The sequence below is a fragment of the Klebsiella aerogenes genome (assembly GCA_029027985.1).
Lineage (GTDB): Bacteria > Pseudomonadota > Gammaproteobacteria > Enterobacterales > Enterobacteriaceae > Klebsiella > Klebsiella aerogenes_A.
In genome coordinates this window covers 4,782,775-4,898,117 of sequence record CP119076.1, presented here as the reverse complement: position 1 = coordinate 4,898,117, position 115,343 = coordinate 4,782,775, and the positions used below count along the sequence as shown (strand labels likewise).

General features: G+C 54.5%; 97 protein-coding genes, 5 tRNA genes, 3 rRNA genes and 1 pseudogene (2 of these 106 only partly in view). 69 read left to right on the top strand and 37 right to left on the bottom strand.

What is annotated here, in order from left to right:
* On the bottom strand, nucleotides 1-565 hold the 5' portion of the coding sequence (hdfR, locus tag PYR66_23205; GenBank protein ID WEF28120.1) for an HTH-type transcriptional regulator HdfR. 257 nt of this gene lie to the left of the window's left edge; the window shows 565 of its 822 coding nt (coding positions 1-565); the start codon lies at nucleotides 563-565; its stop codon lies beyond the left edge, outside the window.
* 118 nt (nucleotides 566-683) lie between these two features.
* On the opposite strand from hdfR, the gene PYR66_23200 reads away from it, so the two are divergent.
* The gene (locus PYR66_23200; protein ID WEF28119.1) at nucleotides 684-1,022 is read left to right on the top strand and encodes a DUF413 domain-containing protein; all 339 of its coding nucleotides are present in this window, start codon (nucleotides 684-686) and stop codon (nucleotides 1,020-1,022) included.
* Between the two features lie 24 nt (nucleotides 1,023-1,046).
* Here PYR66_23200 and PYR66_23195 read toward each other — a convergent pair whose 3' ends face one another.
* Nucleotides 1,047-2,567 (bottom strand): YifB family Mg chelatase-like AAA ATPase, encoded by a 1,521-nt coding sequence (locus tag PYR66_23195; GenBank protein ID WEF28118.1) that lies wholly within the window; start codon nucleotides 2,565-2,567, stop codon nucleotides 1,047-1,049.
* 353 nt (nucleotides 2,568-2,920) lie between these two features.
* Between PYR66_23195 and ilvL the strand changes: the two genes are divergently transcribed.
* The 6 genes from ilvL (at nucleotide 2,921) to ilvA (ending at nucleotide 9,467) form a co-directional block, all read left to right on the top strand.
* Nucleotides 2,921-3,019: an ilv operon leader peptide gene (gene ilvL, locus PYR66_23190; GenBank protein WEF28117.1), complete on the top strand. Its 99-nt coding sequence runs from the start codon at nucleotides 2,921-2,923 to the stop codon at nucleotides 3,017-3,019.
* Nucleotides 3,020-3,159: 140 nt separating this feature from the next.
* Nucleotides 3,160-4,806 (top strand): acetolactate synthase 2 catalytic subunit, encoded by a 1,647-nt coding sequence (gene ilvG / locus PYR66_23185; protein ID WEF28116.1) that lies wholly within the window; start codon nucleotides 3,160-3,162, stop codon nucleotides 4,804-4,806.
* A complete protein-coding gene (gene ilvM, locus PYR66_23180; GenBank protein WEF28115.1) occupies nucleotides 4,803-5,060 on the top strand; it encodes an acetolactate synthase 2 small subunit in 258 nt (85 codons plus the stop codon). Before ilvG ends, ilvM begins: the two co-directional genes overlap by 4 nt.
* Before the next feature lie 19 nt (nucleotides 5,061-5,079).
* Nucleotides 5,080-6,009 carry a branched-chain amino acid transaminase gene (locus PYR66_23175; protein WEF28114.1) on the top strand — a complete coding sequence of 310 codons (930 nt, stop codon included), beginning with the start codon at nucleotides 5,080-5,082 and terminating at the stop codon, nucleotides 6,007-6,009.
* 60 nt (nucleotides 6,010-6,069) lie between these two features.
* Nucleotides 6,070-7,920: a dihydroxy-acid dehydratase gene (gene ilvD / locus PYR66_23170; GenBank protein ID WEF28113.1), complete on the top strand. Its 1,851-nt coding sequence runs from the start codon at nucleotides 6,070-6,072 to the stop codon at nucleotides 7,918-7,920.
* A 2-nt stretch (nucleotides 7,921-7,922) separates the two neighbouring features.
* Nucleotides 7,923-9,467 (top strand): threonine ammonia-lyase, biosynthetic, encoded by a 1,545-nt coding sequence (gene ilvA, locus PYR66_23165; GenBank protein ID WEF30534.1) that lies wholly within the window; start codon nucleotides 7,923-7,925, stop codon nucleotides 9,465-9,467.
* Between the two features lie 708 nt (nucleotides 9,468-10,175).
* On the opposite strand, the gene ilvY is transcribed toward ilvA, so the two are convergent.
* From ilvY to PYR66_23135, 6 genes and pseudogenes are all read right to left on the bottom strand, one after another.
* Nucleotides 10,176-11,063 carry an HTH-type transcriptional activator IlvY gene (gene ilvY, locus PYR66_23160; protein WEF28112.1) on the bottom strand — a complete coding sequence of 296 codons (888 nt, stop codon included), beginning with the start codon at nucleotides 11,061-11,063 and terminating at the stop codon, nucleotides 10,176-10,178.
* Nucleotides 11,064-11,167: 104 nt separating this feature from the next.
* Complete coding sequence (locus PYR66_23155; protein ID WEF28111.1) at nucleotides 11,168-12,193, bottom strand: fimbrial protein; 1,026 nt, start codon at nucleotides 12,191-12,193, stop codon at nucleotides 11,168-11,170.
* 42 nt (nucleotides 12,194-12,235) lie between these two features.
* Entirely contained in the window at nucleotides 12,236-14,716 is a 2,481-nt protein-coding gene (locus PYR66_23150) for a fimbrial biogenesis outer membrane usher protein (protein ID WEF28110.1), read from the bottom strand.
* Nucleotides 14,717-14,850: 134 nt separating this feature from the next.
* Entirely contained in the window at nucleotides 14,851-15,525 is a 675-nt protein-coding gene (locus tag PYR66_23145) for a molecular chaperone (GenBank protein ID WEF28109.1), read from the bottom strand.
* Between the two features lie 86 nt (nucleotides 15,526-15,611).
* Nucleotides 15,612-16,142 carry a fimbrial protein gene (locus PYR66_23140; protein ID WEF28108.1) on the bottom strand — a complete coding sequence of 177 codons (531 nt, stop codon included), beginning with the start codon at nucleotides 16,140-16,142 and terminating at the stop codon, nucleotides 15,612-15,614.
* A gap of 768 nt (nucleotides 16,143-16,910) precedes the next feature.
* Nucleotides 16,911-17,030 (bottom strand): annotated as a pseudogene (locus PYR66_23135) (HTH-type transcriptional activator IlvY).
* Nucleotides 17,031-17,114: 84 nt separating this feature from the next.
* On the opposite strand from PYR66_23135, the gene ilvC reads away from it, so the two are divergent.
* From ilvC to PYR66_23120, 3 genes are all read left to right on the top strand, one after another.
* Complete coding sequence (gene ilvC, locus PYR66_23130; GenBank protein ID WEF28107.1) at nucleotides 17,115-18,590, top strand: ketol-acid reductoisomerase; 1,476 nt, start codon at nucleotides 17,115-17,117, stop codon at nucleotides 18,588-18,590.
* 151 nt (nucleotides 18,591-18,741) lie between these two features.
* Nucleotides 18,742-19,185: an Rrf2 family transcriptional regulator gene (locus PYR66_23125; GenBank protein WEF28106.1), complete on the top strand. Its 444-nt coding sequence runs from the start codon at nucleotides 18,742-18,744 to the stop codon at nucleotides 19,183-19,185.
* A complete protein-coding gene (locus tag PYR66_23120) occupies nucleotides 19,178-19,543 on the top strand; it encodes a DUF1360 domain-containing protein (GenBank protein WEF28105.1) in 366 nt (121 codons plus the stop codon). Before PYR66_23125 ends, PYR66_23120 begins: the two co-directional genes overlap by 8 nt.
* A 78-nt stretch (nucleotides 19,544-19,621) precedes the next feature.
* Here PYR66_23120 and ppiC (PYR66_23115) read toward each other — a convergent pair whose 3' ends face one another.
* Together ppiC (PYR66_23115) and ppiC (PYR66_23110) are read right to left on the bottom strand one after the other, a co-directional pair.
* Entirely contained in the window at nucleotides 19,622-19,903 is a 282-nt protein-coding gene (gene ppiC / locus PYR66_23115) for a peptidylprolyl isomerase PpiC (GenBank protein WEF28104.1), read from the bottom strand.
* A 51-nt stretch (nucleotides 19,904-19,954) separates the two neighbouring features.
* Entirely contained in the window at nucleotides 19,955-20,236 is a 282-nt protein-coding gene (gene ppiC / locus PYR66_23110) for a peptidylprolyl isomerase PpiC (protein ID WEF28103.1), read from the bottom strand.
* A 112-nt stretch (nucleotides 20,237-20,348) separates the two neighbouring features.
* On the opposite strand from ppiC (PYR66_23110), the gene rep reads away from it, so the two are divergent.
* Nucleotides 20,349-22,370, top strand: a complete 2,022-nt coding sequence (gene rep / locus PYR66_23105) for a DNA helicase Rep (GenBank protein WEF28102.1) — start codon at nucleotides 20,349-20,351, stop codon at nucleotides 22,368-22,370.
* Between the two features lie 32 nt (nucleotides 22,371-22,402).
* Here the strand turns inward: rep and gppA are convergent, their stop codons facing one another.
* Both gppA and rhlB read right to left on the bottom strand, forming a co-directional pair.
* The gene (gene gppA / locus PYR66_23100) at nucleotides 22,403-23,911 is read right to left on the bottom strand and encodes a guanosine-5'-triphosphate,3'-diphosphate diphosphatase (GenBank protein ID WEF28101.1); all 1,509 of its coding nucleotides are present in this window, start codon (nucleotides 23,909-23,911) and stop codon (nucleotides 22,403-22,405) included.
* Nucleotides 23,912-24,027: 116 nt separating this feature from the next.
* Nucleotides 24,028-25,293, bottom strand: a complete 1,266-nt coding sequence (gene rhlB / locus PYR66_23095; protein WEF28100.1) for an ATP-dependent RNA helicase RhlB — start codon at nucleotides 25,291-25,293, stop codon at nucleotides 24,028-24,030.
* 343 nt (nucleotides 25,294-25,636) lie between these two features.
* Between rhlB and trxA the strand changes: the two genes are divergently transcribed.
* The 16 genes from trxA (at nucleotide 25,637) to PYR66_23015 (ending at nucleotide 39,763) form a co-directional block, all read left to right on the top strand.
* Nucleotides 25,637-25,966: a thioredoxin TrxA gene (gene trxA / locus PYR66_23090; protein ID WEF28099.1), complete on the top strand. Its 330-nt coding sequence runs from the start codon at nucleotides 25,637-25,639 to the stop codon at nucleotides 25,964-25,966.
* Between the two features lie 332 nt (nucleotides 25,967-26,298).
* Entirely contained in the window at nucleotides 26,299-27,558 is a 1,260-nt protein-coding gene (gene rho, locus PYR66_23085; GenBank protein WEF28098.1) for a transcription termination factor Rho, read from the top strand.
* Between the two features lie 241 nt (nucleotides 27,559-27,799).
* Nucleotides 27,800-28,903, top strand: a complete 1,104-nt coding sequence (gene wecA / locus PYR66_23080) for a UDP-N-acetylglucosamine--undecaprenyl-phosphate N-acetylglucosaminephosphotransferase (protein WEF28097.1) — start codon at nucleotides 27,800-27,802, stop codon at nucleotides 28,901-28,903.
* A 13-nt stretch (nucleotides 28,904-28,916) separates the two neighbouring features.
* Nucleotides 28,917-29,963, top strand: a complete 1,047-nt coding sequence (gene wzzE, locus PYR66_23075; GenBank protein WEF28096.1) for an ECA polysaccharide chain length modulation protein — start codon at nucleotides 28,917-28,919, stop codon at nucleotides 29,961-29,963.
* Between the two features lie 139 nt (nucleotides 29,964-30,102).
* Nucleotides 30,103-31,365 (top strand): UDP-N-acetyl-D-mannosamine dehydrogenase, encoded by a 1,263-nt coding sequence (gene wecC, locus PYR66_23070; GenBank protein ID WEF28095.1) that lies wholly within the window; start codon nucleotides 30,103-30,105, stop codon nucleotides 31,363-31,365.
* 39 nt (nucleotides 31,366-31,404) lie between these two features.
* Nucleotides 31,405-32,079, top strand: a complete 675-nt coding sequence (gene rffC / locus PYR66_23065) for a dTDP-4-amino-4,6-dideoxy-D-galactose acyltransferase (protein ID WEF30533.1) — start codon at nucleotides 31,405-31,407, stop codon at nucleotides 32,077-32,079.
* A 4-nt stretch (nucleotides 32,080-32,083) separates the two neighbouring features.
* On the top strand, nucleotides 32,084-33,214 hold the full coding sequence (gene rffA / locus PYR66_23060) for a dTDP-4-amino-4,6-dideoxygalactose transaminase (protein ID WEF28094.1): 1,131 nt from the start codon (nucleotides 32,084-32,086) through the stop codon (nucleotides 33,212-33,214).
* A 1-nt stretch (nucleotide 33,215) separates the two neighbouring features.
* Complete coding sequence (wzxE, locus tag PYR66_23055; protein ID WEF28093.1) at nucleotides 33,216-34,466, top strand: lipid III flippase WzxE; 1,251 nt, start codon at nucleotides 33,216-33,218, stop codon at nucleotides 34,464-34,466.
* A complete protein-coding gene (locus PYR66_23050; protein WEF28092.1) occupies nucleotides 34,463-35,539 on the top strand; it encodes a TDP-N-acetylfucosamine:lipid II N-acetylfucosaminyltransferase in 1,077 nt (358 codons plus the stop codon). Before wzxE ends, PYR66_23050 begins: the two co-directional genes overlap by 4 nt.
* Nucleotides 35,536-36,882 (top strand): ECA oligosaccharide polymerase, encoded by a 1,347-nt coding sequence (wzyE, locus tag PYR66_23045; protein ID WEF28091.1) that lies wholly within the window; start codon nucleotides 35,536-35,538, stop codon nucleotides 36,880-36,882. Before PYR66_23050 ends, wzyE begins: the two co-directional genes overlap by 4 nt.
* Nucleotides 36,883-36,893: 11 nt before the next feature.
* Entirely contained in the window at nucleotides 36,894-37,634 is a 741-nt protein-coding gene (gene wecG, locus PYR66_23040) for a lipopolysaccharide N-acetylmannosaminouronosyltransferase (GenBank protein ID WEF28090.1), read from the top strand.
* 205 nt (nucleotides 37,635-37,839) lie between these two features.
* Nucleotides 37,840-39,225 carry an amino acid permease gene (locus tag PYR66_23035; GenBank protein WEF28089.1) on the top strand — a complete coding sequence of 462 codons (1,386 nt, stop codon included), beginning with the start codon at nucleotides 37,840-37,842 and terminating at the stop codon, nucleotides 39,223-39,225.
* A gap of 102 nt (nucleotides 39,226-39,327) precedes the next feature.
* Nucleotides 39,328-39,404 (top strand) — tRNA-Arg (locus PYR66_23030).
* Nucleotides 39,405-39,459: 55 nt separating this feature from the next.
* Nucleotides 39,460-39,535: transfer RNA gene (locus PYR66_23025), tRNA-His, on the top strand.
* A gap of 22 nt (nucleotides 39,536-39,557) precedes the next feature.
* Nucleotides 39,558-39,644: transfer RNA gene (locus tag PYR66_23020), tRNA-Leu, on the top strand.
* A gap of 42 nt (nucleotides 39,645-39,686) precedes the next feature.
* Nucleotides 39,687-39,763, top strand: a tRNA-Pro gene (locus PYR66_23015).
* Between the two features lie 473 nt (nucleotides 39,764-40,236).
* Here the strand turns inward: PYR66_23015 and hemY are convergent.
* The 4 genes from hemY to hemC are packed head-to-tail and all read right to left on the bottom strand — an operon-like array spanning nucleotide 40,237 to nucleotide 44,311.
* A complete protein-coding gene (gene hemY / locus PYR66_23010) occupies nucleotides 40,237-41,433 on the bottom strand; it encodes a protoheme IX biogenesis protein HemY (protein WEF28088.1) in 1,197 nt (398 codons plus the stop codon).
* 2 nt (nucleotides 41,434-41,435) lie between these two features.
* Nucleotides 41,436-42,611, bottom strand: a complete 1,176-nt coding sequence (gene hemX / locus PYR66_23005) for a uroporphyrinogen-III C-methyltransferase (protein WEF28087.1) — start codon at nucleotides 42,609-42,611, stop codon at nucleotides 41,436-41,438.
* A 21-nt stretch (nucleotides 42,612-42,632) separates the two neighbouring features.
* Nucleotides 42,633-43,373: a uroporphyrinogen-III synthase gene (gene hemD, locus PYR66_23000; GenBank protein ID WEF28086.1), complete on the bottom strand. Its 741-nt coding sequence runs from the start codon at nucleotides 43,371-43,373 to the stop codon at nucleotides 42,633-42,635.
* Nucleotides 43,370-44,311, bottom strand: coding sequence for a hydroxymethylbilane synthase (gene hemC / locus PYR66_22995; protein ID WEF28085.1), 942 nt, complete (start codon nucleotides 44,309-44,311; stop codon nucleotides 43,370-43,372). The genes hemD and hemC overlap by 4 nt, the downstream gene beginning before the upstream one ends.
* A gap of 350 nt (nucleotides 44,312-44,661) precedes the next feature.
* Between hemC and cyaA the strand changes: the two genes are divergently transcribed.
* Complete coding sequence (gene cyaA / locus PYR66_22990) at nucleotides 44,662-47,214, top strand: class I adenylate cyclase (GenBank protein WEF28084.1); 2,553 nt, start codon at nucleotides 44,662-44,664, stop codon at nucleotides 47,212-47,214.
* 52 nt (nucleotides 47,215-47,266) lie between these two features.
* Here the strand turns inward: cyaA and cyaY are convergent, their stop codons facing one another.
* A complete protein-coding gene (gene cyaY / locus PYR66_22985) occupies nucleotides 47,267-47,587 on the bottom strand; it encodes an iron donor protein CyaY (GenBank protein ID WEF28083.1) in 321 nt (106 codons plus the stop codon).
* Nucleotides 47,588-47,733: 146 nt separating this feature from the next.
* Between cyaY and PYR66_22980 the strand changes: the two genes are divergently transcribed.
* The 7 genes from PYR66_22980 (at nucleotide 47,734) to corA (ending at nucleotide 54,648) form a co-directional block, all read left to right on the top strand.
* Complete coding sequence (locus PYR66_22980) at nucleotides 47,734-47,937, top strand: lipoprotein (protein ID WEF30532.1); 204 nt, start codon at nucleotides 47,734-47,736, stop codon at nucleotides 47,935-47,937.
* Nucleotides 47,938-47,972: 35 nt separating this feature from the next.
* On the top strand, nucleotides 47,973-48,797 hold the full coding sequence (dapF, locus tag PYR66_22975) for a diaminopimelate epimerase (protein WEF28082.1): 825 nt from the start codon (nucleotides 47,973-47,975) through the stop codon (nucleotides 48,795-48,797).
* Nucleotides 48,794-49,501: a DUF484 domain-containing protein gene (locus PYR66_22970; protein WEF28081.1), complete on the top strand. Its 708-nt coding sequence runs from the start codon at nucleotides 48,794-48,796 to the stop codon at nucleotides 49,499-49,501. Before dapF ends, PYR66_22970 begins: the two co-directional genes overlap by 4 nt.
* A complete protein-coding gene (xerC, locus tag PYR66_22965) occupies nucleotides 49,498-50,400 on the top strand; it encodes a tyrosine recombinase XerC (GenBank protein ID WEF28080.1) in 903 nt (300 codons plus the stop codon). Before PYR66_22970 ends, xerC begins: the two co-directional genes overlap by 4 nt.
* Nucleotides 50,400-51,116, top strand: coding sequence for a 5-amino-6-(5-phospho-D-ribitylamino)uracil phosphatase YigB (gene yigB / locus PYR66_22960; protein WEF28079.1), 717 nt, complete (start codon nucleotides 50,400-50,402; stop codon nucleotides 51,114-51,116). The genes xerC and yigB overlap by 1 nt, the downstream gene beginning before the upstream one ends.
* A gap of 63 nt (nucleotides 51,117-51,179) precedes the next feature.
* The gene (gene uvrD / locus PYR66_22955) at nucleotides 51,180-53,342 is read left to right on the top strand and encodes a DNA helicase II (protein ID WEF28078.1); all 2,163 of its coding nucleotides are present in this window, start codon (nucleotides 51,180-51,182) and stop codon (nucleotides 53,340-53,342) included.
* 355 nt (nucleotides 53,343-53,697) lie between these two features.
* Nucleotides 53,698-54,648, top strand: coding sequence for a magnesium/cobalt transporter CorA (gene corA, locus PYR66_22950; GenBank protein ID WEF28077.1), 951 nt, complete (start codon nucleotides 53,698-53,700; stop codon nucleotides 54,646-54,648).
* An 87-nt stretch (nucleotides 54,649-54,735) separates the two neighbouring features.
* On the opposite strand, the gene rarD is transcribed toward corA, so the two are convergent.
* Nucleotides 54,736-55,629: an EamA family transporter RarD gene (gene rarD, locus PYR66_22945; protein ID WEF28076.1), complete on the bottom strand. Its 894-nt coding sequence runs from the start codon at nucleotides 55,627-55,629 to the stop codon at nucleotides 54,736-54,738.
* 48 nt (nucleotides 55,630-55,677) lie between these two features.
* Nucleotides 55,678-56,142, bottom strand: a complete 465-nt coding sequence (gene yigI, locus PYR66_22940) for an acyl-CoA thioesterase YigI (GenBank protein ID WEF28075.1) — start codon at nucleotides 56,140-56,142, stop codon at nucleotides 55,678-55,680.
* Between the two features lie 153 nt (nucleotides 56,143-56,295).
* Between yigI and pldA the strand changes: the two genes are divergently transcribed.
* The 3 genes from pldA (at nucleotide 56,296) to rhtC (ending at nucleotide 59,744) form a co-directional block, all read left to right on the top strand.
* Nucleotides 56,296-57,168, top strand: a complete 873-nt coding sequence (gene pldA, locus PYR66_22935; GenBank protein WEF28074.1) for a phospholipase A — start codon at nucleotides 56,296-56,298, stop codon at nucleotides 57,166-57,168.
* A 67-nt stretch (nucleotides 57,169-57,235) separates the two neighbouring features.
* Nucleotides 57,236-59,062, top strand: a complete 1,827-nt coding sequence (gene recQ / locus PYR66_22930; GenBank protein ID WEF28073.1) for an ATP-dependent DNA helicase RecQ — start codon at nucleotides 57,236-57,238, stop codon at nucleotides 59,060-59,062.
* Between the two features lie 61 nt (nucleotides 59,063-59,123).
* A complete protein-coding gene (rhtC, locus tag PYR66_22925) occupies nucleotides 59,124-59,744 on the top strand; it encodes a threonine export protein RhtC (GenBank protein WEF28072.1) in 621 nt (206 codons plus the stop codon).
* Between the two features lie 45 nt (nucleotides 59,745-59,789).
* Here the strand turns inward: rhtC and PYR66_22920 are convergent, their stop codons facing one another.
* Nucleotides 59,790-60,710, bottom strand: a complete 921-nt coding sequence (locus tag PYR66_22920; GenBank protein WEF28071.1) for an Rpn family recombination-promoting nuclease/putative transposase — start codon at nucleotides 60,708-60,710, stop codon at nucleotides 59,790-59,792.
* A gap of 162 nt (nucleotides 60,711-60,872) precedes the next feature.
* Nucleotides 60,873-61,493 carry a homoserine/homoserine lactone efflux protein gene (gene rhtB, locus PYR66_22915; GenBank protein WEF28070.1) on the bottom strand — a complete coding sequence of 207 codons (621 nt, stop codon included), beginning with the start codon at nucleotides 61,491-61,493 and terminating at the stop codon, nucleotides 60,873-60,875.
* A 109-nt stretch (nucleotides 61,494-61,602) separates the two neighbouring features.
* On the opposite strand from rhtB, the gene pldB reads away from it, so the two are divergent.
* The 3 genes from pldB to PYR66_22900 all read left to right on the top strand — a co-directional run bounded on the left by pldB (nucleotide 61,603) and on the right by PYR66_22900 (nucleotide 64,428).
* Entirely contained in the window at nucleotides 61,603-62,595 is a 993-nt protein-coding gene (pldB, locus tag PYR66_22910; GenBank protein ID WEF28069.1) for a lysophospholipase L2, read from the top strand.
* 44 nt (nucleotides 62,596-62,639) lie between these two features.
* Nucleotides 62,640-63,440, top strand: coding sequence for a sugar/pyridoxal phosphate phosphatase YigL (gene yigL, locus PYR66_22905; protein ID WEF28068.1), 801 nt, complete (start codon nucleotides 62,640-62,642; stop codon nucleotides 63,438-63,440).
* 88 nt (nucleotides 63,441-63,528) lie between these two features.
* Nucleotides 63,529-64,428, top strand: coding sequence for a carboxylate/amino acid/amine transporter (locus PYR66_22900; protein WEF28067.1), 900 nt, complete (start codon nucleotides 63,529-63,531; stop codon nucleotides 64,426-64,428).
* Here PYR66_22900 and metR read toward each other — a convergent pair.
* The gene (gene metR / locus PYR66_22895; GenBank protein WEF28066.1) at nucleotides 64,316-65,269 is read right to left on the bottom strand and encodes an HTH-type transcriptional regulator MetR; all 954 of its coding nucleotides are present in this window, start codon (nucleotides 65,267-65,269) and stop codon (nucleotides 64,316-64,318) included. The genes PYR66_22900 and metR overlap by 113 nt on opposite strands.
* A 125-nt stretch (nucleotides 65,270-65,394) precedes the next feature.
* Between metR and metE the strand changes: the two genes are divergently transcribed.
* Complete coding sequence (gene metE / locus PYR66_22890) at nucleotides 65,395-67,659, top strand: 5-methyltetrahydropteroyltriglutamate--homocysteine S-methyltransferase (GenBank protein WEF28065.1); 2,265 nt, start codon at nucleotides 65,395-65,397, stop codon at nucleotides 67,657-67,659.
* Nucleotides 67,660-67,724: 65 nt separating this feature from the next.
* On the opposite strand, the gene PYR66_22885 is transcribed toward metE, so the two are convergent.
* Nucleotides 67,725-68,537, bottom strand: coding sequence for a dienelactone hydrolase family protein (locus PYR66_22885; protein ID WEF28064.1), 813 nt, complete (start codon nucleotides 68,535-68,537; stop codon nucleotides 67,725-67,727).
* A 266-nt stretch (nucleotides 68,538-68,803) separates the two neighbouring features.
* Between PYR66_22885 and udp the strand changes: the two genes are divergently transcribed.
* The 9 genes from udp to tatD all read left to right on the top strand — a co-directional run bounded on the left by udp (nucleotide 68,804) and on the right by tatD (nucleotide 76,758).
* On the top strand, nucleotides 68,804-69,565 hold the full coding sequence (gene udp, locus PYR66_22880; protein WEF28063.1) for a uridine phosphorylase: 762 nt from the start codon (nucleotides 68,804-68,806) through the stop codon (nucleotides 69,563-69,565).
* Nucleotides 69,566-69,701: 136 nt separating this feature from the next.
* Nucleotides 69,702-71,150: a DNA recombination protein RmuC gene (gene rmuC / locus PYR66_22875; GenBank protein WEF28062.1), complete on the top strand. Its 1,449-nt coding sequence runs from the start codon at nucleotides 69,702-69,704 to the stop codon at nucleotides 71,148-71,150.
* A gap of 70 nt (nucleotides 71,151-71,220) precedes the next feature.
* Entirely contained in the window at nucleotides 71,221-71,976 is a 756-nt protein-coding gene (gene ubiE, locus PYR66_22870; GenBank protein ID WEF28061.1) for a bifunctional demethylmenaquinone methyltransferase/2-methoxy-6-polyprenyl-1,4-benzoquinol methylase UbiE, read from the top strand.
* 13 nt (nucleotides 71,977-71,989) lie between these two features.
* Nucleotides 71,990-72,595 carry an SCP2 domain-containing protein gene (locus PYR66_22865; protein WEF28060.1) on the top strand — a complete coding sequence of 202 codons (606 nt, stop codon included), beginning with the start codon at nucleotides 71,990-71,992 and terminating at the stop codon, nucleotides 72,593-72,595.
* Nucleotides 72,592-74,232 carry a ubiquinone biosynthesis regulatory protein kinase UbiB gene (gene ubiB, locus PYR66_22860; protein WEF28059.1) on the top strand — a complete coding sequence of 547 codons (1,641 nt, stop codon included), beginning with the start codon at nucleotides 72,592-72,594 and terminating at the stop codon, nucleotides 74,230-74,232. Before PYR66_22865 ends, ubiB begins: the two co-directional genes overlap by 4 nt.
* Before the next feature lie 131 nt (nucleotides 74,233-74,363).
* Complete coding sequence (tatA, locus tag PYR66_22855; GenBank protein ID WEF28058.1) at nucleotides 74,364-74,615, top strand: Sec-independent protein translocase subunit TatA; 252 nt, start codon at nucleotides 74,364-74,366, stop codon at nucleotides 74,613-74,615.
* A gap of 3 nt (nucleotides 74,616-74,618) precedes the next feature.
* Nucleotides 74,619-75,155 (top strand): Sec-independent protein translocase protein TatB, encoded by a 537-nt coding sequence (tatB, locus tag PYR66_22850; protein WEF28057.1) that lies wholly within the window; start codon nucleotides 74,619-74,621, stop codon nucleotides 75,153-75,155.
* A 2-nt stretch (nucleotides 75,156-75,157) separates the two neighbouring features.
* On the top strand, nucleotides 75,158-75,934 hold the full coding sequence (gene tatC / locus PYR66_22845; GenBank protein ID WEF28056.1) for a Sec-independent protein translocase subunit TatC: 777 nt from the start codon (nucleotides 75,158-75,160) through the stop codon (nucleotides 75,932-75,934).
* A gap of 29 nt (nucleotides 75,935-75,963) precedes the next feature.
* Entirely contained in the window at nucleotides 75,964-76,758 is a 795-nt protein-coding gene (tatD, locus tag PYR66_22840) for a 3'-5' ssDNA/RNA exonuclease TatD (protein WEF28055.1), read from the top strand.
* Nucleotides 76,759-76,766: 8 nt separating this feature from the next.
* Here tatD and rfaH read toward each other — a convergent pair whose 3' ends face one another.
* Nucleotides 76,767-77,255, bottom strand: coding sequence for a transcription/translation regulatory transformer protein RfaH (gene rfaH / locus PYR66_22835; GenBank protein ID WEF28054.1), 489 nt, complete (start codon nucleotides 77,253-77,255; stop codon nucleotides 76,767-76,769).
* 177 nt (nucleotides 77,256-77,432) lie between these two features.
* On the opposite strand from rfaH, the gene ubiD reads away from it, so the two are divergent.
* Together ubiD and fre are read left to right on the top strand one after the other, a co-directional pair.
* A complete protein-coding gene (ubiD, locus tag PYR66_22830) occupies nucleotides 77,433-78,902 on the top strand; it encodes a 4-hydroxy-3-polyprenylbenzoate decarboxylase (GenBank protein WEF28053.1) in 1,470 nt (489 codons plus the stop codon).
* A gap of 55 nt (nucleotides 78,903-78,957) precedes the next feature.
* Nucleotides 78,958-79,659 carry an NAD(P)H-flavin reductase gene (fre, locus tag PYR66_22825; protein ID WEF28052.1) on the top strand — a complete coding sequence of 234 codons (702 nt, stop codon included), beginning with the start codon at nucleotides 78,958-78,960 and terminating at the stop codon, nucleotides 79,657-79,659.
* A 106-nt stretch (nucleotides 79,660-79,765) separates the two neighbouring features.
* On the opposite strand, the gene fadA is transcribed toward fre, so the two are convergent.
* On the bottom strand, nucleotides 79,766-80,929 hold the full coding sequence (gene fadA / locus PYR66_22820; GenBank protein ID WEF28051.1) for an acetyl-CoA C-acyltransferase FadA: 1,164 nt from the start codon (nucleotides 80,927-80,929) through the stop codon (nucleotides 79,766-79,768).
* A 9-nt stretch (nucleotides 80,930-80,938) separates the two neighbouring features.
* The gene (gene fadB / locus PYR66_22815) at nucleotides 80,939-83,128 is read right to left on the bottom strand and encodes a fatty acid oxidation complex subunit alpha FadB (GenBank protein WEF28050.1); all 2,190 of its coding nucleotides are present in this window, start codon (nucleotides 83,126-83,128) and stop codon (nucleotides 80,939-80,941) included.
* Nucleotides 83,129-83,319: 191 nt separating this feature from the next.
* Here fadB and pepQ point away from each other — a divergent pair, with 191 nt between their 5' ends.
* From pepQ to rrf, 8 genes are all read left to right on the top strand, one after another.
* Entirely contained in the window at nucleotides 83,320-84,651 is a 1,332-nt protein-coding gene (gene pepQ, locus PYR66_22810; protein WEF28049.1) for a Xaa-Pro dipeptidase, read from the top strand.
* On the top strand, nucleotides 84,651-85,265 hold the full coding sequence (locus PYR66_22805) for an IMPACT family protein (GenBank protein WEF28048.1): 615 nt from the start codon (nucleotides 84,651-84,653) through the stop codon (nucleotides 85,263-85,265). Before pepQ ends, PYR66_22805 begins: the two co-directional genes overlap by 1 nt.
* A 40-nt stretch (nucleotides 85,266-85,305) precedes the next feature.
* Nucleotides 85,306-86,757 (top strand): Trk system potassium transporter TrkH, encoded by a 1,452-nt coding sequence (trkH, locus tag PYR66_22800; protein ID WEF28047.1) that lies wholly within the window; start codon nucleotides 85,306-85,308, stop codon nucleotides 86,755-86,757.
* Nucleotides 86,758-86,768: 11 nt separating this feature from the next.
* Nucleotides 86,769-87,302: a menaquinone-dependent protoporphyrinogen IX dehydrogenase gene (hemG, locus tag PYR66_22795; protein WEF28046.1), complete on the top strand. Its 534-nt coding sequence runs from the start codon at nucleotides 86,769-86,771 to the stop codon at nucleotides 87,300-87,302.
* A gap of 388 nt (nucleotides 87,303-87,690) precedes the next feature.
* Nucleotides 87,691-89,230: ribosomal RNA gene (locus PYR66_22790) — 16S ribosomal RNA — on the top strand.
* An 85-nt stretch (nucleotides 89,231-89,315) separates the two neighbouring features.
* Nucleotides 89,316-89,391: transfer RNA gene (locus PYR66_22785), tRNA-Glu, on the top strand.
* Nucleotides 89,392-89,574: 183 nt separating this feature from the next.
* A 23S ribosomal RNA gene (locus tag PYR66_22780) occupies nucleotides 89,575-92,479 on the top strand.
* Between the two features lie 92 nt (nucleotides 92,480-92,571).
* Nucleotides 92,572-92,687 (top strand): 5S ribosomal RNA (gene rrf / locus PYR66_22775).
* The 16S, 23S and 5S rRNA genes sit together here with 1 tRNA gene alongside, the layout of an rRNA operon.
* A gap of 174 nt (nucleotides 92,688-92,861) precedes the next feature.
* Here the strand turns inward: rrf and mobB are convergent.
* Both mobB and mobA read right to left on the bottom strand, forming a co-directional pair.
* Nucleotides 92,862-93,368, bottom strand: coding sequence for a molybdopterin-guanine dinucleotide biosynthesis protein MobB (mobB, locus tag PYR66_22770; GenBank protein ID WEF28045.1), 507 nt, complete (start codon nucleotides 93,366-93,368; stop codon nucleotides 92,862-92,864).
* Nucleotides 93,365-93,946, bottom strand: coding sequence for a molybdenum cofactor guanylyltransferase MobA (gene mobA / locus PYR66_22765; protein ID WEF28044.1), 582 nt, complete (start codon nucleotides 93,944-93,946; stop codon nucleotides 93,365-93,367). Before mobA ends, mobB begins: the two co-directional genes overlap by 4 nt.
* A 71-nt stretch (nucleotides 93,947-94,017) precedes the next feature.
* Between mobA and PYR66_22760 the strand changes: the two genes are divergently transcribed.
* The 3 genes from PYR66_22760 to dsbA all read left to right on the top strand — a co-directional run bounded on the left by PYR66_22760 (nucleotide 94,018) and on the right by dsbA (nucleotide 96,000).
* Nucleotides 94,018-94,287 carry a YihD family protein gene (locus PYR66_22760; GenBank protein ID WEF28043.1) on the top strand — a complete coding sequence of 90 codons (270 nt, stop codon included), beginning with the start codon at nucleotides 94,018-94,020 and terminating at the stop codon, nucleotides 94,285-94,287.
* Nucleotides 94,288-94,362: 75 nt separating this feature from the next.
* The gene (locus PYR66_22755) at nucleotides 94,363-95,349 is read left to right on the top strand and encodes a serine/threonine protein kinase (GenBank protein ID WEF28042.1); all 987 of its coding nucleotides are present in this window, start codon (nucleotides 94,363-94,365) and stop codon (nucleotides 95,347-95,349) included.
* Between the two features lie 27 nt (nucleotides 95,350-95,376).
* Nucleotides 95,377-96,000, top strand: a complete 624-nt coding sequence (gene dsbA / locus PYR66_22750; GenBank protein WEF28041.1) for a thiol:disulfide interchange protein DsbA — start codon at nucleotides 95,377-95,379, stop codon at nucleotides 95,998-96,000.
* A 45-nt stretch (nucleotides 96,001-96,045) separates the two neighbouring features.
* Here dsbA and PYR66_22745 read toward each other — a convergent pair whose 3' ends face one another.
* Nucleotides 96,046-96,948: an acyltransferase gene (locus PYR66_22745; GenBank protein WEF28040.1), complete on the bottom strand. Its 903-nt coding sequence runs from the start codon at nucleotides 96,946-96,948 to the stop codon at nucleotides 96,046-96,048.
* Between the two features lie 396 nt (nucleotides 96,949-97,344).
* On the opposite strand from PYR66_22745, the gene polA reads away from it, so the two are divergent.
* The gene (polA, locus tag PYR66_22740; GenBank protein ID WEF28039.1) at nucleotides 97,345-100,125 is read left to right on the top strand and encodes a DNA polymerase I; all 2,781 of its coding nucleotides are present in this window, start codon (nucleotides 97,345-97,347) and stop codon (nucleotides 100,123-100,125) included.
* 346 nt (nucleotides 100,126-100,471) lie between these two features.
* Here polA and yihA read toward each other — a convergent pair whose 3' ends face one another.
* Nucleotides 100,472-101,104, bottom strand: a complete 633-nt coding sequence (yihA, locus tag PYR66_22735) for a ribosome biogenesis GTP-binding protein YihA/YsxC (protein ID WEF28038.1) — start codon at nucleotides 101,102-101,104, stop codon at nucleotides 100,472-100,474.
* Nucleotides 101,105-101,686: 582 nt separating this feature from the next.
* Between yihA and yihI the strand changes: the two genes are divergently transcribed.
* Both yihI and hemN read left to right on the top strand, forming a co-directional pair.
* Entirely contained in the window at nucleotides 101,687-102,193 is a 507-nt protein-coding gene (gene yihI / locus PYR66_22730) for a Der GTPase-activating protein YihI (GenBank protein WEF28037.1), read from the top strand.
* Nucleotides 102,194-102,381: 188 nt separating this feature from the next.
* Nucleotides 102,382-103,755: an oxygen-independent coproporphyrinogen III oxidase gene (gene hemN / locus PYR66_22725; protein ID WEF28036.1), complete on the top strand. Its 1,374-nt coding sequence runs from the start codon at nucleotides 102,382-102,384 to the stop codon at nucleotides 103,753-103,755.
* Here the strand turns inward: hemN and PYR66_22720 are convergent.
* The 7 genes from PYR66_22720 to glnA all read right to left on the bottom strand — a co-directional run bounded on the left by PYR66_22720 (nucleotide 103,741) and on the right by glnA (nucleotide 112,645).
* Complete coding sequence (locus PYR66_22720; GenBank protein ID WEF28035.1) at nucleotides 103,741-104,337, bottom strand: TetR/AcrR family transcriptional regulator; 597 nt, start codon at nucleotides 104,335-104,337, stop codon at nucleotides 103,741-103,743. The two genes, hemN and PYR66_22720, sit on opposite strands and share 15 nt — an antisense overlap.
* 61 nt (nucleotides 104,338-104,398) lie before the next feature.
* Nucleotides 104,399-105,337: a glycyl-radical enzyme activating protein gene (locus PYR66_22715; protein WEF28034.1), complete on the bottom strand. Its 939-nt coding sequence runs from the start codon at nucleotides 105,335-105,337 to the stop codon at nucleotides 104,399-104,401.
* Nucleotides 105,338-105,395: 58 nt separating this feature from the next.
* Nucleotides 105,396-105,653, bottom strand: a complete 258-nt coding sequence (locus tag PYR66_22710; GenBank protein ID WEF28033.1) for a hypothetical protein — start codon at nucleotides 105,651-105,653, stop codon at nucleotides 105,396-105,398.
* A complete protein-coding gene (locus tag PYR66_22705; GenBank protein ID WEF28032.1) occupies nucleotides 105,654-108,299 on the bottom strand; it encodes a pyruvate formate lyase family protein in 2,646 nt (881 codons plus the stop codon).
* Between the two features lie 280 nt (nucleotides 108,300-108,579).
* Nucleotides 108,580-109,989, bottom strand: coding sequence for a nitrogen regulation protein NR(I) (gene glnG, locus PYR66_22700; protein WEF28031.1), 1,410 nt, complete (start codon nucleotides 109,987-109,989; stop codon nucleotides 108,580-108,582).
* An 8-nt stretch (nucleotides 109,990-109,997) separates the two neighbouring features.
* Nucleotides 109,998-111,047 (bottom strand): nitrogen regulation protein NR(II), encoded by a 1,050-nt coding sequence (glnL, locus tag PYR66_22695; protein WEF28030.1) that lies wholly within the window; start codon nucleotides 111,045-111,047, stop codon nucleotides 109,998-110,000.
* Nucleotides 111,048-111,235: 188 nt separating this feature from the next.
* A complete protein-coding gene (gene glnA / locus PYR66_22690) occupies nucleotides 111,236-112,645 on the bottom strand; it encodes a glutamate--ammonia ligase (GenBank protein ID WEF28029.1) in 1,410 nt (469 codons plus the stop codon).
* A gap of 376 nt (nucleotides 112,646-113,021) precedes the next feature.
* Between glnA and typA the strand changes: the two genes are divergently transcribed.
* Both typA and yihX read left to right on the top strand, forming a co-directional pair.
* Entirely contained in the window at nucleotides 113,022-114,845 is a 1,824-nt protein-coding gene (gene typA, locus PYR66_22685; protein WEF28028.1) for a ribosome-dependent GTPase TypA, read from the top strand.
* A gap of 133 nt (nucleotides 114,846-114,978) precedes the next feature.
* On the top strand, nucleotides 114,979-115,343 hold the 5' portion of the coding sequence (yihX, locus tag PYR66_22680; protein ID WEF28027.1) for a glucose-1-phosphatase. It continues 235 nt past the right edge of the window; the window shows 365 of its 600 coding nt (coding positions 1-365); it begins with the start codon at nucleotides 114,979-114,981; its stop codon lies off the right edge, out of view.

The window sequence follows — 115,343 nt, the reverse complement described above, 5'->3', positions numbered from 1 at the left end:
GAAAGTCTGGTCCCCATTCCAGGCGCAGGTAATTCAAATCATTCTTATTTTTAGCTGGCGCGGCACAATAGAGCGCCAGGGTGAAGTTTCCTAACAACTGGCTGCTTAATTCATCCATCTTCGGCGATTCAGTGGTGATCAGGAGATCGAGCTGACGCTCATGCAATTGTTTAACCAACGACTGACGCTGGGCGATCCGCGCTTCAAATTGCAGGTTATAGGGTTCTTTATAGAGCTTCCCTAACCAGCCGTTCAGAAGACACTCCCATAGCGATGCACTGGCACCGATTGAGAATTCATTATGCCGGGAAGAGTGGGCGACCTCCTTACGCGCGGCCTGCCAGGTATTCATCAACGTTTCTGCATAGGGCAACAGCTTTTCACCGGCGGACGTTAAACGAATATTGTTACGATGGCGGGTGAATAGATTCACGCCCAGCTGGTTTTCCAACTGGCGAATACGGAAGCTAACCGCTGATTGTGTTAAATAAAGCGCCTCCGCTGCTCGCCCAAAGTGGCGAGTTCTGCTCACTTCAAGGAAAGTTTTGAGCAATTCCGTGTCCACACTCTTCTCCGCAAAATTATTTGTCGTGATGATTTAAATGTTTTGTTTGACGCTCTGTCAAGCGTAACTAATACTCCGCGCCATAAATAGCTCGGCCAAAGAATCAGGAGCGTGTAGGATGGCGGAAAGCTTTACGACGACTAATCGTTTTTTCGACAATAAAAATTATCCGCGCGGGTTCTCCCGTCACGGTGATTTCACCATCAAAGAGGCGCAACTGCTTGAACGTCATGGTTACGCCTTTAATGAGCTGGAACTGGGTAAACGCGAGCCTGTTACTGAAGATGAAAAACAGTTCGTAGCGGTATGCCACGGCGAACGTGAGCCAGTAACGGAAGCAGAACGCGTCTGGATTAAGTATATGGCGCGTATCAAGCGTCCAAAGCGTTTCCACACTCTGTCTGGTGGCAAGCCGCAGGTTGAAGGCGCCGAAGACTATACTGAAAGTGACGATTAAGAAAAAAGGGCGAAAGCCCTTTTTTTATGCCATCAGCGTTTGCAGGTGGTTTAGCATGCGATCGATAGCCCGGTAGCTCAGTGCTTCCTGCAAATGGTGGCGTTCTATATCCCGATCTTCATTGATATCGGCGATAGTGCGAGCAACCTTCAGCAGCCGCTGCCACGCGCGTATTGATAACCCCAGCGCCGATAGCGCCTGTTCCAACCATATCGCGTCATCTTCTTTTAGCCGACACCAGGCTTTTATCTCGCCGCTATCCAGTTGCGCATTGAGTTTCCCCTGTCGGGTGAGCTGCTGTTCACGCACCGCTAACACTCGCAGGCGAATAGCCGCGCTTCGTTCTTCGCCGTCGCTACCTCGACTTAATACGCCTGGCGGGGGGAGAGGGATCTCCAGCGACAGGTCGAAGCGATCGAGGAACGGCCCGGACAACCGACTCAGATAACGCAATGTTTGTTCTGGCGTGGCCCGGTTATGTTGCCCTTGATAATGCCCTGTTGGACTGGGATTCATGGCAGCAATGAGTTGAAACCTGGCGGGATAGTCTATTTTCGCCCGCGTGCGTGAAAGATGAATTTTTCCTGACTCGATGGGCTCACGTAAGGCATCCAGAACCCGGCGTTCGAATTCGGGCAGCTCATCGAGAAACAGAATGCCGTTATGGGCAAGAGAGATCTCGCCTGGCGCCGGGATCGAACCGCCGCCGACCATCGCTGCCAGCGACGCGCTATGATGAGGAGCACGGAATGGCCGTCGACGCCACTGGCGCGTGACGTAATGGGTATTGACGAGGCTCAGGATAGCCGCGCTCTCCAGCGCTTCCTGATTGCTTAGCGGCGGTAATAGCCCTGATAAACGGCTGGCGAGCATCGTTTTCCCGGTACCTGGCGGCCCCATTAGCAGCAAATTGTGGCCGCCGGCTGCGACGATCTCCAGCGCGCGTTTTCCCTGCTGTTGGCCAATAACATCGCCGAGATCGTCGTAGTCATCGTGACCCACTTCGATTTCACTGGCTGGCGGCTGCAGCGCATGCTTTCCTTCAAGAAACGCGCAGACTTCCTGCAGGTGTCCGGCAATAAGACATTCATCGCCGCCGATCAACCCGACCTCTGCGGCGTTATCCCCGGCAACAATAATTTGCCGCCCGGCTTTTATCGCTTCCATTGCGCTGGAAATAGCCCCAGGAACGCCGCGTAAGCCGCCTGTCAGGGCCAGCTCGCCGACAAACTCATATTGATTTAGCGTCGGCGCAGTAAGCTGCTCCGACGCGACCAGGAGCGCGAGAGCGATAGGTAAATCATATCTCCCACCTTCTTTTGGCAAATCGGCTGGCGCGAGGTTGATGGTTATCTTCTTCGCCGGGAAGCTGTAACCGCTATTGATAATGGCGCTACGGACCCGATCGCGAGCCTCCTTTACCGTGGTTTCAGGCAGCCCAACCATCGTCAATCCGGGCAAACCGGTGCTGATATGAACTTCGACCGTAATCAGCGGCGCGCTGACCCCCAGCGCCGCACGGGTATAGACAATTGCGAGTGACATAACCCCTCCTGAGCCGGTGATTATGTCGATTCATATACGGTAAGTAACCGCCACGAAGTTAACTTTATGGCGCTTATTCCAGACAATTGACTGCAAAGTTTTGCATTTTTATTTTTCTGGAAGAATGCGCGCAAATTTTCAAACATGCCGTTTTGGCATGCTGAAACACGGGATGAAAACCGGTGATAAGCTGAATTTTTTTCACTTTATATTTTTCTGTTAAAAAACAACTGCTTTAATAAAAATCGTTAGCAAGATCAGAAAATGGAACATAAAAAAATCTTGTGCTTGTTGTGATGTCTGTGATAACTCTTTAGGTATTCCTTCGAACAAGAAGCCAGAAAGAACAGAAAATGACAGCCCTTCTACGAGTGATTAGCCTGGTCGTGATTAGCGTGGTGGTGATTATTATCCCACCGTGCGGGGCTGCACTTGGACGAGGAAAGGCTTAGAAATCAAGCCTTAACGAACTAAGACCCCCGCACCGAAAGGTCCGGGGGTTTTTTTATAACTTAAAAAACATCAGCGAGGAGCAAACGATGAGTTTTAGCACAAAATTCTGTTTCTCCCGATCTATGACGGGGAACTAACTATGAACGGGGCGCAGTGGGTGGTACATGCTTTGCGAGCACAGGGTGTCGATACGGTATTTGGCTACCCGGGTGGCGCAATTATGCCGGTTTACGATGCGTTGTATGACGGCGGCGTGGAACACCTACTGTGTCGTCACGAACAGGGAGCCGCGATGGCCGCCATCGGTTATGCTCGCGCCACTGGCAAAACTGGGGTCTGCATCGCCACTTCCGGCCCTGGCGCCACCAACCTGATCACTGGTCTTGCTGACGCGCTGCTTGATTCCGTTCCCGTCGTTGCGATCACCGGTCAGGTGGCAGCGCCGTTTATCGGTACCGATGCTTTTCAGGAAGTGGACGTTCTTGGGTTATCGCTGGCCTGCACCAAACACAGTTTCCTGGTGCAATCGTTGGAAGAACTGCCGCGCGTGATTGCTGAAGCTTTCCTGGTGGCAAACTCAGGCCGCCCCGGCCCGGTACTGGTGGATATCCCGAAGGATATCCAGCTGGCGAAAGGTGAGCTGGACCCGCATTTCTCGACCGTACCTGACGATGTTGAGTTCCCTTACGCGGAAGTCGAACAGGCATTAGCGATGATTGCTCAGTCCCACAAACCGATGCTGTACGTGGGCGGTGGTGTCGGAATGGCGCAGGCAGTACCGGCTCTGCGCGAGTTTCTGTCTGTTACGCAGATGCCGGTAACCTGCACCCTGAAAGGGCTGGGCGCCGTAGAAGCGGATTACCCGTACTATCTCGGGATGTTGGGAATGCACGGCACCAAGGCGGCAAACCTGGCGGTTCAGCAGTGTGATCTGTTGATCGCCGTCGGTGCGCGTTTTGATGACCGGGTGACCGGCAAGCTGAACACCTTTGCCCCGCACGCCAAAGTAATTCATATGGATATCGATCCGGCTGAATTGAACAAACTGCGCCAGGCGCACATTGCCTTAACCGGCGATTTGAACGCGATGCTGCCAGCGCTGAAGCAGCCGTTATCTATCGATACCTGGCGCGAGCACAATGCTCAGCTGCGTGCGGAGCACGCCTGGCGCTACGATCACCCTGGCGAGGCCATCTACGCGCCGTTGCTGCTGAAGCAGCTTTCCGATCGCAAACCGGCGGATTGCGTCGTGACCACCGATGTTGGCCAGCACCAGATGTGGTCGGCTCAGCATATGACCTATACCCGTCCGGAAAACTTCATCACCTCCAGTGGGCTGGGCACCATGGGCTTTGGCCTGCCGGCCGCTGTCGGCGCGCAGGTTGCTCGCCCGGACGATACCGTTATCTGTATCTCCGGCGATGGTTCTTTCATGATGAACGTGCAAGAGTTGGGCACCGTTAAGCGCAAGCAGCTGCCGTTGAAAATCGTGCTGTTGGATAACCAACGTTTAGGTATGGTTCGCCAGTGGCAGCAGCTGTTCTTCCAGGAGCGTTACAGCGAAACCACGCTCACCGATAACCCTGATTTCCTGACCCTGGCCAGCGCCTTCGGCATTCCTGGCCAACACATCACCCGTAAAGACCAGGTTGAAGCGGCACTCGACACCATGCTTTCGAGCCAGGGGCCATATCTGCTTCATGTCTCAATCGACGAACTTGAGAATGTCTGGCCGTTGGTGCCGCCCGGCGCCAGTAATGCAGAAATGCTGGAGAAATTATCATGATGCAACATCAGGTCGCTTTACAGGCTCGCTTCAACCCCGAAACCTTAGAACGCGTGCTGCGCGTCGTGCGTCACCGTGGCTTTCAGATCTGCTCCATGAATATGGAAACCGCGGCGGATGCCCAGAACATAAATATCGAACTGACCGTTGCCAGCCAGCGGCCCGTCGAATTACTGTTTAGTCAGTTACGCAAACTGGTAGACGTCGCCTGCGTCGAGATCCAGCAACCCACATCACAACAGATCCGCGCTTAAGCGCAGAGGAATAACAAAAATGACGACGAAGAAAGCTGATTACATTTGGTTCAATGGCGAGATGACCCCATGGGGCGAGGCAAAAGTGCACGTGATGTCTCACGCGCTGCACTACGGGACTTCGGTGTTCGAAGGTATCCGCTGCTACGATTCTCACAAAGGACCAGTGGTGTTCCGCCATCGTGAACATATGCAGCGTCTGCATGACTCAGCCAAAATCTACCGTTTCCCGGTTTCTCAGAGTGTTGATGAGCTTATGGAAGCCTGCCGCGAAGTTATCCGCACCAATAAGCTGACCAGCGCCTATATCCGTCCGTTAGTCTTTGTTGGCGATGTCGGCATGGGCGTTAACCCGCCGGACGGTTACAACACTGACGTGATCATCGCGGCGTTCCCGTGGGGAGCATACCTTGGCGCGGAAGCGCTGGAGCAGGGGATCGATGCGATGGTTTCTTCCTGGAACCGTGCGGCGCCGAACACCATCCCAACCGCGGCAAAAGCGGGCGGTAACTATCTCTCCTCACTGCTGGTTGGTAGCGAAGCGCGTCGTCATGGTTATCAGGAAGGTATCGCGTTGGATGTTAACGGTTATATCTCTGAAGGCGCGGGCGAAAACTTGTTTGAAGTGAAAGATGGCGTGCTGTTTACCCCGCCATTTACCTCTTCCGCCCTGCCGGGCATTACCCGCGACGCCATTATCAAGCTGGCGAAGGACCTGGGTATCGAAGTGCGTGAACAGGTGCTGTCCCGTGAATCTCTGTACCTGGCGGATGAAGTCTTCATGTCCGGTACCGCCGCGGAAATCACCCCAGTACGCAGCGTTGACGGCATTCAGGTCGGCGAAGGCCGCCGCGGCCCGGTGACTAAACGTATTCAGGAAGCATTCTTTGGCCTCTTCACCGGTGAAACGGAAGATAAATGGGGCTGGTTGGATCCGGTAAGTCAGTAATTAAAAATGGGACGGCACGCACCGTCCCATTGCATAAACAATGATGGGAGTAAAAAGAGCATGCCTAAGTACCGTTCCGCCACCACCACACATGGCCGCAATATGGCGGGCGCCCGCGCGCTGTGGCGCGCAACCGGGATGACCGATGATGATTTCGGTAAACCGATCATCGCTGTCGTCAACTCCTTTACCCAGTTTGTGCCGGGGCACGTGCACCTGCGCGATCTCGGTAAACTGGTTGCCGAGCAAATTGAAGCTGCAGGCGGCGTCGCTAAAGAATTCAACACGATCGCAGTGGATGATGGGATCGCCATGGGTCACGGGGGGATGCTCTATTCACTGCCATCTCGTGAGCTGATCGCTGACTCGGTAGAGTACATGGTCAACGCCCACTGCGCCGATGCGATGGTCTGCATTTCCAACTGCGATAAAATCACCCCGGGGATGCTGATGGCTTCTCTGCGCCTGAATATTCCGGTGATTTTCGTTTCCGGCGGCCCAATGGAAGCCGGGAAGACCAAACTGTCTGACAAAATTATCAAACTGGATCTGGTGGATGCCATGATTCAGGGCGCGGACCCGAAAGTATCCGACGATCAGAGCAACCAGGTGGAGCGTTCCGCCTGTCCAACCTGTGGTTCTTGTTCAGGGATGTTTACTGCTAACTCCATGAACTGCCTGACCGAAGCATTAGGTTTATCGCAGCCGGGTAACGGTTCTCTGCTGGCGACTCACGCCGATCGTAAAACGCTGTTCCTCAACGCCGGTAAGCGCATCGTCGAACTGACCAAGCGTTACTACGAGCAGGATGACGCTTCCGCGCTGCCGCGCAATATCGCCAGTAAGGCGGCATTCGAAAACGCCATGACGTTGGATATCGCCATGGGCGGCTCGACCAACACGGTTCTGCACCTGTTAGCTGCGGCGCAGGAAGCCGAGATCGACTTCACCATGAGCGATATCGATAAACTGTCCCGCAAGGTACCGCAGCTGTGTAAAGTGGCGCCGAGTACGCAGAAATACCATATGGAAGACGTGCACCGCGCCGGCGGCGTTCTGGGGATCCTCGGCGAGTTAGATCGCGCCGGTCTGCTGAACCGCGAGGTGAAAAATATTCTTGGCCTGACGTTGCCGCAAACCCTTGAGCGTTACGATGTGATGCAGACCCAGGATGATGCGGTGAAACAGATGTTCCGTGCGGGCCCGGCGGGTATTCGCACCACTCAGGCGTTCTCGCAGGACTGCCGTTGGGACACCCTTGATGACGATCGCGCTGAAGGTTGCATCCGTTCTCTGGAGCACGCTTACAGCAAAGACGGCGGTCTGGCGGTTCTGTACGGCAACTTTGCCGAAAACGGTTGTATCGTGAAAACCGCAGGCGTGGACGATAGCATTCTGAAGTTCACCGGCCCGGCGAAAGTGTATGAGAGCCAGGATGAGGCGGTTGAGGCCATCCTTGGCGGCAAAGTGGTGGAAGGCGACGTTGTGGTTATCCGCTATGAAGGGCCGAAAGGCGGGCCGGGGATGCAGGAAATGCTCTACCCGACAACCTTCCTGAAGTCTATGGGCCTCGGCAAAGCGTGCGCGCTGATCACCGATGGCCGTTTCTCTGGCGGCACCTCGGGGCTTTCTATTGGCCACGTATCGCCGGAAGCAGCGAGCGGCGGCAATATCGCGATCATCGAAGATGGCGACTTGATTGCTATTGATATCCCGAACCGCGGCATCCAGTTGCAGCTGAGCGATGCGGAAATTGCTGCCCGTCGTGAAGCGCAGGAAGCGCGTGGTGATAAGGCGTGGACGCCGAAAGATCGCGAACGTCAGGTCTCCTTCGCGCTGCGCGCTTACGCGAGCCTCGCGACCAGCGCCGACAAAGGCGCCGTGCGCGATAAATCAAAACTTGGGGGTTAATGATGGCCGAGTCGCAACCCCTATCCGCCGCCCCCGAGGGGGCGGAATATCTCCGTGCGGTACTGCGCGCGCCGGTTTATGAAGCGGTGCAGAAAACGCCGCTGCAAAAAATGGACAAGCTCTCTTCGCGCCTCGATAACGTTATTCTGGTGAAACGCGAAGACCGCCAGCCAGTGCATAGCTTTAAGCTGCGCGGCGCCTACGCGATGATGTCCGGCCTGACGGCGGAACAAAAATCGAATGGCGTGATTACGGCTTCGGCGGGTAACCATGCGCAAGGGGTGGCGTTTTCTGCCTCCCGGCTTGGCGTTAAGGCGCTGATCGTGATGCCGGTGGCGACCGCTGATATCAAAGTTGACGCCGTTCGCGGTTTTGGCGGCGAAGTGCTGCTGCACGGCGCTAACTTTGACGAAGCGAAAGCCCGGGCGATTGAGTTGGCGCAGCAACAGGGCTTTACCTGGGTGCCGCCGTTCGATCACCCGATGGTGATCGCCGGTCAGGGTACCCTGGCGCTGGAACTGCTGCAGCAGGATGCCCACATTGACCGCGTATTCGTACCGGTCGGCGGCGGCGGTCTGGCAGCGGGCGTGGCGGTGTTGATCAAACAGCTGATGCCGCAAATTAAAGTCATCGCCGTGGAAGCGGAAGATTCTGCCTGTCTGAAGGCGGCGCTGGATGCTGGCCATCCGGTGGATCTGCCGCGCGTTGGCCTCTTTGCCGAAGGCGTAGCGGTCAAACGCATTGGCGACGAAACTTTCCGTCTGTGTCAGGAGTATCTCGACGACATCATCACCGTGGATAGCGATGCGATCTGCGCGGCGATGAAAGACCTGTTCGAAGACGTGCGTGCGGTGGCGGAGCCTTCCGGCGCGCTGGCGCTGGCGGGAATGAAAAAATACATCGCCCAGCACAACATTCGCGGTGAACGCCTGGCGCACGTGCTTTCCGGTGCGAACGTCAACTTCCACGGCCTGCGCTACGTTTCCGAACGCTGCGAGCTGGGGGAACAACGTGAAGCGCTGTTGGCGGTGACCATCCCGGAAGAGAAGGGTAGCTTCCTGAAATTCTGCCAACTGTTAGGCGGGCGTTCGGTCACCGAGTTCAACTATCGCTTCGCCGATGCGAAAAACGCTTGTATTTTTGTCGGCGTGCGCCTGAGCCGCGGCCTGGAGGAACGCAAAGAGATCCTGCAGTTGTTGAGCGATGGCGGTTACAGCGTGGTGGATCTCTCCGACGATGAAATGGCAAAGCTGCACGTGCGCTACATGGTCGGCGGCCGTCCGTCGAAACCGTTGCAGGAACGTCTCTACAGCTTTGAATTCCCGGAATCTCCCGGCGCGCTACTCAAGTTTCTGTATACCTTAGGCACGCACTGGAATATTTCCCTGTTCCACTATCGTAGCCACGGCACTGACTATGGCCGCGTGCTGGCGGCGTTCGAACTGGGCGAGAACGAACCGGATTTCGAAACCCGACTCAATGAACTGGGTTATGAGTGCCACGACGAGACGAATAACCCGGCGTTCAGGTTTTTCCTGGCGGGATAGCCGTTATTTTGCCTCAAACCAGGGCGCGATGATTCGCGCCAGAGGGCCTCGATTTTCTCCAACAGGTACGTATCGAAAACGACAAAGCGTGGTTTGACGATCACCGCGTAATTTTTAGCAAGAATGAAAAAATATTCGGGAGCTTTATTAAAGGGGGAAGTGGTTTCCCCCTTTGGTGCGTTTCAACCTGAGAATCACTTCAACAGATCAATCAACCGCAGCAGAGCCAGTAATAGCTCCAGTACGGCGATGAGCACAATCAGCTTTTGCGTCAGCGTGTCCATCCGCTCTCCTTCATGAAGGAGCGCAACGCCCGCGTCTTACCCTTACATTGCCTGTCGGCGCGGGGTGTACATTTGCTGAATTGCACTGTTGCACTCCAGACCAGAGCACTACTTGCAGCACCACCTGTCCAGTAGTCAGGGCTTAAAATCGGTGCGGTGAAGAGCGCGACAGTTCAGCGCTTTGTATTATAAATCCAGGCCGTCTGTTTGCAACAGAGGGAAAATTGGGGTAGCATTAAATGTGCTGAATTGCACTGTTGCACAACGCCGCTCGGGCCGCCATCTGTAGCCTGAGGGCGAAAAATAAAGAACCCTGCCTCACCAGCGGGGTTTTTTATTGTTCTGCGATCGGCTTTCCAGATAACGCTTTGGTTTATTTGATCACTGTCCCGCGTACATATTTATCCAGCTTCTCTCTTCCTTGTCATACCTGAATAATCTTCCAGAACGCATTAATCAGCGGCTCATTCAGCCGTTTCTTTTGTGCGCACACGCCTAGCTCGAAAGGCGTCTTCTCATCGCTGCGCTCTAAAATCATCACGCGGTTGCGCACCGGCTCCGGGCTGTTTTCCAGCACGATTTCGGGAATCAGCGCCACGCCGCAGCCCAGCGCCACCATCGACACCATTGCTTCGTGGCCGCCCACGGTGGCGTAAATCAACGGATTGCTGATTTTATGGCGACGGAACCACAGTTCGATGCGGCGGCGCACTGGCCCCTGGTCGGCCATGATAAACGGCACCGTTGACCAGTCGGGCTCATCAACGGAAACCTGGTTGCGTACCGGGCACGGTAGCGCCGGGGCAATCAATACGACGGCCAGATTCTCCAGCATGGCAAACGCCACCGCGCCCGGCAGCGTTTCCGGTTTACCGGCAATCGCCAGATCGGCTTCTCCTGTCACCACTTTGTCCATCGCATCGGCGGCATCGCCGGTGGTGAGTTTGATTTCCACCGAGGGGTGTTCGGCGCGAAAACGGTCAAGAATCGGCGGCAGGTGGCTGTACGCCGCGGTCACCGAGCAGAAAATATGCAGTTCGCCCGACAGCGACGGCCCTTGCTGATCGAGCGTGTGGCGTAGTTGTTGATATTGCAGCAGCGTTTGCTGGGCAAACACGCGCAGCTCATCGCCAGCTTCGGTGAGCGTGACCGTGCGGTTATCGCGCACAAACAACGGCTGACCGAGATCGTCTTCCAGCCGTTGGATCTGCCGGGAGAGCGTGGAAGGGCTGACGTGCATCGCCCGCGCGCTGCGGCCAAAATGACGGCTTTCGGCCAGATGCAGGAACATTTTCAGATCGCGTAAATCCACGGGCACACTCCACGATTTTACATTGCAGAAATTGCAATATGATGTGGCAAATATATCAACGACCGCAATAAATTTCCTGCAATAAAAGGCGATGGTTGCCGGCGTTATTGGTACGTCACTGAAAACGTGACGGAGGTGTTTGCAGTCCCGCCGCTTATTGCCTGGTTCAGGCGATAATAACGGGCTTGCAGAGGGATATCGTAATCACCGGCTGGATTAGGAATGAAATTGAATGGCTGATCTTTTGATAGCGGTAGTGCCTTTCCTGCGTTATCGAGTAATTGCAGACCGACCCCTTTGGCAGAGGATGTGCTATCCAATGCGATAACGGAAAGTGAGTCATCCAGCACGGAGGTAGCTGGCGCAAGCTGATATGTGATGTCTTTTACCGTGTCAGCGCAGCCTCTCAGCGCGATACTAAAGCCAACGCGATCCGTTGTGTCTCCGGGGGCGGAAAGCTGGCCTATTGCATGGGTTCCCATGGGGACTTCAATGGCAGAGGTTCCTATCTCGCAGCTTTCGAGTATAACCTTAGTCGCCTTCGTCGATATAGACATATTCCCATTCGTCATGTAAAAGGCAGTGCCTTGGCCGAAGGTCAGGTTAAATAATAGACCACCAATATTAGTGATCGTATTTCCGTCGCGGGTAGACACAGGGCCAGTGACAACCAATCTTCCTACCCATGTGAGGTCTATTTTCAGTGTCTCATTACTCTTTAGATTGACCATTTGATAGACTGGATAACGGTTGGTTGGCGAAAAATATCCATCATTCCAGCTCGGCTTCGGATTGGAAATATAATAAGTATTCTGGACTTGTAATCCTATACCCGGAATGTTTGTGTTAACCGTGTGTGGATAAGATGAGGGCGTTAAGGTGGTATTCATTGGCCACGGAGTCAGGTCCCAGGTACCCGAGCAAGGGCCACCGATAGTACCCGATATTGTAGCAGTGGCACTCTCAACAAGCACTTTTCCTATGGGGTCATTCTTTGATACGTTAATTGTGCCTGGAAATGAAATGGTGGCGCTAGAAAAATTAGCCGGACCACAGGCGATGACCTCCCGCCCAACGCAAAGCAATATAAGCAGAGCAAAAAAGACCGACCGATAAATAACACGTCGCATAAATTTATCTTCCTTATAAAATAGAAACGGCTGGTGGCGTCGTTACCGGCACATCGCCTGGAGCATCTGTAAGCCGGAGGCCTCTGTTTGCTTCAACTGGTAATCCACCTGGCACTGCTGCCCGGCGTCGCTGCCCCATTTCACCGTCAGTTTTCCGCTCTCCGCCAGCCCGGTCAGATACACCTGGCCGCCATCGCCGACGATAAACGCCTGCGTTTTCTGCGTGGGATCGCTCACCATCGCGCCAAAAGGAATGCTGCCTCCGTCCTGGCGGACTAACGTCATCATCACGCGCTGCCCCACGCTGGCGTTAAAGCTCGCCCGCACCACCGCGCCGCGCGTCGGCACGACATTCTGGCTCGCGGTTTCGATATCGACATCATCGGGGAGCATTTCGGTGTTCAGCGATATCTGGGTTTTACGATACGGGCTGACGTAAGGCACAATGGCATAGCCGCGAAAATCCGTGCTCACCCCGGTCTGGTTGGTGACGCCAACGCCGCCCGCGCCCTGCGCCGCCACCAGGGCGATGGTGTCATTCAGCGATTGCCCCAGCGTTATGCCGTTGGCGTGCGCGACGATCCCCCCTTGCAGGCCGTAGTTCACCCGCTGCATATCCCTGTCGTAGGCGTAGGCCGCGTTTACCTCGGCGTAGGTGCCCCGGTAATCGGCGCTCATGTTGCCGCTGTTGCCTTCTCCCTGGCTGCCGTAACCCTCCGATACGCTCCAGCTCAGGTTATTATCCGCCAGCGCCGAGCCACTCAGCCCGACGTTATTGGTGGTATTGCCCTGCTGGCTGGTGTTCATGCTGTAGTCGGCGTAGGTACTGCTCATCCAGCTGTCCAGCGGAATACTGATGTTGAGGGAAAACTGCTGATCGTTGTCGTACCGTTTCCCACCATTGCCGCTGTCCTGGGTGTTGCGGTTGTAGCTGTAGTTCAGGTTGTAGCTGAAGTACTGCCAGCTGTTGCTGTATCCCACGCCTATCGAGCGCATGCTCTGCTGGCTGTTCCAGTAGTCCTCGCTGACCAGGTTTAACGACAGCGATCCAGCGTCGTCCCACAGTGTCTGGCTCAGCGTCATTTCAGCCCGGTTACGGCGGCGATCGGTCACTGTGGAATCGCTGTCGTTGTTGTAGGTATCCAGCACTTCCGATAGCGTGTAATACCCGGAGGTGGAATAACGATAACCGGCAATGGTGATATTGGTGCCCGTGTCGAGGAGATCTTTGCTGTAACGAATACGCCAGGACTGCCCTTGTTGCTTCTGACGGTCTTTCTGCGTGGACCACGATTGCGTCACGTCGGTGGAGATAGCCCCCAGTGTCTCCATATTTTTCCCTGCCCCAAACGCCAGTGACTGGTAGTGGCCGGCGAACTGCCCGCCGCCGTAAAGCGTGACACCAAAAGGTAAACCGTAAATCCCCGTGGCCTGGCCAAAGCCGGTTTTATCCACGCTGTTGTCATAAGCGCGGTATTGCCCGCCGGTGATTGAATATTTAAGCCGCCCTTCGCGTTGCAGTACCGGCAGAGAGGCAAACGGCACCACCAGCTGCTGCTCGCTACCATCCGCTTCTTTGATCGTCACGTTCAGGTCGCCGCTGCTGCCAGTGGGGTACATATCGGTAATTTCAAATGCGCCCGGCGTGACGTAGGTCTGGTAGATGGTATAACCATTCTGACGAACCGTGACCTGCGCATTGCTGCGGGCGATACCGCGCACCACGGGGGCATAACCTTTCAGACTGTCCGGGAGCATGTCGTCGTCAGAGGCGAGCTGCCCGCCACGAAAGGGGACGCTGTCAAAAATATCGGCGGGTGAGCTGCTCTCTCCCAGCGTTAGCTGACTTTTCAGCCGAATGATGTCGCGCTGGACATAGGTATATACGGTATCCCATTTGTCTTGCCCGTTGCTGTCGCGGTTCCAGGTGGTGTAATTGCGCAGGCGCCACGGGCCGATGTTGATCCCCGGCCGCAGGTTGACGTACTGGCTGTCGCTGTCCTGGCTGTCGTTTGTGCGGGTGTAATTATTGGCGCCGCTCAAGCTGTAGTTCAGCAGCAGCGCGGTGATCCCTTCATCCCACTGAGATTCCGGGACATAACCGCGCGCATTCTGCGACACGGCGGCTTGCGGCATACTGAGTAACAACTGCTGCACGTTAAAGCGAAATGTCGCGCTGGACTGCGGGATCGCCGCCAGATTCGCGCATTCGGCCTCTGTGCTGCCCAACGCGGGGAAGGACGCGGTTTTTACCCCCATCTCCGCTAGCGTGGCGACGCTGATGCAGGGTTGCAGCGTCTCTTTGCCATCGTTGCCTTTGATGAACTTAAACACGACGTCGCGGGTATCGAACTTGTCTTTATTAAGGTAAATATCGACGCGGTAGGTTCCCGGCGACTGTGCGCCGTTCTCTTCGAATACCGACAGGTCGGCGTTTGCCTGTTGTGCAGGGCCGGTTTTCAGAAACGCGGGGTTAAAATAATCCCGCGCCTGAGCACCCAGAAGGGGCCAACTGAGTAACATGGCCTGTAGCGTGCCCCGGTAAATCACCTTGTTTACGGCGAAAAAAAACCGCCGCTGCTGAACGGGCCAACGTATTATTTCCATATCGCGTGTTTCTCGCCGTCAGGTTTAAATAACAGGCAGGGTTATATCGGCTACAGTGACGCGGCGTGATCCTCGCCAATGCCGCCATAGTCATTGATCACTTTCCAGTGGATACCGTTGCCAGCGCCCTTGGGTAGCGGGAAGCTGGTGTGCCCCATCGGTGGGACAAAGGTAACCTTTTTCAACGTGTTACCCCCGACGGTGATGGAGTAGAAGTTCATATAAAACGGGGTCGGGTTTGTTACCTGAAGCTGATCGCCTGTGCGTTGCCATTTCAGTTCACCGGCGCGTTCGTCCGGTGCGCCTTTAAGGCCTTTAGGGCGATAAATCAGCTTCATCCTGCTGTTGACCGCAATCTGTAACTGGCTTTTTTGCTCATCCGTTGAGGCCGTCGGGATCGATTTAATATTCATCCAGTACAGCGACTCCCGGTCTTCCGGTAAATTCCCGCCCGCCCGCACCACGCGCAGAATATTGCCTTCCCCGCCATTCAGACGGAACAGTGGTGGGGTGATAACAAAGGGGGCCTTTTCTGTGCCGCTGTCCTGGGTGCTCACCCACGACTGGATCAGATACGGCACCTTGTCGGGGTTATTGACATTCAGGGAAGACTCTTTCTTACCGCCGTCGTAAATTAAGCGCGTCGCGCCAATCACCACGCCAGCCTGAGCAACGCTGGCCGCCGCCATTAACACCACTGCGACTCCCATAAGACGACATTTCATACACTTCACTCCGCTGGAAACGGTAGAAATAACCAGCTGGCAAGATCACCAGCTGGTTGGGTTAACACTCTCTACAGCAAAAATGCTTAGTTGTAGGTCATGTCAAAGTCGACGATGCCATCGGCCTGACCTGCGGTGATATCGGCATTATCGACGAGTGCGTAGTACTGAGCGTCAAAATTGAGCGTAGTACTGCCGCCACCGGCGGTCAGGGCATAAGGGTCGCTGGCGGAGTTGATATCCACATCCTTGCCTTTATCATCAGAGATCCGGATACCCACGCCTTCAGCGGTACTGGTTGTGGTGTCCAGTGCCAGTACGCCTGCGGTGCTGGATTCAGTTCCCTTAAAGGTTACTGCGGCCGTGATGAAGCTTGCCGGGCAGTTCGTCAATTCAATTTTGAACGGAACCTTTGTAGAAACATCACCGGAAGTGGTGAAAGCAGATTTCTGAACGGTGCCTAATGAAACCGGCTCGTTAGCGCTGGTGCTGACCGAACACCCATCTTCAGTGATAAACCCCTTGAAATGAATCGTACCGCCAGGGGTGGTTACAGCCGCCAGTGCAGAACCTGATACGATGGAAGCCAGCGCGGCAGCAATCATTACCTTTTTCATGATTTTCCTTAATTAATTTAACTAACATAAAGCCATTCCCTGGTTGCTGAAATGGCGGTTTCATTGCCATATGAATGGGGCCTGAGAACTAACACATCCATTGAATAATGAAATTATTGCTCGCCGGTAAAATGATAAAAAATAACCTTATTGATATATTGCTTATCAACCAGAAAGATTCAGTCTTAAATTAAGTGGAGCGAATGCCACGATGAATGACAACAGCCCAATTGCTATAAGATAAAATTAGCTCAATGATTTCACCATAGATATATTAATTCGGGGGTAGGATGTTTTTTTTGAAAAAAAGAGTCAATGACATAATTTGTTATTCGGAATTTGCCTAGGGCTTTAAGGTGTTAAAAAACCAGATTAATAGCTTAAACCCCTTCGGTTTTTTTATTTTTTAATGTAGTTAAATCAGTATGTTATTGGTGCTTTTGGTGAGCAGTGTTTGTGTTGGGCAGATATGCGGGTAAAATTAAACAGTCCGTGTTCATGGCGCTATTTGTGATGCCGGGTTATTTCTTTATATAATATATATTCTGAAGTTTTTATGGTTATTTTAAAATAATGGATGATGTTTTCATTATTCATTTGGATGATGGTGCTTTGTTGGTTTTTTTGCTGGCTAAATGTTATTGCTTACCTGCCCGGTGGAGAGGGTAAGCAGGTGAGAATGTTGTATTGTGTAAAACGAACATATATGAATAACATGTATTTCATGCGTACTTATTAAACCAGAATAACTTTCCTGAACACCTCAACGTGGCGGCTTTCCGCCAGATGCAGGAAGGTTTTTAGATCGCGTAAATTCACAGACGAGTCTCCGGTTTTCAATGTTGCATAAATTGCAATGTAACGTTGTGAATATATCAATTTCCGCAATAAATTTCCTGTTGTAATGTGGGTTCATTCTCGCTGAAACGCGAACCGAACAATAAGACACACAACATCACGGAGTACACCATCATGGCTAACTACTTTAATACACTGAATCTGCGCCAGCAGCTGGCACAGCTGGGCAAATGTCGCTTCATGGGCCGCGACGAATTCGCCGATGGCGCAAGCTACCTTCAGGGTAAAAAAGTGGTCATCGTCGGCTGTGGCGCTCAGGGCCTGAACCAGGGCCTGAACATGCGTGACTCTGGTCTGGATATCTCCTACGCTCTGCGTAAAGAAGCGATTGCCGAGAAGCGCGCGTCCTGGCGTAAAGCGACCGAAAACGGCTTCAAAGTCGGTACCTATGAAGAGCTGATCCCGCAGGCTGACCTGGTGGTTAACCTGACGCCGGACAAACAGCACTCCGACGTGGTGCGTTCCGTACAGCCGCTGATGAAAGACGGCGCGGCGCTGGGTTATTCTCACGGTTTCAACATCGTCGAAGTGGGCGAGCAGATCCGTAAAGACATCACCGTAGTGATGGTGGCGCCGAAGTGCCCGGGTACCGAAGTGCGTGAAGAGTACAAACGTGGTTTCGGGGTTCCGACCCTGATTGCGGTTCACCCGGAAAACGATCCGAAAGGCGAAGGTATGGCGATCGCTAAAGCCTGGGCCGCGGCAACCGGTGGTCACCGTGCTGGCGTACTGGAATCCTCCTTCGTTGCGGAAGTGAAATCTGACCTGATGGGCGAGCAGACTATCCTGTGCGGTATGCTGCAGGCCGGTTCTCTGCTGTGCTTCGACAAGCTGGTGGCTGAAGGCACCGATGCCGCTTACGCAGAAAAACTGATTCAGTTCGGCTGGGAAACCATCACCGAAGCGCTGAAGCAGGGCGGCATCACCCTGATGATGGACCGCCTGTCTAACCCGGCAAAACTGCGCGCTTATGCGCTGTCAGAACAGCTGAAAGAGATCATGGCGCCGCTGTTCCAGAAACACATGGACGGCATCATCTCCGGTGAATTCTCCTCCGGTATGATGGCTGACTGGGCGAACGACGACAAAAACTTGCTGACCTGGCGTGAAGAGACCGGTAAAACCGCGTTCGAAACCGCGCCGCAGTTTGAAGGCAAAATCGGCGAGCAGGAGTACTTCGATAAAGGCGTACTGATGATTGCGATGGTGAAAGCGGGCGTTGAGCTGGCGTTCGAAACCATGGTTGATTCCGGCATCATCGAAGAGTCTGCTTACTACGAATCACTGCACGAACTGCCGCTGATCGCTAACACCATTGCCCGTAAGCGTCTGTACGAAATGAACGTGGTTATCTCCGATACCGCAGAATACGGTAACTACCTGTTCTCTTACGCTTGCGTACCGCTGCTGAAAGAGTTCATGACCACGCTGCAGACCGGCGATCTGGGTAAAGCGATTGCCGAAGGCGCGGTAGACAACGCTCAGCTGCGTGACGTGAACGAAGCGATTCGCAGCCACGCTATCGAAGCGGTAGGTAAAAAACTGCGCGGTTATATGACGGATATGAAGCGCATCGCAGTCGCTGGTTAATCCTTAAATACATCTCTACCAGCCCGGTGACGCGCAAGCGCCGCCGGGTTTTCTTTTTTAATTCGCTTAAAACCTTTTTTAATCAAGATGATGATTATTTTCTGCACACGAGAGGTTGCCGTATAACTCTTAATGTAATATCGTAAGTTACATGAAAATAAATAACTCATTCTCAGCGACATTACACATCCTGCTGCATATGGAGCAGGTCGATAAACCTCTTACTTCGGAGCAGATGGCTGATTTTATCGACGGCAACCCGGCATTTATCCGCAAGCTGCTGGCCGGATTACGCGAAAACAAAATCGTCTGTGCAACCAAAGGGCATAACGGCGGTTGGCGGCTATGTCGTCCGGCCAACGAAGTGACGCTGCACGATATCTATTTCGCGCTGGGGTCGCCGACGCTGTTTGCGATTGGCAACCGCAGCGAAAACCCGCTGTGCCTGGTGGAGCAGGGGGTAAACCGGGTGATGTCAGAGACGCTCGCCGATGCGCAGACGCTGATCCTCGATCGCTTTAAGCGCCTGACGCTACAGGATATCGGCAGCGAATTTATTAGCTACTTCAACGACCAAGGCCACGACCATGATTGAAAATTTAACCACCTGCCTGATGATTGCGATGGCGGCGAGCAGTATTTCGATGACGGTGACGCAGACGGAGTTGTTTGCCGCGTTTCGTGAATGGACGACGAAAAAGAACGTGCTAATGGGGCACTTGTTCCACTGCTTCTACTGCCTAAGTCACTGGGTGGTATTTGGCGGGATGGCGGTATATCGCCCGGCGCTGTTGAACAGCGGCTTTGCGCTGATTGACTGGGTGATGACGGCGTTTATCGTGATTACTATCACCACGCTGATTAATGGCTTGATGTTTAAGGTGTTCCAGGCGGCGGTTAGCACCCACGTGATGAAACATAACGCCCAGCAGACGCTGCAATCGCAGAAATAAAAAACCCGGCGTCGCTTTGCTCGGCCGGGCTACAAACGACCGGTAGCCCGGCCGAGCAAAGCGACGCCGGGATACACCTTACTTACGGTACAGCACTTTGATAATGTGGTAGCCAAACTGGGTATGCAGTGGGCCAGTTGGCTCCAGTTCCGGGCAGGAGAAGACCACTTTATCGAATGCCGGGACCATCTGGCCCTGGCGGAATTCACCCAGATCGCCGCCGCGTTTTCCTGACGGGCAGATTGAGTGTTTCTTCGCCAGCTTGCCGAAGTCGGCGCCATTTTTAAGCTGCTCAAGCAGATCGAGAGCCAGTTTCTCTTCTTTTACCAGAATGTGCAGTGCTGCCGCTGTTTTAGCCATGATTGCGCCTTGATTGAGTTGGGATAAATCAGGGCGCCATAGTAGCACGCGTTAACGGCGATACAGCACCTTGATGATATGGTAGCCAAATTTGGTTTGCACCGGTCCATAGGGCTTGAGCAACGGGCAACTGAAGACGGCTTTATCGAACGGGCCGACCATCACCCCCTGTTGGAATTCGCCTAAATCACCGCCGTTGCGTCCTGATGGACACTTTGAGTAGCGCTTCGCCAGATGATCGAAGCTGACGCCGCGTTCCAGTTTGGCGAGGATCTCCTGCGCCAGTTTCTCTTCTTTTACCAGAATATGCAGGGCTGCTGCGCTTTTTGCCATGGTCAGGTTCTCAGGATGAATTGCGTGGCTGACACTTTACCATCCGCCGGTAAATCTCGGCCCCGCTTTCTGCTACAATCCACACCCCGTTCGAAGATTGAGCAATATTCCCATGCGTTTAAACCCTGGCCAACAACAAGCCGTCGAATTCGTTACCGGACCGTGCCTGGTGCTGGCGGGCGCCGGTTCCGGTAAGACCCGCGTTATTACCAATAAAATCGCCCACCTGATCCGCGGCTGCGGCTATCAGGCGCGCCATATCGCGGCCGTGACCTTTACCAACAAAGCCGCGCGCGAAATGAAAGAACGCGTCGGGCAAACGCTGGGGCGCAAAGAGGTGCGCGGCTTGATGATTTCCACCTTCCACACCCTGGGGCTGGATATCATCAAGCGCGAATATGCCGCGCTGGGAATGAAGTCTAACTTTTCGCTGTTCGATGATACTGATCAGGTTGCTTTGCTTAAAGAGCTGACCGAAGGGTTGATCGAAGATGACAAAGTGGTGTTGCAGCAGCTGATCTCGACGATCTCCAATTGGAAAAACGATCTGAAAACGCCCGCGCAGGCGGCGGCAGGCGCGAAAGGCGAGCGGGATCGTATCTTCGCTCACTGTTATGGGCTGTACGACGCGCACATGAAGGCCTGCAATGTCCTTGATTTCGACGATCTGATCCTGCTGCCGACGCTGTTGCTGCAGCGTAATGAAGAGGTGCGCGAACGCTGGCAGAATAAGATCCGTTACCTGCTGGTGGATGAGTATCAGGATACCAACACCAGCCAGTATGAACTGGTGAAGCTGCTGGTGGGGCAGCGCGCGCGCTTTACCGTGGTGGGCGACGATGATCAGTCGATCTACTCGTGGCGCGGCGCGCGGCCGCAGAACCTGGTGCTGCTTAGTCAGGACTTCCCGGCGTTGCAGGTGATCAAGCTTGAGCAGAACTACCGCTCTTCCGGGCGAATACTGAAAGCCGCTAACATTCTGATCGCTAATAACCCGCACGTCTTTGAAAAGCGGCTGTTCTCTGAACTGGGTTACGGCACCGAACTGAAAGTGCTTTCCGCTAACAACGAAGATCATGAAGCGGAGCGCGTTGCCGGCGAGCTGATCGCCCATCACTTTATTAATAAAACCGACTATAAAGATTACGCGATCCTCTATCGCGGCAACCATCAGTCGCGCGTCTTTGAAAAGATGCTGATGCAGAACCGCATTCCGTACAAAATCTCCGGCGGCACCTCGTTTTTCTCACGTCCGGAAATTAAAGACCTGCTGGCCTATCTGCGCGTGTTGACCAATCCGGATGACGACAGCGCCTTCCTGCGAATCGTCAATACGCCAAAGCGCGAGATTGGCCCGGCGACGTTGCAAAAGCTCGGTGAATGGGCGATGAGCCGCAACAAAGGCTTGTTCACCGCCAGCTTTGATATGGGGTTAAGCCAGACGCTCACCGGGCGCGGGTACGAATCTCTCACCCGTTTCACCCACTGGCTACGGGAAATTCAGCAGTTGACCGAGCGCGAGCCGGTTGCCGCCGTGCGTGATTTGATTCGCGGGATTGATTATGAATCCTGGTTGTATGAAACCTCGCCCAGCCCGAAAGCCGCAGAAATGCGGATGAAAAACGTCAACCAGCTGTTTACCTGGATGACTGAGATGCTGGAAGGCAGCGAGATTGATGAACCGATGACGCTAACGCAGGTGGTCACTCGCTTCACCTTGCGCGACATGATGGAACGCGGTGAATCGGACGAAGAGTTGGATCAGGTCCAACTGATGACCCTCCACGCCTCAAAAGGACTGGAGTTCCCGTATGTTTACCTGGTCGGAATGGAAGAGGGGCTGTTGCCGCACCAGAGCAGCATTGATGAAGATAACGTTGATGAAGAGCGCCGTCTGGCCTACGTCGGCATCACCCGGGCGCAGAAAGAGCTGATCTTCACGTTGTGTAAGGAACGTCGGCAGTATGGCGAGCTGGTGCGCCCGGAGCCGAGCCGTTTTCTGCTGGAACTCCCGCAGGACGATCTGATTTGGGAGCAAGAGCGGAAGGTGATTTCAGCAGAAGAGCGGATGCATAAAGGCCAGGCCAACGTCGCGAATATTAAGGCGATGCTGGCGAAGGCGAAAAAGGGTTAATCCCTTTGGCGATATATATGACCCGGCGGGGGCTACCTTGCCGCATCGCCATTGTTGAGCAGTAGCGCCCAGTGAACATAACTTTGCCACTGACACTCTTGCTCGACCATTTCCCGGCCCAGCGGATGTTCCTCCAGCCAGTCATCCGGCAGCGTCAGCGTCAGCTTTTCATCGTCCGCGGCGAGCTGAATTGTCGGCAGGAGATCGTCGCGACGGCGGCTGGCAAACAGAATCGCCAGCCGTAGCAGACGGCATAAATGTTCGGCAATGCGCGGCGGTACCGCGTTTTGCTGATGGAGTGAAGAAAGGTCGATGGCGTTGGTCTGGTTAAGCAGCAGCGTGGCGATAAGCTTTTTCTGCGCCGGGGTAAAGCCGGGCAGGTCGAGGTTATTCACCAGATAGGCCGCATGCTGTGGCGCGCGTTTGAAATCAACGCTCAGCCCGATTTCATGCAGCGCGCAGGCGCTGATGAGTAAATCACGGCTTAGCGGATCCAGCAGCCAGTTATTATCCAACTGATCGACCAACTGGGTGGCAAGATTGGCCACCCGTTGCGCCTGTTCGGTGTCGATCATAAAGCGGCGCTGAATATTGCGCAGCGTACGGCTGCGGATATCCTGATCGACGGAGAGATGCAGCATGCCGTAAACCAGGCCTTCGCGTAATGCGCCGCCCGCCAGGGTCATGCACTGAATATTCAATTCGCTGAAGATAGCGATCAGAATGGCGAGCCCGCTCGGAAATACCAATGCGCGTTCGAGCGTTAACCCTTCGATTTCCAGTTCTTCGAGACGGCCGCATTGAATGGCGCGCTGCTTAAGCTGCTGCAGCTTGGTCAGGGTGATACGTTCATCCATTCCTTGCGCCATCATAATTTCCTGCAGCGCCTGTACGGTACCGGATGCGCCGACGCACACTTTCCAGCCGTGATAACGCAGGACATCGGCGATTGGGCGCAGTACATCGCGCGCCGCGGCTTCGGCGAGATCGAAGTTTTCTTTGGTCAGACTACGGTCGGCGAAATACCGCTCAAGCCAGGTGACGCAGCCCATCGACAGACTGAAAAGCGAGGTGGTTTGCGCGCCGGTGCCGGTTACCAGTTCGGTGCTGGCGCCGCCGATATCCACGACCAGGCGCTGATCGGCGCCGCCGGTGGTATGCGCTACGCCTTGATAGATCAGGCGCGCTTCTTCTTCGCCGCTGATCACCTGGACGGGGCAACCGAGGATTTTCTGCGCTTTCGCCAGAAACTCGCCGGCATTAACCGCCAGACGCAGCGTAGCGGTAGCGACGACGCGAATTTGCGCCGGAGGGATATCCTGCAAACGTTCAGCAAACAGGCGCAAGCATTGCCAGCCACGCTCCATCGCTTCTGCAGACAGCGCGTTGTCGTTATTCAGGCCGGCGGCCAGACGGACCTTGCGCTTGATGCGGCTCAGGGTCTGGATGCTGCCCGCCACCTCGCGCACCACCAACATATGAAAACTATTGGAACCAAGGTCGATGGCGGCATATAGCGAGGTGGAGCTCATACTCTTCATCTTTCAGGCCGCTCCTGTGTCGACTGGGCGCTGGCGCCCGATCCACTTATCTGAGCGCGTTGCCTGGGATTGACTCCCGGGCGCATCCTGAAAGATTTAGCGTATGACATAGATGTTTAACCTGAACGACGACGATTACGAGGCGGGCCGTTACGGCGCGGACCATTACCCGGGCGGGTGCGCGTCAGGCGCAGCGGCTTCGGCAGATCGGTCATCAGTGCATCTGGATTGTACTTGCTGACTGGGATCGAATGGCCGATATAGGTTTCGATTGCCGGTAAGTTCAGCGCGTACTCTTCGCAGGCCAGACTGATGGAGTGCCCGCTGGCGCCCGCGCGACCGGTACGGCCGATGCGGTGGACGTAGTCTTCGCAGTCGTCCGGCAGGTCATAGTTAAAGACGTGGGTAACGGCCGGGATGTGCAGGCCGCGGGCGGCAACGTCAGTCGCAACCAGAATGTCGAGATCGCCGCGGGTGAACTCTTCGAGAATACGCAGGCGTTTTTTCTGCGCCACGTCACCGGTCAACAGGCCTACGCGATGACCGTCTGCCGCCAGATGACCCCAGATATCTTCACAGCGATGCTTGGTGTTGGCGAAAACGATAGCGCGGTCTGGCCATTCTTCTTCCAGCAGCGTCTGCAGCAGGCGCATTTTTTCTTCGTTGGAAGGATAGAACAGCTCTTCTTTAATGCGGTGGCCGGTTTTCTGTTCCGGTTCGACTTCGACGTATTCGGCGTTGTTCATTTGTTCGAACGCCAGTTCGCGAACGCGGTAGGACAAGGTTGCGGAGAACAGCATGTTCAGGCGCTGAGTGGCCGGCGGCATACGGCGGAACAGCCAGCGGATGTCTTTAATAAAGCCGAGATCGTACATGCGATCGGCTTCGTCCAGCACGACAACCTGAATGGCGCCGAGGTTAATGTGGTTCTGTTTTGCGTAATCGATCAGGCGACCGGTGGTGCCGATCAGAATATCGACGCCGCTTTCCAGCACTTTCAGCTGTTTATCGTAGCCGTCGCCGCCATAAGCCAGACCCAGCTTCAGGCCGGTCGCTTCTGCCAGTGGCTCGGCATCAGCGTGAATCTGTACCGCCAGTTCGCGCGTCGGCGCCATGATCAGCGCGCGCGGTTGGTTAACCTGGCGGTCTGCGATGGCCGGGTGAGAGAGAAGATAATGAAACGTTGACGTCAGAAACGCCATCGTTTTACCGGTACCGGTTTGCGCCTGCCCGGCGACATCGCGGCCTTCCAGCGTCAGCGGAAGGGCGAGGGCCTGAATGGGTGTGCAATTATGAAACCCTTTCTTTTCAAGGGCTTCGACAACTGCCGGGTGCAGGGCGAAGTCGGAAAACTTCTGTTCTGTCAAATGTGTTTTGCTCATAGTGTGGTAGAATATCAGCTAACTATTGCATTAAGAAAGCGTATCCGGTGAAATAACGTCAACCTTTCGTTGGCTATATACGAAATTATTCAAGGTGCGTCTCCGGCTACTGAATGAATCCCGGAAAGCTTAGACTACTAAGCGCAACGGGGGCGATAAATCTGCCGCAAGCAGATTTGCAGACAGTGCGCTTAAGCATCTGTGCATGTGGTCCATGGTGGATCCCTGTGCGCAGGTAGCTTATAAAAGAGGCATCCTGAAGAATAGCGTGCATAACGTAGCATCGACACGTCGTTGATGGCCGCGACACCAACACACCAGGCTTATTCCTGTGGAGTTATATATGAGCGATAAAATTATTCACCTGACTGACGACAGTTTTGACACGGACGTACTCAAGGCTGACGGGCTGACCCTCGTCGATTTCTGGGCAGAGTGGTGTGGTCCGTGCAAAATGATCGCCCCGATTCTGGATGAGATCGCTGAAGAGTATCAGGGCAAACTGACCGTGGCTAAACTGAACATCGATCAGAACCCGGGCACGGCGCCGAAATACGGCATCCGTGGTATCCCGACTCTGCTGCTGTTCAAGAACGGCGAAGTGGCGGCGACTAAAGTCGGCGCACTGTCTAAAGGCCAACTGAAAGAGTTCCTCGACGCCAACCTGGCGTAATCGGTTTGCCATTCCGGCGTCCGGATTCCTATTTTTTGTGGAACTCTGGACGCCCGGCCTGAGTCGTGCTAAGTTAATTCCAGACTTCGTTTTAAACATACCTATTGTTTGAATCTTGTTTTACCCAAAGCGTCCCGCAGACTATGCGCGTGAGGCTAATAATTCCGGGCTTATCACTCAATTCCGTCTTGTCGTTTCAGTTCTGCGTTCTTTCCTGTGACCAGGCAACGTACAGACACGAGATGAAGCCGCTAACAGGCATGGATGTTCCTGCCATACCATTCACAACATTAAGTTCGAGATTTACCCCGAGTTTAAGAACCCACACCACTATGAATCTTACCGAATTAAAGAATACGCCGGTTTCTGAGCTGATTACTCTCGGCGAAAATATGGGGCTGGAAAACCTGGCCCGTATGCGTAAGCAGGATATTATTTTTGCCATCCTCAAGCAGCATTCGAAGAGTGGCGAAGATATCTTTGGCGATGGCGTACTGGAGATACTGCAGGATGGATTTGGATTCCTCCGCTCAGCAGATAGCTCCTACCTCGCCGGTCCAGACGACATCTATGTATCCCCCAGCCAAATCCGCCGCTTCAACCTCCGCACTGGTGACACCATTTCCGGTAAGATTCGTCCTCCTAAAGAGGGTGAACGTTACTTTGCGCTGCTGAAAGTTAATGAGGTTAACTACGACAAGCCTGAAAACGCGCGTAACAAGATTCTGTTCGAGAACTTAACGCCGCTGCACGCGAATTCACGTCTGCGTATGGAACGCGGTAACGGTTCTACCGAAGACTTAACCGCTCGCGTTCTGGATCTGGCTTCGCCGATTGGCCGCGGACAGCGTGGCCTGATCGTCGCACCGCCGAAAGCCGGTAAAACCATGCTGCTGCAGAACATCGCGCAGAGCATCGCTTACAACCACCCTGACTGCGTGCTGATGGTTCTGTTGATCGACGAACGTCCGGAAGAAGTGACCGAGATGCAGCGTCTGGTTAAAGGTGAAGTTGTCGCTTCTACCTTCGACGAACCGGCATCTCGTCACGTTCAGGTCGCTGAGATGGTTATCGAGAAGGCGAAGCGTCTGGTTGAGCACAAAAAAGACGTTATTATTCTGCTCGACTCCATTACCCGTCTGGCTCGTGCCTATAACACCGTGGTTCCGGCTTCCGGTAAAGTCCTGACCGGTGGTGTGGATGCGAATGCCCTGCACCGTCCGAAGCGCTTCTTTGGCGCGGCGCGTAACGTGGAAGAGGGCGGCAGCCTGACTATCATCGCTACTGCGCTTATCGATACCGGCTCTAAAATGGATGAAGTTATCTACGAAGAGTTCAAAGGTACCGGTAACATGGAACTGCATCTCTCGCGTAAGATTGCGGAAAAACGCGTCTTCCCGGCTATCGACTACAACCGTTCCGGTACCCGTAAAGAAGAGCTGCTGACCACCCAGGAAGAGCTGCAGAAAATGTGGATCCTGCGTAAAATCATCCATCCAATGGGTGAAATCGACGCGATGGAATTCCTCATTAATAAACTGGCGATGACCAAAACTAACGATGACTTCTTCGACATGATGAAGCGCTCGTAAGACGGAATACGCCGAAAAAACGCCACGCGATTGCGTGGCGTTTTGTTTTGTAGCTTTGTATGATCCAGTAGGGAAAAGCGCCGCCAGCGTTGCCGTATGATATGTGTGGCAGGTAGAGCGGAAAGGACTTTAACAGTCTAAAATATATACAATAAATTTGTAATGTTCTGCTTTTCCCCTTCAGGAGTGGAGACATCGTCGTTATACTCCCCGGATTAACTATGCTGAGAGCACATGTGTTGTGAATTTACTCACTGCTATTACTGAATTAATCAGTGTTTTCTTATTCACGACCCTTTTTATATTTGTTGCCCGCAAAGTAGCAAAAAAAATTGGGTTGGTGGATAAGCCAAACTATCGGAAACGGCATCAGGGTTTGATTCCGTTAGTTGGTGGTATCTCAGTTTATGCCGGTATTTGTTTTACCTTTGCCATCGCGGATTATTATATCCCTCATGCCACGCTGTATCTGGCTTGCGCTGGCGTGCTGGTGTTGGTCGGAGCGTTGGATGACCGTTTTGATATCAGTGTCAAAATTCGCGCGGTCATTCAGGCCGCGATAGCCGTTATCATGATGACGGCAGGGAATCTGCATCTCAGCAGCCTTGGCTATATTTTCGGCTCATGGGAGCTGGTGCTCGGCCCCTTTGGCTTTTTCCTCACGCTTTTCGCCGTTTGGGCGGCAATCAACGCCTTCAATATGGTGGATGGCATCGACGGCCTGCTCGGCGGGTTATCTTCCGTCTCTTTCGCGGCAACAGGCATCATCTTGTGGTTCGATGGCCAGTACAGCCTGGCTATGTGGTGTTTTGCGATGATCGCCGCCATTCTGCCTTATATTTTACTTAACCTCGGCGCGCTCGGTCGTCGTTATAAAGTGTTTATGGGTGATGCCGGCAGCACCATGATTGGCTTCACCATTATCTGGATCCTGTTGGAGACGACGCAGGGTAAGACGCATCCTATCAGCCCGGTTACCGCGCTGTGGATTATCGCGATTCCGTTGATGGATATGGTGGCGATTATGTATCGTCGCCTGAGAAAAGGCATGAGCCCATTCTCCCCTGACCGTCAGCATATTCATCATTTGATCATGCGTGCCGGGTTTACTTCCCGGCAGGCTTTTGTCCTGATTACGCTGGCTGCCGCTTTACTGGCGCTGGTTGGCGTGGTGGCGGAATACACCCGTATTGTTCCTGAATGGGTGATGTTAATACTCTTTTTGTTTGCTTTTTTACTTTATGGCTACTGCATTAAGCGCGCATGGAAAGTGGCGCGCCTGGTAAAGCGCATTAGACGCAGAATTCGGCGACACAGCGGCAATAATCCAAATTTAACCAAGTAAAACTGGGGAAGTGATGACTCAACCATTACCGGGAGCACAAGCAGTGAACGTTGAGAACGAACTGGATATTCGCGGGCTGTTTCGCGCCTTATGGGCAGGAAAAGGCTGGATAGCCGGCATCGCCGTGTTATTCGCGCTGATCGTTCTTATTTATTCCTTTTTTGCTCGCCAGGAGTGGAGCGCGACGGCGATTACCGACCGACCAACCGTCAATATGCTGGGCGGATATTATTCGCAGCAGCAGTTCTTACGTAACCTGGATATCAAGGCCAACCTGGCTTCGGTAGATCAGCCTTCCGCCATGGATGAAGCGTACAAAGAGTTCATTATGCAGCAGGCGTCATGGGATACCCGCCGTGACTTCTGGTTGCAGACTGATTACTACAAGCAACGCCAGTCGGGCAACTCGCGCGCGGATGCCGCGATGCTTGACGATCTGATTAACGACATTCTGTTTATTCCCGGCGATCCCGTGAAAAGCGTCAATGACAGCATCAAGCTAACGGCGGAAACCGCGCCGGACGCCAATAATCTGCTGCGCCAGTACGTCGCTTTTGCCAGCCAGCGTGCGGCAGGTCATCTTAACGACGAACTGAAGGGGGCCTGGGCGGCGCGTACTGTGCAGATGAAAGCGCAGGTGAAGCGTCAGGAAGAGGTGGCGAGCGAGATCTACAACCGCCGCGTCCAGAGCGTGGAGCAGGCGTTGAAAATCGCCCAGCAGCATAATATTTCCCGTAGCGAGACTGATGTCCCGGCGGAACAGCTGCCAGCCTCCGAACTCTTCTTACTCGGGCGGCCAATGCTACAGGCACGGCTGGAAAATCTGCAGGCTGTGGGACCCGAATTCGATCTCGACTATGACCAGAACCGCGCCATGCTGAACACGCTAAATGTTGGTCCAACGCTTGATCCGCGTTTTCAGACTTACAGATATTTGCGTACACCGGAAGAACCTGTAAAACGCGATAGCCCGCGACGGGTCTTTCTGATGGTGATGTGGGGGATTGTGGGCGCGCTCATCGGCGCAGGCGTTGCGTTAGCACGTCGTCGTGTCCAATGAATGAGGCCCGTGATGAAGCGCTCTGCGCCTTCATCACCTAATCGAAGAGAATCGATGTGAAAGTACTGACTGTATTTGGCGTGAGACCAGAGACCACCAAACGTATTTTATCCGCTCTTAAAAATAATCAGGTAACGTTATGAGTTTTTCTACCATTTCAGTGATTGGCCTTGGGTATATTGGTCTGCCAACCGCTGCCGCATTTGCTTCCCGGCAACGGCGGGTGGTTGGCGTGGACATTAATCAACACGCCGTTGATACCATTAACCGTGGTGAGATTCATATCGTCGAACCAGAGCTAGCCAGCGTGGTGAAAACCGCGGTTGAGCAGGGGTATTTAAGCGCCACCACCGTGCCGGTGGAATCTGATGCTTACCTGATTGCTGTGCCGACGCCGTTCAAAGGCGGGCATGAGCCGGATATGGTCTTTGTGGAGTCTGCCGCCAAATCCATCGCGTCCACCCTGAAGAAAGGGGCGCTGGTGATTCTGGAATCCACCTCGCCAGTCGGCGCGACCGAACAGATGGCGGAGTGGCTGGCGGAAATGCGCCCGGACCTCAGTTTCCCGCAGCAGGCTGGCGAAGCGGCGGACGTGAACATCGCTTACTGCCCTGAGCGCGTGCTGCCGGGTCAGGTGATGGTCGAGCTCATCAAAAACGATCGCGTGATTGGCGGCATGTCGCCGGTCTGTTCCGCCCGCGCCAGCGAATTGTATAAGATTTTCCTGGAAGGCGAATGCGTGGTGACCAACTCGCGCACCGCTGAGATGTGCAAGTTGACCGAAAACAGCTTCCGCGACGTTAATATCGCGTTTGCTAATGAGCTGTCGCTGATTTGTGCCGATCAGGGGATTAATGTTTGGGAACTGATCCGCCTGGCGAATCGCCACCCGCGTGTGAACATTCTGCAGCCGGGCCCCGGTGTCGGCGGCCACTGCATCGCCGTTGACCCGTGGTTTATCGTGGCGCAAAACCCGCAGCAGGCGCGTCTGATCCGCACCGCCCGCGAGGTGAACGATCACAAGCCGGAATGGGTTATCGATCAGGTGAAAGCGCAGGTCGCCGACTGCCTGAACGCCAGCAATAAACGCGCCAGCGAACTGACGATTGCCTGTTTTGGCCTGGCGTTTAAACCTAACATTGACGACCTGCGTGAAAGCCCGGCAATGGAAATCGCCGCGCAGATCGCGCGTTGGCATAGCGGCGCGACTCAAGTCGTTGAGCCCAACATTCACACGTTACCGAAGAAACTTGATGGCCTGTGCACGCTGGCAACTCTCGACGAAGCGCTGGCCAGCGCCGATGTGTTGGTGATGTTAGTCGACCACAAAGAATTTAAAGCCGTCAGCGGCGATAGGGTGACTCAGGCTTATATCATCGACACCAAAGGCGTGTGGCGGTGAGACGTGTGCGCCATGACCCATTCGTATCTGGCTCATCCCATGCCCGTCCGCGCCAATATTGAAGCTCTGGAGTGGGTGAACCGCTTCTTTGCCGTCAACAGCGCCATGGTGCGCTTTGACGAGCATGCGCCGTTGCTGACGTCTGAAGCGCTGGCAGGATGGTCGCGGGTGCAGGCAAAAGTTGCTGCCAGCGATACCACGTGCCTTGATGCGCTGCAGCAGCTCGGTTTCCAGCTGGTGGAAGGCGAGGTCGATCTGGCGTTGCCAGTCGGCAATCCTGCAGACATCGGCGCCGAATGGGCCGTTGAGAGCGATATTGCGCGGCTGCGCGAGTTGGCGGCCGAGGCCTTTTCCATGAGCCGTTTTCGCGCGCCCTGGTACGCTGCGGACGCCAGCGGTCGTTTCTACGCGCAATGGATCGAAAACGCGGTGCTGGGGACCTTTGACCATCAGTGCCTGCTCTTCCGCGCGCCAGATGGCGACATTCGTGCGTTTGTTTCTCTGCGTCAGCTCAACGATACGGATGCTCGTATTGGCCTGTTGGCCGGGCGCGGAGCCGGTCATGAACTGATGCAGGCGGCGCGTCATTGGGCGGCGCAACGCGGGCTATCGACACTGCGGGTGGCGACCCAGATGGGCAACACCGCCGCGCTTAAACGTTACATTCTCAGCGGTGCGAATGTGGAAAGCACTGCGTACTGGTTATACAGGTGACAAGATGATTCCATTTAACGCGCCGCCGGTGGTGGGGACTGAACTCGATTACATGCAGTCGGCGATGGGGAGTGGCAAACTGTGCGGCGACGGCGGTTATACCCGTCGCTGTCAGCAGTGGTTCGAACAGCGCTTTGGTACCGCTAAGGCGCTGCTGACGCCATCCTGTACCGCATCGCTGGAGATGGCGGCGCTGTTGCTGGATATTCAACCGGGCGATGAAGTGATCATGCCCAGCTATACCTTCGTCTCTACCGCTAACGCCTTTGTGCTGCGCGGCGCCGAAATCGTCTTCGTGGATATCCGCCGCGATACGATGAATATTGACGAAACGCTGATTGAAGCGGCGATCACCGATAAAACGCGGGCGATCGTTCCGGTGCATTATGCGGGCGTGGCTTGCGAGATGGACGTTATCATGGCGCTTGCCGCTAAATATAAGCTATTTGTGGTGGAAGATGCCGCGCAAGGCGTGATGTCAACCTACAAAGGACGAGCGCTGGGCACCATCGGCCATATCGGCTGTTTTAGCTTCCACGAAACCAAAAACTATACCGCTGGCGGTGAAGGCGGCGCGACGCTTATCAACGATCCTAAGCTGGTGGAACGCGCGGAGATCATTCGCGAAAAAGGCACCAACCGTAGCCAATTTTTCCGCGGTCTGGTGGATAAGTACACCTGGCGCGATATTGGCTCCAGCTATTTGATGTCCGATCTGCAGGCCGCCTATCTGTGGGCGCAACTGGAAGCCGCGGAACGTATTAACCAGCAGCGTCTAACGTTATGGCAAACCTATTATGACGCGCTGCTGCCGCTGGCGCGCGCTGGTCGTATCGAGCTGCCTATCGTCCCTGCCGACTGCGGGCACAATGCGCACATGTTTTATATTAAGCTGCGCGATAATAACGACCGAGGGGCGCTGATTAACTGGCTGAAAGAGGCGGAAATTCTGGCGGTATTCCACTACATCCCGCTGCATAGCTGCCCGGCAGGTGAGCGGTTCGGCGAGTTCCATGGCGAGGATCGTTATACGACTCAGGAGAGCGAGCGCCTTCTGCGTTTGCCATTGTTCTATAACCTGTCTGCGGTAAACCAACGGACGGTGATTAACTCACTGCTGAGCTACTTCTCCTGATATGTCGTTGGCAAAAGCATCGCTGTGGACCGCGGCGTCTACCTTAGTCAAAATAGGCGCCGGTTTGCTGGTGGTTAAACTGCTGGCGGTCTCATTTGGCCCCGCTGGCGTTGGGCAAGCCGGTAACTTCCGCCAGCTGGTCACCGTACTTGGCGTGCTGGCGGGCGCGGGCATTTTTAACGGCGTGACTAAGCTGGTCGCCCAGCATCACGACGATCCCCTGCGCCTGAAACAGGTGGTGGGCACCTCATCGGCGATGGTGCTCGGTTTTTCAACGCTACTGGCGTTGGTTTTTTTACTGGCAGCTGCGCCAATAAGCCAGGGGCTGTTCGGCCATACGCACTACCAGAATCTGGTACGGCTGGTGGCGCTGGTGCAGATGGGGATCGCGTGGGCGAATTTCCTGCTGGCGCTGATGAAAGGCTTTCGCGATGCGGCGGGTAATGCGTTTTCGCTGATTGCCGGTAGCCTGATTGGTGTCGTGGCCTATTACGCTTGTTATTATTTCGGCGGCTATCAAGGGGCGCTGCTGGGGCTGGCGTTAGTTCCGGCGCTGGTGGTGATGCCAGCGGCTATCGTTTTATGGCGGCGCGGCGTGATCCCACTGCGTGCGCTGCGCCCGCGCTGGGATAACGGCCTTGCGGGGCAGCTCTCTAAATTTACCCTGATGGCGTTGATTACCTCGGTCACATTGCCAGTCGCCTATGTGATGATGCGTAATCTGTTGGCGGCGCATTACGGCTGGGAAGCGGTAGGGATTTGGCAGGGGGTGAGTAGCATCTCGGATGCCTACCTGCAGTTTATTACCGCCTCGTTCAGCGTGTATCTGCTGCCCACGCTGTCGCGGCTAACGGCTAAAAAGGACATCACTCGCGAGATTGCGAAGTCGTTGAAATTCGTGCTGCCAGCGGTCGCCGCAGCGAGCCTGACGGTCTGGCTGTTGCGCGATTTTGCTATCTGGCTGCTGTTTTCCGGGAGCTTTACCGCGATGCGCGATCTCTTCGCCTGGCAGCTGGTAGGAGATGTGTTAAAGGTCGGTGCTTATGTTTATGGTTATCTGGTGATCGCCAAAGCGTCGTTGCGTTTTTATATTCTGACGGAAATCAGCCAGTTCACTTTGCTGACCGCATTCTCACATTGGCTTATCCCGGCGCACGGCGCAATCGGCGCGGCGCAGGCGTATATGGCTACTTATATTGTTTATTTCGCCCTTTGTAGTGGCGTGTTTTTACTCTGGCGTAAACGGGCATGACAGCACTGATACATGTACTGGGATCGGATATCCCGCACCACAACCAGACCGTACTCCGGTTTTTTAACGACGAACTGGCGGCCGACGCGCAGGCCCGGACATTTATGGTCGTTGGTGATGCGACAGGCATGCGCGACGCGTATCCGGCGCTGGAAATAACCTGCTATCCGGGCAAAAAGTCGCTGGCGCAGGCGGTTATCGCTAAAGCCAAAGCCAACCGCCAGCAGCGTTTTTTCTTCCACGGTCAGTTCAATACCGGCTTGTGGCTGGCGCTGTTGAGCGGAGGTATTCGTCCGTCGCAGTTTAACTGGCATATCTGGGGCGCGGATCTGTATGAAAATGCCGTCAGCCTGAAGTTCCGCCTGTTTTATCCGCTGCGCCGCATCGCGCACGGGCGAGTAGGGCGCGTCTTCGCGACCCGCGGCGATCTCAGTTGGTTTGCCAACCATCATCCGCGAGTGCCGGGGGAGCTGCTCTACTTCCCGACCCGCATGGATCCTGAACTGAATAACTTTGCCGATCATGCGCCGCGCGGCGAAACCTTGACGATTCTGGTGGGTAACTCCGGCGATCGCAGCAACGAACATATGGCGGCGCTGCGTGCGATTCATCAGCAGTTTGGTGATACGGTGAATGTCATCGTACCAATGGGGTATCCGGCCAACAACGAAGCCTACATCAAGGAAGTCCGCGAGGCCGGTGCGGTGCTGTTTAGCGGCGAACGCCTGCAGATCCTCAGTGATAAACTGGAATTTGACGATTATCTGGCGCTGTTGCGCCGCTGCGATCTGGGTTATTTCCTGTTTGCGCGTCAGCAGGGGATTGGCACCTTATGTTTGCTGATTCAGGCGGGCGTTCCCTGCGTGCTCAACCGCGAAAACCCGTTCTGGCAGGATATGACCGAGCAACAGGTGCCGGTGCTGTTCACCAGCGATACGCTGGACGTCGGTGTGGTGCGTGAGGCGCAGCGTCAGCTGGCGAACGTCGATAAGCGCCGCATCGCCTTCTTCCGCCCGAACTATCTGGCTGGCTGGCAGCGGGCGCTGAAACTGGCGGCGGAGGTGCAAGCATGACGTTAATGCAATTTAGCGGGTTACTGGTCGTCTGGTTACTGTCGACGTTGTTTATCGCCACCGCGACCTGGTTTGAGTTCCGCCGCGTGCGTTTTAACTTCAACGTCTTCTTTTCGTTGTTGTTCCTGCTGACGTTCTTCTTCGGCTTTCCGCTGACCAGTATTCTGGTCTTCCGTTTTGACGTCAGCGTGGCGCCACCGGATATTTTGTTGCAGACGCTGCTGGTCGCGGTGTGCTTCTACGCGGTCTACTATGTGACTTATAAAACGCGTCTGCGCTCCGCATCGCGCGATGTTCCGCGTCGTCCGCTGTTTACCATGAACCGGGTGGAAACCCATCTCACCTGGGGCATTCTGATGGGGCTGGCGTTGTTGTGCGTCGGTATTTTCTTCGCCCATAACGGTTTCCTGCTGTTCAAGCTCCACTCTTACAGTCAGATTTTCTCCGCTGAAGTGTCCGGCGTGGCGTTGAAACGCTTCTTCTATTTCTTTATTCCGGCGATGCTGGTGGTCTATTTCCTGCGTCAGGATTATAAGGCGTGGCTATTCTTCCTCGTCAGTACCGTGGCGTTTGGGCTGCTGACCTACGCGATTGTCGGCGGCACTCGCGCCAATATCATTATCGCTTTCGCTATCTTCCTGTTTATCGGGATTATTCGCGGCTGGATCAGTTTGTGGGTGCTGGCGGCAGCGGGCGTGTTGGGGATTGTCGGCATGTTCTGGCTGGCGTTGAAGCGCTATGGGATGAACGTGAGCGGCGATGAAGCGTTTTATACTTTCCTTTATCTTACGCGCGATACCTTCTCGCCGTGGGAAAACCTGGCGCTGCTGCTGCAGAACTACGACAAGATCGAGTTTCAGGGGCTGGCGCCAATGATCCGCGACTTCTACGTGTTTATCCCCAGTTGGATGTGGCATGGTCGTCCAACGATGGTGCTGAACACCGCCAACTATTTTACCTGGGAAGTGTTGAACAACCATTCAGGACTGGCGATTTCGCCGACGCTGATTGGTTCGCTGGTGGTGATGGGCGGCGTGTGGTTTGTTCCGCTGGGCGCGGTTGCGGTAGGGCTTATTATTAAATGGTTTGATTGGCTGTATGAACTGGGTAATCAGGAAAGCAATCGCTACAAGGCGGCTATCCTGCATAGTTTCTGTTTTGGCGCTATCTTCAACATGATAGTGCTGGCGCGAGAAGGGCTGGACTCGTTTGGCTCCCGCGTGGTGTTTTTCCTCGTGATCTTTGGTATCTGCTTGTTAGCGGCGAAATTGCTGTACTGGCTCCTGGACAGCGCAGGATTGATTCACAAGCGGGTTAAGCCGCTTTCGCAACCGCAGGTCTGATAAGGATGAACATGACTGATAACACTTCCGCGCCGCAGTATGCGCTGCGAGGGCTGCAGCTTATTGGCTGGCGCGACATGCAGCATGCGCTTAACTATCTCTTCGCCAACGGCGAACTGCGTCAGGGGACGTTGGTGGCGATCAACGCCGAGAAAATGCTGGCGGTGGAAGACAACCCGGAAGTGCGAGCGCTGATCGAAGCGGCTGAATTTAAATATGCCGATGGCATCAGCGTGGTGCGTTCACTGCGTAAAAAATATCCCCAGGCTCAGGTGTCGCGCGTCGCTGGCGCCGATCTGTGGGAAGCGTTAATGGAACGCGCGGGCGCTCAGGGGACGCCGGTATTTCTGATCGGCGGCAAGCCGGAAGTGCTGGCGGAAACGCAAGTGAAGCTGCGTGAACGCTGGAATGTGAACATCGTCGGCAGCCAGGACGGCTATTTTACTCCTGACCAGCGTCAGCTGGTGTTCGAGCGGGTACGCGACAGCGGGGCGAAAATAGTTACCGTGGCTATGGGATCGCCGCGTCAGGAGATCCTGATGCGCGATTGTCGGTTGGTTTATCCTCAGGCGCTGTATATGGGCGTTGGCGGGACCTACGACGTCTTCACCGGCCATGTGCACCGGGCGCCGAAGTTCTGGCAGAACCTTGGCCTGGAGTGGTTTTATCGTCTGTTGCTGCAGCCGAGCCGGATTACACGACAGCTTCGCCTGCTGCGCTATTTATGTTGGCATTATTCCGGGAAGCTCTGATATTTCACTGTAACCCGGCGAGATTACCGACACATTCGGTGTAATGTATTCACTCGCCTGATACTTTATTTGCCATTTCCGCAAAATTAATTAACCATTCGCAGGCTTCATACGCGCGGGGGAGACCTGCGCGTCGGCAAGGCTATGGTTTCATTTAATAACAATAACCGGGAGTACCCGGAATACAGCAAACACAAGAGGCTTTATGACTGAGAAGAAAGCGGAACTCCAGCGTGGACTGGAGGCCCGACATATTGAGCTAATCGCGCTAGGCGGGACGATTGGCGTAGGGTTATTCATGGGCGCGGCAAGTACGCTGAAGTGGGCCGGACCATCCGTCCTGCTGGCGTATATTATCGCGGGTTTATTTGTCTTCTTTATCATGCGTTCGATGGGCGAAATGCTGTTCCTCGAACCGGTAACCGGCTCGTTCGCCGTTTACGCACACCGTTATATGAGCCCGTTCTTTGGCTATCTCACGGCCTGGTCGTACTGGTTTATGTGGATGGCGGTGGGAATATCGGAGATTACCGCTATCGGGGTCTATGTGCAGTTCTGGTTCCCGGATATGGCGCAGTGGATCCCGGCGCTTATCGCCGTAGGGCTGGTGGCGATGGCGAACCTGGCGGCAGTACGCCTGTATGGGGAGATCGAATTCTGGTTTGCGATGATTAAAGTCACCACCATTATCGTGATGATTGTCATCGGTCTGGGCGTTATCTTCTTTGGCTTCGGTAACGGCGGGCAGTCCATTGGTTTCGGCAACCTGACCGAACACGGCGGTTTCTTTGCCGGAGGCTGGAAGGGGTTCCTGACGGCGCTGTGTATTGTTGTCGCCTCTTATCAAGGCGTTGAGCTTATCGGTATCACCGCCGGGGAAGCGAAAAATCCGCAGGTCACCTTGCGCAGCGCGGTTGGCAAGGTGCTGTGGCGTATCCTGATTTTCTATGTAGGGGCGATTTTCGTTATCGTCACGATTTTCCCGTGGAACCAGATTGGCTCTACCGGTAGCCCGTTTGTCCTGACCTTCGCCAAAATCGGTATTACCGCGGCGGCCGGGATCATCAACTTTGTGGTACTGACTGCAGCGCTGTCGGGCTGTAACAGCGGCATGTATAGCTGTGGGCGTATGCTGTACGCGCTGGCGAGAAACCGCCAACTGCCGGCAGCCATGGCCAAAGTGTCGCGTCAGGGCGTACCGGTAGCTGGCGTCGCGCTGTCGATTGGTATTTTGCTGATTGGTTCGTGCCTGAACTACATTATTCCTAATCCGCAGCGTGTATTCGTCTACGTCTATAGCGCCAGCGTTCTACCGGGAATGGTACCGTGGTTTGTGATTCTGATTAGCCAGCTGCGTTTTCGTCGCGAGCATCAGCAGGCGATGGCCAGCCACCCTTTCCGTTCGCTACTGTTCCCGTGGGCGAACTATTTGACGATGGCGTTCCTCGTTTGCGTGCTGATCGGCATGGGAATTAACGATGAAACCCGGATGTCGCTCTTTGTCGGCATTATTTTCCTCGCGCTGGTGACCCTTATTTATAAGGTTTTTGGTCTTGGAAAACGGGGTAATCTCGATAAAACGGCGGAATAAGCGTCAAAGCGCGCAAACTGTGAGCAAATAGAAATTTTATTTAAAAAGGCACTAGACAGGGGGGGGGGAAGTCCGTATTATCCACCCCCGCAACGGCGCTAAGCGCCCGTAGCTCAGCTGGATAGAGCGCTGCCCTCCGGAGGCAGAGGTCTCAGGTTCGAATCCTGTCGGGCGCACCATTTACCCGGTGCTGGAGCTGCGGTGGTTTTAATACCGCGTAAAAGAATTGTTGTGGTGGCTATAGCTCAGTTGGTAGAGCCCTGGATTGTGATTCCAGTTGTCGTGGGTTCGAATCCCATTAGCCACCCCATTATTTGATAGAGTTGTGAATTGCGAAGGTGGCGGAATTGGTAGACGCGCTAGCTTCAGGTGTTAGTGTTCTTACGGACGTGGGGGTTCAAGTCCCCCCCCTCGCACCACGACTTTAAAGAATTGAACTAAAAATTCAAAAAGCAGTATTTCGGCGAGTAGCGCAGCTTGGTAGCGCAACTGGTTTGGGACCAGTGGGTCGGAGGTTCGAATCCTCTCTCGCCGACCAATTTTGAACCCCGCTTCGGCGGGGTTTTTTGTTTTCTGTGTCGGTATCACTCTCTTCATCTCTCTGATCTCCCTGATAAAATACACCTTTCCCGCCTGCGAATGATTGTCCGGAATACTCCCAATTGATTGCTGCGATAGATGCAATCCCCCCAGAACCTGTGCGATAATAACCAGGTAGATGCTCATTCCATCTCTTATGTTCGCCTTAGCGCCTCATAAACCCAGGAATGATGCAGAGCCGTTCTTACGGTGCTTATCGTCCACAGACAGATGTCGCATTTAACATGCCTCATCAAACACCATGGACATAACGTTGAGTGAAGCACCCAATTTGTTGTCAAACAGACCTGTTTTAACGCCTGCCCTGATTTCAGCGCAGGCGTTTTTTTCTTTCAGGGGGAGGGCGGTGATAATTTGCTTTTGGCAGGAGGAAAGGACTATCGCCCCAGACGAGGCGATAGTCAGAGTGGGTTACTGCTGAGGATTGTTATGCAGCGTCAACAGCAAGCCATCACGGCGCATGGTTGCCGCTTCTTCCGGTTGATGCAGACGGTCCAGCGCATCGGCCAGCCACGCGTAATCAAAGGCATCCGGACGTTGTTTCAGCGCGGCGCGGAAGGCGACGCTGGCCTCCTGCCATTCACCGTGGCGCATCAGCGACTGTCCCAGTGTGCTCCACAGCAAAGGACGGTCACCAACAGTTTTGATCTGCTGGCGCAGCACTTTTTCCAACTGCTCCGGGTTATTGGTCTTCAGACGCGGGATCGGCATCACCAGACGGTCGTCATACTGTTTCTTCAGGCCGTCGATAATAATCTGCTGCGCGGTATCGTGATCGTCGCTCTCGATCAGCCGCTCGGCCATTGCCACCTGTAGCTGTACCAGCGCGCGCGTTTTACGGCTCTGGTTGCGCCACCATTCGCGCAGCCCTTCGCTGCCGCCATCGGCCAGCGCTTTATCCATCAGTCCAATCCACGCCAGCTGTTCCAGTGAGGTGCGATGCTCTTCATCACCGACATTGGCCTTGGCCATCGAAGGAATGATATCCAGCAGTGAATTCCAGGCGCCGGTACGAGTGTAGGCCTGCTCGGCAAGGCGCAACACCTCCGGATGGCGCGGAGTCACTTCCAGCAGCTTGTCGATACCGTGGCGGGCGGCGTGGTTTTCGTTACGCGACAGTTGTAGACGCACGCGGGTGATTTCAACCGGAATCAGGTCATCGCCAGCCAGTTCGGCAGCACGATCAAGGTGTTGATTAGCGCGGGTTTCATCGCCGCGCTGCTGGGCCGCTTCCGCCGCCAGCAGATAGTTCACTACCGGTTGTTCCGCGTGATCGGCATTTTTCGCCATCAGCTTCTCAACCTGTTGGTAGTCGCCTTCCGCCAGTTTTAACAGCGCCAGCTCGGTTTGCTTACGGGCGCGGCGGCGTTTACGACCGACGAACCAGCCGCGGGTATGCGCGCCGGTACGGAAAATACGGCGCAGCAGCCATTCGACGGCGAACAGCACCACCATCGTGAGGATCATAATGATCACCAGACCGGTCACGCTGGTTTCGATATTGTAGTTATCGGTCTGGATCAGGACATAACCCTGATGACCGGCGATCATGGGACCGACGACGATCCCGGCGATCAGCAGTGCGAAAAGCAGGAGAATTTTCAGCATCGTTATTCTCCTTGCGGCGCAGGGGCTGGCGCGGTCGGTGCGGGTTCAGGCGTCGGAGTGGCAGCGGCAGCAGGCTGCGCCATCAAGTTGCGCACGCGCGTTTGCATTAATTTTTCAAGCAGGCTTTGGCTTTGCAGCGTTTCCGGCACGCTCATGGTAATACTCTGCTGGCTGAGTTTATCCACCTCTTCCAGGAACGCTTTAGTGGTGGCGTCTTCAGTATCGTAATAAGCGCGAACCCAGGTGGAGACGTTTTCCAACGCCTGTTTGTAGGTTTCTTCCTGATGGCGCGGTACCGCTTGAGCGGCAACCAGCAGGCGGGAGCGGATATTTTCGCGCAGATAGACGTCCTGATTCGGCGCCAGCAGCGGCACTGCCGTTTCGTCGCGACGACGCACGGTAATAAAGCTGTCCATAAAACTCTGCCAGCTTTTCTGCAGGTTAACGCGCCATTCGCCGATGGAGCTGGAAAGCTCAGCACTATCGGCATCCATCGGGGAATCGTCATCGTTATTATCTGCCAGACGCAGGTTGTCGATTTGGTTCGCGAGCTGATTGACCTTGAGGATAATGCCGTCGTAATCCACCTGGCTTACCGCCGACAGCGCGGCGATGTCATCCGTGATGGCGCGGCGCGCGCCGATCAGGCTTGGGTCGTTCATGTCGGCAAGACTGGCGTCGGCGCTTTTGAGCAGTGCGGCGGCGGTAGTGACATCTTGATCGCTCCACAGCTTACGTCCCGCCAGCTTGACCAGGAAATCCGCCTGCGCCAGCAACCAGGTTTTGGCGTCGCTGCCTGAAATAACGGCGACTTTCTGCTGTACTTCATCAAGCGCTTTGGCCAGGGTTTCCTGCTGGCGTCTGGCTTCGCTTAACTGGTCAGCCTGCTGTTTAATAATGCCTTCCAGTTCGCTTTTTTGGCTGTCCTGCGCTTTTTGCAACGCGGTGACCTGGTTTGATAATTCAGCGCTGGTTTCGTTTTGACGCGAGGCTTGCTGTTTGCTCAGGCCATACAGGCCGATACCTGCGGCAATCGCGATAGCGATGGCGATTGCGCTGAGCGTCAGGCTGGTTTTGTTGCCGGCCTTTTTCTTATCATTGTTCTCTGGCTGTGGTGTGGTTTCCACGGCCTCCCTGGTCTCTTCAACCACGGCGGATTGATTTTGTTGTTCCGTCATTATGGCTTCCAATGTTGAGAGTTATTGTAATGCGCGTAGCAGCGCATCGTTGTCGGCGTTATCGGCAACCTGAATATCCTGCCAGCCCAATTCCCGAGCCTGAAGGGCCAGACGTTCGCTGACAACGACAAGGCTACAGCGCAGGAGCCATCGTTCGCGATACCACTGGGGTATTAACGACCACAGCTGCTGCAGCATCTCACCGCTGGTGACCACCAGAGTGGTGACCCCGCGAGACTGCCAGCGCATCGCCTCTTCCGCACCATCATAGTACTTCGCACAACGTTGATAACATTCACAAAATGTTACCTCGGCACCGCGTTCACGCAGCGTGGTGCCTAATAATTCCCGCCCGCCGTTGCCACGCAGAATCAGGGCTTTCTTGCCCGCAATGTTTTGTAATTCAGGTAATTGTAGCAAGACTTCGCTGATTTCCCGATCTAACGGGTAACGGATGTTTTGTCCGCTGACCGTATGCAGGGCCAGCGCCGTCGTGCGGCCAATAGCGAAATAGGCGGGGGTGGAAGGCCAGCATTTGCCCTCCTGCAGCAGACGAGCATGGGCGAACTCTACCGCATGCTGCGAGAGCGCGAACAGTAGATCGTTCGCGCCTAATTCAGCCAACTGGCGCGGCAGCGCTGCCAGCTCGCGCCCGGGCGTGAATTCAATGAGCGGAAAGCTCCAGGCCACGCGTCCCAGCGCGCGCAGGCGGCTGACTAGCTCTTCACCTTGCGGTAGCGGACGGGTGACCAGGATACTCATCGCGGGGCTTCTCCATCATAAACCGCCGCGAGGATCTCGCGAGCGCCGTTATCCAGTAACTCTTCCGCCAACGATACGCCCAGCGTCTCCGCTTCTTCCGGGCGTCCGCGGCGCTCGCCACGCACGACTTGTGAGCCATCCGGCGCGCCAACCAGCGCCCGTAGCCACAGCTCGCCGTTGTTCAGTTCGGCATAGCTGCCGATCGGTACCTGGCAGCCGCCCTCGAGGCGGGTATTCATCGCCCGCTCAGCGCGCACGCGCACGGCGGTTTCTGCATGGTTAAGCGGTGCCAGCAGCGCCTGGGTCCATTCGTCGTCGAGGCGGCATTCGATACCTACCGCGCCCTGGCCGACCGCCGGCAGAGACTGCTCAGGCGACAGCGGCTGACGAATGCGCGCTTCCAGCTTCAGGCGCTTGAGCCCGGCGGCGGCAAGGATAATGGCGTCATATTCGCCGTTATCGAGTTTACCCAGCCGGGTACCGACGTTGCCGCGCAGGGAGCGGATCACCAGGTCCGGACGTTCGGCGGCCAGCTGGCATTGGCGGCGTAAACTTGACGTGCCAACGATGCTGCCAGCCGGCAGTTCATCAATAGAGGCATAGCGGTTGGACACAAACGCGTCGCGCGGATCTTCACGCTCGCAGATGGTGACCAGCCCCAGGCCCTCGGGGAATTCGACCGGAACATCTTTCATCGAATGAACGGCGATATCGGCGCGCCCTTCGATCATGGCGAGCTCTAACTCTTTCACAAATAAGCCCTTGCCGCCCACCTTCGCCAGGGGCGTGTCAAGAAGCACGTCGCCGCGGGTGACCATTGGCACCAGCTCAACGGCAAGCCCCGGATGACAGGACTCCAGACGCTCTTTCACATAATGTGCCTGCCATAGCGCAAGCGGGCTTTGCCGTGTGGCAATTCTCAAAACTTTGTCTAACATGCTTGTTACCGTCATTGTCGACCACGAGCCATCCTAACATTGTTGCTTTATGGATGTTAGTTTCACGGTTAATGTGGGATTCCGGCATGACGTCTTTTAACGTTTCATGCGAGTACGGTTGCCGCAAGCGTAGTGGGGAATTTACACCCGGCAAACGGTGCTACACTTGTATGTAGCGCATCTTTCTTTACGGTCAATCCGCAAGGTGTTAAATTGATCACGTTTTAAACCATTTGTCAGTGAGCAGTCCATCACAACCACACCGATGACGAATGGTGACGGTTCTTGTTGAAATACTGAAATCCTCCGTACTATTGTACGTCGGATTTTTGAACATCAGGCGATATGTCTTGTACCTCTATATTGAGACACTGAAACAGAGACTGGATGCCATCAACCAACTGCGCGTGGATCGCGCGCTTGCTGCCATGGGACCCGCTTTCCAGCAGGTTTACAGTCTTCTGCCGACATTACTACATTATCATCACCCGCTGATGCCGGGTTACCTTGACGGTAACGTTCCCCGCGGCATTTGCCTCTACACGCCTGATGAAACCCAACGCCACTACCTTGACGAACTTGAGCTGCATCGTGGCCTGCTGACGCAGGAGCCGCCGAAAGGCGAGCTGCCGATTACCGGCGTCTATTCGATGGGCAGTACCTCCTCCGTTGGGCAAAGCTGTTCTTCCGATCTCGATATCTGGGTGTGCCACCAGGCCTGGCTGGATACCGAAGAGCGCCAGCTGCTGCAGCGTAAATGCAGCCTGCTTGAAAGCTGGGCGGCATCGCTCGGCGTCGAGGTTAGCTTCTTCCTGATTGATGAAAACCGCTTCCGTCATAACGAAAGCGGCAGTCTCGGCGGCGAAGACTGCGGTTCGACCCAGCATATTTTATTGCTTGATGAGTTCTACCGTACCGCCGTGCGCCTCGCCGGGAAACGTATTCTGTGGAATATGGTGCCGTGCGACGAAGAAGATCATTACGACGATTACGTGATGGGGCTGTACGCGCAGGGCGTGCTGACGCCAAACGAGTGGCTCGATCTGGGCGGCCTGAGTTCGCTATCGGCGGAAGAGTACTTCGGCGCCAGCCTGTGGCAGCTGTATAAGAGTATCGACTCCCCGTATAAAGCGGTGCTGAAAACGCTGCTGCTGGAAGCCTACTCCTGGGAATATCCCAACAACCGCCTGTTGGCAAAAGACATTAAACAGCGCCTGCATGACGGCGAGATCGTCTCATTCGGTCTCGACCCGTACTGCATGATGCTGGAGCGCGTAACCGCCTATCTGCAGGCCATCGAAGACGACACCCGCCTTGATCTGGTACGTCGCTGCTTCTACCTGAAAGTGTGTGAAAAACTCAGCCGCGAACGCGCCTGCGTGGGCTGGCGGCGTGAAGTCGTCAGCCAGCTGGTGAAAGAGTGGGGCTGGGATGAAAAGCGTCTGATGATGCTCGACAACCGCGCTAACTGGAAAATCGACGAAGTGCGCAAGGCGCATAACGAACTGCTCGATGCCATGATGCAGAGCTATCGTAATCTGATTCGTTTCGCGCGGCGCAATAACCTCAGCGTCTCCGCCAGCCCGCAGGATATCGGCGTGTTGACGCGTAAGCTGTACGCCGCTTTTGAAGCGCTGCCGGGCAAGGTTACGCTGGTCAACCCGCAAATTTCGCCGGATCTGTCGGAACCGAACCTGACCTTTATCCATGTGCCGCCGGGCCGCGCCAACCGTACCGGTTGGTATTTGTATAATCGCGCGCCGGATATGGAATCGATTATCAGCCATCAGCCGCTGGAATATAACCGTTACCTTAATAAGTTGGTGGCCTGGGCCTGGTTTAACGGCCTGCTGACCTCACGCACCCGCCTGTTTATTAAGGGCAACGGCATTGTCGATTTGGCGAAGCTGCAGGAGATGGTGGCCGATGTGTCGCACCACTTCCCGTTACGCCTACCGGCGCCGACGCCAAAAGCGCTGTACAGCCCGTGCGAAATTCGCCATCTGGCGATTATCGTCAATCTCGAATATGACCCGACGGCGGCTTTCCGCAATCAGGTCGTGCACTTCGATTTCCGCAAGCTGGATGTTTTCAGCTTCGGTGAAGAACAAAAATGCCTGATTGGCAGTGTTGATCTGCTGTATCGCAACTCGTGGAATGAAGTGCGTACCCTGCACTTTAACGGCGAGCAGGCGATGATCGAGGCGCTAAAAACCATTCTCGGCAAAATGCACCAGGACGCCGCGCCGCCGGATAGCGTCGAAGTGTTCTGCTATAGCCAACACCTGCGCGGCCTGATCCGTACTCGCGTGCAGCAGATGGTCTCTGAGTGCATTGAACTGCGCCTCTCCAGTACCCGTCAGGATACCGGGCGCTTTAAAGCGCTGCGCGTCTCCGGCCAGACATGGGGCCTGTTCTTTGAACGTCTTAATGTTTCAGTGCAGAAGCTGGAAAACGCCATTGAGTTCTACGGCGCGATTTCGCATAACAAACTCCACGGTCTGTCGGTGCAGGTCGAAACCAACCACGTTAAGCTACCTGCGGTAGTAGATGGTTTCGCCAGCGAAGGGATTATTCAATTCTTCTTTGAGGATGCGGATGATAACGACAGCGGCTTTAACATCTACATTCTTGATGAAAGCAACCGTGCTGAGGTTTATCACCACTGTGAGGGAAGCAAAGAGGAGCTGGTGCGCGACGTCAGCCGCTTCTATTCGTCATCACACGATCGCTTTACCTACGGCTCAAGCTTTATCAACTTCAACCTGCCGCAGTTCTATCAGATTGTCGATGTCGACGGGCGTACGCAGGTGATTCCATTCCGTAGCCAGGCGATTGCCGCCGCAGTGCCGACAGGCCAGGAAGCGGTCGCGTCGCCGGTGTTACAGCAGCGCTACTCTTAGGTTTGGGTAGCCCGGATAAGGCGCGATGCGCCGTCATCCGGGAAACAGGTGATTAACGGAAGCTTACCGCTTCGCCAGCCTGATGGCTCGCCGCCTGCTCCAGCAGATCCCAGAAGCGCTCGCCGCTGCGATCGCAAATCCACTCGTCGCCCTTCAGATCGAAATGGTAGCCGCCTTGCTTGGTCGCCAACCACACCTGATGCAGCGGCTCCTGACGGTTAATGATGATTTTGCTGCCGTTCTCAAAACTGATGGTCAGCACGCCGCCGTTGATTTCGCAGTCGATATCGCTGTCGCCGTCCCAGTCGTCCAGACGTTCTTCGATGGTCATCCACAGGCTATCAGCCAGGCGATGGAATTCACTGTCGTTCATAGTTATATTCTGCTTTTATGATTTTTGAAGATGGCCGCAGTATAGCGCGAAACAAAAGCGCGCGCAGTCGGATGCTAAACGCTTGCTTTTACGTCTTCTCCTGCGATGATAGAAAGCAGTAACGAATGAATCATGGGCAACTATCAATGAAAAACGTTTTACCCACGCTTGCCGTTCTGTTTGCAATCTTCAGCCTGACCGGCTGTGGCTTGAAAGGGCCGCTGTATTTCCCGCCGGCAGACAAAACCGCACCGCCGCCGACCAAACCGGTGAATCCTGGCATTCAGAGCTCAACGCCAGATCGTAACGATCGCGGCGATAATGGCGGCCCGACTCAGGTTAATTATTAACGATCACGTTCTGTTCCGCGCAATTGGAGTAGATAATGCAGTTCTCTAAAATGCATGGCCTTGGCAACGACTTCATGGTTGTTGATGCGGTAACGCAGAATGTTTTCTTTTCACCAGAGCTGATTCGTCGCCTGGCGGATCGACATCTTGGGGTCGGCTTCGATCAACTATTGGTTGTTGAACCGCCGTACGATCCCGATTTGGACTTCCACTACCGTATCTTTAATGCTGATGGTAGCGAAGTTTCGCAGTGCGGCAATGGCGCACGCTGCTTTGCCCGCTTTGTCCGTTTAAAAGGCCTGACCAATAAACGTGATATCCGCGTGAGCACGGCCAACGGTCGTATGGTATTAAGCGTAACGGAAGATGATCTGGTGCGCGTTAACATGGGCGAGCCGAACTTTGAGCCGTCCCAGGTCCCGTTCCGCGCTAACAAAGCGGAAAAGACCTATATTATGCGTGCGGCTGAACAGACAGTATTGTGTGGCGTCGTCTCGATGGGCAACCCGCACTGCGTGATTCAGGTCGACAGTGTGGACACCGCGGCGGTCGAAACGCTCGGCCCGGTGATGGAAAGCCACGAACGTTTTCCGGAACGCGCCAATATCGGCTTTATGCAGGTGGTGGAACGCTCCCATATTCGTCTGCGCGTCTATGAACGCGGCGCAGGCGAAACGCAGGCCTGCGGCAGCGGTGCCTGTGCGGCGGTGGCGGTAGGTATCCAACAGGGCTTGCTTGCCGAAGAGGTACGCGTGGAATTACCAGGCGGGCGTCTCGACATCGCCTGGAAAGGTCCGGGTCAACCGTTGTTTATGACTGGCCCGGCGGCACACGTCTACGACGGATTTATTCATCTATGAAACAGATCGGGGAAGAACAGCAGGAACTCGCCACTGCGCTGGACGATAGCGCGGTAGTAGATTATCTGCTGCAAAATCCTGAGTTCTTTATTCGTAATGCGACGCAGGTAGAACATATCCGCGTCCCGCATCCGGTGCGCGGTACCATTTCGCTGGTGGAGTGGCACATGCTGCGGGCGCGTAACCATATCAACGTGCTGGAAGAAAACATGACGCTGCTGATGGAACAGGCGACGGCGAATCAAAGCCTGTTTCAGCGCCTGTTTCATCTGCAGACGCGTCTGGCGTCGGCCGATAGTCTGGATGAAATGCTCAATCGTTTTCATCGCTGGGCGCGTGAGCTTGGCCTGGCGGGCGCGACGGTGCGCCTGTTCCCGGACAGCTGGCATCTTGGCGCGCCGTCTAAATTTACCCATCTGGCGCTGAGCCGGCAGGCGTTTGAACCCATCCGCATTCAGCGGCTGGGCCAGGAACGACACTATCTTGGGCCGCTTAATGGGCCAGAATTGCTGGTGGTGTTGCCGGAGGCGAAAGCTATTGGTTCGGTGGCGATGTCGCTGCTGGGCGATGACGATGCCCCAGGGGTGATGTTTTTCAGCAGCCGCGATCCGCAACATTATCAGCAAGGCCAGGGGACGCAGCTACTGCAGGAAATCGCGCGCATGCTGCCCGGTTTGCTGGAGCGCTGGATTGAACGCGCATGACCGATTCCCCGCTGTTCGCCTGCGTCGATCGCTTCCTGCGCTACCTCGGCGTTGAGCGCCAGCTTAGCCCGATTACGCTGGTTAACTACCAGCGGCAGCTGGAGGCGCTGATTGCGCTGGCGGATGATGCCGGGTTGAAAAGCTGGCAGCAGTGCGACGCCGCCCAGGTACGCAGTTTTGCGGTACGCAGCCGCCGCGCGGGTTTAGGCCCGGCGAGCCTGGCGTTACGACTTTCCGCCCTACGTAGTTTCTTTGACTGGATGGTCAGCCAGGGCGAGCTGAGCGCCAACCCGGCGAAAGGGATTGCCGCGCCGAAAATTCCCCGCCACTTGCCGAAAAATATCGACGTCGATGATGTCAACCGGCTACTGGACATCGACCTCAACGACCCGCTGGCGGTACGCGACCGGGCGATGCTGGAAGTGATGTACGGCGCGGGGCTGCGTCTCTCTGAGCTGGTTAACCTTGATATTAAGCACCTTGATCTTGAGTCAGGGGAAGTGTGGGTGATGGGCAAAGGCAGCAAAGAGCGCCGCCTGCCGATCGGCCGCAATGCGGTCGCGTGGATCGAACACTGGCTGGATTTACGCGGCCTGTTCGGTACCGATGACGACGCCCTGTTCTTGTCGAAGCTGGGGAAGCGTATTTCCGCGCGTAACGTGCAGAAGCGTTTTGCCGAGTGGGGCATTAAACAGGGGCTGAATAGCCACGTGCATCCGCATAAGCTACGCCACTCCTTCGCCACCCATATGCTGGAGTCGAGCGGCGATCTACGCGGTGTGCAGGAGCTACTGGGCCATGCCAATCTTTCCACCACCCAAATCTATACCCATCTCGATTTTCAACACCTTGCCTCGGTGTACGACGCCGCGCATCCGCGCGCTAAACGGGGGAAATAATGCGTTTTTACCGACCTCTGGGCCCGATCTCAGCATTGACGTTCGACCTGGACGATACCCTTTATGATAACCGCCCGGTGATTGACCGGACGATGCACGAATCGTTGGCGTTTGTGCGCCATTACCATCCTGCGTTGAGCCAGTTTGATGCCAGCGATCTCAACCGGCTGCGCCAGACGCTGTTGGCCTCCGAGCCTGAGATTTATCACGACGTCACCGTCTGGCGCCACCGCGCGCTGGAACTGGGGATGCGCGACGCCGGGCTTTCCGCCGCCCAGGCGAAAGCGGGCGCCGATGCGGCGATGGAAAATTTCGCCCACTGGCGCAGCCGCGTCGATGTCCCGCAGGAAACCCACGATACGCTGGCTAAGCTGGCGCAGAAGTGGCCGCTGGTGGCGATCACTAATGGTAACGCTCAGCCCGAGCAGTTCGGGTTGAGCGACTATTTCCGCTTCGTGCTGCGCGCGGGCCCGGATGGCCGCTCCAAACCGTTTGCCGATATGTACCATCTGGCGGCGGAGCGTCTGGATCTGCCGCTTGAGCATATTCTTCACGTCGGCGATGACCTGACCACCGACGTCGCCGGCGCTATTCGCTGCGGGATGCAGGCCTGCTGGATCAAGCCGCAGGGCGCCTCGCTGATGAAAACCGCCGATAGCCGCTTGCTGCCGCATATCGAAATTTCACGGTTGGCATCTCTGACCTCGCTGATATAATCACCAGTAACTCTGTATATATTAACAGGGGTTCGTGGAACCCCTTCTCTTCCGGCGGTGCCAATGGACGTTTCTTACCTGCTCGACAGCCTTAATGACAAACAGCGTGAAGCCGTAGCGGCATCGCGCACCAATATGCTGGTGCTGGCAGGGGCGGGGAGTGGTAAGACGCGCGTACTGGTGCACCGTATTGCCTGGTTGTTGAGCGTAGAGAATTGCTCGCCTTACTCAATTATGGCGGTAACTTTTACCAACAAAGCGGCGGCAGAGATGCGCCATCGTATCGGCCAACTGATGGGCACTACCCAGGGCGGCATGTGGGTTGGCACTTTCCACGGTTTGGCCCACCGTTTACTGCGCGCGCATCATCTGGACGCCAATCTGCCGCAGGATTTCCAAATCCTTGATAGCGAAGATCAGCTGCGCCTGTTAAAGCGCCTGATCAAAGCGATGAATCTGGATGAGAAGCAATGGCCGCCGCGTCAGGCAATGTGGTACATCAACAGCCAAAAAGATGAAGGGCTGCGCCCGCATCACATTCAGAGCTACGGCAACCCGGTCGAGCAGACCTGGCAGAAAGTGTATCAGGCCTATCAGGAAGCCTGCGATCGCGCGGGGTTGGTGGACTTCGCCGAACTGCTGCTGCGCGCGCACGAGCTATGGCTGAATAAGCCGCACATCCTGCAGCATTACCGCGAGCGTTTCACCAATATTCTTGTCGACGAATTCCAGGATACCAACAACATTCAGTACGCCTGGATCCGCCTGCTGGCGGGCGACACCGGTAAGGTGATGATCGTCGGCGATGACGACCAGTCGATTTACGGCTGGCGCGGGGCGCAGGTGGAGAACATCCAGCGCTTCCTCAACGATTTCCCGGGTGCAGAAACTATCCGTCTGGAACAGAACTACCGTTCAACCAGCAACATCCTCAGCGCGGCGAACGCCCTGATTGAAAACAACAACGGGCGTCTGGGCAAAAAGCTGTGGACTGACGGCGCTGATGGCGAACCCATTTCGCTGTATTGCGCCTTCAACGATCTTGATGAAGCGCGTTTTGTGGTTAACCGGATTAAAACCTGGCAGGAGAATGGCGGCGCGCTGGAACAGTGCGCCATTCTCTACCGTAGCAACGCCCAGTCGCGCGTGCTGGAAGAGGCACTGCTGCAGGCCAGCATGCCGTACCGTATCTACGGCGGTATGCGCTTCTTCGAACGTCAGGAAATCAAAGACGCGCTCTCTTATCTGCGTCTGATAGCGAACCGCAACGACGACGCAGCCTTTGAACGCGTGGTGAATACGCCAACGCGCGGTATTGGCGATCGCACTCTGGATGTGGTGCGTCAGACCTCGCGCGATCGCCAGCTGACGCTGTGGCAGGCGTGTCGCGAACTGCTAAAAGATAAGGTACTGGCCGGTCGCGCCGCCAGCGCCCTGCAGCGCTTTATGGAGCTTATCGACGCGCTGGCGCAGGAAACCGCCGATATGCCGCTGCACGTCCAGACCGATCGGGTCATCAAAGACTCCGGGCTGCGTATGATGTACGAGCAGGAGAAAGGCGAGAAGGGTCAGACCCGTATTGAAAACTTAGAGGAACTGGTCACGGCGACGCGCCAGTTCAGCTACAACGAAGAAGATGAAGATCTGATGCCGTTGCAGGCATTCCTCTCTCACGCTGCGCTGGAAGCAGGTGAAGGGCAGGCGGATACCTGGCAGGATGCGGTGCAGCTAATGACCCTGCACTCGGCGAAAGGTCTGGAGTTCCCGCAGGTATTTATCGTCGGCGTAGAAGAAGGGATGTTCCCGAGCCAGATGGCTCTTGATGAGGGTGGACGCCTGGAGGAAGAACGTCGTCTGGCCTACGTCGGCGTGACGCGCGCCATGCAGAAGCTGACGCTGACCTACGCCGAAACCCGCCGTTTATACGGTAAAGAGGTTTACCACCGCCCGTCGCGCTTTATCGGCGAACTACCGGAAGAGTGCGTGGAAGAGGTACGGCTGCGCGCGACGGTGAGTCGCCCGGTCAACCATCAGCGTCTTGGTACGCCGGTGATGGAGAACGATACCGGCTATAAACTGGGTCAGCGGGTCCGTCATCCGAAGTTCGGCGAAGGCACTATCGTTAATCTCGAAGGTAGCGGCGAACATAGCCGGTTGCAGGTCGCTTTCCAGGGGCAGGGGATTAAATGGCTGGTGGCGGCCTATGCCCGGCTGGAAACTGTGTAACATCAAGAAAAATATAATATTTTTGTAATAGTCTGCTAACCTTATATGCTAAAGGGCAGGATTTGCTCTTTAGCGCTACCTTGCGTGTTGACGCCGTTTTAGCGCTGGCGTAACATGCGCGCACGATTACGCTAAGAGGACATTCGCCTTGGACACACCCAGTAGATGCTGGCTCAACTTCCTGTCATTCAGGAACAACTCCTAAGGCTATCCCCTTATGCCGATAGCCTTAGCGGTTGTCGGCGACCCGCCCCATTTCCGTCGCTCTGAGTCAGGCTTAATGGTCTGAAACACAAATAGTTTCTGTGTGCCCACCGAACTGTCCGATAAATTTTTTGTATTGGGAGTCCCGGTCATGCTGAGCGCATTTCAACTGGAAAATAATCGCTTAACGCGCCTTGAGGCCGATGAGATCAAGCATCTTGCGAGCTCGGTGTGGGTCGATCTGGTCGAGCCAGACGATGGCGAACGTAGCCGTGTGCAAACGGAATTAGGCCAGAATCTGGCAACGCGCCCGGAACTGGAAGACATCGAAGCGTCAGCGCGTTTCTTTGAAGACGAAGATGGTTTACATATTCACTCCTTTTTCTTTTTCGAAGATGCCGACGATCACGCTGGCAACTCTACCGTGGCGTTTACCATCCGCGAAGGCCGCCTGTTCACTCTGCGCGAGCGCGAACTGCCCGCTTTTCGTCTGTACCGCATGCGTGTCCGTAACCAGACGCTGGTCGATGGCAACGCCTACGAGCTGCTGTTAGATCTGTTCGAGACCAAAATCGAACAGCTGGCGGATGAAATTGAAAACATCTACAGCGACCTGGAAAAACTGAGCCGCGTGATTATGGAAGGCCATCAGGGCGATGAATACGATGAAGCCCTGTCGACACTGGCGGAACTGGAAGATATCGGCTGGAAGGTACGCCTCTGTCTGATGGATACCCAGCGCGCGCTGAACTTCCTCGTGCGCAAGGCGCGCCTGCCGGCAGGCCAGCTTGAGCAGGCGCGGGAGATCCTGCGAGATATCGAATCACTGCTGCCGCACAACGAATCGTTGTTCCAGAAAGTGAACTTCCTGATGCAGGCGGCGATGGGCTTTATCAACATCGAACAGAACCGCATCATTAAGATCTTCTCGGTGGTTTCCGTCGTCTTCCTGCCGCCGACGCTGGTGGCGTCCAGCTATGGGATGAACTTCGAGTTTATGCCGGAACTGCACTGGAGCTTCGGCTATCCGGGGGCTATCGTCTTTATGATGCTGGCTGGTCTGGCGCCATATCTCTACTTTAAGCGTAAAAACTGGCTGTAGTTGTTGTGCCGGATGCGCTTCGCTTATCCGGCCTACGTGCTGTGCTTTTGTCGGCCGGATAAGGCGTAACCGCCATCCGGCAATTTCCTAGCTCCGACGCACCCGTCTTTGCGTATACACCGCATCCATCACGAATACCGCCAGCGCTACCCAGATAAAGGCAAAGGTTACCATCTTATCCGCGCCCGGCACTTCACCGTAAAACGTCACCGCCAACAGGAACATCAGCGTCGGGCCGATATACTGGAAAAAGCCCAGCGTCGACAGGCGCAGGCGGGTTGCCGCGCCGGTGAAGCATAGCAGTGGAATGGTGGTGATGACCCCGGCGGCCATCAGCAGAACGTTAAGCGACCAACTGTTCTGCCCCATATGGCTGGTTGGGCTATCGGCGATGCCAAACAGATAAATGGCGGCAACCGGCAGCAGCCACAGGGTTTCAAACAGCATCCCGGTTTGTGCGTCAACGGCGATTTTCTTACGCACCAGCCCGTAGAAAGCAAAGCTGAATGCCAGTCCCAGTCCGATAATCGGCAGCGAGCCGAAAGTCCACAGCTGTACCAGCACGCCACAGGCGGCCAACGCCACCGCCAGCCATTGCATGCGGCGGAAACGTTCGCCGAGGAAGATCATTCCCAGCACGATATTCACCAACGGGTTAATAAAATAGCCGAGGCTGGCTTCCAGCATGTGGTGATTATTGACCGACCAGATAAAGAGCAGCCAGTTGCCGCCGATCAGCACCGCTGACAGCGCCAGCAGGAACACTTTATGCGGCGTTTGCAGCAGCTTTTTTACCTGCGGCCATTGATGACTGAAGCTAATCAGCGCCACCATAAAGAAGAAAGACCAGATCACGCGATGCGTCAGGATTTCATCAGCGGGCACGTAGTCGATAATTTTGAAGTAAGCGGGCGCGATACCCCAGATAAAATAGGCGGCCAGAGCCAGCATAACGCCCAGCCGCGTTTGTTTTGCGTCCATTGATAGAATCCATTGCCAAAGAAAGTGATGTTACTCGATCTGCGGTAATCAACCCACCATATAGGTGGCCGTCGCGCTGGCAATATATACCTGTTCTTCGTTGTGCAGCTCCACGCGGGCAACGGCGACTTTGTTTCCGGCGCGCAGCAGACTGCTGGTGGCGGTGAAACGTTCTCCGCGGCCTGGGCGTAAATAATCGACGCGCAGATCGATCGTTCCCATTCGAGAGAGGCGCTGGCGCAGCTCTTCTTCATTGATAGTGTCATGGCGGGTTAGAGTACTACCGACGCAGACCAACCCTGCGGCGACGTCCAGCGCAGAAGCGATAACCCCGCCGTGCAGAATACTCTGCGCCCAGTTGCCAACCATCATCGGTTGGTTGTTAAAGCTGAGCTGGGCAAATTCTTTTTCGTAGCGTTCCAGCTCCAACCCTAAAGCGCGATTAAAAGGCATGTGATAAACAAAAATTTCTCCCACCAGCTTTAACGCGGCGGCGGCAGTCAATTCAGACATAGCAGAGGTCCATTCGTTAACGAAATGTTGATTTTATGCTTCAAAAATATTGATTTCCACTTTCGGAGGCGATAACGCAGCGGGAGAAGGATAAATAGGTAGAATGGCCGCAGGACAAAACATTAATAAGAACCATTCTTCAGGAGAACAGTCATGCGTATCTCTTTGGCCTGGCTACTCGCGCTGAGCGCGCTGCCGGCAGGCGTTCTGGCGCAGGAAGCGCCGATTGAACAATCCGTTCATGATAAGCCCGCAGTACAGGGCAGTATTATCGCCAACCTGCTGCAGGATCATGACAACCCATTCCTGCTTTACCCTTATGAAAGCAACTATCTGCTCTATACCTGGACTAGCGATCTCAACAAAGAAGCGATCCGCAGCTACGACTGGGCGGATGACGCGCGTAAGGATGAGGTGAAATTCCAGCTTAGCCTGGCATTCCCGTTATGGCGGGGGATTCTCGGTGATAACTCGCTGCTTGGCGCCTCTTATACACAAAAATCCTGGTGGCAACTCTCCAACAGTAAAGGGTCAGCGCCGTTTCGCGAAACGAACTACGAGCCTCAGCTGTTCCTCGGCTTCGCCACTGACTATCAGTTGGCCGGCTGGACGCTGCGCGATATTGAGGTCGGCTATAACCACGACTCCAATGGTCGTTCCGACCCAACGTCCCGCAGCTGGAACCGCCTTTATACTCGCCTGATGGCGCAAAATGGCAATTGGCTGGTGGAAGTGAAGCCGTGGTACGTGGTGGGCAACACCGACGATAATCCGGATATCACCAAATACATGGGCTACTACCGACTGAAGATTGGCTACCAGCTGGGCGAGGCTATCTTCAGCGCGCAGGGGCAATATAACTGGAATACTGGCTACGGCGGCGCGGAAATCGGAGTCAGCTATCCGATCACCAAACACGTGCGTGCCTATACTCAGGTTTACAGCGGTTATGGCGAGTCGCTCATCGATTATAACTTCAATCAGACGCGCGTCGGCGTTGGGCTGATGCTCAACGATCTGTTTTAATCGTTGCACTCTGGCTCTCAGGCGCTGAAAATAGCGCCTGTTTTCTTTTAAGGCAAATGGGGTCAACGTGGCACAGGCGGAAGTTTTAAATCAGGAGTCGCTGGTTAAGCAGGTTTTACAAGAGACCTTCGGCTATCAGCAGTTCCGCCCTGGCCAGGAATCCATTATCGCCACGGCGCTGGAAGGCCGCGATTGTCTGGTGGTCATGCCGACTGGCGGCGGTAAGTCGCTGTGTTATCAGGTGCCTGCGTTAGTCCTCGGCGGTCTGACGGTGGTCGTGTCGCCGCTGATTTCGCTGATGAAGGATCAGGTCGATCAACTGCTGGCGAACGGCGTAGCCGCAGCCTGTCTGAACTCGACGCAGAGCCGCGAGCAGCAACAAGAAGTGATGGCTGGCTGCCGTAGTGGGCAAATTCGCCTGTTGTACATCGCGCCTGAACGCCTGATGCTCGATAACTTCCTTGAGCACCTGAGCCACTGGAACTTAGCAATGCTGGCGGTGGATGAGGCGCACTGTATCTCACAGTGGGGCCATGATTTCCGTCCGGAATACGCCGCGCTGGGCCAACTGCGTCAGCGGATGCTGCACATTCCGTTTATGGCGCTCACCGCCACCGCCGATGACACAACCCGCCGCGATATTGTTCGCCTGCTCGGACTTAACGATCCGCTGATTCAGGTCAGCAGCTTCGATCGCCCCAACATCCGCTATATGCTGATGGAGAAGTTTAAGCCGCTTGATCAACTGATGCGCTACGTGCAGGACCAGCGCGGTAAATCAGGTATTATCTACTGCAACAGCCGTTCTAAAGTTGAAGACACCGCCGCCAGACTGCAGAGCCGCGGCATCAGCGCGGCGGCCTATCATGCCGGTCTGGAAAATGATATTCGTGCCGATGTGCAGGAGAAATTCCAGCGTGACGATCTACAGATCGTGGTCGCGACGGTGGCCTTCGGTATGGGTATCAACAAGCCGAACGTCCGCTTTGTGGTGCACTTCGATATCCCGCGTAATATTGAATCCTACTATCAGGAAACCGGCCGCGCCGGGCGTGATGGTCTGCCCGCGGAAGCGATGCTGTTTTACGATCCGGCGGATATGGCGTGGCTGCGCCGCTGCCTGGAAGAAAAGCCTGCCGGGCCGCTGCAGGATATTGAACGCCATAAGCTGAATGCGATGGGGGCGTTTGCCGAAGCGCAGACCTGCCGCCGTCTGGTGCTGCTGAACTATTTTGGCGAAGGGCGCCAGGAACCGTGCGGCAACTGCGATATCTGCCTTGACCCGCCAAAGCAGTACGATGGTTTGATGGATGCGCGTAAGGCGCTTTCAACGATTTATCGGGTGAATCAACGTTTTGGTATGGGCTACGTGGTAGAAGTGCTGCGCGGCGCCAATAATCAGCGTATCCGCGATCTAAGCCACGATAAGCTACCGGTTTACGGTATCGGCCGTGAACAGAGTCACGAACACTGGGTGAGCGTGATTCGTCAGTTAATTCATCTTGGGCTGGTCACGCAAAATATTGCCCAGCACTCCGCGCTACAGCTCACCGAGGCCGCGCGTCCGGTGCTGCGCGGCGAGGTGCCGTTGCAGCTCGCTGTGCCGCGTATCGTGGCGCTGAAGCCGAAAGCGATGCAGAAATCCTTCGGTGGCAATTACGACCGTAAGCTGTTCGCGAAGCTACGTAAATTACGTAAAGCGATTGCCGACGAAGAGAATATCCCGCCATACGTCGTCTTCAATGACGCCACGCTTATCGAGATGGCTGAGCAGTCGCCGCTCACCGCCGGTGAAATGCTTAGCGTCAACGGCGTCGGCACCCGCAAACTTGAGCGCTTTGGTAAAGAATTCATGGCGCTGATACGCGCTCATGTCGATGGCGATGATGAGTAGTCAGCCACGGGAAAAGGTGCCAGAATAGTTTCCCTCTTCACTATTTTTCTGTGAGTTAAATATGTTGATGCTTTTCCTTACCGTGGCGCTGGTGCATATCATTGCGCTAATGAGTCCGGGGCCAGACTTTTTCTTTGTGTCGCAGACGGCGGTAAGCCGCTCGCGCAAAGAGGCGATGATGGGCGTGCTGGGGATCACCGGCGGCGTGATGGTCTGGGCGGGCGTGGCGCTACTCGGCTTGCACCTGATCATCGAGAAAATGGCCTGGCTCCATACGCTGATTATGGTCGGCGGCGGCCTGTATCTGTGCTGGATGGGCTATCAAATGCTGCGCGGCGCGTTGAAGAAAAGCGACGTTGTGGCGGCGGAACCGCAGGTTGAACTGGCGCGCAGCGGCCGTAGCTTCCTGAAGGGACTGCTGACGAATCTCGCTAATCCGAAAGCGATTATCTATTTTGGCTCGGTCTTCTCACTGTTCGTCGGCGATAATATCGGCGCCGGAGCGCGCTGGGGAATTTTCCTGCTGATCGTCCTCGAAACGCTGGCGTGGTTCACCATCGTGGCCAGCCTTTTCGCCTTGCCGAAAATGCGTCGCGGCTATCAGCGGATGGCGAAGTGGATCGACGGCATTGCAGGAACCTTGTTTGCCGGTTTCGGTATCCATCTGATTATTTCGCGTTAAGATTTCGCTCTGCTGTCCACCCGGTTTCTTCCCGGGTGGCTGGCTTTAACGGTGAACCTGCTGCAGCTCGTTCTTAGTCAGACCGGTCATTTCCATAATCGCGGTGTCGTCAAAGCCGCGATTGAGCATGGCGGCGGCGACCTGCAAAAGGGCCTGCAGTTTGCCTTCTTTGATACCTTCTTTTATTCCCTCTTTTATACCTTTCTCCATGCCTTCTGCGAGCCATGTTTCTGCCAGAGTCATTAGCATTCCTCCATGCTGCGGCACGCGCTGTGCCAGCCCATACAATAGTGCCCTGATATCCTGCGCTTCTCCCGCCTGAGCCATATATTTTATCAGCACGGCGATTTGTTGTCCGCTCATCTGCTCCAATATTAAGAGGTGGGTCAACTTGTCCAGCAGCTGTGCCATATCGCGCTGGCGAATATGTTTTTGTACCAGCGTTAGTGCCGCCAGGCTGCGGTGCTGCATGATTTCATCATCAGGGATCACCGTAATATCGACCAGCGGAAAAGCCCCCGAGTAGAGCTGTCTGGCGATATTGGCATCGGCAAAATTATCCAGCCAGTTTAACGACCAGGGGTAGGGGCTGCGGCGCCCTTGATAAAAGAGGATGGGAATAACTAGCGGCAATATTTTATGACCATTCTCCAGATGTTTCTGCATTGCGGCGACGGCGTAACGCATTAAACGAAACGCCATGAGTTTATCGGGAGAACTCTGGTGCTCTATCAGGACATGGATATAACCTTGACCACTGGTCGTCTCCAGCGAATAGAGAATATCGCTGTAATAAGGCCGCAGGTCATCTTCCAGAAAGCTCCCGGATTCCAGGCGCAGTGTATCCAGTTTACAAACCTGAATTAATGACGGCGGAAGATGAATCTCGATAAAATCGCGCGCCGTTTCGACCCGCGAGAGAAAGGTCTTAAAGATTGCATCATGAGGGGTTGCCGTTTCCGCCATTATCGTTCATCCATGAATAAACCTAATGGCGGCATTCTGGCACTGAAGAGACAAGGCCGACAGCGCGCGGAAAAACTCTCTTTCGGCTTTGCGTGCCTGCCCGCATCAGGCGGCGACGCTGCCCGCAACCAGAACCGCACCGTGCGAGCGCGGTTCCAGATCTCATGCGTGACGAGCGGAAGCGAGCAGAGCGCCCACCAGCATAAACAGCGAACCAAAGATTTTATTCAATGCCTTCATCTGCTTCGGTCCCTTAATCCAGGCGGCAATGCGCTGTGCCAGCGTCGCGTAACCGATCATCACGATGATATCGACGACGATGGTGGTGACGCCGAGTACCAGATACTGCATTACCTGAGGCTGGTGAGGAACAATGAACTGCGGGAACAGAGCGGCGAGGAAGACGATGCTTTTTGGGTTGGTCAGGTTGACGAACACTGCGCGTTTATAGAGCTTACCGCGGCTCTGAGTCTTCGCCAACGTATTCAGATCGATAGCCCCCGCTGCTCGCCACTGCTGAATCCCCAGCCAGATAAGATAAGCCGCGCCCGCCCATTTCAACACTTCGAATGCCATCACCGAGCGTGAGAAGAGGGTGCCGAGACCGACGCCGACCAGCACGATATGAATGGCCAGCCCGCTTTGCAGGCCGGCAATAGAAGCCGCCGCGCCGCGATAGCCGTGGTTGATGGATGTGGTCATGGTATTGATCGCGCCGGAACCCGGCGACAGGCTGAGAATGATTGATGTCAGCAGATAAGCGAACCACCACTCGAAGGTCATGAGAATCTCCCTGATTGTCTATTTTTATGCCACAATACGCTATTGCATCAGTATTGTGTGATGTGCGACAAAAAAACGATTTTTAGCGGTTAACAGGGGTGTAAACCCGATGTTTGGGCAGCAAAAGGACTGGGACACACGAGAAAACGCGTTTGCGGCCTTTACCATGGGGCCGCTGACGGATTTCTGGCATCAGCGGGAAGAAGCTGAATTTACGGGCGTCGATAAAGTTTCGGTACGCTTTGTGCGTTTTTGCGCCGCAAATAACGACCGGCTAGTGGTCATTTGTCCCGGGCGCATCGAAAGCTACGTCAAGTACGCGGAACTGGCCTACGATCTGTTCCACAGCGGCTTTGACGTGATGATTATCGATCACCGCGGCCAGGGGCGCTCCGGAAGGTTGCTGTCCGATACCCACCGCGGCCACGTTGTGCACTTTAGCGATTATGTTGATGACCTGGCGGCGCTTTGGCAGCAGGAAGTGATTCCCGGGCATTGGCGTAAGCGTTTTATTCTCGCCCATTCAATGGGGGGAGCGATCGCCACGCTGTTCTTGCAGCGTCACCGGCAGCATTGCGACGCTATCGCCTTATGCGCGCCGATGTTCGGTATTATCATGCGCCTACCGGATTGGATGGTACGACACATTCTCGATTGGGCTGAGGGCCATCAGCGCATTCGCGAAGAGTATGCCATCGGCACCGGCCGCTGGCGGGCGCTGCCATTTACGCTCAATGTGCTAACCCACAGTCGCCAGCGCTACCGCCGCAATTTGCGCTTTTATGCCGACGATCCGCAGTTGCGCGTCGGCGGGCCCACTTACCATTGGGTCCGCGAAGGTATTCTCGCCGGAGAAGAGATACTCACCGGCGTCGAAAAAGATACGACCCCGACGCTGTTGATTCAGGCACAAGATGAACGAGTGGTCGATAACCTGATGCATGACCGCTATTGTGAATTGCGGGCCGCTGCCGGACACCCTTGCGAAGGCGACAAGCCACTCGTCATAGAAGGGGCATACCATGAGATCCTTTTTGAAAAGGACGCTATGCGCTCAGTCGCGCTAAATGCCATCGTCGAGTTCTTCAATCGACATACTTAATCCGACGATACATCTCGTCGCCCTGCTTAGAGGTTAAATTTTTTATGTACCAGGTTGTTGCGTCTGATTTAGATGGCACACTGCTTTCTCCCGACCATTTCCTGACCCCGTATGCCAAAGAGACGCTGAAGCTGCTCACGGCGCGCGGTATCAATTTTGTTTTCGCCACCGGCCGCCACTACATCGACGTCGGACAGATCCGCGATAATCTCGGTATCAAGTCGTACATGATCACCTCCAATGGCGCACGCGTGCATGACAGCGAGGGCAAGCAAATCTTTGCCCATAACCTCGATCGCGATATCGCCACTGATTTGTTTGAGATGGTGCGTAACGATACGAAAATTGTGACCAACGTTTATCGTGAAGATGAATGGTTTATGAACCGCCATCGCCCGGAAGAGATGCGTTTTTTCAAAGAAGCGGTGTTTAACTATAAGCTTTATGAGCCGGGCGAACTGGACGCGGATGGTATCAGCAAAGTCTTCTTCACCTGTGAAGATCATGAACATCTGCTGCCGCTGGAACAGGCAATCAACGCGCGCTGGGGCGATCGCGTGAACGTGAGTTTCTCTACGCTAACCTGCCTGGAAGTGATGGCTGGCGGCGTCTCGAAGGGCCATGCGCTGGAAGCGGTCGCGAAAATGCTTGGTTACAGCCTCAAAGATTGCATCGCCTTTGGCGACGGCATGAACGATGCGGAAATGCTGTCGATGGCCGGCAAAGGCTGCATCATGGCGAACGCCCACCAGCGGCTGAAGGATTTGCATCCGGAACTGGAAGTGATTGGCAGCAACGCTGATGATGCTGTACCGCACTACCTGCGTAAGTTATACCTCGATTGATAAAGATTGACGACTGGCTAATAACTGGTCAGTCGTCAACCTCACTCTCCGCTACAATGCGTATTCTTTATCCAACGAGACGACCATTGTGGCGCTATTAATTATCACCACTATCCTGTGGGCCTTTTCTTTTAGCCTGATAGGCGAATACCTTGCCGGTAGCGTCGATAGCTATTTCTCCGTGCTGATGCGCGTGGGCCTGGCGGCGCTAGTGTTCTTGCCTTTCCTGCGCACGCGCGGTCAGTCTCCGCGAACCATCGTGCTCTATATACTGGTTGGGGCGATGCAGCTTGGCATCATGTATTTGCTGGCTTTTCACGCTTATCTCTACCTGACGGTCTCAGAGTTTTTGTTGTTTACCGTTTTTACTCCGCTGTACATCACCCTGATTTACGATCTGATCAGTGGACGTCGGCTGCGCTGGGGTTATCTGCTCAGCGCTGGGTTAGCGGTGTTGGGGGCGGCGATTATTCGCTATGACAAAGTCAGCGATCACTTCTGGACCGGGTTGTTGCTGGTACAGTTGTCGAACATCTGCTTTGCCATCGGCATGGTGGGCTACAAGCGTCTGATGGAGGTGCGCCCAATGCCGCAGCGCAATGCGTTTGCCTGGTTCTATGTCGGGGCGTTTATCGTGGCGGCCACGGCGTGGCTTATGTTGGGTAATCCGCAAAGGTTGCCGACTACCGGCCTGCAGTGGGGCATTCTGGTTTGGCTGGGGGTCGTCGCTTCCGGGCTGGGCTACTTCATGTGGAACTACGGCGCGACGCAGGTGGATGCCGGTACGCTGGGGATCATGAATAATGTTCACATCCCCGCCGGGCTGCTGGTTAACCTGGCCATCTGGCAGGAGCAGCCTCACTGGCCGAGCTTTATTATTGGCGCGCTGGTAATCCTGGCTTCGCTATGGGTCCATCGCCGCTGGGTCGCTCCGCACTCCGCACAAACGGTAGATGATCGCAAGCGTGGTTCCGCGCTGAGCGAATAAACGCTTCCGTCACCGGCTGGCGCTGCTCGCCATCGCGCACTGCGGCGTACAGTCGGCTCCACAGACCTTCCCCCAGGGTTTTGGTTACGATCAGACCCTGGCGTTCAAAGCTTTCCACCACCCAGTGCGGTAGTGCGGCGATGCCCATTCGCGCGGCGACCATCTGAATCAGCAGCAGCGTATTATCGACACTTTTCAACTGCGGGCTGATCCCCGCCGGTTGTAGGAAGTGGCGCCAGATATCCAGGCGCCCGCGCTGTACCGGATAAATGAGCAATGTCTCGGATGCCAGATCCTCCGGGGAGATGCGGCTTTTTGCCGCCAGCGGGTGTTCCGGCGCCAGCACCAGGCGAACTTCATAATCAAACATCGGCGAGTAGTGCAGGCCACTGCGCGGCAAGATGTCTGAGGTCATCACCAGATCCAGCTCGCCCTGCTGCAGGGCGGGCTGCGGATCAAAGGTAACGCCGGACTGAAAATCGACTTCCACCAGCGGCCAGCGGGTGCGGAAACTCTCCAGCGCCGGGGTCAGCCACTGAATACAGCTATGACATTCAATCGCCAGGCGCAGGCGGGTTTGCTGCGGCTCATTGCAGTCCTGCAGTGCGCGGGTAATTTGCGGCAACACCTGGTTGGCCAACTGCAGCAGGATTTCTCCTTGCGGCGTAAAGCGCAGCGGCTGGCTTTTACGCACAAACAGACGGAAGCCAAGGCGCTGTTCCAGATCGCTGAACTGGTGGGACAGGGCTGACTGAGTTTGATGCAGGGCTGCCGCCGCGCCTGCCAGCGAGCCGCTGTTCCGCAACGCTTGTAGCGTTTTCAGGTGTTTAATTTCGATCATGAATGTCCTTCACTTCGGCATGAATAATTTGCGCTTGAGGAATATACAGTACCTTTCCATTATGGATGTGTAAACATCTGGATGGCTAAAATATTTGGATTGATAATTAATTAGAGGAAGAACACATGACCATTATTAATCACACCCTCGGTTTTCCTCGCGTTGGCCTTCGCCGCGAGCTAAAAAAAGCGCAAGAGAGCTATTGGGCGGGTAACGCCACTCGTGAAGAGCTGCTGGCGGTAGGCCGCGAGCTGCGTGCTCGCCACTGGGAGCAGCAGAAACAGGCAGGCGTTGACCTGCTGCCAGTGGGCGATTTCGCCTGGTACGACCATGTTCTGACCACCAGCCTGCTACTGGGCAACGTGCCGGCTCGTCATCAGAACAAAGACGGCTCCATCGATATCGATACGCTGTTCCGCATTGGCCGCGGACGTGCGCCGACCGGCGAGCCGGCCGCCGCTGCGGAAATGACCAAGTGGTTTAATACCAACTATCACTACATGGTGCCGGAATTTGTACAAGGCCAGCAGTTCAAGCTGGCCTGGACCCAACTGCTGGACGAAGTGGATGAAGCGCAGGCGCTGGGCCACAAGGTTAAACCCGTACTGCTGGGGCCGGTAACTTATCTGTGGCTGGGGAAAGTAAAAGGCGAACAGTTTGACCGCCTGAGTTTGCTAAACGACATCCTGCCGGTTTACCAGCAGGTGCTGAGCGAACTGGCGAAACGCGGTATTGAGTGGGTACAGATTGATGAGCCAGCGCTGGTGCTGGAGCTGCCGCCAGCGTGGCTGGATGCCTTTAAACCGGCTTATGATGCCCTACAGGGTCAGGTAAAACTGCTGCTGACCACCTATTTCGAAGGGATTACCGCCAACCTCGACACTATTACTGCGTTGCCAGTACAAGGTTTGCACGTCGATCTGGTTCACGGTAAAGATGATGTCGCCGAACTGCATAAACGCTTGCCGGCTCACTGGCTGCTGTCTGCGGGCTTGATCAATGGCCGCAATGTCTGGCGCGCCGATTTAACAGAAAAATATACACAAATTAAAGGTATCGTCGGTAAACGTGATTTGTGGATAGCGTCATCCTGCTCTCTGTTGCACAGCCCGATCGACCTGAGCGTCGAGACCCGTCTTGATGCGGAAGTGAAGAGCTGGTTTGCCTTCGCCCTGCAAAAATGTAGCGAACTGGCGCTGCTGCGCGATGCGCTGAACAGCGGCAATACGGCGGAGATTGAGGCGTGGAGCGTGCCGATCCAGGCTCGTCGCCATTCGGCTCGCGTACATAATGCGGCGGTGGAAAAACGCCTGGCGGCGATTACCGCTCAGGACAGCCAGCGCGCCAGCCCTTATGCCGTGCGTGCGCAGGCGCAGCGTAATCGTTTTAACCTACCGGCATGGCCAACGACGACCATCGGTTCATTCCCGCAGACGACCGAAATCCGCAGCCTGCGTCTGGATTTCAAGAAGGGTAACCTTGACGCCAACCACTATCGCACCGGCATTGCAGAGCATATCAAGCAGGCGATCGTTGAGCAGGAGCGTTTAGGTTTAGATGTCCTGGTGCACGGTGAAGCCGAACGTAATGACATGGTGGAATACTTCGGCGAACATCTGGATGGTTTTATCTTCACGCAAAACGGTTGGGTACAGAGCTATGGCTCCCGCTGCGTGAAGCCGCCGGTGGTCATCGGTGATGTCAGCCGTCCGGAAGCGATTACCGTCGAATGGGCGAAGTATGCGCAATCCCTGACTGACAAGCCGGTGAAAGGCATGTTGACCGGTCCGGTAACTATTCTGTGCTGGTCCTTCCCGCGCGAAGATGTCAGCCGTGAAACCATCGCCAGACAGATTGCGCTGGCGTTGCGTGATGAAGTGGCGGATCTGGAGGCGGCGGGTATCGGCATTATCCAGATTGATGAACCGGCGCTACGTGAAGGCCTACCGCTGAAGCGCAGCGACTGGGATGCTTATCTGCAGTGGGGCGTCGAAGTCTTCCGCATCAATGCTGCGGTTGCTAAAGACGACACCCAGATCCACACCCATATGTGTTATTGCGAATTCAATGACATCATGGATTCCATCGCCGCGCTGGATGCCGATGTGATTACCATTGAAACCTCGCGTTCCGATATGGAACTGCTGGAGTCGTTTGAAGAGTTCGAGTATCCGAACGAAATCGGTCCTGGCGTATATGATATTCACTCACCAAATGTACCGAGCGTGGAATGGATTGAAGCGCTGTTGGAAAAGGCCGCGCAGCGTATCCCGGCGGAACGCCTGTGGGTTAACCCGGATTGCGGCCTGAAAACCCGCGGCTGGCCGGAAACCCGCGCCGCGTTGGCGAACATGGTTAAAGCGGCGCAGAACCTGCGCGAATCCGCCTGATAGCCACGCGGAAAGCACAAGAGGAGGCCATGGCCTCCTCTTTTTCGTCTTCGTCCCCTGGCGGGTTAGCCTTTTTTACCGCCGTACTGGGCAAACCAGGCCAGCATCCGCTGCCAGCCGTCTTTCGCTGATTCCTCATGGTAGCTGGCGCGATAGTCGGCGTTAAACGCGTGGTCGGCTTCGGGATAGACCACGATCTCAGCCTTCGCGTTGGCCGCGCGTAGCGCCTGGCGCATGGTTTCAACGCTCTCCTGCGAGATGCCCGCATCTTTCCCGCCGTACAGGCCAAGCACCGGGGCGTTGAGGTCGATGGCGATATCCACTGGATGCTTCGGCGAATTCAGCGATTTCTCCCCTACCAGTTTGCCATACCAGGCCACTGCGGCTTTAAGTTGCGGATTATGCGCGGCATACAGCCAGGAGATACGTCCGCCCCAGCAAAAACCGGTGATCAGCAGACGATGGGCATCGCCACCGTGGCGCGCTGCCCAGCTGGCAACGTGGTCGAGATCCGCCAATACCTGCGCGTCCGGTACTTTAGTGACCAGTTCTTTAAACAGGGTAGGGATATCGTTGTACTCATTAGGATCGCCCTGGCGGAAGTAGAGCTCTGGGGCGATGGCCAGATAGCCTTCCTGCGCCAGGCGGCGACAAAGATCGCGAATATGTTCATGTACGCCGAAAATTTCCTGCACCACAATAACGATCGGCAGCGGGCCGTCGGCGTTTTTCGGTCGGGCGTGGTAGGCCGGCATATTCTCGCCCTGAGAAGGGATCGAGGTTTCTCCGGCGGTAATGTGCTCCTCCGGCGTATGAACGGCGGTAGAAGCATGCGGCGAGGCTGCAGGTGCGAATCCGGGTTGCTTGGTTGTGGTCATGGTATTCTCCGTACCCTTATTTATTAGCGCATCGATAAATATAGACTCTTTAGGCTGAACGTTAATAAGGCACAGTGCCTGAAAGCGGCTATCTTTTGTTCTGTGACTGCGAATATAACTTGTTAATGTGATGTGAATCACTATTTGTTGAAAAACAAATGCAATCATTGTTGCGCATGGTGACTGTCATCACAAAAATAAGCTAATGGCTTCGGTAAAGTACGGTTTTGCTTCTGCTGATAATTCGACCCACAGAGGAGTTTTTTATGTCCAAGTCTGATGTTTTTCATCTCGGCCTCACCAAAAACGATTTACAAGGGGCTACGCTGGCTATCGTCCCTGGCGATCCGGAGCGTGTGGAAAAGATCGCCGCGCTGATGGATAAGCCGGTTAAGCTGGCATCTCATCGCGAATTTACCTCCTGGCGCGCTGAGCTGGACGGCAAACCGGTGATTGTTTGCTCTACCGGTATCGGCGGCCCGTCGACCTCTATCGCTGTGGAAGAACTGGCGCAGTTGGGGGTTCGTACCTTCCTGCGTATCGGCACCACCGGCGCCATTCAGCCGCATATCAACGTTGGCGATGTATTGGTCACCACCGGTTCTGTTCGCCTGGACGGCGCCAGCCTGCACTTCGCGCCGATGGAATTCCCGGCCGTCGCTGACTTTGCCTGCACCACCGCGCTGGTGGAAGCGGCAAAATCAATCGGCGCGACTACGCATATCGGCGTCACCGCGTCTTCTGACACCTTCTACCCGGGCCAGGAGCGTTACGATACCTTCTCTGGCCGCGTTGTTAGCCGTTTCAAAGGTTCGATGGAAGAGTGGCAGGCAATGGGCGTGATGAACTATGAAATGGAATCCGCCACGCTGTTAACCATGTGCGCCAGCCAGGGCTTGCGCGCCGGGATGGTGGCAGGGGTTATCGTTAACCGTACCCAGCAAGAGATCCCTAACGCAGAAACCATGAAGCAAACCGAAAGCCACGCGGTGAAAATTGTCGTGGAAGCGGCGCGTCGTCTGCTGTAATTTTTCCTTACTCTCAATGAAGGCCGGGTCTCCCGGCTTTTTTTTTGCGTAGCGCCTCGCAGGAAATTCCTTTTCAACTGGACGTTTGTACAGCACAATTCTATTTTGTGCCGTAAGTGGTTGCCGGGGAGGCGTTGTGGATATCTCTATTGTGATAAGCGCCGTGGTGGCGCTGGCGGCAGGGTTAATCGTAGGGTGGCTGGCGACGAAAGCCCGTGCCGACCAAATCCGCGCCGATCTCATTGAAGAGCGTCGCGAACTGGATATCGAACTCAGCGCCGCGCGCCAGCAGCTGGTGCAAGAGTCCCACTGGCGTGACGAATGCGAGCTGCTGAACAATGAGCTGCGCAGCCTGCGCGATATCAATACCTCGCTGGAGGCCGACCTGCGTGAAGTCACCACCCGTCTGGACTCCACTCAATTGCACGCGGAAGATAAGATTCGTCAGATGGTGAACAGCGAGCAGCGCCTGAGCGAGCAGTTCGAAAACCTGGCTAACCGTATATTCGAACGCAGCAACCGCCGGGTTGATGAGCAAAACCGCCAGAGCCTGCATGGCTTGCTGACGCCGCTGCGTGAGCAGCTTGACGGATTCCGTCGCCAGGTGCAGGACAGCTTTGGGCAGGAGGCGCGCGAACGCCACACCCTGGCGCACGAAATCCGTAACCTGCAACAGCTGAATGCGCAGATGGCGCAAGAGGCGTTGAACCTGACGAAGGCACTGAAGGGCGATAACAAAACCCAGGGCAACTGGGGGGAAGTAGTCTTAACCCGTGTGCTGGAGGCCTCCGGTTTGCGCGAAGGCTATGAGTATCAAACCCAGGTCAGTATTGAGACCGATAACCGTTCGCGGATGCAGCCGGACGTTATCGTGCGTTTGCCGCAGGGCAAAGATGTGGTTATTGACGCCAAAATGACCCTCGTCGCCTATGAGCGTTACTTCAACGCCGAGGATGATTACACCCGCGAAGCGGCGCTGCAGGAGCATCTTGCCTCGGTGCGTAACCATATTCGCCTGTTGGGGCGAAAAGATTATCAGCAGCTGCCAGGGTTACGCTCGCTCGATTATGTGCTGATGTTTATCCCCGTCGAACCGGCGTTCCTGTTGGCTATCGATCGTCAGCCCGAGCTTATCAGCGAGGCGCTGAAGAATAATATTATGCTGGTCAGCCCGACGACTCTGCTGGTGGCGCTGCGCACCATCGCCAATCTGTGGCGTTATGAGCACCAAAGCCGCAACGCGCAGAAAATCGCCGAGCGCGCCGGGCGCTTGTACGACAAAATGCGGCTATTCGTTGATGACATGTCGGCTATCGGTCAAAGCCTTGATAAAGCGCAGGATAACTATCGTCAGGCGATGAAAAAGCTCGCCTCCGGGCGCGGCAACCTGTTGGTGCAGGCCGAGGCGTTCCGCGGTCTGGGCGTTGAGGTTAAACGCGGGATTAATCCTGATTTAGTTGAGCAGGCCATGGCGCAGGATGACGAATACCGTCTTGAGGAAGATGAAAATTCGCCGCAGGAAGACGCATTTAGCGCCGATTCCGTTCCTGACGCGCGAGCGAACGAGCACGTCAGGCCAAGCTGAACCGTATGGGAAATGGCCTGAATCTGTTACACTCGCTGAACATTTTCTTGATAGGTAAGCGGGCATAGAGATGGTTGAGGATTCACAAGAAACGACGCATTTTGGCTTTCAGACGGTAGCCAAAGAGCAGAAGGCGGACATGGTGGCGCATGTATTCCATTCTGTCGCTGCAAAATATGATGTGATGAACGATTTGATGTCGTTCGGTATTCATCGCTTGTGGAAGCGCTTCACCATCGACTGCAGCGGCGTGCGCCGTGGGCAGACTGTGCTGGATCTGGCGGGCGGCACCGGTGACCTGACGGCGAAGTTCTCCCGTTTGGTTGGCGAAACCGGCCGCGTTATGCTTGCCGATATCAACGATTCGATGCTCAAAATGGGCCGCGAAAAGCTGCGCAACATTGGTATCGTTGGCAACGTCGAGTACGTTCAAGCCAACGCCGAAGCGCTGCCATTCGCCGATAACACCTTTGACTGCATCACCATTTCCTTTGGCCTGCGTAACGTCACCGATAAGGACAAAGCGCTGCGCTCGATGTACCGCGTACTGAAGCCCGGCGGACGCCTGCTGGTGCTGGAGTTCTCCAAGCCGATTCTCGATCCGCTGAGCAAAGCCTACGACGCTTACTCCTTCCATGTACTGCCGAAAGTTGGCGAACTGGTAGCGAACGATGCAGAAAGCTATCGCTATCTGGCAGAATCCATCCGTATGCACCCCGATCAGGACACCCTGAAAGACATGATGCAGGAAGCCGGTTTTGAAAGCGTCGATTACTACAACCTGACGGCAGGTATCGTCGCGCTACACCGCGGCTATAAGTTCTGACAGGAGGGACGTTATGCCTTTCGCACCACTGGTTACTGCCGGTATTGAAACGGTTCTGAATACTTTTCTCTGGCGCGATCGCGCGCTCAAGCCGGCGCGTCAGCGCCTGCTGGGGAAAGTCCTGCGTGTAGAGCTTAAAGAGCTATCGGCGCCTGTTGTGCTGGCTTATAGCGAGCAGCAAATCGACGTGCTTGGCGCATGGGAAGGCGAGGCCGACTGTACCGTCATTACCCGTCTGAGCGTGCTGCCGCAGCTGCGCAACCGCCAACAGCTGACCGCGTTGATTCGCAGCGGCGATCTGGAAGTGCAGGGTGACCTGCAGGTTGTGCAGAATATGGTGTCGCTGTGCGATCTAGCGGAGTTCGACCCGGCAGAATTGCTGGCGCCGTATACCGGCGATATCGTGGCGGAAGGCGTTAGCAAAGTCCTGCGCGGCGGCGCTCGTTTCCTGCTGAAGGGCGTGCAGAGCCAACAGCGTTATGTCGCCGAAGCGATTACTGAAGAGTGGCGATTGGCGCCGGGCCCGCTGGAAATGGCCTGGTTTGCTGAAGAGTCTGCTGCCGTAGAACGTACGCTGGCCGCACTGGAAAAACGGCTGGAAACGCTGGAGGGCAAATGACGCCAGGAGAATTACGGCGCCTGTATTTTATCGTCCGCACCTTTTTGAGTTACGGGCTCGATGAGCTCATTCCCAAAATGCGTATCACGCTGCCGCTGCGTATCTGGCGGCGAATGTTGTTCTGGATGCCGAATCGCCACAAAGAAAAACCGCTCGGTGAACGCTTACGGCTGGCGCTGCAGGAACTGGGGCCGGTATGGATTAAGTTTGGCCAGATGCTTTCTACCCGCCGTGACTTGTTCCCGCCGCAAATCGCCGATCAGCTGGCGTTGTTGCAGGACCGCGTCGCGCCTTTCGACGGCAAACTGGCTAAGCAACAGATCGAGCAAGCTATGGGCGGACTGCCCGTCGAAGCCTGGTTCGACGATTTCGACATTGAGCCGCTGGCGTCCGCGTCTATTGCTCAGGTACATACCGCGCGTCTGAAAGATAACGGCAAAGAAGTGGTCATCAAGGTGATCCGCCCGGATATCCTGCCGATCATTAAAGCGGACATGAAGTTGATCTACCGCCTGGCGCGTTGGGTTCCTCTCCTGCTGCCGGATGGCCGCCGTTTGCGTCCGCAGGAAGTCGTCCGCGAATATGAAAAAACGCTGATGGACGAACTGAACCTGCTGCGCGAGTCCGCTAATGCGATTCAACTACGACGCAACTTCGAAGAGAGCCCGATGCTCTACGTGCCGGAAGTGTATTCCGACTACTGTAGCGAAGGTATGATGGTGATGGAACGGATCTACGGCATCCCGGTCTCAGACGTCGAGGCGCTGGAAGCGCAGGGCACCAACATGCAGTTGCTGGCGGAGCGCGGTGTACAGGTCTTCTTTACTCAGGTTTTCCGCGACAGTTTCTTCCATGCCGACATGCACCCGGGCAATATTTTCGTGAGCTACGATCATCCGGAAAATCCGCAATATATCGGTATTGACTGTGGTATCGTCGGCTCTCTGAATAAAGACGATAAGCGCTATCTGGCGGAAAACTTCATTGCTTTCTTCAATCGAGATTACCGTAAGGTTGCCGAGCTGCATGTGGATTCCGGTTGGGTTCCGCCTGATACCAATGTCGAAGAGTTCGAATTTGCCATTCGCACGGTTTGCGAGCCTATCTTTGAGAAGCCGCTGGCGGAAATCTCCTTTGGCCATGTGCTGTTGAATCTGTTTAATACCGCCCGCCGTTTCAATATGGAAGTGCAACCGCAGCTGGTTTTGCTTCAGAAGACATTACTTTACGTAGAAGGGGTAGGCCGTCAGCTCTATCCTCAGTTAGACTTGTGGAAAACGGCGAAACCTTTTCTTGAGTCGTGGATTAAGGATCAGGTTGGTATTCCTGCGCTGGTGCGTGCGTTTAAAGAAAAAGCGCCGTTCTGGATTGAGCGGATGCCGGAAATACCTGAGCTGGTGTACCAAAGCTTGCAGCAGAGCAAACAGCTGCAGACCAGCGTCGATACCATCATGCGCGACGTCCAGGTGCGACACGTTCGCCAGGGACAGTCCCGCTATCTGTTTGGTATAGGCGCCGTTTTGCTTTTAAGCGGTACGCTGTTATTTATCCACCGCCCGGAGTGGGGCATGATGCCAGGCTGGCTGATGGCTGGCGGCGTGGTGACCTGGCTTATGGGCTGGCGAAAGACGCGCTGAGGGGTTTCGCGTTTATCCTGGCGCATTGATTCTTGCGCGAAGTCATGTGAGCGGCCTGACAGAGAGGCGGCTCACCGGATGACGTGTATAATGCGCTCTCATTATTCATCATCTGTCATAGGGGAACGTGTATGGGTGGTATCAGTATTTGGCAGTTGTTAATTGTTGTCGTCATCGTAGTTCTGCTTTTCGGGACGAAGAAGCTGAGCTCGCTGGGGTCGGATTTAGGCGCATCGATCAAAGGCTTTAAAAAGGCCATGGGCGATGATGAAAAGTCAGAGAAATCCACGCCAGATGCAGATTTTGCAGCGAAGACTATCGCTGATAAACAAGATGATGCAAAGAAAGACGAGACAAAACGCCACGACAAAGAGCAGGTGTAATTCGTGTTCGATATCGGTTTTAGTGAACTATTGCTGGTGTTCGTGATTGGCCTCATCGTATTGGGGCCACAGCGACTACCTGTTGCCGTTAAAACGGTGGCTGGCTGGATCCGGACGTTGCGCTCGCTGGCGACCACGGTACAAAATGAGCTTGCCCAGGAGCTAAAACTGCAGGAGTTTCAGGAGAGCCTGAAGAAGGTGGAGAAGGCCAGTCTGGATAACCTGACCCCGGAGTTAAAAGCCTCGATGGATGAACTGCGCGAAGCGGCCGAATCCATGAAGCGTTCCTATACCGCCCACGATCCTGAGAAAGCAAGCGACGAAGCGAACACCATCCATAACCCGGTGGTCGAAGGCAGCGAAGCGCAACGCCAGGATGTCACGCCGGCTACGGCTGAACACCAGGCCAGCGCCCCGGTTCATACGCCGGAAACCGCTGTCGATGAGCAACCCGCTTCGCCGGCTGAAGTTCCGGCGGCCAAAGAAAAAGCCGCCGCGGCAGCGCCAGATTCTTCCCCCGCATCGAGTGATAAACCGTAAAAATGGGCGTAGACGATACTCAACCGCTAATTTCACATCTGATTGAGCTGCGTAAGCGCCTGCTCAACAGTATTATTGCTATCCTGGTGATCTTCCTGGCGCTGGTTTATTTCGCCAATGATATCTATCAGTTGGTGTCTGCTCCGCTTATCAGCAAAATGCCGGTAGGCGCGACGATGATCGCCACGGATGTCGCCTCTCCATTCTTCACGCCGATCAAACTGACCTTTATGGTGTCAGTGATCCTGTCGGTTCCGGTCATTTTGTACCAGGTGTGGGCCTTTATCGCCCCGGCGTTGTACAAACATGAACGCCGCCTGGTGATGCCGCTGTTGGTCTCCAGCACGCTGCTGTTCTATATCGGGATGGCTTTTGCCTACTTCGTGGTCTTCCCGCTGGCATTCGGCTTCCTGACCCATGCCGCGCCGGAAGGAGTACTGGTTTCCACCGATATCCGCAGCTATCTCGATTTTGTCATGGCGCTGTTTATGGCCTTTGGTGTGTCGTTTGAAGTACCGGTCGCTATCGTCCTGCTGTGTTGGATGGGGGTGACAACGCCGGAAGACTTACGTAAAAAACGGCCCTATGTCCTGGTGGGCGCTTTCGTTGTCGGTATGCTGCTGACGCCGCCGGACGTATTCTCGCAAACGTTGTTGGCGATCCCAATGTACTTGCTGTTCGAAGTCGGGGTATTCTTTGCCCGTTTCTACACCGGCAAGCGCCTGACGCGTGATGAAGATGCCGCCGCTGAAGAGGCGGAGCACAAAGAAGAGTCATAATATCAACCGCCCGTCAGGGCGGTTGTCATATGGGAGTCGAGATGTTTGATATTGGCGTGAACCTGACCAGCTCGCAGTTTGCCCGCGACCACGATGAGGTGGTGGCGCGCGCCCAGGTAGCAGGGGTCCACGGGATGCTGCTGACCGGCACCAATCTGCATGAGAGTCAGCAGGCGCAAAAGTTAGCCAGCCGCTACGCCAACTGCTGGTCTACTGCGGGCGTCCATCCGCACGATAGCAGCACCTGGACTGAGTCGGTCGCCGATGACATTCATTCGTTGGCCCGCGAGCCGCAGGTGGTGGCGATTGGCGAGTGCGGTCTCGACTTCAACCGTAATTTTTCAACGCCGCAAGAGCAGGAGAAGGCGTTTAGCGCCCAATTGGCGCTGGCGGCCGAGCTGTCGATGCCGGTATTTTTACATTGCCGCGATGCCCATGAGCGTTTTCTGGCGCTGCTGAAACCCTGGCTGGATAAGCTGCCTGGCGCCGTTTTGCATTGCTTTACCGGTAGCCGCGCGGAAGTCCGTGAATGTCTGGATCGCGGGTTATTCATTGGTATTACCGGTTGGGTGTGCGATGAGCGGCGCGGTCTGGAGCTACGTGAGCTGCTGCCGGATATTCCGGCGGATTGTTTGCTGCTGGAGACCGACGCGCCATATCTGTTGCCACGCGACATGAAACCAAAGCCCTCCTCGCGGCGTAATGAACCCGCTTATCTGCCGCATATTCTGGCAAGCGTTGCGGGTTGGCGCGGCGAGGAAGCGCAATGGCTGGAAGAGGTTACGGATGCGAACGTCAGGAAGCTATTTGGCGTGCGCTTTTAACCGCACCATCAAATTTTATAGAAGTCGGTATTTTTAACGCTTTGCAGGACCTGCTTGTTGAGGAGGTTGAGCAACAACATAGAGCGGGCTTCACCATCGGGTTCGGTGAAGATAGCCTGCAGGCCTTCAAAAGCGCCGTCGGTGATCAACACGTTGTCGCCTTCATGGGGCGTTTCCGGGTCGGTTATCCCTTCCGGCTTATAGATGGAAAGCTGGTGAATAACCTCTGAGGGCACCATGGCAGGTTGCGCGCCGAAGCGTACAAAGCTGTTCACCCCGCGTGTTGCGCTGATGGTGGTGGTATGGATAACTTCCGGATCGAATTCGACGAACAGATAGTTCGGGAACAAAGGCTCGCTGACCGTGGTGCGTTTACCGCGGATGATTTTTTCCAGCGCGATCGTCGGCATCAGACAATTGACTGCCTGACGTTCAAGGTGTTCCTGGGCGCGTTGAAGCTGCCCACGTTTGCAATAAAGTAAGTACCAGGCTTGCATAATAACTCTTTCCGCTTTACTACCTGCAAGCATAACAAAAGCCCGGAACAATCGCGAAAACCATTGTAAGCGGAAGCGTAAATAGCATGTTCTTTTACGCTAATTTAACAAAAGTACAGCATCGTTGCGGCGAAAATCGTATAATCAGCCGCTTGTATAGAGGTCAATAATAACTCCATGAAATACCACGATCTACGCGACTTTCTGACATTACTTGAGCAGCAGGGCGAACTGAAACGGATAACGTTGCCGGTCGATCCGCACCTGGAAATTACTGAAATTGCCGATCGCACTTTGCGTGCTGGCGGCCCGGCGCTGTTGTTTGAAAACCCGAAAGGCTACTCGATGCCGGTGCTGTGCAACCTGTTCGGCACCCCGCGTCGCGTGGCGTTGGGTATGGGCCAGGAGGATGTCAGCTCGCTGCGGGAAGTGGGGAAATTATTGGCCTTCCTGAAAGAGCCAGAGCCGCCAAAAGGCTTCCGCGACCTGTTTGATAAGCTTCCGCAGTTCAAACAGGTGCTGAATATGCCGACCAAACGCCTGCGCGGCGCGCCTTGTCAGCAAAAAATCATCCAGGGCGATGATGTCGACCTCAGCACCATCCCGATTATGACCTGCTGGCCGGAAGATGCCGCGCCGCTGATTACCTGGGGGCTGACGGTGACTCGTGGGCCGCACAAAGAGCGGCAGAATCTGGGTATTTATCGCCAGCAGCTGATCGGCAAAAACAAACTCATTATGCGTTGGTTATCCCACCGCGGCGGCGCCCTGGATTTTCAGGAGTGGTGTGCGGCGCATCCCGGCGAGCGCTTCCCGGTTTCCGTCGCGCTTGGCGCCGATCCGGCCACCATTCTCGGCGCGGTGACGCCGGTTCCCGATACGTTGTCGGAATATGCCTTTGCAGGCCTGCTGCGTGGAACCAAGACCGAAGTGGTGAAGTGCGTCTCCAACGACCTGGAAGTGCCGGCTAGCGCAGAGATTGTGCTCGAAGGCTACATTGAGGCGGGGGAAATGGCGCCAGAAGGTCCTTATGGCGACCACACCGGTTATTACAATGAAGTGGACAGCTTCCCGGTCTTTACGGTGACCCACATTACCCAGCGCGAAGATGCGATTTATCATTCAACCTACACCGGTCGTCCGCCGGATGAACCTGCGGTGCTGGGCGTGGCGCTGAATGAAGTCTTCGTGCCGATTCTGCAAAAACAGTTCCCGGAAATCGTCGACTTCTATCTGCCGCCGGAAGGGTGTTCTTATCGTCTGGCGGTGGTCACCATGAAAAAGCAGTATGCAGGCCATGCCAAGCGCGTGATGATGGGCGTCTGGTCGTTCCTGCGTCAGTTCATGTACACCAAATTCGTGATTGTCTGCGATGACGACGTTAACGCGCGTGACTGGAACGATGTGATTTGGGCGATTACTACCCGTATGGACCCGGCTCGTGATACGGTACTGGTAGAAAATACGCCAATAGATTATCTGGATTTTGCCTCGCCGGTTTCCGGCCTGGGTTCAAAAATGGGGCTGGATGCCACAAATAAATGGCCTGGCGAAACCCAGCGTGAATGGGGTCGTCCAATCAAAAAAGATCCTGAGGTGACGGCACGCATCGACGCCATCTGGGATGAACTGGCCATCTTTAAATAACAGTAAGCGGGGCTAACGCCGCTGTTTTGCTCTATAGACCCGACAGAGGGGACGCATGACAACCTTAAGCTGTAAAGTGACCTCGGTGGAGGCGATTACCGATACCGTATATCGTGTTCGATTAGTACCGGAAGCGGCATTCTCTTTCCGCGCTGGCCAGTATCTGATGGTGGTGATGGATGAGCGCGACAAACGTCCGTTCTCTATGGCTTCTACGCCGTCGGAACACGAGTTTATCGAGCTGCATATCGGCGCCTCCGAACTCAATCTGTATGCGATGGCGGTCATGGATCGCATCCTGAAAGAGCGTGAAATTGAGGTTGATATTCCGCATGGCGAAGCCTGGCTGCGCGATGATGAAGACCGTCCGCTGATCCTGATCGCTGGCGGCACCGGTTTCTCTTATGTGCGTTCTATTCTGTTAACTGCGCTGGCGCGTAATCCGAACCGTGATATCGCTATCTACTGGGGCGGACGCGAGGCCAAGCACCTGTACGATTTAGCCGAGCTGGAAGCGTTAAGTGTGAAGCATCCGAATCTGCGCATCGAACCGGTTGTCGAGCAGCCGGAAGAAGGATGGCGCGGCCGTTCCGGAACCGTGTTGACTGCCGTGCTGCAGGACTACGGTACGCTGGCGGAGCATGATATCTATATCGCCGGACGTTTTGAGATGGCTAAGATTGCCCGCGATCTGTTCTGCAATGAACGCGGCGCGCGCGAAGATCGCCTGTTCGGCGATGCATTTGCCTTTATCTGAAAATAAAAAACCCGCCCCTGACAGGCGGGAAGAACGGCAACTAAACCCCCTCTAATTCCATTATTGCCTGTTGGCTGGCAGGCAATAATGGCGTCGAGCTTTTTACTTACACCCGCTCAAACACGGTGGCGATCCCCTGTCCTAAGCCGATACACATGGTGGCCAGACCAAACTGGGCATCACTGCGTTCCATCTGATTGATCAACGTGGTGCTGATTCTCGCCCCGGAACAACCCAGCGGATGGCCGAGCGCGATCGCGCCGCCATTGAGGTTGATCTTCTCGTCAATCTGTTCCATCAGCCCCAGATCTTTAATACATGGCAGGATCTGCGCGGCAAACGCTTCATTCATTTCAAAGACATCGATATCGCTGGCGGATAACCCGGCTTTTTTCAGCGCCAGCTTTGATGCCGGAACCGGGCCATAACCCATAATCGATGGGTCGCAGCCGACCACAGCCATTGAACGGACGCGAGCGCGTGGTTTCAGCCCCAGTTCGCGGGCGCGGCTTTCACTCATCAACAACATCGCCGCTGCACCATCGGAAAGGGCGGAAGAGGTTCCCGCTGTCACCGTGCCGGTAACCGGATCGAAAGCGGGTCTCAATGCCGCCAGCGCCTCGACGGTCGTTTCCGGGCGGATCACTTCGTCATAGTTGAAGGATTTCAGCACGCCATCGGCATCGTGTCCGCCAGTTGGGATAATCTCTGCTTTGAATGCGCCGGACTGCGTTGCTGCCCAGGCGCGAGCGTGGGAGCGAGCGGCGAACTGATCCTGCATTTCACGGCTGATGCCGTGTAGACGCGCCAGCATCTCTGCCGTCAGGCCCATCATACCGGCGGCTTTCGCCACGTTGCGGCTCAGGCCTGGGTGGAAATCGACGCCGTGGCTCATTGGCACGTGGCCCATGTGTTCAACGCCGCCAATCAGGCAAATGCTGGCATCGCCGGTCATAATCATGCGCGCCGCATCGTGCAGCGCCTGCATTGATGACCCACACAGGCGGTTAACCGTGGTCGCTGGTACCGAGTGCGGGATCTCCGCCAGTAGCGCGGCGTTACGCGCAATATTGAAACCCTGCTCCAGCGTTTGTTGTACGCAGCCCCAGTAAATATCGTCAATCGCGCTCGCCTCAAGAGACGGGTTACGCGAAAGCAGGCTTCGCATCAGGTGCGCGGAGAGATCTTCCGCGCGCACGTTGCGAAAGGCGCCGCCCTTTGAACGGCCCATCGGGGTGCGAATTGCATCGACAATGACAACCTGTTCCATTGTGACTCCTTAAGCCGTTTTCAGTTCGCCAACCGGGCGGGCTGGTTCTACTGGAGGATAATACGGTTCGTTATGACGGGCTTTGTTACGCAGACCCTCCGGCACGGCGTAAAGCGGGCCGAGGTGCTGGTACTGCTGTGCCATATCGAGATATTTCGCACTACCGATGGTGTCCAGCCAGCGGAACGCGCCGCCGTGAAACGGAGGGAAGCCCAGGCCGTATACCAGCGCCATATCCGCTTCCGCCGGGCTGGCGATGATGCCTTCTTCCAGGCAGCGGACGACTTCGTTGACCATTGGGATCATCATGCGGGCGATAATCTCTTCATCGCTGAAATCGCGCTTTGGCTGGCTGACGTCGGCCAGCAGGCTATCAACAGCGGCATCTTCTTCTTTCTTCGGCTTACCTTTGCTGTCTTCTTTATAACGCCAGAAGCCAAGGCCGTTCTTCTGACCGAAACGATTGGCGTCGAACAGGGCGTCGATAGCGTCGCGATAATCTTTCTGCATCCGCTGTGGGAAGCCCGCCGCCATAACCGCTTGAGCATGGTGTGCGGTATCGATGCCGACGACGTCCAGTAGATAGGCCGGGCCCATTGGCCAGCCAAACTGTTTTTCCATCACTTTGTCGACTTTGCGGAAATCCGCGCCGTCGCGCAGCAACTGGCTGAATCCTGCAAAATAAGGGAACAACACGCGGTTAACGAAGAATCCGGGGCAGTCATTCACCACGATTGGCGTCTTGCCCATTTTGCTGGCCCAGGCCACAACTTTGGCAATAGTCTGATCCGAGGTTTTTGCTCCGCGGATGACTTCGACCAACGGCATACGATGTACCGGGTTAAAGAAGTGCATACCGCAGAAGTTTTCCGGGCGCTGCAGAACGCTTGCCAGTTCGCCGATCGGAATGGTTGAGGTATTGGAGGCTAGCACGGTATCCGGGCGCACTTTTTCTTCGGTTTCCGCCAGTACCGCCTTCTTCACTTTCGGGTTTTCTACCACCGCTTCGACGACGACATCTACGCGATCAAAACCACTGTATTCCAGCGTCGGCTGGATGGTGCTAATTACCCCGGCTAGCTTCAGGCCGTCGATTTTGCCGCGCTCCAGCTGTTTATTGAGCAGCTTCGCCGCTTCGGTCATACCCAGGGTCAGTGATTTGTCGCTAATGTCCTTCATGACTACCGGCACACCCTTCCAGGCCGACTGGTAAGCAATACCGCCGCCCATAATACCGGCGCCCAATACGGCGGCGTGCTTCGGCGTGTCGACATCTTTGGTCAGTTTTTTCGCTTTGGCTTTAACGTACTGGTCATTAAGGAAGATACCGACCAGCGCGCGCGCTTCGTTAGTGTGCGCCAGCGGGACAAAACTTTGGTTTTCCAGCTTCAGTGCGTCGTCACGGCCAAGGCGCGCGGCGGCTTCAATGGTTTTCACCGCGGTGATCGGCGCCGGATAATGCTTACCGGCAGTTTGCGCGACCATGCCTTTGGCGATGGTGAAGCTCATGGCGGCTTCAATTTTGCTGAGCTTCAACGGTTCCAGCTTCGGCTGACGTTTAGCTTTCCAGTCCAGGTCGCCATTAATGGCCTGACGCAGAATCGCCAGTGCGCCATCACGCAGTTTTTCCGCGTTCACGATGCCATCGACGAGACCTATCTTCAGCGCTTGATCGGCGCCGACGTCTTTACCTGCGGCGATAATTTCCAGCGCGCTATCGGCGCCGAGCAGGCGCGGCATGCGCACGGAACCGCCAAAGCCGGGCATAATACCCAGTTTGGTTTCCGGCAGGCCGATCCGCAGGTCCGGCGTCGCCAGGCGATAATCAGTCGCCAGCACGCATTCGCAGCCGCCGCCCAGTGCATAGCCGTTGACTGCGGACAGGGTAGGGACTGGTAAATCTTCCAGGCGGTTGAAGACGCTATTGGCAAAGTGCAGCCACTGGCTCAGCTGTTCTTCCGGCACCAGGAACAGCGAAAGGAATTCGGTAATGTCGGCGCCGACGATAAAGGCCGCTTTTTCAGAGCGCAGCAGCAGCCCTTTGAGATCTTGTTGCTTTTCGAGCACGTCCAGCGCATGACCGAGGCTGGCCACGGTTGCGGTATCGAGCTTGTTGACCGAGCCTGGGGCATCAAAAACCAGTTCGGCAATGCCATCTTCCAGCCAGTCGAGGTACAGGGTGTCGCCTTTGTAGAGCATGTCAGTCTCCTGAATCCAGCAATATGATCTGGTCGTACCAGATGGATCGGAGTGTGGAATTTATGTTAAGAAAATGCAAATTACTCTTTAAATAATTGCTGGTCGGATCACACCCGGTAGAAATCCCCCGGCCTGAAGCCAATGTGCTAAGATGCGGAGAATCACGATCCAATAAAAGCAAAGGATAAAAGATGGAATCACTGGCCGCGCTCTATAAAAATCATATCGTTACCCTACAAGAACGTACCCGCAAAGTATTAGATCGTTTTAAGCTGGATGCCTTGCTGATCCACTCCGGCGAGCTGATTAATGTCTTCCTCGACGATCATCCGTATCCATTCAAAGTCAACCCGCAGTTCAAGGCATGGGTGCCAGTGACTCAGGTGCCAAACTGCTGGTTGCTGGTAGACGGCGTGAATAAACCGAAGTTGTGGTTCTATTTACCGGTCGATTACTGGCATAACGTTGAGCCGCTGCCGACCTCCTTCTGGACGGAAGAAATCGACGTGATCGCGCTGCCGAAAGCTGATGGCATTGGCAGCCAACTGCCAGCGGCGCGCGGCAACATCGGCTATATCGGCCCGGTGCCGGAGCGTGCGTTAGGCGTGGGCATCGCGGCAGACAAAATTAACCCGCAAGGCGTTATCGACTATCTGCACTATTACCGCGCTTACAAAACCGACTATGAACTGGCCTGCATGCGTGAAGCGCAGAAATCAGCGGTCAATGGCCATCGCGCGGCGCACGAAGCCTTCCAGTCCGGGATGAGCGAGTTCGATATCAACCAGGCCTACCTGACTGCAACCGGCCATCGCGACACCGATGTTCCTTATAGCAACATTGTGGCGCTGAATGAACATGCGGCGGTGTTGCACTACACCAAGCTGGATCACCGCGCGCCGTCTGAGATTCGCAGCTTCCTGCTGGATGCGGGAGCCGAGTACAACGGCTACGCGGCTGACCTGACTCGTACCTGGGCGGCGCATAGCGATAACGACTTCGCGCATCTGATTAAAGACGTTAACGACGAGCAACTGGCGCTGATCGGCACCATGAAGGCCGGTACCCGCTATGTTGACTACCATATTCAATTCCATCAACGCATCGCGAAGCTGCTGCGTAAGCATCAGCTGGTTACCAATATGAGCGAAGAGGCGATGGTGGAAAACAATCTGACCGGGCCGTTTATGCCGCACGGTATTGGCCACCCGCTGGGTCTGCAGGTGCATGATGTCGCTGGTTTTATGCAGGATGATACCGGTACGCATCTGGCGGCGCCGTCGAAATACCTGTATCTGCGCTGTACCCGCATTATTGAGCCACGCATGGTGTTGACCATTGAACCCGGCATCTACTTTATTGAGTCGCTGCTGGCACCATGGCGTGAAGGGCAGTTCAGCAAACACTTCAACTGGCAGAAAATTGAAGCCATGAAGCCGTTTGGCGGGATTCGTATCGAAGATAACGTGGTGGTCCACGAAAACAGCATCGAAAATATGACGCGTGATCTGAAACTGGCGTAATGGAAAGCTGGTTGATTCCGGCCGCGCCGGTTAGCTTTGTCGAAGAGATTAAAAAGAGTCGTTTCATCACGCTGTTGGCGCACACCGACGGCGTGGCGGCGGCGAAAGCATTCGTCGAATCCGTCAGGGCTGAACACCCGGATGCGCGCCACCACTGCGTGGCGTGGGTCGCCGGGCCGCCTGATGATTCGCAGCAGTTGGGTTTTTCTGACGACGGCGAACCGGCGGGAACGGCGGGTAAACCGATGCTGGCGCAGCTGATGGGTAGCGGCGTCGGCGAGATTACCGCTGTAGTGGTGCGCTACTACGGTGGTATTCTGCTGGGCACCGGCGGCCTGGTGAAGGCCTATGGCGGCGGCGTCCACCAGGCGCTTGCGCAGCTGAACACGCAGCGCAAGACGCCGTTAACCGCATATACTTTGCAATGTGAATACGGGCAGTTAGCTGGGGTTGAAGCGTTACTGGCGCAGTTCTCGGGCGTTATTGTGGAAAGCGAATATCAGGCGTCAGTTCAACTGCGAATCGCGCTTCCTCAAGCTGAAGTGGCGTCTTTTTCCTCAAAACTGGCCGATTTTAGTCGTGGTTCATTGCAATTACTGAAGATTGACGAATAATCCCCACCTGATTTTTTGTATACCAAAGGAAGCGCCAGAGATGCATTTTCGCGCGATAACCCGAATCGTTGGACTGCTGGTCATCTTATTTTCGGGGACGATGATTGTCCCAGGATTAGTGGCCCTGATATATCGCGATGGCGCGGGGCGGGCCTTTACCCAAACCTTCTTTGTTGCCCTGGCGATCGGCTCCATGCTGTGGTGGCCGAACCGTAAGCAAAAAGGTGAACTGAAATCCCGCGAAGGGTTTCTGATTGTCGTGCTGTTCTGGACGGTGCTGGGTAGCGTCGGTGCATTACCCTTTATCTTTGCTGAACAACCTAATCTCACGGTGACGGATGCCTTTTTTGAATCTTTCTCCGGGCTGACGACCACCGGCGCGACAACGCTAGTGGGACTGGATTCACTCCCTCACGCCATCCTTTTCTATCGCCAGATGTTGCAGTGGTTCGGCGGTATGGGGATCATTGTGCTGGCGGTGGCGATTCTGCCTATCCTCGGCGTCGGCGGGATGCAGCTCTACCGGGCGGAAATGCCGGGACCGTTGAAAGACAATAAGATGCGCCCACGTATCGCTGAGACGGCGAAAACGCTGTGGCTTATTTATGTACTACTGACTGCCGCCTGTGCGTTGGCGTTGTGGTTTGCCGGGATGCCGGCATTCGATGCCATTGGCCATAGCTTTGCGACTATCGCCATCGGCGGTTTCTCTACTCATGATGCCAGCGTCGGCTACTTTAATAGCCCGATGATTAACTCCATCATCGCCATCTTCCTGCTGATCTCCGGCTGTAACTATGGCCTGCATTTTTCACTACTGAGTGGTCGTAGTTTGCGGGTTTATTGGCGCGACCCGGAATTCCGGATGTTTATCGGCGTCCAGTTGACCCTGGTTATCGTCTGTACGCTGGTATTGTGGCTGCATAATGTCTACGGTTCGGTACTGACGACGTTAAATCAGGCGTTTTTCCAGGTGGTCTCGATGGCGACGACCGCCGGATTCACCACCGATAGTATTGCGCGCTGGCCGCTGTTCCTGCCGGTGCTACTACTCTGTTCGGCATTTATCGGCGGCTGCGCCGGTTCGACGGGCGGTGGCCTGAAGGTGATTCGTATTCTGCTGCTGTTCAAGCAGGGCAACCGTGAACTTAAGCGCCTGGTGCACCCGAATGCGGTATATAGCATTAAGTTGGGTAACCGTGCGTTGCCGGAGCGCATTCTGGAGGCGGTGTGGGGATTCTTCTCCGCCTATGCGCTGGTTTTTATCATTAGCATGCTGGCCATTATCGCCACCGGGGTTGATGACTTCTCCGCTTTTGCATCTGTGGTGGCGACATTGAACAACCTGGGTCCTGGCCTCGGGGTCGTCGCCGATAACTTTGCGACAATGAACCCCGTCGCGAAATGGATCCTGATTGCTAATATGCTGTTTGGCCGTCTGGAAGTGTTCACCTTATTGGTGCTCTTTACCCCCACTTTCTGGCGCGAATAACAGGAGTGCTCGTGAAAACTTTAATTCTCTTCTCCACCCGTGACGGGCAGACCCGTGAAATTGCCTCGTACCTGGCCTCCGAGCTAAAAGAACTGGGGATTGATGCGGACACCGTTAATCTGAACCGTACCGATGTAGTTGAGTGGCATTACTACGATCGCGTGGTGATTGGCGCCTCTATTCGCTATGGTCACTTCCATCCGGCGCTGGACCGTTTTGTGAAAAAGCACCTGGCATCATTGCAGGCGCTGCCGGGCGCGTTCTTCTCGGTAAACCTGGTGGCGCGCAAGCCGGAAAAGCGAACGCCGCAAACTAACAGCTATACGCGCAAGTTCTTGCTTAACTCGCCGTGGCAGCCACAGAACTGTGCGGTCTTCGCCGGGGCGCTGCGTTATCCGCGCTACCGTTGGTACGATCGCTTTATGATTCGCTTAATTATGAAGATGACCGGCGGGGAAACGGATACCAGTAAAGAAGTGGTCTATACCGACTGGACGCAGGTTGCCAGATTTGCTCGAGAAATCGCGCAAATGACGAGCAAATAGCGCGTAAAACTCGCGTTGTGGTGGAAAATCGAGCGAACGAAAAGTTTTTTTGAATTTCCTCTTGTCACTTCAGAATTACTCCCTATAATGCGCCACCACTGACACGGAACAACGGCAAACAAGCCGCCGGGTCAGCGGGGTTCCACTGAGAACCTCGCAGAGAAAAGCAAAAATAAATGCTTGACTCTGAAGCGGGAAAGCGTAATATGCACACCCCGCGCCGCAGCGAAAAACGAAGCGGCACTGCTCTTTAACAATTTATCAGACAATCTGTGTGGGCACTCAAAGTGACATGGATTCTTAACGTCCTCGGACGAAAAATGAATACCAAGTCTCTGAGTGAACATACGTAATTCATTACGAAGTTTAATTCACGAGCATCAAACTTAAATTGAAGAGTTTGATCATGGCTCAGATTGAACGCTGGCGGCAGGCCTAACACATGCAAGTCGAGCGGTAGCACAGAGAGCTTGCTCTCGGGTGACGAGCGGCGGACGGGTGAGTAATGTCTGGGAAACTGCCTGATGGAGGGGGATAACTACTGGAAACGGTAGCTAATACCGCATAACGTCGCAAGACCAAAGTGGGGGACCTTCGGGCCTCATGCCATCAGATGTGCCCAGATGGGATTAGCTAGTAGGTGGGGTAATGGCTCACCTAGGCGACGATCCCTAGCTGGTCTGAGAGGATGACCAGCCACACTGGAACTGAGACACGGTCCAGACTCCTACGGGAGGCAGCAGTGGGGAATATTGCACAATGGGCGCAAGCCTGATGCAGCCATGCCGCGTGTATGAAGAAGGCCTTCGGGTTGTAAAGTACTTTCAGCGAGGAGGAAGGCGCTGAGGTTAATAACCTCAGCGATTGACGTTACTCGCAGAAGAAGCACCGGCTAACTCCGTGCCAGCAGCCGCGGTAATACGGAGGGTGCAAGCGTTAATCGGAATTACTGGGCGTAAAGCGCACGCAGGCGGTCTGTCAAGTCGGATGTGAAATCCCCGGGCTCAACCTGGGAACTGCATTCGAAACTGGCAGGCTAGAGTCTTGTAGAGGGGGGTAGAATTCCAGGTGTAGCGGTGAAATGCGTAGAGATCTGGAGGAATACCGGTGGCGAAGGCGGCCCCCTGGACAAAGACTGACGCTCAGGTGCGAAAGCGTGGGGAGCAAACAGGATTAGATACCCTGGTAGTCCACGCCGTAAACGATGTCGACTTGGAGGTTGTGCCCTTGAGGCGTGGCTTCCGGAGCTAACGCGTTAAGTCGACCGCCTGGGGAGTACGGCCGCAAGGTTAAAACTCAAATGAATTGACGGGGGCCCGCACAAGCGGTGGAGCATGTGGTTTAATTCGATGCAACGCGAAGAACCTTACCTACTCTTGACATCCAGAGAACTTAGCAGAGATGCTTTGGTGCCTTCGGGAACTCTGAGACAGGTGCTGCATGGCTGTCGTCAGCTCGTGTTGTGAAATGTTGGGTTAAGTCCCGCAACGAGCGCAACCCTTATCCTTTGTTGCCAGCGGTCCGGCCGGGAACTCAAAGGAGACTGCCAGTGATAAACTGGAGGAAGGTGGGGATGACGTCAAGTCATCATGGCCCTTACGAGTAGGGCTACACACGTGCTACAATGGCATATACAAAGAGAAGCGACCTCGCGAGAGCAAGCGGACCTCATAAAGTATGTCGTAGTCCGGATTGGAGTCTGCAACTCGACTCCATGAAGTCGGAATCGCTAGTAATCGTAGATCAGAATGCTACGGTGAATACGTTCCCGGGCCTTGTACACACCGCCCGTCACACCATGGGAGTGGGTTGCAAAAGAAGTAGGTAGCTTAACCTTCGGGAGGGCGCTTACCACTTTGTGATTCATGACTGGGGTGAAGTCGTAACAAGGTAACCGTAGGGGAACCTGCGGTTGGATCACCTCCTTACCTGAAAGAACCTGCCTTTGTAGTGCTCACACAGATTGTCTGATGAAAAGTAAATAGCAAGGCGTCTTGCGATTGAGACTTACACGTCCCCTTCGTCTAGAGGCCCAGGACACCGCCCTTTCACGGCGGTAACAGGGGTTCGAATCCCCTAGGGGACGCCACTTGCTGGTTTGTGAGTGAAAGTCGCCGACCTCAGTATCTCAAAACTTACCTTCGGGTGACGTTTGAGATATTTGCTCTTTAAAAATCTGGATCAAGCTGAAAATTGAAACGACACACCGTTAATGGTGTGTTCGAGTCTCTCAAATTTTCGCAATCAGAAGTGAAACATCTTCGGGTTGTGAGGTTAAGCGACTAAGCGTACACGGTGGATGCCCTGGCAGTCAGAGGCGATGAAGGACGTGCTAATCTGCGAAAAGCGTCGGTAAGGTGATATGAACCGTTATAGCCGGCGATGTCCGAATGGGGAAACCCAGTGCAATTCGTTGCACTATCGTTAACTGAATACATAGGTTAACGAGGCGAACCGGGGGAACTGAAACATCTAAGTACCCCGAGGAAAAGAAATCAACCGAGATTCCCCCAGTAGCGGCGAGCGAACGGGGAGCAGCCCAGAGTCTGAATCAGCTTGTGTGTTAGTGGAACGGTCTGGAAAGTCCGACGGTACAGGGTGATAGTCCCGTACACCAAAATGCACAGGTTGTGAACTCGATGAGTAGGGCGGGACACGTGGTATCCTGTCTGAATATGGGGGGACCATCCTCCAAGGCTAAATACTCCTGACTGACCGATAGTGAACCAGTACCGTGAGGGAAAGGCGAAAAGAACCCCGGCGAGGGGAGTGAAAAAGAACCTGAAACCGTGTACGTACAAGCAGTGGGAGCACCTTCGGGTGTGACTGCGTACCTTTTGTATAATGGGTCAGCGACTTATATTCTGTAGCAAGGTTAACCGTATAGGGGAGCCGCAGGGAAACCGAGTCTTAACTGGGCGTTAAGTTGCAGGGTATAGACCCGAAACCCGGTGATCTAGCCATGGGCAGGTTGAAGGTTGGGTAACACTAACTGGAGGACCGAACCGACTAATGTTGAAAAATTAGCGGATGACCTGTGGCTGGGGGTGAAAGGCCAATCAAACCGGGAGATAGCTGGTTCTCCCCGAAAGCTATTTAGGTAGCGCCTCGTGAACTCATCTTCGGGGGTAGAGCACTGTTTCGGCTAGGGGGTCATCCCGACTTACCAACCCGATGCAAACTACGAATACCGAAGAATGTTATCACGGGAGACACACGGCGGGTGCTAACGTCCGTCGTGAAGAGGGAAACAACCCAGACCGCCAGCTAAGGTCCCAAAGTCATGGTTAAGTGGGAAACGATGTGGGAAGGCACAGACAGCCAGGATGTTGGCTTAGAAGCAGCCATCATTTAAAGAAAGCGTAATAGCTCACTGGTCGAGTCGGCCTGCGCGGAAGATGTAACGGGGCTAAACCATGCACCGAAGCTGCGGCAGCGACACTATGTGTTGTTGGGTAGGGGAGCGTTCTGTAAGCCTGCGAAGGTGGCCTGTGAGGGTTGCTGGAGGTATCAGAAGTGCGAATGCTGACATAAGTAACGATAATGCGGGTGAAAAGCCCGCACGCCGGAAGACCAAGGGTTCCTGTCCAACGTTAATCGGGGCAGGGTGAGTCGACCCCTAAGGCGAGGCCGAAAGGCGTAGTCGATGGGAAACAGGTTAATATTCCTGTACTGGGTGTTACTGCGAAGGGGGGACGGAGAAGGCTATGTTAGCCGGGCGACGGTTGTCCCGGTTTAAGCATGTAGGCGGGTGTTCCAGGTAAATCCGGAACGCTGTTAACGCTGAGGTGTGATGACGAGGCACTACGGTGCTGAAGTAACAAATGCCCTGCTTCCAGGAAAAGCCTCTAAGCATCAGGTAACATCAAATCGTACCCCAAACCGACACAGGTGGTCAGGTAGAGAATACCAAGGCGCTTGAGAGAACTCGGGTGAAGGAACTAGGCAAAATGGTGCCGTAACTTCGGGAGAAGGCACGCTGATATGTAGGTGAAGCCCCTGCGGGTGGAGCTGAAATCAGTCGAAGATACCAGCTGGCTGCAACTGTTTATTAAAAACACAGCACTGTGCAAACACGAAAGTGGACGTATACGGTGTGACGCCTGCCCGGTGCCGGAAGGTTAATTGATGGGGTTATCCGTAAGGAGAAGCTCTTGATCGAAGCCCCGGTAAACGGCGGCCGTAACTATAACGGTCCTAAGGTAGCGAAATTCCTTGTCGGGTAAGTTCCGACCTGCACGAATGGCGTAATGATGGCCAGGCTGTCTCCACCCGAGACTCAGTGAAATTGAACTCGCTGTGAAGATGCAGTGTACCCGCGGCAAGACGGAAAGACCCCGTGAACCTTTACTATAGCTTGACACTGAACATTGAGCCTTGATGTGTAGGATAGGTGGGAGGCTTTGAAGCGTGGACGCCAGTCTGCGTGGAGCCGACCTTGAAATACCACCCTTTAATGTTTGATGTTCTAACCTGGCGCCGTAATCCGGCGTGGGGACAGTGTCTGGTGGGTAGTTTGACTGGGGCGGTCTCCTCCCAAAGAGTAACGGAGGAGCACGAAGGTTAGCTAATCCTGGTCGGACATCAGGAGGTTAGTGCAATGGCATAAGCTAGCTTGACTGCGAGCGTGACGGCGCGAGCAGGTGCGAAAGCAGGTCATAGTGATCCGGTGGTTCTGAATGGAAGGGCCATCGCTCAACGGATAAAAGGTACTCCGGGGATAACAGGCTGATACCGCCCAAGAGTTCATATCGACGGCGGTGTTTGGCACCTCGATGTCGGCTCATCACATCCTGGGGCTGAAGTAGGTCCCAAGGGTATGGCTGTTCGCCATTTAAAGTGGTACGCGAGCTGGGTTTAGAACGTCGTGAGACAGTTCGGTCCCTATCTGCCGTGGGCGCTGGAGAATTGAGGGGGGCTGCTCCTAGTACGAGAGGACCGGAGTGGACGCATCACTGGTGTTCGGGTTGTCATGCCAATGGCATTGCCCGGTAGCTAAATGCGGAAAAGATAAGTGCTGAAAGCATCTAAGCACGAAACTTGCCCCGAGATGAGTTCTCCCTGAGACTTTAAGTCTCCTGAAGGAACGTTAAAGACGATGACGTTGATAGGTCGGGTGTGTAAGCGTAGCGATACGTTGAGCTAACCGATACTAATGAACCGTGAGGCTTAACCTTACAACGCCGAAGCTGTTTTGGCGATTTGAGACGATTTTCAGCGTGATACAGATTAATCGATGCGTCTTATGACGGATTGATAACAGAATTTGCCTGGCGGCAGTAGCGCGGTGGTCCCACCTGACCCCATGCCGAACTCAGAAGTGAAACGCCGTAGCGCCGATGGTAGTGTGGGGTCTCCCCATGTGAGAGTAGGGAACTGCCAGGCATCAAATAAAGCAAAAGGCTCAGTCGAAAGACTGAGCCTTTTGTCGTCTGCATTTTACCGCTGTGACGGCGGTCGCCTCCCCGGTGGCGCTGCGCTTACCGGGGCTACGGGCCCTGTAGCCCGGACAAGGTGCGCAGCACCGCCTCCGGGGGAATCCCGCCATATTTCTGACTGCTACCGAGCCTCTAACCACCGCATAATAAATGCCGCGATCTGCGGAATATTATTTAAATCCAACTGTGGAAGCGACGTCGCGATCGGCACATCGCTGGCCACGGCTATCGTATGTTCATCAATCATTATCTCTTCCACACGATGTCCGCTGTTTTGCCGAAAAAGCAGGATCTTCGGCACAGATTCATGCTTAAAGCCCTCTACCAAAACTAAATCCAGTTTGCTCGAATCCATTCTGCTGACTAGCCATCTGAGATCTAATTCTGGTTCATCTGGCGTTTCAGTCATCAGCGCCCAGCGCTGCGCGCTGGCGACAAGGGTCTGCGCGGCGCCAGCCTTACGTAATTCATAGCTATCCTTGCCGGGCTTATCGACATCCATATCATGATGGGTGTGTTTAATCAGACCTGGCCGTAACCCGTTAGCGCACAACTCGGGGATGAGATGCTTTAATAGTGTTGTTTTCCCTGTGCCGCTCCATGCGGCAATGGCTAATAACGGGATCATGATGGCTCCTGCATACGCTGCAAATCATCAAGGGTATTCACATTGATGAATGCGGATTTCACATCACTGAAGTTGACCGAATGTCCGCCCGCCTGGCGCATAAAGACCATCACCCGGCGTTCTCCACGGGCAAGATAGGCCCCCAGTTCCGTAACAATTTGCCGATGTACTAATGCAATGGCGGGGTGATCACGCTCGCCGTCATGCACCCAAACCATCGGTGCTGAAGCTTTCTGCTGCACAAAGCGCTCAACTAAGAAAGATGGAATAAATGGCGTGTCGCAGGGGCAAAAAACAAACCATGGGCTTTCTACCTGCTGCATAACGGCAAGCATGCCTGCCAGAGGGCCCGGATAGTCACCTTGCGTATCGCTATAAACCGGGTAGCCGCTGGCATTCCAGTGTTCAAGATTACGATTGGCGCTAATCACTAACTTATTCACCTGCGGCGCTAATGTCTGCGCAACATGACGCCAAAGCGGGCGACCATTCAGCAGCTGTAACCCTTTATCAACGCCGCCCATTCGCGTGGCCCTTCCGCCCGCCAACACGACGCCGGTTATTGCCTCGCTTTGCATATTAATATCGCCTCTTTCATTGTGGGATTGACCCTGTTAACTTGTCCCTATCAAGAGTAAGGAGCATGACTATGAAATGTAAACGCCTGAATGAAGTAATTGAACTCCTCCAGCCAGCCTGGCAAAAAGAACCTGAACTAAACCTGGTTCAATTCTTGCAGAAACTGGCTGCTGAAGCGGGTTACAAAGGCGAATTGGCCGATCTTTCCGACGATATTCTGATTTATCACCTGAAAATGCGTGATTCATCAAAAGAGGCGGTTATCCCGGGTATTCAAAAAGACTATGAAGAGGATTTTAAAACCGCGCTGCTGCGCGCGCGTGGCGTTATTAAAGAGTAAAAGGTTGTAAGTGCTGCCGCTAAACCGGCAATGAGATGATATCCTGAAGCATTCGTATGATTATCGGATGTCAGGATGCACGATAAGGCTTTTACTTTTCAGACGCTTCACCCGGACACCATCATTGATGGGCTCTTCGATCTGGGTATGCGGGTCGACTCCGGTCTGACCCCGCTTAATAGCTATGAGAACCGTGTTTACCAGTTTCAGGACGAGGACCGCCGCCGCTACGTGGTGAAGTTCTACCGTCCTGAACGTTGGTCCGCAGAACAGATCCTCGAAGAACATCAGTTTGCGCTTCAGCTCGTGGAAGATGAGGTGCCCGTTGCTGCGCCGCTCTCGTTTAACGACAGCACGCTTCACCAGCATCAGGGATTCTTCTTTGCCGTCTTTCCAAGCCTCGGCGGCCGCCAGTTTGAAGCGGATAACCTTGATCAAATGGAATGGGTCGGGCGCTACCTCGGTCGACTGCATCAGACTGGCCGCAAGCAGCGCTTTATTGCGCGCCCGGAGATCGGCGTGCAGGAATATCTGTTGGAACCGCGTCAGGTGTTTGAGCAGGCGGCACTCATCCCATCCGGCCTGAAGGCGGATTTTTTGAGTGCGACCGATAAACTCATCGATGCCGTCATGGCGCAGTGGCACGGACGCGCAAATACGCTGCGTCTGCACGGTGACTGCCACGCCGGTAATATTCTCTGGCGCGATGGTCCCCTGTTTGTCGATTTAGACGATGCCCGCAACGGTCCAGCGGTTCAGGATCTCTGGATGCTGTTGAATGGCGATAAAGCCGAACAGCGCATGCAGCTTGAGACCATCATCGAAGCCTACGAAGAATTCAGTCCATTCAATACGGACGAAATCGCTCTCATCGAACCTTTACGCGCCATGCGTTTAGTCTATTATCTGGCGTGGCTGCTCAGGCGTTGGGACGATCCTGCTTTCCCGATAAATTTCCCATGGTTAACCGGGGAAGATTATTGGCGCGGGCAGACAGCAACATTTCTTGAGCAGGTGAAGGTTCTGCAGGAACCCCCTCTTCAGTTAACGCCAATGTATTAATGTGATATATCCAGGAGAGAATTAATCATGAAAAAAATTTGGCTGGCGCTGGCTGGTATGATTCTGGCTTTCAGTGCATCCGCTGCCCAGATCACCGACGGCAAGCAGTACATCACCCTTGATAAGCCGGTTGCAGGCGAACCTCAGGTCCTTGAGTTCTTCTCGTTCTATTGCCCGCACTGCTATCAGTTTGAAGAAGTGCTGCACGTTTCTGACAGCGTGCGTCAGAAGCTGCCGGAAGGCACCAAAATGACCAAATATCACGTTGAGTTCCTCGGCCCGTTGGGTAAAGACCTGACTCAGGCATGGGCTGTGGCAATGGCATTGGGCGTTGAAGATAAAATTACCGCGCCGATGTTTGAAGCCGTGCAGAAAACTCAGACCGTTCAGTCTACCGCCGATATCCGTAAAGTCTTCGTCGACGCAGGTGTGAAAGGCGAGGATTACGACGCCGCGTGGAACAGCTTTGTGGTGAAATCTCTGGTTGCTCAGCAAGAGAAAGCCGCTGCCGACCTGCAGCTGCAGGGTGTTCCGGCGATGTATGTTAACGGTAAATACCAGCTGAACCCGCAGGGTATGGATACCAGCAATATGGACGCTTTCGTCGCCCAGTATGCGGATACCGTAAAACAACTGGTTGAGAAGAAATAAAAAAAACGCCGGTCACTGACCGGCGTTACTTTATCTACTGCGTAGTCACGATTTTTCTTTGCCCTGCATAATGTCCGTCAACTGGCGATCTTTCTCTTCCCACAGCACGTTTAACCAGCGTTGGAAACCGCGCTTAAAGTTTTTGTCGTTGACGTAGTCACCGTGTAGGTCTTCGCCAATCGGCACCAGATTGATGCGTACCACAATGCGCGTCAGGCGACCGCTCAACATATCGTAAAACGGCCTCTTATTGTTATCCGGATAGCACAGCGTGACGTTCAGCAGCTTATCGAATTGTGAACCGAGCACGTTCAATGCCATTGCGATACCAGCGGCTTTCGGTGGTAACAGGTTGTTGTAAGGTGAGCGCGTCTCACGCTTTTTATCTTCGGTAAAACGCGAGCCTTCCACGAAATTGACGATGGTTGTTGGATGGGCGCGGAATTTTTCGCAGGAACGGCGAGTGGTCTCGACGTCTTTACCGCGGCGCTCCGGATGGCGCAGTAAATAACTGCGCGAATAGCGGCGCATGAAAGGCATATCCAACGCCCAGCAGGCCAGGCCGATAAACGGCACCCAAGCCAACTGCTGTTTGAGGAAGTATTTATTCATTGGGATGTGCTTGCGGAACAGGACGCACAGCACCACGATATCGGCCCAGCTATGATGATTGCTAATGAGCAGATACCAGTTCTTTTTGCTCAGCCCTTCCAGCCCTTGAATATCCCATTTCAACCATGGGTTGAGGTGCAGCAATAGCGCCAGCCCCTCGCACCAGCAATACATCATGACATTGCAAAAAACGGAAATAGAGCGCCAAACCGCAGGGATGGGTACCAGCAGTTTAATCAGCCCGGCGATGATAATCGGCACGGAACAGATAATGGTGACTAAGATGGTAAGGGCGATACTCAGCGGAAGTGTTATCGCAGCGAGTAATCTCGACATAGTTAGTTTATTCAGAAAGTTAGGCTGACAAAAAACGCTCTTAAACCGCGCAAGGGGCTGATTTTACCAGAAAACGCGGCAAATAACGGGTCTTACCAGAACAGAAAAAACGGCGAATCTTATATCCACATGGAACATTGAGTCATCATGGCGTGCTTGAGTATCATGATGTCATTTTAATTAGCTGATATATAAAGAATTATGTAATTATGCATTATTCATTTTAGGTCGTTTTTGCCGGGACGGTAAAACTATGCACAAAGTTATCCACAGATAATATTGTGTCATGCTTAACCCACTCGATGAATCTTTTCGGCTAAATGCGGGAAAAATTCAGGATTTCATGCCCGTCTGTGGCATCCTTTACCCATAATCTGATAAACAGGCACGGAAATTATGGTTCAGATCCCAGAAAACCCTCTCATCCTCGTTGACGGCTCCTCTTACCTATACCGGGCATATCACGCGTTCCCGCCACTGACCAACAGTGCTGGAGAGCCTACCGGCGCTATGTACGGCGTGCTGAACATGCTGCGCAGCCTGATCCTGCAGTATCAACCGACGCACGCCGTCGTGGTATTTGATGCCAAAGGGAAAACTTTCCGTGACGAACTGTTTGAGCACTATAAATCGCATCGCCCGCCGATGCCGGACGATCTGCGCGCGCAAATCGAACCGCTGCATAAGATGGTAAAGGCGATGGGTCTGCCGCTAATGGCGGTACCTGGCGTTGAAGCGGACGACGTCATCGGGACGTTGGCTCGCGAGGCGGAAAAGGCGGGGCGTCCGGTGCTGATCAGCACTGGCGATAAAGACATGGCTCAGCTGGTGACGTCGGGCATTACCTTGATTAACACCATGACCAACACTATCCTCGGCCCGGAAGAAGTGGTGAACAAGTACGGCGTACCGCCGGAGCTGATTATCGATTTTCTCGCGCTGATGGGTGACTCTTCGGACAACATCCCAGGAGTGCCGGGCGTTGGGGAAAAAACGGCGCAGGCGTTGCTGCAGGGTCTGGGCGGCCTGGACACGCTCTATGCTGAACCGGAAAAAATCGCTGGCCTGACTTTCCGCGGCGCAAAAACGATGGCTGCGAAGCTGGAGCAGAATAAAGAGGTGGCGTACCTCTCGTACCAGCTGGCGACGATCAAAACTGATGTTGAACTGGAGCTCGGATGTGAAGAGCTGCTGGTTGAGCAGCCAGCGGCGGATGAACTGCTGACGCTGTTTAAACAATACGAATTCAAACGCTGGATCACCGATGTGGAATCCGGCAAATGGATGCAGGCGAAAGGCGCCAAACCCGCGCCGAAGCCCGTTGAAGCTCCTGCTGCGGCGGTTGAGGAAACGGCGGTAACGCTCTCTTCGGAGCATTATGTGACGATCCTGGATGAAGCGACGCTGGTTGAGTGGATTGCCAAATTACAACAGGCGCCGCTGTTTGCCTTTGATACCGAAACGGATAGCCTGGATAACATTTCCGCCAATATGGTCGGTCTGTCGTTTGCCATTGAGCCGGGTGTCGCGGCTTATGTACCGGTGGCTCATGATTATCTCGACGCTCCGGATCAGATCCCGCGCGAACGCGTGTTGGAGCTGCTCAAACCGCTACTGGAAGATGACAACTTGCTGAAAGTTGGGCAAAATCTGAAGTACGATCGCGGCATTCTGGCTAACTATGGCGTTGAGCTACGCGGTATTGCTTTTGATACGATGCTTGAGTCCTACACTCTCGACAGCGTTGCGGGCCGCCATGATATGGATAGCCTGTCCGATCGCTGGCTGAAGCACAAAACCATCACTTTTGAAGAGATTGCCGGTAAGGGCAAAAATCAGCTCACCTTTAACCAGATTGCGTTGGAAGAGGCAGGACGCTACGCCGCGGAAGATGCTGACGTTACCCTGCAGCTGCATTTGAAGATGTGGCCGGAGTTGCAGCAGCACGAAGGTCCGCTGAACATCTTTAAAAACATTGAGATGCCGCTGGTGCCGGTGCTGTCGCGCGTGGAGCGCAACGGCGTGAAAATCGATCCTGCGGTACTGCATGCGCATTCGCAGGAGATCGCTAAGCGACTGGTTGAGCTGGAACAGCGCGCTCACGACATTGCCGGCGAAGAATTCAATCTCTCTTCCACCAAGCAGTTGCAAACCATTCTGTTTGAGAAGCAGGGGATTAAGCCGCTGAAGAAAACGCCGGGCGGTGCGCCGTCGACTTCTGAAGAGGTGCTGGAAGAGCTGGCGCTCGATTATCCGTTGCCGAAAGTGATTCTGGAGTATCGTGGACTGGCGAAGCTGAAATCGACCTACACCGACAAGCTGCCGTTGATGATTAACCCGAAAACCGGCCGTGTTCATACCTCGTACCACCAGGCCGTGACGGCGACCGGGCGCCTCTCTTCGACCGATCCGAACCTGCAGAATATCCCGGTGCGTAATGACGAAGGTCGGCGTATCCGTCAGGCGTTTATCGCGCCGCAGGACTACCTGATTGTCTCTGCTGACTACTCGCAGATTGAGCTGCGTATCATGGCGCACTTGTCGCGCGATGGGGGGCTGCTGACGGCTTTCGCTGAAGGTAAGGACATTCACCGCGCCACCGCGGCAGAGGTGTTTGGCTTACCACTGGAGAGCGTCAGCAACGAGCAGCGCCGCAGCGCGAAAGCGATTAACTTTGGTCTGATTTACGGCATGAGCGCATTTGGTCTGGCTCGTCAGTTGAATATTCCGCGCAAAGAAGCGCAGAAATATATGGATCTCTATTTCGAGCGCTATCCGGGCGTGTTGGACTATATGGAACGCACTCGCGCGCAGGCGAAAGAGCAGGGTTATGTCGAAACGCTGGAAGGCCGTCGCCTGTATTTGCCGGATATCAAATCCAGCAACGGCGCCCGTCGCGCAGGCGCGGAACGTGCCGCGATCAACGCCCCGATGCAGGGAACGGCGGCAGATATCATTAAACGGGCGATGATTGCCGTTGATGAATGGCTGCTGAGTGAAAAACCGCGCGTTCGTATGATCATGCAGGTACACGATGAACTGGTCTTTGAAGTACACAAAGATGATCTTGCTGCGGTATCGAAGAAGGTGCATGAGCTGATGGAAAACAGTACGGCTCTGGCAGTGCCGTTGCTGGTAGAAGTCGGTAGCGGTGAAAACTGGGATCAAGCGCACTAAGTGTGCAATCCACAAGGCTCTTTTTTGTAAGTTAGCAACATAACTTATAGATTTTTGTGATGGTCATTTGAATTTGTTATGTAAATAGTGAAAAAAAACTACAAAAAGTGCTTTATCCATAACCGAAAGAAGAGTAAAGTTATTCGCGTAGGGTACAGAGGTAAGATGTTCTATCTTTCAGACCTTTTACTTCACGTAATCGGATTTGGCTGAATATTTTAGCCGCCCCGGTCATTTATGACCGGGGCGTTTTTTATTGCGCGAAAGAAAAGTTTTACGCTGTTAATGCTGCGTAAGATGAACATCCGGATAGGGCGCAGGGCGCCGTTATCCGGAAAAATGGGGGTTACTCTGCGTCTTCGACGGCTTCCTGCGGCGGGATCTCGTTAAACCAGCTATCCAGCTTATGTCGCAGCTTATCTACGCCAGATTTCTTCAGCGATGAGAAGGGTTCAACCTGTACATCGCCATTGAAGGCCAGTACGGCTTCACGCACCATATTGACCTGCGCTTTACGCGCGCCGCTGGCGAGCTTATCGGCTTTAGTCAGCAATACCAGTACCTGGATATCGCTTTCCACCGCCCATTCAATCATCTGTTGATCCAAATCTTTCAGCGGGTGACGGATATCCATCAAAACCACCAGGCCTTTCAGACACAGGCGTTTTTCAAGATATTCACCCAGCGCCTTCTGCCATTTGATTTTCATCTCTTCCGGCACCTGCGCGTAGCCATAACCTGGTAAGTCGACCAGGCGCTTGCCTTCAGCGACTTCGAACAGGTTGATAAGCTGGGTACGACCCGGCGTTTTCGAGGTACGCGCCAGGTTTTTCTGGTTCGTCAGCGTATTCAGCGCGCTGGATTTCCCCGCATTTGAACGGCCAGCAAATGCCACTTCGATTCCGGTATCGGACGGAAGATGGCGGATATCAGGCGCGCTTGTGACGAAATGCGTCTGTTGATAATTCCAGTTGGTCAAGACTGTCGTCTCCGTAAAATCAGGCTATGGCGGGGATTATACCTGAAAGGCAGAAAAAGGCTGTTTTTACCGCACGTCGCTGCTGTAAGTAAAAACCATGAGCTTTGTGAGACATTGACTATAAGGACTATACGAAATTTGTGAGAAAAACCTGATACTAAATTCACAATTTATAGTTAAATCATATTATTACATGAAAATTTAAATGATGAGGTTGGCTTTTCATCCTACAGGTGGTTGTCGGTTTTCAGCAAAACGGTAAAGTAGTGGGCAAAGGCGAGGATGCTGGAGGATGACGACTCAGGACGAGGGGCCGGGAACGCCAGGAGGCGAAGGCCGGGATTGTCAGGATGACAAACGTCTGGAGACGTTTTTAAAAGGGAAAAGGATAGAACAGGGACCGTTGAAAGCTAAAGGAAAGACAGGGTACGTCGATAGCGAACACGGAAAGTGGAAACCCATTAAGGGTTGTCAGTGCGGAAAAAGGCGACAGATTAATCTGTCGCCTTTTTTCTTTGCTTGCTTTCTGCTAGATTCCGCCTCAATTCTATACTGAAGAAAACTGTCTGAAGATTACACATCATGAAAAAACCGGCATCCGCATCACGCGGCAAAGCACGTGGTAAGTCGCGTGAAGAATTGAACCAGGAAGCACGCGACCGTAAACGCCAGAAAAAACACCGTGGCCACGCGGCAGGCAGCCGCGCAGGCGGCGGCGATGCTGCTTCAGCAGGCAAAGGCCGCGGTCAGCAACAGGACCCGCGTATTGGCAGCAAAAAACCGATCCCGCTGGGCGTGACAGAAAGCACCCCGGCCGTTAAGCAGCACAAACCAAAGAGCGAGAAACCTATGCTTTCACCGCAGGCTGAGTTGGATTTGCTGGAGAATGATGAGCGCCTGGACGCGCTGCTGGAACGTCTGGAAGAAGGTGGTACCCTGAATGCTGAAGAGCAGAGCTGGGTTGATGCCAAACTGGATCGTATTGACGCGCTGATGCAGCAACTCGGCCTCTCCTATGATGATGACGAGGATGAGGAAGAAGAAGAGCGTCAGGAAGATATGATGCGCCTGCTGAAGGGTGGAAACTAACGTTTGCATCCTATCGGATTCCCGGTCTTGCTTATAACCCTTCTGGTTATATGTTATCTGCTGTGGTTATTCGTTAAACTAAGACGGTTGTCGCGGCGTCAGAAATGGCTGCGCAACCGGCTCATTACCCGAGGTGCGGTTGGGCCGGGACGGCGTACCCGTCGGCGGCACCATCGGAAGGAGTGAGCATGTCTGAGCAGTTAATTGACTGGGATCTGGCCCTTATCCAGAAATATAACTATTCCGGGCCGCGATATACCTCGTATCCCACCGCGCTGGAGTTTTCCCCGGCGTTTGGCGCCGCGGATTTTGCGGCCGCTGTCGCCCGCTACCCACAGCGCCCGCTGTCGCTGTATGTCCATATCCCGTTCTGTCATAAGCTCTGCTATTTCTGCGGCTGTAATAAGATTGTCACTCGCCAGCAGCATAAAGCCGACCAGTATCTGGATGTCCTGGAGCAGGAGATCATTCACCGCGCGCCGCTTTTTGCCGGCCGTCAGGTGAGCCAACTGCACTGGGGCGGCGGTACGCCGACCTACCTCAACAAAGCGCAAATCAGCCGCTTGATGACTCTGCTGCGCAGCCATTTCAGCTTCAACGTCGATGCGGAAATCTCCATTGAAGTCGATCCGCGTGAAATTGAACTGGATGTACTGGATCATTTACGATCCGAAGGTTTTAACCGCCTGAGCATGGGCGTGCAGGACTTTAATAAAGAAGTGCAGCGTTTGGTTAACCGCGAACAAGATGAAGCGTTTATCTTTGCGCTGCTGCGCCATGCGCGTGAGATTGGCTTCACATCGACCAACATTGACCTGATTTACGGCTTGCCGAAGCAAACTCCGGAAAGTTTCGCTTTCACCCTGCAGAAAGTGGCCGAGCTCAACCCGGATCGCCTGAGCGTATTTAACTACGCGCACCTGCCAACGCTCTTCGCTGCACAGCGCAAAATTAAAGACGCTGACTTACCCAGCGCGGAGCAGAAACTGGATATTCTGCAGGAAACCATCGGCTCGCTGACCGACGCCGGTTATCAGTTTATCGGCATGGACCACTTTGCTCGCCCGGACGACGAACTGGCGATTGCCCAGCGTGAAGGCGTACTGCACCGTAACTTCCAGGGCTATACCACTCAGGGCGATACCGATCTGCTCGGGATGGGCGTTTCGGCGATCAGTATGATCGGCGACTGCTACGCGCAGAACCAGAAAGCGCTTAAGCAGTACTATCAACAGGTGGATGAAAGCGGAACCGCGCTGTGGCGCGGCATTGCGCTAACCCGTGATGACTGTATTCGCCGCGACGTCATCAAAGCGCTGATTTGTAACTTCCGCCTTGAGTTCGCGGCGGTCGAAGCGCAGTGGGATCTGACCTTCGCTGATTACTTTGCTGAAGATATGAAATTGTTGGCGCCGCTGGCGAAAGATGGGCTGGTGGATGTTAATGAGAAGGGGATCCAGGTGACGCCGAAAGGCCGCTTGTTGATTCGCAATATCTGCATGTGCTTTGATGCCTACCTGCGTCAGAAGGCGCGTCTGCAGCAGTTCTCACGGGTGATTTAAGTCGAGTTCCGCATAGTATGGAAATACCGTGCGGAATAGGCGACGGATAAGCGTAACAACCTCTTCATCGGAATTTGCTGCTGAAGAATTGTAGATAAGCGAAAAGCTCATCTTCAGAAAGAAAGTAATGTCTTCTTGCGTTGTATGATCCGTAAGCCAACGGGTGAAAATTTCTTGCATCGTTTGAAAACGTGGCTGCTGATGTTTCTGGTAAAGTTGCTGCGCAATTTCAGGGTGTTCCAGCGCAAGACCAATCATCACTCTGGCTATGGGGGTACGGTGGAACGCCCTCATCTCCATCGTGCGGATCATAAATTGCGCATAAAAATCGTGCTGATCATTTGCGTGATATTCCAGTATTGGCAACGCTTCACAGGCGTGAAGCAAAAAGGCCTCACAAAAAATCTCCTCTTTACCTGGCCACCACTTATAAATCGTTGTTTTGCTAACGCTGGCTTGGCGAGCCAGTTGTTCGATGGAGATTCTGGCAAAACTATTCCCTTCCTCAACCAACCCCAGCATTGCTTTCAGGATAGATAGCCGTACGCTGTCATCCCGCCTCCGGCCTCTTTTTATCTGCATATCACTTCCCTCATTCTCCTATTTGGCTTAAGAGTATAAGCAAGTGATGATGAAAGAAAAGTCAGAAGGGCGTATTGCTACCTATATAACAATGAATATTCAGATTTTCAAAATGCTCTTTCATCGCTGAAAGTTGATCCGGAGCTAATGAGGCGGTTTCAGCAAATTCGTATTGGCGGCTTAACTGGCTATATTTTGACGATCCTAGCCGGTGGAAAGGGAGTAAATTTACTTCCCGTAGGCCAGTTTGATGCAGAAAGTTGGCTGTTTCACATAGATTATGGGCATCGTCATTGAATCCAGGGATTACAGGGATCCGCGGGATCAGCCGGTATATGCCGTAGTATTGCGCCATTTTCTGAATATTTTCGAGGATTAACCTGTTAGATACGCCGGTCCCTTCACGGTGTCGGGTATCGTCCATATGTTTAATATCAACAAAGACCCAGTCGGTATGCTTGAGTACTTCCTGGTAATGACTCCATGAGGCATAGCCAGAGGTTTCTATTGCAGTATGGATATAGTTGCGATGGCATTGTTCCAGGAAGCGGGCGGCGAATTTATACTGGCTCATCATTTCACCGCCTCCGAGGGTTATTCCGCCGCCGCTTCCCCAAAATCGCCGATCGCGCTCTATTTTTTGAATCAACTCTTCTTGCGTGTAATATTTTCCGGCAATACCCAGTGCGGAGTCGTAGCAATATTCTACACATGTCAGCGAATTACATTGCTGACAATGTGAACGTTCAAACGCTATCTTACCGTTAGCTTGTACGGTAATCGCTTTCTCCGGGCATTGTCTCACACAGTTATAACACTGTTGGCAACTATCTTCGCGGAACATGACTTCTCTGCCTGAACATTCACCTTCAGGGTTACTGCACCAGGTACAGTGCAAGGGGCAGCCCTTAAAGAAAACCAGTGTTCTTCCTCCGGGACCATCGTGAACGGAAAATCCCTGAATATCAAAAATCAACGCGACGTTTTCATTTGTTTTCATTATATAACCCTTCCATGGTTAATAATGCGGAGCCGTTAGGCCCCGTCAGAGATAGTGATTAGCGCAGCGGCTGGAACTTTTCGCAGGCAATCATAGTGGGGTACACCATTTTTTCCTGGCACATACCGACAAATTCCGTCCCAGATTTCACACAATATTGTTGGCAAAATTTACACTGGCTTTTACGTATGAATGACGCACAATTTTGAGCGTCTGATTCCAGAAGCACGCGTTGTTGTAAATGTTCGCAGGTACCTTTAAATACATCGAACGGGGCGCAGTTCTGGCAGTCGTTGCAGGTATATTCCTTGTTCATTTAGATTTCCTCATATTCTGTGCGGGAAATAATTTCATCCTGAATGGGTTTTGATAATTCAACCCAGTACTGCGTGAATCCGGCGACGCGTACCATCAGATCGCGGTAATTACCGGGATTTTCCTGCGCATCTTTCAGCATGCGTGAATCGACGATGTTAAATTGAATGTGATAGCCACCTTGATCCATATAGGCGCGAATCAGCTCCTGGAGTTTTTTTGAACCCTGGATGCCTTTAATGGCTGATGGGTGAATTTTTGTGTTCAGCTGCGTATTCATAAAATCGGAATGATCGATGCAGGTTGCCGAATTGAAGACGGCATAGGGGCCGCTCACATCAGTCCCCGGATAAGGCGATTGCGCGCCATCTGCCAGAGTCAGCCCTGTCAAACGACCATCTGCTGAGGCGACGCAAGCCTGTCCTAAAGGACCGTGGGTTGTCACCGACAACATGCAGGGTACCCAGGGGCGGCCAAACACATCATTGACTTCAGGTACGATATCGCGGAAGTACTCTACAATATCTTTGTATATATCATCGACATAAGGGTCATCGTTGCCAAACTTAGGCGCGCTTAGGCATTGCGAGTGAATCCTCGCCCAATAGTCGGTCACTCGTTTTTGGTCGAACATGGAATAGTTACCGGTTTCGAAAACATTTTGATAACCGAAGTTATTCTCCAGTGCCGCCTTCAGATCGTTGAGGGAGAATTTCTGTTCGTCAAAAATGTTTTTCTTAATCGAAGCCAGTGAGTTTGTCAGGTTAACCTGTCCGGAGATCCAGGTGGTAAAGCAGCGGTTGTAACGACTGCCGCCACGATCGATATCCAGACCTGAATCAATGCAATCTGCCATAAGTGCCGAATAAAAAATCGGGTTATCGACTTCCAGCGTAGAGGCGGATTTAATGTTGAACATCTCCTCAAACAGTACCACCACTTCGTGGAAATAGTGTTTAAATTGACTTATGACCTGCTCAAAGCTGTCGAGTGGCAGACCGTGTGGTTCAAAGACGTGCGTTCCGGTACGCGGGTCTACGCCATCCCATAGTACCAGTTCCAGGATTTTCGGCATATTGATGAAGCCCACGCCAGTAGAACTGTAAGATCCTGCGCCGATTTTACCGTTGACCAGTGCGCCGGGCTGAATTTCCAGGCAGCCGCCAATAGTCCATGAACGCGCATCCTCCAGGGAGATGCTTTCTCCGCCAAAGGTTTTCATTAAGTATTCAATGGCTACGCGATTATTGACCCAGGCCGGGAATCCTGAACCCGTCTTATTGCACTCGACGGCTTTCAAAACAAACTTATCGCTGAGTTTGCTATCGTAAAGCATTGAGAGGGTTGGTTGGGGTGTGGAGCAGCGCATCGCTGCCTCCATAATCAGTTCTTCTAGTTCGTTTTCAGCTGACGCACCATTCGCTTTTAAACCGCCGATCCCAACGTTGTTAAAGGTACTACCGGCCAGTAAACCAATAGTGCCGACCGCCATTGCCAAATCTATCCCGGTGAATTTGACGCGCATACATTCGAGAATTTCCAGCGTCGCTTCGCGAGTGATTCGACCTTCCCTGATATCTTTCTCCCAGAATGGGTAGAGTACCTGACCGATGCGTCCCGGAGAGATACCTGACCCCTGGATTTCGTTCAGGACCGCGATATGACAAGTCCACATTAGCTGGCTGGCTTCGAGGAAGGTACGCGGAGGATTATCGATAATCCATGTCAGGCGGGCGGCCATATCGACTAACTCTTGCCGCAAAGTTGGATCGCGCTCAATTTCAGCCATACGTTTGGCTTCTTTAGCGTAATTATTAATCCATGCCTGGACGCCTTCAATAACCAGAATCGTACCCTGCCAGAATGCAAGGCTATCAGGCGAACCACCGGTGTTTTCCGCAATTTTACCACGGCATTTTTCCAACATGCCTTTAAAACCGATTTGTAGCGGATACTGAAAGTTGACGACGTTGCGACCGTGACGAACGGATGTCTCCAAATCTGAACACATCAGCACCGCTTTTTTCATGTTCAGAAATTGCTCGAAACGTGGGTGCATGGCAGCCCACATAAATGAAGAGTCCTCGACTGATTTATTCTTCCAGTAGCGGCAAAGCTCCACAATGACAGGATATTCTTCACGGCGTACGCCGAAACGTTTAGAAATAGAGAGCACATTACCCACGCTCTCTGTCACGTTGCCGCCGCCTTCAGCTACAATCGTGACATCCTCAAGACTTTTGGTTGCGGCTTTAGCGGACTCGGTTTCCATCTGCTCTTCGCTATTGAGCGGAAAACGATTGGATGTCCACGGCATAATATAAGCGCCACGAACATAACGAGTCTTCTGCATCGCCAGTAATTCGCCGCGTGTGATCATGGGGGTGAGATGTTCAAAGCCGCTTTTCAGCGCCATTGAACGACGTAACATCGGATGATGTCCTTCCGCTTCAATCCATTTCTGCGTATACCAGTACGTAAACTCAGTATCGAGAGAGACTTTAGCTTCGTAATAATCGTCGAGTAATTTTTTGGCGCGTGGCGAACCCGTGACTTTAATTTCACGGTCCATTACTTCGTCAGGTGCTTTGCCGTATTGAAAACTTAAGGGAAGGGAACTTTGATTTTGTTCTTTTGAATGCAGCATTGCCGTGTGCTCCTTGTTCCATGACAGAGGCTCCTCTGGCTGAGGGACGATTCATGGCGGCAACGATATCGCTCAAAAAATAATTAGTAAACGGATCGTTCAGTAATTGGTATGCACAGTTGATCTACCTCAACATTGATATTAATGGTTGATTAATATAGTAACTATTATCATTCCTTTTCGGCAGTCAAAACGCCTTTCAGATGGGGGGTGAAAGACGTTTTTACATCGCCGGCGTGTTACTCAATCAGCGCTGCACGAAATCCAGCAGCGTGCGAGATCATTCCATCCCTAGTTCTTTCAGCTTACGCGTTAGCGTATTACGTCCCCAGCCCAGCAGACGGGCGGCTTCCTGCTTATGCCCTTGCGTATGGCGCAGCGCGGTGGTGAGCAGCGTACGCTCCATCTCCGGCTGCGCTTCCGACAGTAGGTTTTGATGACCGGAACGCAGGGCGCGGTCGGCCCACTGCCCCAGTAGCGTCGCCCAGCTATCCGGCTGGATCTGCGTCGGGCTATCGGGAATCGAGGTCTCGAACAGCTCGCCCGGCAGGTCCTGGGTCAGAACCTCCTGGCCCGCCGCCATCACCGTTAGCCAGCGGCAGGTGTTCTCCAGTTGGCGCACGTTACCAGGCCAGGCCAGTCGCGTGAGCGCCGCTTCCGTTTCCGGATGCAGCTGCTTGGCTTCCACGCCTAGCTCGCGGGCGGCAATCTGCAGGAAGTGGCGCGCCAGGCGCGGAATATCTTCCCGCCGTTCGCGCAGCGGCGGCAAATGGACGCGAATCACGTTCAGGCGGTGGAATAAATCCTCGCGGAATTTCCCCTCCTGCACGCGTAATTCAAGGTTCTGATGGGTCGCGGCAATGATCCGCACATCGACTTTCACCGGCGCGTAGCCGCCGACGCGGTAAAATTGGCCATCAGCCAGCACGCGCAGCAGGCGCGTCTGGACATCCAACGGCATATCGCCAATTTCATCAAGGAACAGCGTACCGCCGTCGGCCTGCTCAAAACGCCCCTGACGGACGGTATTGGCGCCGGTAAAGGCCCCTTTTTCATGGCCGAACAGTTCGGACTCAATCAAATCTTTCGGGATCGCCGCCATGTTGAGGGCGATAAACGGCGACTTGGCGCGCGGGCTATGGCGGTGCAGCGCGTGGGCGACCAGCTCTTTACCAGTACCGGACTCGCCGTTGATCAGGACGCTGATTGAGGAACGTGACAGGCGGCCGATAATGCGAAAGACATCCTGCATCGCTGGCGCTTCGCCGATGATATCGGCCGTCGGGCTACTGATTGGCGCATTACGCGGCTGCTGCTGTTCCTGATAGTGGCTGATTGCGCGGTCGACCAGCGCCACCGCCTCATCAATATCAAACGGTTTTGGCAGGTAATCAAAGGCTCCCTGCTGATAGGCGCTGACGGCGGCATCCAGATCCGAATGCGCGGTCATAATGATGACCGGAAGCATCGGGTGGCGTTGTTTAATCTGTTTTAACAGCGCCAGGCCATCCATCCCCGGCATGCGGATATCGGAGAGTAGAACGTCCGGCGTTTTGGTGGTGAGGGCGTCAAGCACCTCATTGCCGCTTTCAAATGTGGTGCAGCTTAAACCCGCCCCGGTGAGTGCGCGTTCAAGTACCCAACGGATGGAGCTATCGTCATCGACTACCCAGGCTATCCCTCGTTGCATAAACACCTCTACTTCCGAATGGGCAGGTATACCGAAAACTCGGTATGGCCTGGCCAACTGGTAAATTCAATTTTGCCGGAGTGCTGATCGATAAGACTGCGGGCGATGGAAAGCCCAAGGCCAGTGCCGCCTTCGCGGCCGCTGACCATGGGATAAAACAGCGTATCCTGAAGGTGGGGTGGAATACCCGGGCCGTTATCTTCCACATCAATTCGCGCCGCCAGGCGATAGCGTACGCCGTGCAGCGTTAGCTGGAAGGCGGTGCGGGTACGCAGGATGATTTCGCCGCCCTCGGGCCCCAGCGCCTGCAGCGCGTTGCGCACGATATTCAACAGCACCTGCTCGATTTGTTCCGGGTCATGCGCCAACTCCGGCAGGCTCGGGTCGTAATCACGGGTCAGCTTGATGTTATCCGGCAGTTCCATTGACACCAGTGCTACCACACGTTCTGCGACTTTATGGATGCTTTCCGTGACGTGCATGCCTGGGTGCTGCGGTCCCAACAGGCGATCGACCAGGTTACGTAACCTGTCGGCTTGTTCAATAATCACCTGGGTATATTCCATCAGCGATGGATCTGGCAGCGCTTTACTCAATAGTTGCGCCGCGCCGCGTAGACCGCCGAGCGGGTTTTTAATCTCGTGCGCCAGACCGCGCACTAAATCGCGCGCCGCGACCTGCTGAGCGTGCTGCAGCTGTTCCTGACTCAGACGACGTTGATTATCCATCGGCGACATTTCAAGCAGGATATAACCTTCCGGTAGACGCTGGGCGGTCAAGGAGAGAATGTGCGAGCGGCCGTCAATCACCAGCGTCACTTCGTTATCCGTGAAGCCCTGACCCGCCCGCAGGCTCTCCTGCATCAGGCCGATATTTAATGAGAAGTAACTCAACAGTTCTGGTAGCGGCGTACCAAATAATTTACGCGAGCTTTGTGCCAGCAGCTGCTGCGCCGCCGGGTTGGCGTAATGCACCGCGAGGTCGTCATCGACCAATAAGATACTGTGGATCAGCGAGTTGAGGATCTGCCCAGCATCGGGCTGTGTGCCTGTTGCCATCTGACAGTCTCCTGAAATGGTTGCACTATTTTAGTGCAGTATAGCTTTTTATTGGTAAAAAGCGCGAGAGATCAGCGTGTTGCTGGAGAAAAAAGCCCATCCTGAGATGGGCTGAAAGTTTCCACGGCAACAAAATATCCCTGGCGCCCCGTGCCACAACACGGGAGCACCATGGATTTACAGCAAAATTAGACGCTGTAGTACAGCTCGAACTCAACCGGGTGCGGAGTCATGCGCACACGGTCATCTTCTTCGCGACGCAGCGCAATGTACGCATCGATCGCTTCATTGGTGAACACGCCGCCTGCTGTCAGGAACTCACGGTCCAGATCCAGTTCTTTCAGCGCTTCTTCCAGAGAACCGGCAACCTGCGGGATTTCTTTCGCTTCTTCCGGCGGCAGATCGTACAGGTTTTTGTCCATCGCATCGCCAGGATGGATTTTGTTCTTGATACCGTCGAGGCCCGCCATCAGCAGTGCGGCGAAGCACAGGTATGGGTTAGCCGCCGGATCCGGGAAGCGCACTTCGATACGACGCGCTTTCGGCGAGGTGACCACTGGAATACGGATGGAAGCAGAGCGGTTACGCGCGGAGTAAGCCAGCATAACCGGCGCTTCGTAACCCGGGACCAGACGCTTGTAGGAGTTGGTGGTCGGGTTCGCCAGGGCGTTGATCGCTTTAGCGTGTTTGATAACACCGCCGATGTAGTGCAGCGCTTGCTCAGACAGGCCCGCGTATTTGTCACCGGAGAACAGGTTTACGCCGTTCTTGGACAGAGACATGTGGCAGTGCATGCCGGAACCGTTATCGCCAAACATCGGTTTTGGCATAAAGGTCGCGGTTTTACCGAAACGGTGAGCAACGTTGTGCACCACATATTTGTAGATCTGAATTTCGTCCGCTTTTTTGGTCATGGTGTTGAAGCGGGTCGCGATTTCGTTCTGGCCAGCAGTAGCGACTTCGTGGTGGTGAGCTTCAACAACCAGGCCCATCTCTTCCATGATCATACACATGGTAGAGCGGATATCCTGGGAGGAGTCTACCGGCGGAACCGGGAAGTAACCGCCTTTCACGCCCGGACGGTGGCCTTTGTTGCCGCCTTCGTATTTGGTGGAGGAGTTCCACGCGCCTTCGATATCGTCAATCGCCACGTGGGAACCGGAGATAGAAGCGCCAAAGCGGATGTCGTCGAACAGGAAGAATTCTGGTTCCGGCCCGAACAGAACGGTGTCGGCGATGCCGGTTGCGCGCAGGTATTCTTCAGCGCGTTTCGCGATGGAGCGCGGGTCGCGGTCATAACCCTGCAGGGTACCTGGTTCCAGGATGTCGCAGCGGATGATCAGCGTCGGTTCTTCGTAGAACGGGTCGATCAGCGCAGTGGTGGCATCCGGCATCAGGACCATATCGGATTCGTTAATACCTTTCCAACCGCCAATCGAGGAGCCATCAAACATTTTGCCTTCTTCGAAGAATTCGGCATTTACCTGATGGGAAGGAATAGTGACGTGCTGTTCTTTACCTTTGGTATCGGTGAAGCGCAGATCGACAAACTTCACTTCGTGCTCGTTCAGCATCGTCAAAACGTGTTCAGCGGACATACTTAAACTCTCCCGGATTGGTCATTGTCGTCGTGGTAACGAACTTCTTACTGCTTAAAAGTGGCGTTGTTGCCTTAAAAAATATAAAGCGAAATCTGTGCCAACTTTTAAAAGTACGGTAAAACGCTGTATCATGCGCACCATAGTGCAAAAGGACTGCACCATGATGGAGATCATGCACCAAAATAGTGCTTCAGTGTGAACATTGAGCACCATTTTGGTGCAATTTTTATTGCGGTGCCCTTTTATCGCTCCGTGAAAGCGATCACAAACAAACTCTGCAATACTTGTTTGCGGAGGATCTTTGTGATCCTGTTCAGTACTTCGCTTAATACGTGTACAATAACGCGCTATTTCTAATGCCTGAGGCAAAGTTGTGATCGAAAATCTGCGTAATATCGCCATCATCGCGCACGTCGACCATGGTAAAACTACCCTGGTTGATAAGCTGCTACAGCAATCCGGTACGTTCGACGCACGTACTGAAGCACAAGAACGTGTGATGGACTCCAACGATTTGGAGAAAGAGCGTGGGATTACCATCCTCGCTAAAAACACCGCAATCAAATGGAATGATTACCGTATCAACATCGTTGATACCCCAGGGCACGCCGACTTCGGGGGTGAAGTTGAGCGTGTGATGTCCATGGTTGACTCTGTGCTGCTGGTGGTTGATGCCTTTGACGGCCCGATGCCGCAGACGCGCTTTGTAACCAAAAAAGCGTTTGCTCACGGTCTGAAGCCGATCGTGGTCATCAACAAAGTTGACCGTCCGGGCGCGCGTCCTGATTGGGTTGTCGACCAGGTATTCGACCTGTTCGTTAACCTCGACGCAACCGACGAGCAGCTGGACTTCCCGATCGTTTACGCTTCTGCGCTGAACGGTATCGCGGGTCTGGACCACGAAGACATGGCTGAAGACATGACCCCGCTGTACCAGGCGATTGTTGACCGTGTACCGGCGCCGGACGTTGACCTTGACGGTCCGCTGCAGATGCAGATCTCCCAGCTCGACTACAACAACTACGTTGGTGTAATCGGCATCGGTCGTATCAAGCGCGGTAAAGTGAAGCCGAACCAGCAGATCACTATCATCGATAGCGAAGGCAAAACCCGTAACGGTAAAGTCGGTAAAGTCCTGACTCACCTGGGTCTGGAGCGTATCGAGAGCGACGTGGCCGAAGCTGGCGACATCATCGCGATCACCGGTCTGGGCGAGCTGAACATCTCCGACACCATCTGCGACCCGCAGAACGTCGAAGCGCTGCCGGCACTGTCTGTTGATGAACCGACCGTTTCCATGTTCTTCAACGTCAACACCTCTCCGTTCTGCGGTAAAGAAGGTAAGTTCGTTACTTCTCGCCAGATCCTGGACCGTCTGAACAAAGAGCTGGTGCACAACGTTGCGCTACGCGTTGAAGAAACATCCGACGCTGATGCGTTCCGCGTTTCTGGTCGTGGCGAACTGCACCTGTCCGTTCTGATTGAAAACATGCGTCGTGAAGGTTTCGAGATGGCGGTTTCCCGTCCGAAAGTTATCTTCCGCGAAATCGATGGCCGTAAACAAGAGCCGTTCGAAAACGTGACGCTGGACGTCGAAGAGCAGCACCAGGGTTCTGTCATGCAGGCGCTGGGCGAGCGTAAAGGCGACCTGAAAAACATGAATCCAGACGGTAAAGGCCGCGTACGTCTCGACTACGTGATCCCAAGCCGAGGTCTGATCGGTTTCCGTTCGGAGTTCATGACCATGACTTCCGGTACCGGTCTGCTGTACTCCACCTTCAGCCACTACGACGATGTTCGTCCGGGCGAAGTAGGCCAGCGTAACAACGGCGTTCTGATCTCTAACGGTCAGGGTAAAGCGGTTGCGTTCGCCCTGTTCGGTCTGCAGGATCGCGGTAAGTTGTTCCTCGGCCATGGCGCTGAAGTTTACGAAGGTCAGATTATCGGCATTCACAGCCGTTCTAATGACCTGACCGTAAACTGCCTGACCGGTAAGAAACTGACCAACATGCGTGCGTCCGGTACTGACGAAGCAACGGTTCTGGTTCCGCCGGTTAAGATGACCCTGGAGCAGGCTCTGGAGTTCATCGATGACGACGAACTGGTAGAAGTGACTCCAACCTCTATCCGTATCCGTAAGCGTCACCTGACCGAGAACGACCGTAAACGCGCGATGCGTGGTGCAAAAGAAGATTAATTTCCTCTTCTTGCTGAAAGCTAAACCCCGCCTCTACGGCGGGGTTTCTTTTTGGCGCTTATAGAGGGCGCTGATAGTCAAATCCCTCCTTTCCCGCTACAGTTAATCTTCAACGGCGCGGAAGGAGACAAAAATGCTCTATATCTTTGATTTAGGTAATGTGATTGTCGATATCGACTTCAACCGGGTACTCGGAACGTGGAGTGATTTGACCCGCATTCCGCTGGCTACGCTCAAACACGATTTTGTCATGGGCGATGCTTTTCATCAGCACGAACGCGGCGATATTAGTGATGAGGCGTTTGCCGCCGCGATGTGCCATGAGATGAATATGCCGCTGAGTTATGAGCAGTTTGCTCACGGCTGGCAGGCCGTCTTTGTCTCCTTACGCCCTGAAGTCCCCAACATCATGCAAAAACTCCGCGAGCAGGGGCATCGCGTGGTCGTACTCTCTAATACCAATCGTCTGCACACCACCTTCTGGCCGAGCGAATACCC

What these genes read in the sequence shown, in the direction of transcription:
- rffA (WEF28094.1), top strand. Translation starts at nt 32,084, where the DNA reads ATGATTCCATTTAACGCGCCGCCGGTGGTGGGGACTGAACTCGATTAC.
- ilvA (WEF30534.1), top strand. Translation starts at nt 7,923, where the DNA reads ATGGCCGAGTCGCAACCCCTATCCGCCGCCCCCGAGGGGGCGGAATAT.
- PYR66_22885 (WEF28064.1), bottom strand. Translation starts at nt 68,537, where the DNA reads ATGACCACAACCAAGCAACCCGGATTCGCACCTGCAGCCTCGCCGCAT.
- udp (WEF28063.1), top strand. Translation starts at nt 68,804, where the DNA reads ATGTCCAAGTCTGATGTTTTTCATCTCGGCCTCACCAAAAACGATTTA.
- corA (WEF28077.1), top strand. Translation starts at nt 53,698, where the DNA reads ATGCTGAGCGCATTTCAACTGGAAAATAATCGCTTAACGCGCCTTGAG.
- ilvM (WEF28115.1), top strand. Translation starts at nt 4,803, where the DNA reads ATGATGCAACATCAGGTCGCTTTACAGGCTCGCTTCAACCCCGAAACC.
- PYR66_23155 (WEF28111.1), bottom strand. Translation starts at nt 12,193, where the DNA reads ATGCGACGTGTTATTTATCGGTCGGTCTTTTTTGCTCTGCTTATATTG.
- PYR66_22755 (WEF28042.1), top strand. Translation starts at nt 94,363, where the DNA reads ATGCACGATAAGGCTTTTACTTTTCAGACGCTTCACCCGGACACCATC.
- dsbA (WEF28041.1), top strand. Translation starts at nt 95,377, where the DNA reads ATGAAAAAAATTTGGCTGGCGCTGGCTGGTATGATTCTGGCTTTCAGT.
- mobA (WEF28044.1), bottom strand. Translation starts at nt 93,946, where the DNA reads ATGCAAAGCGAGGCAATAACCGGCGTCGTGTTGGCGGGCGGAAGGGCC.
- PYR66_22705 (WEF28032.1), bottom strand. Translation starts at nt 108,299, where the DNA reads ATGCTGCATTCAAAAGAACAAAATCAAAGTTCCCTTCCCTTAAGTTTT.
- PYR66_23125 (WEF28106.1), top strand. Translation starts at nt 18,742, where the DNA reads ATGAAAATAAATAACTCATTCTCAGCGACATTACACATCCTGCTGCAT.
- rep (WEF28102.1), top strand. Translation starts at nt 20,349, where the DNA reads ATGCGTTTAAACCCTGGCCAACAACAAGCCGTCGAATTCGTTACCGGA.
- ilvG (WEF28116.1), top strand. Translation starts at nt 3,160, where the DNA reads ATGAACGGGGCGCAGTGGGTGGTACATGCTTTGCGAGCACAGGGTGTC.
- PYR66_22970 (WEF28081.1), top strand. Translation starts at nt 48,794, where the DNA reads ATGAAACAGATCGGGGAAGAACAGCAGGAACTCGCCACTGCGCTGGAC.
- fadB (WEF28050.1), bottom strand. Translation starts at nt 83,128, where the DNA reads ATGCTCTACAAAGGCGACACCCTGTACCTCGACTGGCTGGAAGATGGC.
- hemY (WEF28088.1), bottom strand. Translation starts at nt 41,433, where the DNA reads ATGCTGAAAATTCTCCTGCTTTTCGCACTGCTGATCGCCGGGATCGTC.
- PYR66_22710 (WEF28033.1), bottom strand. Translation starts at nt 105,653, where the DNA reads ATGAACAAGGAATATACCTGCAACGACTGCCAGAACTGCGCCCCGTTC.
- tatA (WEF28058.1), top strand. Translation starts at nt 74,364, where the DNA reads ATGGGTGGTATCAGTATTTGGCAGTTGTTAATTGTTGTCGTCATCGTA.
- gppA (WEF28101.1), bottom strand. Translation starts at nt 23,911, where the DNA reads ATGAAGAGTATGAGCTCCACCTCGCTATATGCCGCCATCGACCTTGGT.
- metE (WEF28065.1), top strand. Translation starts at nt 65,395, where the DNA reads ATGACCATTATTAATCACACCCTCGGTTTTCCTCGCGTTGGCCTTCGC.
- PYR66_23140 (WEF28108.1), bottom strand. Translation starts at nt 16,142, where the DNA reads ATGAAAAAGGTAATGATTGCTGCCGCGCTGGCTTCCATCGTATCAGGT.
- PYR66_22720 (WEF28035.1), bottom strand. Translation starts at nt 104,337, where the DNA reads ATGCAGATAAAAAGAGGCCGGAGGCGGGATGACAGCGTACGGCTATCT.
- PYR66_22865 (WEF28060.1), top strand. Translation starts at nt 71,990, where the DNA reads ATGCCTTTCGCACCACTGGTTACTGCCGGTATTGAAACGGTTCTGAAT.
- ubiD (WEF28053.1), top strand. Translation starts at nt 77,433, where the DNA reads ATGAAATACCACGATCTACGCGACTTTCTGACATTACTTGAGCAGCAG.
- rhtB (WEF28070.1), bottom strand. Translation starts at nt 61,493, where the DNA reads ATGACCTTCGAGTGGTGGTTCGCTTATCTGCTGACATCAATCATTCTC.
- metR (WEF28066.1), bottom strand. Translation starts at nt 65,269, where the DNA reads ATGATCGAAATTAAACACCTGAAAACGCTACAAGCGTTGCGGAACAGC.
- yigI (WEF28075.1), bottom strand. Translation starts at nt 56,142, where the DNA reads ATGTCTGAATTGACTGCCGCCGCCGCGTTAAAGCTGGTGGGAGAAATT.
- yihI (WEF28037.1), top strand. Translation starts at nt 101,687, where the DNA reads ATGAAAAAACCGGCATCCGCATCACGCGGCAAAGCACGTGGTAAGTCG.
- hemX (WEF28087.1), bottom strand. Translation starts at nt 42,611, where the DNA reads ATGACGGAACAACAAAATCAATCCGCCGTGGTTGAAGAGACCAGGGAG.
- rhtC (WEF28072.1), top strand. Translation starts at nt 59,124, where the DNA reads ATGTTGATGCTTTTCCTTACCGTGGCGCTGGTGCATATCATTGCGCTA.
- wzzE (WEF28096.1), top strand. Translation starts at nt 28,917, where the DNA reads ATGACTCAACCATTACCGGGAGCACAAGCAGTGAACGTTGAGAACGAA.
- mobB (WEF28045.1), bottom strand. Translation starts at nt 93,368, where the DNA reads ATGATCCCGTTATTAGCCATTGCCGCATGGAGCGGCACAGGGAAAACA.
- rarD (WEF28076.1), bottom strand. Translation starts at nt 55,629, where the DNA reads ATGGACGCAAAACAAACGCGGCTGGGCGTTATGCTGGCTCTGGCCGCC.
- pldB (WEF28069.1), top strand. Translation starts at nt 61,603, where the DNA reads ATGTTTGGGCAGCAAAAGGACTGGGACACACGAGAAAACGCGTTTGCG.
- wzyE (WEF28091.1), top strand. Translation starts at nt 35,536, where the DNA reads ATGACGTTAATGCAATTTAGCGGGTTACTGGTCGTCTGGTTACTGTCG.
- rffC (WEF30533.1), top strand. Translation starts at nt 31,405, where the DNA reads ATGCCCGTCCGCGCCAATATTGAAGCTCTGGAGTGGGTGAACCGCTTC.
- PYR66_23145 (WEF28109.1), bottom strand. Translation starts at nt 15,525, where the DNA reads ATGAAATGTCGTCTTATGGGAGTCGCAGTGGTGTTAATGGCGGCGGCC.
- PYR66_22920 (WEF28071.1), bottom strand. Translation starts at nt 60,710, where the DNA reads ATGGCGGAAACGGCAACCCCTCATGATGCAATCTTTAAGACCTTTCTC.
- tatC (WEF28056.1), top strand. Translation starts at nt 75,158, where the DNA reads ATGGGCGTAGACGATACTCAACCGCTAATTTCACATCTGATTGAGCTG.
- ubiE (WEF28061.1), top strand. Translation starts at nt 71,221, where the DNA reads ATGGTTGAGGATTCACAAGAAACGACGCATTTTGGCTTTCAGACGGTA.
- PYR66_22805 (WEF28048.1), top strand. Translation starts at nt 84,651, where the DNA reads ATGGAAAGCTGGTTGATTCCGGCCGCGCCGGTTAGCTTTGTCGAAGAG.
- pepQ (WEF28049.1), top strand. Translation starts at nt 83,320, where the DNA reads ATGGAATCACTGGCCGCGCTCTATAAAAATCATATCGTTACCCTACAA.
- wecC (WEF28095.1), top strand. Translation starts at nt 30,103, where the DNA reads ATGAGTTTTTCTACCATTTCAGTGATTGGCCTTGGGTATATTGGTCTG.
- polA (WEF28039.1), top strand. Translation starts at nt 97,345, where the DNA reads ATGGTTCAGATCCCAGAAAACCCTCTCATCCTCGTTGACGGCTCCTCT.
- PYR66_23150 (WEF28110.1), bottom strand. Translation starts at nt 14,716, where the DNA reads ATGTTACTCAGTTGGCCCCTTCTGGGTGCTCAGGCGCGGGATTATTTT.
- PYR66_23050 (WEF28092.1), top strand. Translation starts at nt 34,463, where the DNA reads ATGACAGCACTGATACATGTACTGGGATCGGATATCCCGCACCACAAC.
- PYR66_22715 (WEF28034.1), bottom strand. Translation starts at nt 105,337, where the DNA reads ATGAAAACAAATGAAAACGTCGCGTTGATTTTTGATATTCAGGGATTT.
- dapF (WEF28082.1), top strand. Translation starts at nt 47,973, where the DNA reads ATGCAGTTCTCTAAAATGCATGGCCTTGGCAACGACTTCATGGTTGTT.
- PYR66_23195 (WEF28118.1), bottom strand. Translation starts at nt 2,567, where the DNA reads ATGTCACTCGCAATTGTCTATACCCGTGCGGCGCTGGGGGTCAGCGCG.
- PYR66_22760 (WEF28043.1), top strand. Translation starts at nt 94,018, where the DNA reads ATGAAATGTAAACGCCTGAATGAAGTAATTGAACTCCTCCAGCCAGCC.
- PYR66_23175 (WEF28114.1), top strand. Translation starts at nt 5,080, where the DNA reads ATGACGACGAAGAAAGCTGATTACATTTGGTTCAATGGCGAGATGACC.
- rhlB (WEF28100.1), bottom strand. Translation starts at nt 25,293, where the DNA reads ATGAGCAAAACACATTTGACAGAACAGAAGTTTTCCGACTTCGCCCTG.
- ilvL (WEF28117.1), top strand. Translation starts at nt 2,921, where the DNA reads ATGACAGCCCTTCTACGAGTGATTAGCCTGGTCGTGATTAGCGTGGTG.
- trkH (WEF28047.1), top strand. Translation starts at nt 85,306, where the DNA reads ATGCATTTTCGCGCGATAACCCGAATCGTTGGACTGCTGGTCATCTTA.
- uvrD (WEF28078.1), top strand. Translation starts at nt 51,180, where the DNA reads ATGGACGTTTCTTACCTGCTCGACAGCCTTAATGACAAACAGCGTGAA.
- PYR66_23120 (WEF28105.1), top strand. Translation starts at nt 19,178, where the DNA reads ATGATTGAAAATTTAACCACCTGCCTGATGATTGCGATGGCGGCGAGC.
- rho (WEF28098.1), top strand. Translation starts at nt 26,299, where the DNA reads ATGAATCTTACCGAATTAAAGAATACGCCGGTTTCTGAGCTGATTACT.
- wzxE (WEF28093.1), top strand. Translation starts at nt 33,216, where the DNA reads ATGTCGTTGGCAAAAGCATCGCTGTGGACCGCGGCGTCTACCTTAGTC.
- glnA (WEF28029.1), bottom strand. Translation starts at nt 112,645, where the DNA reads ATGTCCGCTGAACACGTTTTGACGATGCTGAACGAGCACGAAGTGAAG.
- PYR66_23035 (WEF28089.1), top strand. Translation starts at nt 37,840, where the DNA reads ATGACTGAGAAGAAAGCGGAACTCCAGCGTGGACTGGAGGCCCGACAT.
- ubiB (WEF28059.1), top strand. Translation starts at nt 72,592, where the DNA reads ATGACGCCAGGAGAATTACGGCGCCTGTATTTTATCGTCCGCACCTTT.
- xerC (WEF28080.1), top strand. Translation starts at nt 49,498, where the DNA reads ATGACCGATTCCCCGCTGTTCGCCTGCGTCGATCGCTTCCTGCGCTAC.
- ppiC (WEF28104.1), bottom strand. Translation starts at nt 19,903, where the DNA reads ATGGCTAAAACAGCGGCAGCACTGCACATTCTGGTAAAAGAAGAGAAA.
- PYR66_22745 (WEF28040.1), bottom strand. Translation starts at nt 96,948, where the DNA reads ATGTCGAGATTACTCGCTGCGATAACACTTCCGCTGAGTATCGCCCTT.
- ppiC (WEF28103.1), bottom strand. Translation starts at nt 20,236, where the DNA reads ATGGCAAAAAGCGCAGCAGCCCTGCATATTCTGGTAAAAGAAGAGAAA.
- rfaH (WEF28054.1), bottom strand. Translation starts at nt 77,255, where the DNA reads ATGCAAGCCTGGTACTTACTTTATTGCAAACGTGGGCAGCTTCAACGC.
- yigL (WEF28068.1), top strand. Translation starts at nt 62,640, where the DNA reads ATGTACCAGGTTGTTGCGTCTGATTTAGATGGCACACTGCTTTCTCCC.
- yigB (WEF28079.1), top strand. Translation starts at nt 50,400, where the DNA reads ATGCGTTTTTACCGACCTCTGGGCCCGATCTCAGCATTGACGTTCGAC.
- ilvC (WEF28107.1), top strand. Translation starts at nt 17,115, where the DNA reads ATGGCTAACTACTTTAATACACTGAATCTGCGCCAGCAGCTGGCACAG.
- hemC (WEF28085.1), bottom strand. Translation starts at nt 44,311, where the DNA reads ATGTTAGACAAAGTTTTGAGAATTGCCACACGGCAAAGCCCGCTTGCG.
- tatD (WEF28055.1), top strand. Translation starts at nt 75,964, where the DNA reads ATGGGAGTCGAGATGTTTGATATTGGCGTGAACCTGACCAGCTCGCAG.
- glnG (WEF28031.1), bottom strand. Translation starts at nt 109,989, where the DNA reads ATGCAACGAGGGATAGCCTGGGTAGTCGATGACGATAGCTCCATCCGT.
- fre (WEF28052.1), top strand. Translation starts at nt 78,958, where the DNA reads ATGACAACCTTAAGCTGTAAAGTGACCTCGGTGGAGGCGATTACCGAT.
- wecG (WEF28090.1), top strand. Translation starts at nt 36,894, where the DNA reads ATGACTGATAACACTTCCGCGCCGCAGTATGCGCTGCGAGGGCTGCAG.
- hemD (WEF28086.1), bottom strand. Translation starts at nt 43,373, where the DNA reads ATGAGTATCCTGGTCACCCGTCCGCTACCGCAAGGTGAAGAGCTAGTC.
- PYR66_22980 (WEF30532.1), top strand. Translation starts at nt 47,734, where the DNA reads ATGAAAAACGTTTTACCCACGCTTGCCGTTCTGTTTGCAATCTTCAGC.
- PYR66_23200 (WEF28119.1), top strand. Translation starts at nt 684, where the DNA reads ATGGCGGAAAGCTTTACGACGACTAATCGTTTTTTCGACAATAAAAAT.
- hemN (WEF28036.1), top strand. Translation starts at nt 102,382, where the DNA reads ATGTCTGAGCAGTTAATTGACTGGGATCTGGCCCTTATCCAGAAATAT.
- glnL (WEF28030.1), bottom strand. Translation starts at nt 111,047, where the DNA reads ATGGCAACAGGCACACAGCCCGATGCTGGGCAGATCCTCAACTCGCTG.
- trxA (WEF28099.1), top strand. Translation starts at nt 25,637, where the DNA reads ATGAGCGATAAAATTATTCACCTGACTGACGACAGTTTTGACACGGAC.
- ilvD (WEF28113.1), top strand. Translation starts at nt 6,070, where the DNA reads ATGCCTAAGTACCGTTCCGCCACCACCACACATGGCCGCAATATGGCG.
- pldA (WEF28074.1), top strand. Translation starts at nt 56,296, where the DNA reads ATGCGTATCTCTTTGGCCTGGCTACTCGCGCTGAGCGCGCTGCCGGCA.
- fadA (WEF28051.1), bottom strand. Translation starts at nt 80,929, where the DNA reads ATGGAACAGGTTGTCATTGTCGATGCAATTCGCACCCCGATGGGCCGT.
- cyaY (WEF28083.1), bottom strand. Translation starts at nt 47,587, where the DNA reads ATGAACGACAGTGAATTCCATCGCCTGGCTGATAGCCTGTGGATGACC.